Source organism: Eubacteriaceae bacterium Marseille-Q4139 (assembly GCA_018223415.1).
In the GTDB taxonomy this organism is placed as follows: Bacteria; Bacillota; Clostridia; order Lachnospirales; family Lachnospiraceae; genus CABSIM01.
In genome coordinates this window covers 2,635,834-2,751,176 of sequence record JAGTTQ010000001.1, presented here as the reverse complement: position 1 = coordinate 2,751,176, position 115,343 = coordinate 2,635,834, and the positions used below count along the sequence as shown (strand labels likewise).

The following is a 115,343-nucleotide window of genomic DNA, read 5'->3' as shown; positions in this document are numbered from 1 at the left end:
CGGCCTTGCGTACAGAAATTTCCATCGGAAATCTCCTCCCGTTTACGCTTCATGATGGCAGCCATGGCTGCCGCAGACATGATCACCGCAGCTATGGTCATGGCCGTGGTCATGATGGCTGCACTGAACATCGGGATTATAGTCCAGTTTTCCCGCCGCAAGGGCTTTCACGGCCTCGTCGGCACTCCCGGAGACACCGCCGTACAGCCGGATCCCCGCCTGCGCCAGTGCATTCTGGGCACCACCGCCGATTCCGCCGCAGATCAGGACTTCAACCTGGTACTCTGTTAAAAAGCCGGCCAGAGCGCCGTGTCCGCTCCCGTTGGTGTCCACAACCTGTTCCCGGACAATCTGCCCGTTTTCCACATCGTAAAGCTTAAACTGCTCGGTGTGTCCAAAATGCTGGAAAATCTGTCCGTTTTCATAGGTAACTGCTACTCTCATTTCCTTTTCTCCTTTTTTCTCGATATGAATTTCACCGGCCGGCCGCTGTGTGCCGCCCCAAAGCCGGTAATGCCCGCCGGAAATCTGAAGGCACTTTCCGTTGACGATGCAGTCCGCCAGCTTTCGCCTGGCCCGCTCATAGATTTCCGTCACCGTCGTTCTGGAAACATTCATCTGGGCGGCGCATTGTTCGTGGGTCATTTCTTCGTAATCAATCAGGCGGATTGTCTCATATTCGTCCAGCCCCATCATCACCGTCCCGCCGGGGATCCCGTCGGGGAAAAATGTCTCACAGGCCGGTTCTTTGCAGACCCGTCTGCATCTTGGCGGTCTTGCCATGTTCTGCCTCCTGCTGCCGTTTTTGCAGCTTTTCTGTTGGTTTCCGACATATGTCGGTAATTTATATTCTAGCGCATTTTGATGTTTTTGTCAAAGGGTTGTGGGATATTCCTTTATGATATTCCCCGAGAGGCGGCTCCTGCCGCAGATTCAAGGCCCGTCTATAAAGAGGAACCAGATCGCTGCCGCAGCACTTCTTTCCTCAGATCTGCGACAAACTGTGCCTGCTGTTTTTTCAGATACCGCTTTACAAAGGGCTTTAAAAAGATTTTTTTTGCCGTCACACGTTCCGTAAAGCAGATTTCTGTTTCTCCGCCTTTTGAAATAAAAGTCCCCGTCCAGTGCCCGCTCATGTTGGTATTTTCCATATCGAATTCCCAGCATTCCTGCGGCTTTTCCCGCGTGACCGTAAAGGTCGTGGGATATCCGTCCCTGGTGTATTCCACAAACTGCGTGCCGCTCACCTGCTCTGTCCTGTCTAAGTCGCTGCGCCATGTGTAGCCGTCAACATTCGTGACAATATCCCAGACGGTGCGGATATCTGCCGGGAGCACGGCCCGGATCGTCGATTCAGCCATTTTTTATGTCCTCCTTTTTCTGTGATAGGAAAAATAACGCCCCACATCTTCCATATACTGCCGGTACGCATCGCCGAATTTTTCTATGCACCATCGTTCCTCGGAAAGGATGATCCAGTGGGCGGAAATCTGGAAGACGAATACCAGCACCAGCAAAAACAGGGAATTCAGCAAGAGTGCCATTCCAAAGAAGCAGATGAAGTATGCTGCATACATCGGGTTGCGGGAATACCTGTAAAGGCCGTTTCTGTTAAAACCTGTCTCATCCGGCACAGAAAAACTGATGAGGGCGGCCGCGCACAGGAAAAGCCCGGCAAGATAGCATGCTGCGCCACCGTAAAGCAGCCATGGACGCCTGGTCTCGATTTTCAGGAAAAATAATGCCAGAAATACGGCCATGTTGGAGATCTGGTACACAAAATAAGCCGTTCGTTCCGCGCCCGCCACCGGTGCAAAATAGGCGGCGCGCCGGAGTGCTTCCTTTGAAAAAAGCGGCGGAAGCAAAAAACGGACTGCAAGAAACGGAATCAAAAGTAATCCGCCGTTCATTCGGCATCCCCTTTCACATTCTTAAGGATTTCCTTCCAGCGCCCTGCGGCTGCCTCGCTCGCACACCCTTTCCTGCAAAACCGGAGCTTTGCAAGCTTCGGGACTACACGTTCAACTGGGATTTTCCCGTTTTCTGTTTTCTGTTCCAAAGCATGAAAGGCCTCCAAAAAGCGCATGTCCTTCCTCGCATTTTCATAATGGGACAGGACGTACACATAATAAAACAGATTATAGCCGCGGAATGGGTACTCAATCTGCATGAACCTGGTTCCGATCCCGTAATGGCAGGGGCTGATGGGCCTGCGGATGACCCAATGTTCCAGCAAAAAATCCGTAGCTTTTTCCAGCCTGGCATCATGGCCAAAATACGGGGAGTGCCGGAACATGTCCAGCGCCACCAGGGTCGTATAGGGTGTGGAATGTTCGGTCTCTTCGCCGTGACCAAAGCTGTATTTCCTGCATTTCCAGCCGCCGTCTGGCTCCTGTGTATCGAGAAAGTATGTGAATGTCTTCTGAAGACGTTCGTCGCTTCCGTACCCCAAGCGGCACAGGACATTGGCGGCCAGGGCTGTCTGGCATGGGTAAATCCCGCCGGAGGGCGAAATTTTAAACCGGCCGTCCTCCCGCCGCGCATCAAAAATCAGGCTGGCAGCGCCTTTCAATACCTCGTCTTCCGACGGCATCCCCAGCTCCAGCAGATACAGGACGCTTTCCAACGTCGTGAAGGGCGCGCCTTTTAACAATCTGCGGTCAGGTGTTGCCCAGTAATCCGCACCGTTGTCATGCCGGTGCGACAGGATTTCCTCGATATCCGATCTGTATTTTTCTGTTATGTCCATGCGGTGTGCCTCCGGCTTTGGTTTTATAGGTTCAGTATAGCATGGATTGGGGGGAGAGGCAATGCGAGGGGAAATGTCGTGTTGATCCAGACCTATCTGGCATGAACCCCATTGACAAACGCAAGAAAACATCCAAAATCCCCGATGCGTTTCCTAAAATACAAATCCTCTTCCTCATACCCCAACTCGTCTCTCCATGCTGCCGTCTTCCCCTGCATTTTCAGGTATCTGGCAAGCTGATTGAATTTTACGATCAGGGCATTGTGGCTCGCTGTCCGTCCTTCATCCTGTTCTGCCTTTTTCTCTTTGTCCCACAAAAGCCACCAGGCACGGAAATTCGCGTACCTTGCTGCCGCCCGGCACAATTCTTCATATAACTCTACGGAGTCCGGATCTGTCCCGATTTCCCCCAGCATTTCATCATGGAGCCGTAGGGCTGTCTCCAAATCCATGCTTTTTGGCTCTTTCAAATATTCATCGAATCTCACTGGCATCATAAAAGCCTCTCCCCCTATATCTCACGAAAAAAAGCTGCTATCGTTTCTATGCTAACCGGTTTCATGCCACTGGCATCCACTCTCACGTCATACCACAGAAGCTTTTCTTCCAGATTCTTTCGATTGTACTCCTCATGGTTATGCTGATGCCCATGCAGGCAAATGCTTCCTTTAAATGCCCGTTCCACTCCGCAATCGGATAATGGAACAGCACGAACATCCAGCCTTTTAACTGCGCCAGAATTTCTGCGGCATATTCCGGGCCTTTCATGGTGACATCGCCCAGAATGTAGATCTCATCCCCCGGCCCTACGGTCTGGTTCCATCGCCGGAGCAGGGCATTGTCCATTTCTCCCGCACTGCCAAACGGCCTTCCCGTATGCCTTATAATTTTTTCATGCTCAAAGTGCAGGTCTGATGTAAAATAGGTCATACTGCGTCACCTCCCCAAAATCTGCCTGCTGTTCCTGCATTTCATTCAGATGAAGCCAGGGCAGGCCTTACCTGCCCCTGCGCTTCTCCTTCTTCTTTTGCTGTTTCAGTTCAAACTGGCGTTTTCTTTCTGATTCCCGTTTTTCCCGGCTCACAGTCTTCCGCTCAGCTTTCAACTGCTCCTGCTGCAATTTTAAGGCCTGCTGCGATTTTGTACCGAGCCCTGCATTCTGTACCTGACTCCGTACTTCCCGCTTGATCCTCTTCGGATTGCGGCCAGCTTCTTTTGCACCAGCTGCCACAGCCGGACTGAACCTCAGATGTCCGTAGTTTTTCAGCACATACATGCCTACCTCGTAATCCTTTGGTTCCGCACCAAACGTAACCTTGCATACGGATAGCTCTCCCTCTGATATTCGCTCAAAAACTCCTACCCAGAAGGGGGCTTCAAAAAACACGGTCAATCTGCATGATACTTTGTCCATGGCAATTCCTCCTTAACACTTTGCACTGGCGCGGTATTTGTTATTCTTCACACGCACGCCAAATGATTGTAATGAACAAAGAATGGACGACCCTAAGGAGGGAGGGTTACTTACACCTGACGGTGCGGCCGGGCTACCTACCGGCTCTGCAAGAGATTTTCTCTTACACTGCGTTTTTATCTTTGCATTTTGATTTTACCACATGATTGAAGGTTTATCTATACAACTGCTAGTTTCATTTCGGCGGCCTGATGATTTTAGTTGCCGCACGCTTTGCGGGGTGCTACAATGCAGAGGGGAGAATCTCCCTGCGGCATTCACATGAATAGAGAAGATATGTCTATGGAATACATAATACGAAAAATGTCTGCGGACGAATACCCACTCCTGAATGATTTTCTATACGAGGCTATTTTTATTCCTGACGGCGCCGAGCCGCCTCCTCGAAATATTATTTTTTCGCCGGAGCTGTGGATTTATGTCAGCCATTTCGGAGAATTGGACGGCGATTTCGCGCTGGCAGCAGAAATCGAAGGAAAAATCGTCGGTGCTGTTTGGGCACGCATTATAAATGATTACGGGCATATTGACAGTCAAACTCCTTCCCTGGCAATTTCTCTGTATCCGGAATATCGCGGGTATGGGATAGGAACCACCATGATGGAAGAAATTCTGGCTCTGTTAAAATCTCATGGATACAGCCGCGTTTCTCTTTCCGTCCAGAAGGCGAACTATGCGGCTCAAATGTACCGGAAAATTGGATTTAAGATTGCAGAGGAAAAAGACGAGGACTTGATTATGTTATGGCAGGAGGCAGATATTGATGTATGATTTCAATGCATATATAAATTTAGTCAGCGCAGTCCTCGGTGTTTGCTTTTCATTGAAAGCTGTCATATCGGAAAAGGGCAATGGCCAGGTGAATGCCATGTATATGTTTGCACGGAGCCTGGCGTTAGCGTGTGCTTCTGCCATACCTGTATGGGTAAATGCACCGGGGATTTTGACTGCCGTTACTGCGGCGATGCTGGTTGTGCAGGCAGCAGACTGTGTGATTGGGGTTCTTATAAAAAATAAGCTGCGGACTGTTGGGCCGTTTATGATGGCGGCATGCCATGCGGTGTGCCTGGGGTGGAATTTAGGGTGGTCTTGAGGTTAAAAGCAGGGGGGATTTTGGGATTTTGGCGTTTGATAAATGCGGTGTGCACGGATTTTAGCCAGCGAGTCAGACTTATATGCCTATTGCACAATCATTCATCTGCCATATTCTTTTTTTCTCTTTAGCAATTAAATCGTTCATTTCACATATCAAATTTCCGACATTTTGTGGAATATGAGCATCTGAAGCAGTTAATATCTGAACATCTTGCAATATCATAGCCTTTAGCATTTTCCCATTCATGCCTAATTCCGTATCACCATAATTTGTTGCTAGCCCACTACTCTCTTCAATATACATATTGTTCTCTTTTAATGCTCTCGCAATCCTGCTGTATTCAGTGTCATAATCACCTATTGGATATGCACCGAAACACTGTAAAGAATTCGGATGAGCTAACCCAGAAAACAGATTACTTTCCACAAGTTCATACATCAGCTCATAATATCGCTTGTATAAACAATTCAAATTGTAATTTTCCTTTCTCCACGGCTGTTTTTTATGGCTAAAAGCCCATCCATCAATAAAATGTATTGATCCAACAAGAAAATCGAATGAATACATATTTTTTATATTTTCGATATCCTTTATATATTCAGATGAATAGCACACCTCCAGACCAAACTTTATCTTAATTGGAAAATGTTCCTTTTTCATATCATCTATGAAATCTATGTACTCTTTTAATGGTCTGGCATTTTCATATTTTTTCTATACCAATTATTTTGATATTCATTATAACACGACATTTCATCATATAAACTAGAGAATTCTTTAAATATATGTGTATGCTCCAAAAAGTAAATTTCGTTAATATCTCTTGCTAAAGCATACTGTATAAATTCTTGAATCCATTCAATACAATAGCTTCCTTTTTCCAAATGAACATGGGCATCAACCATATAACATTTCCTCTCTATAACTATTTATCTCCTCTATCAGCGTCTCTATATGTAGGTCATTAAAATCTGTTGTGTCTACAACAATATCTGGGCCATTCGCCTCGAAACTGTCCATCCCTCTATCAATAATTCCACTCACAAAGTTTTCATATGAAATGGGGTTAATATCTTTATTTGGAGTTTTTTCGGGATAACAGTCATTGACAACATGACCTCTATGTCTGTCCGGACTGCTATTTCTCTCTGTAAAACGCTCATATATTTTCGAACAATTTCCTGTCAATGTTACAGTAATCGCTTTATATGAATATTTTTCAAGAATTTGTATTAAAGGCTCCCTAGATATTTTTTCGAAATTATTTTCAAGTATAAATGGCTGATTACTTTTCATTAACTCTGCCGCCATATAATACATGATATTCATACTGGCGATACCCAGTTTAACTTTTTCTTCTCTGGAACAAAACCCTATATCATCATACATGAACTCTTTAATTTTATCTTTTGAGATAACAGGTAATCCGAAATGTTCCGCCAAAAATGCTGCCTTTGTACTTTTTCCTGCTGCTGGAATCCCGGTCACTAATATACAATACATTTTTAAACCTCAACTGCAATATAATTGATCCCTATTTCATCCATTTGAGACAAAAAATCCTCAGAAACATCGTTATCAGTTATCAGCAAATCATACGCATCTATTTTGCATACAGAGTGAATAGATGATTTCCCTATTTTTTCAGACGGATACAGTCCTATATTCATACTGCTATTCTCCATAACTGCTTTTCCAAACTCTACGCCCGCACTATTATGTATGGATGCACCAAACTCCACAGATAACGCTGAATGGGATAAAAAAGCTTTATCTGTCCGTATATTTTTCACCATTTGTATCGTATAGTAATCATGACAATGTCCCCTATGGGACATTTCTCCGCCCAGAAGAATAACAGAAATATTTTCTTTTTTTCGAAGAACATCTGCTATTGTGACAGAGTTTGTTAAAACAGTTATCTTCAAGTTGTCAGGCAAATTCATGGCCATATAATATCCTACTGATGATGTAGTAATATAAATTACATTATGCTCTTCTATACATTCGACTGCTCGTTTTGCAACAGCCAAGTAGTTCTTTTTTATTTCCGGTAAATCTTTTGGGTTATAGGCTGCATCCGGATACGTTCCTTTTGGCTTTGCTGCAATAGCACCTCCATGCGTTCTTTGCAGCAGGCCTCTGCTTTCCAGTACACGCAAATCTCTTCTGGCACAATCTGCGGATATCTGATATCGTGTTTGAATTTCAGATACCAGAATTCTTCCTGTCTCATTGACTCTGTTTACAATATCTCTTTGCCTTTCCTCCATGAACATATCTTTGTTGCTCCTGTTTATTTGTTTTTAATTATTTATTCTTGTTTATAATTGATTATACATATTCACATTTAAACTTTCAAGTCTTGCCTATCGCTTTTTACAGAAAATATAGCACTCACATGCCCATCAGCCATCAGATGCCTCTGTTTCTGCAATTCTGCGTTCAATTTCCGCATAATCCCCCCATTGCTCTGCTTTCATTGTTCTGGCAGGCATCCTTTTTCGGCACTGCACCAGTCTCTCACCTATGAAAGCCGCTCATTCCTCTTTAGGAAATTATGGTGTTTGTTCTGTTTGGACAGTTGTTTATTTTAACTTTTCTTGTTTTAGTTTCTCTTACTATTCCTATTGCACCATACTATACTAACTTCAAAGAAAAAGTTTAATTGAAGCACGGAGCTGTGGCCTTATGACCGATAATGGACCTTATCATCTCAAGGATTGTTTTGGAGATTATTGTGCTTGCATGCAAAGATAAGAAAAGGGGAGGCCATATTCGGATACCTATCTTCGCTCCATCAACAACCAGCTATCCGCGATCTTAAACTATGCCACGGTCTATTACCGCCTGGCGTCGATCCGGGTGCATGACCTGCGTCACTCCCATGCTGCGCTGATGGTCGAACTCGGTTATTCCATCGTCGCCGTTGCGGAACGTCTGGGGAATACCGTCGAGGTGGCTATGGCTACATATTCACACCTATATCCAAACAAAATGAAATCCCTGGCCACAGACCTAAACCGCATTTCAAGCAGTGATCTTGCGGTGATTCCGGCTCCTGGAATGTCAGACTTATCGGCCTTGTCCTCGAAGCTCGAAAATGTGGAAAAAGAGGCAGAAAAAATATAAACGGTACGTTTTCGGTACACTTTCGGCAAAAAAGAGTCGGAAACCCGCATGGTTGCTAGGTTTTCGGCTCTTCTCATTTTTGTTCAAGACCAATTAAATTTCATCATCCTGTCCCATCCAAATCAATCATCTTCCAAATCCAATTTTCCTCTTTGTTTTCCCTTTTTTACCTTCTCCCTCTTCCGAAATTTTCTTATTTTTTTCCCTTTCCCGTTTTCCGTCCTGGAAGTTTCACTCGTTTACTTTCCGCTATTTTTTCCCTTTTTAAACCCATTCTAAATTTCATTTTCCCTTTTCCAAATTTCCCATTTTTCTTTTAAATACAAGGGATTTTGGGATTTTTTCAATTTCACTTTTCATGATTTTATCATTATCAAAAGCCGGATGAAACCTTACGAAAAGCGGAAAATAGGAGTGAAAATTGGTAAAGAAAAAGAGCAAGAAAGATTTTCGTCCTTCTCGCTCTCTGTCTTATTTTCCTTATTTTAACCAAAACCAAGCCTTATGTGTGGCCGTGTGTTTTTGATCGGAGGATTGGGTGGGTTTTAATTGGGTGGGAACACCAACTTGTTCAAGTCCAATCCAAACCACCCATCCTGTCCCATTCAAAACCAACATTCTCCAAAATTAAATGTCCTCGTTATTTCCTCTTAGTTTTCCCTTTTTTCCCTTTTCCCTCTTCCGAAATTTTCTTATTTTTTTCTCTTTCCCGTTTTCCGTCCTGGGATTTTTCACTCGTTTACTTTCCGCTCCCTTTTCCCTTTTTAAAACTCATTCTCTTTTCCTTTTCCCTTTTCCAAATTTCCCATTTTCCCTTTAAATACAAGGGATTTTTGGATTTTTCATTTCTACTTTTCAAAATTTTATCCTTATCAAAAGCCGGATGAAACCTTATGAAAAGCGGAAAAGAAGAGTGAAAATTGGTAAAGAAAAAGAGCAAGAAAGATTTTCGTCCTTCTCGCTCTTCGTTTTATTTTCCTTATTTTAACCGAATCCAAGCCTTATGTGTAGCCGTGTGTTTTTGATCGGAGGATTGGGTGGGTTTTAATTGGGTGGGAACAATCATCACTCAAACTCGACAAATACTAATCAATTTTATTTAGAAATTATTCTCTGTCGAGTATGTAAATCTTTTGATTATTTGATATATCCATATTATCCTGCCTATATAAGCTAATGTTATCATTTTGTTATCGGTATTGATAACACACGCTCTGTAACTGTAGATAATAACAATATGTTCCAACTCAAATTATAAGCTATTTTGCTTAGAAATGTAACTATATTTTTATTTCATGTTGCCATAATAAAGTTATATCTTCTTCCTTAAAAACTACATACTCTAAATCGGTTCTATAAGAACATCACATACTTTTTTAGTTAGCTCTAATATTCTATCTGCTTTAATAAATGTAGGCTTTTCTTGATATATTTTATCTTTTTTATCTTTGCTGTATCGAAGTTTACAACCATCATCATCAATTTCATCAAAAATCTCCACTAGCACAGAAAGTTCTATATTAGTTTTCAATTCAGGTAAATCACTAATGAGTTTTTCATATAATTCCGAAAGCTTATGTCCAGAAACAGTTTTCTTTATATCAAAGCGAATTCTAAGCTTAATAGAAAGTTCAAGCGAATGACGACAAACATATAAAAACGGCATACATATTTGATTGGAACGCACCACCTTTACATGATAGGCCGGATTATTATCTATTACCAATCCGTTATATAATAGCTCCGATGCTCGTAAATATGCCATAACCATTTCTTTTTCTGCTATATCAGCTTTTACACTCTCTTTTAAGAATACTGTCGGTGTAAGGCACTCCCAATCATATATTTCTGCTGTTAGTCCATCAAATTGATGCCTAATTAGTTCTTCTCTCTTCATTTCTACGCCCCTCGATACTCATTGTATGTAGACTTATAGTATTCAATTTTATTATAATACAAATTGAGGAGGATTGCAACTATGGATATCGTAAAAATCTTTGGCGACAATTTAAAAAAGTATCGTACTTCTATGGGGTTGTCGCAGGAAACCTTTGCAGATAAATGTGGTATGCATCGCACTTACATTAGTGCAATTGAATGTTATCGTCGTAGTATTTCACTTGAAAACATTCAACGTATAGCGGATGCGCTCGGTATAGAAACCTATAAATTATTTATGGAGGAAGATAAAGATGCCAAGAACAACTAAACCCAAACTACCACCATTACTTGAAAGAAAACTAAGTAAAACAGGGCAAACCAGAGGTGCTGATGACGATGTTATCTTTCAGAATCGTGTTTCACGTAGTAATACTGTTCTGATTCCCTTTCATCAATGGCAAGCAAATCCTGAATTAAGAGATACATCCAATCAATTTGAATGTGGATATATTGTATTGATTTCTCCCACGGATTATTTTTCCATAGAAAACCCATCAGATTATTTCAATGAATTTGATTTGGTTTTAGGAGAGAATGCTCTTGTTTTTTATGAAACTCGTGCGGATTGGGAAACTTATTTTCCAGATAACTATGGATGGACATATGCCAATAGCAGAACTGCTCCTTTAGGTGGGCAATATGTTGCTCGTGTTCCTGCCAATACTTCTATTGATGCAGTTCGTTCCCAAAAAGTCAATCTTGGTTACGCCACTCAATCTCCAAAAGGAGCTGGTATTCGATTATATGAATACGCTTCAAAGAAAACAATTAAAGAATGTAGATTGCAATTAGAAGCTATTTTTTGGCTATGTGTAGATGCTGTTAATGCTATGTCAAACAATGGTATGTCTCGTGAAGATGCTGAATTGCGAAAGCTTTTGGTTTTAGAAGAAGCCCAAAAGCATGGCTTGCTTGATTTTGAAAAGCTACGTTCAAAAAGAATTATTAACTCCCAAAATCATACAATTTGTCCTCTCTGCTTAAGAGAATTATCTGGAGAAGAATTTCTCAATCGTTTAGCTCAACCCGAAGGAAGAGAGGTTCCTGATCTCACAGTAACACAGGTAAATCTGTTCCATATAGAAGAGCTAAAATATGGAGCGTTCAATCATCGCCAATATAATCTTGGTTGGGGTTGTCATTTCTGTAACGTAGTAGTAAAAGATTCTGGTATATATCCTACACTCAGTTGGATGCAAGAAGTCATTGCCAAAAATAAAGAAACTGGATATTTAGAATAAAACTAAGTTATAAAGACCTGAGTATAAAAGCACCCAGGTCTTTTTTTGTTATTCAATCATTTTGAAACATCTATTTCTATTTAAATTATTAGTTCCATAGTTGCACCATTCTGAGTCAACTTCAAATAATATAGATTTTCTACCTAAATTCATAGCAGCAACTCCGGTTGAAGCAGAACCAGCAAAACAGTCCAAAACTATGTCTCCTTCATATGTCGTTGCTTTTATCGCATGCTCTAACAAATCTATAGGTTTCTCAGCTGGATGTTTACCTTTATATTGACGAACATTTTCAAAAGTCCAAATATCTGTAAATTCAACATCTTTGTTAACGTTAAATGGACGTATTACATCTTCATAATCTGGAATATTGGGAACACCAGCTTCCGAAAGTGCTACTTTGAGCTTTTCAAATTGTTCTTTGCTTGGAATATTTCTTCCAGCTTCCCAGTTTGCAACAGCCCCACCGTGATTTACCTTTCCGTACGCACCCGTTAATTCAGCCAATTTTATTGTAGACATTTTAACACTTTTTCGCCATGCTGTAAGTTGTCCTCCAAAATAACTCTTAAACAAATTTCCCTCTGCAGCATTTTCAAGAAAAATAATACGCTCTGAATGAGGATACCATTGCCGAAGAGATTCTTTTTTCATTTTTTGTTTCCAACCATCATATCCTGGAGCATTAGGTTTCGTCCAGATAATCTCAGACAGCACATTAAAATACTCAGAGAACATTACCTGTAATTGAGCTGACATAACTGAGGAACAAAAACAAAAAACACTACCATTATGTTTTAGAACTCTTTTCCATTCTTTTGCGTATTTTTTCATCCAATCTATATATTCAGAATCTTTTGAGAAACTAGTGTCTCCAACGATGTTACGTTTTTTAGTTGAATGATATGGAGGATCAGTCAAAATCAGCGCAATACTGTGGTCTGGTATTTTCTTTAGAAGCTCTAATGAATCGCCATTAACCAGAATAGATTCATCAGTATTATAGTATTCATCAGAATATCTATTTCTGATTTCTGTAAAAATAACCTTAGTATTCACTATTATTTTTCCTCCGTTACAAATTCAACAATATCACTTATATCGCATTTCAATGCCTTACACACTTTTTCCAAGCTTTCCATTGCAACATACTCATTTCTTCCCATCTTAGCAACAATATTTGAGCTAACGCCTGCAATAGAAATTAAATCTGTTCTTTTAATATCCTTTTCTAAAAGAAGTTTCCATAATTTCACGTAACATACACTCATAACTTTTCCTCTTTTGCATATTCCTATTTTCTATTTTAGACTTGTATATTATAGCGCCGAATATCACGATATGTCAAGAATACATCATCTTTTACTGATATTTCCAATTCTGCTATCCATATTATCCTCCTTCCAATCTCAAATTTATAGCATAATTATCTATCATTATGGTATGTAACAGTCATGACTCCGAGTACAGCTCATTTTCAGAACTTCTTTCGGCACAATTTTTATGCGTAGATTAAATTTGTATTAACCACCTCTGTTTTGCGATTACAAATATTATTCATTTGTTTCACCCATTTCATTTGATTTTCTGCTTTAAGTTTTTCGGTCACATTTTCTTTTTCCGTAAGTTGTTCTACCAGCCGAGAAAACATTTCTTCTGCCTGCTCGTAAATATCAGCAAGATAGCTGTTCAGTTTACCACTTGTGAGCAGATTAGTGTATTGCTCTTTTATGTTCTCGCAGATAACATCTGTGACGCTGTCCCCATACGCCGATTGGCTGTTTTCTCTTTTCGGGCGGTAAGGTAAAACAGGGGATAAAATAATCCCCTTGCCGTATATAAGTACCGCCCATTTCCTCAAAAATCGTCTTTGTCATTGTCTTTTTCTACCTTTCACAATCTTTACTTCTAAAACGTCTGCCATGCTGTTTAGATTGTCTTGCCTGTTCTAACAAGCTGTCAATCTGCTTACTGCCGAATACCTTTCTCAGCAGTTTATAATCTTTGTTTTCTTCCCTAAATCTGTTATTTTCTGCGGTCAAATACTTGTTTCGATTTATCAGCTGTTCATTCGTTTCATGCAATTTTCTGTTAGTGGTATTCAACCTGTAATAGTTGTCCCACCCCTCAAAGCAACTGGCAAGTACCGCTTTAATGACCGTTTTTAAGCGTTTAATAAGTGGCTCTGCCATTTTCGTTTTATACGATTTTGCCGTCATAAATCCTTGCGGCTCTGGCAACTGATATTTGGGGGAAGTATCGAGAACGACCTCTAAATCAGCAAGTTCTTTTAACCCCTTATCATAGTTGCTTATTCTATCAGACAGTACCCCAAGTTCCGCCTGTTTCTGCTCAATTTGACCGCTTAGCTTTTCCACCTCTTTCTGTCGTTCTTGTTTCTTAAAATCCAAAACATCAAGGTGTTTGTTGTGTGTCCCTTTCTGTAGCCACTCAATTCCATATCGCTCCATCACAACCGCAAGCTGTTCTTTTTCAGCTTGTACCCATTGGTTCCACTCCGTATCTCCACGAGAGCCGCCCTTAAATCCCTGTGCGGCAAGTGCCTGTTTAAGAGATACACGAGTATCAAGTCCCCGTTTACTTCCTGTTGTAAATGGAACAAAATCAATGTGCAAATGCAGTGTTGCCTCGTCCATGTGCAGATGAGCCGAGAATACTCTAAGCTGTGGATTTCTCACTTGAAAACCTTGCTAATATTCATCTAACACCTGTTTTGCAAGCTGTCCATTTTCACTTTCTGCACTCATATTTTTCCTATCCCCAATCTGTAAAATCAACTCATGGAAGGGCTTTTCCTGTTTGGAATTTCTTATTTTCTCATAGTAGTTTGCTATTTTTCGGTCTGCTCTTGTCTGCTTTGTATTATATTTTTCAAGGGCTTCATCAAACAATTCGTGATAGACCTGTTTAATGCTCTCATTACAATAATCTATGTTGAGATGTGAACGATCAGCGTCAACATTTTCTGCTTTGAATTTTCGGCTATTATGATTGACCGAGCCTTTCCCTACCATTGCACTTATGGTTCTCTGTATAATATCACTTCCTTTCCATTCCTTTCCGCCGCTTGCGGCGAGCCTTTGTTACTTTCTGCGAAAGTAACGCAAAAGCACTTTTGACAGCAAGCTATCAAAAATGCAACCTGCAAACAGGTTTTGCGCCCTGCCGGGGGCTTTACTGCCTGCGGCAGTCCCTCTCGACACCTGTACGGTTTCGCCGGGCGGCAGCTTCCCTCTTTTCCCATATCCGCCATTCACAGGAGCATGACACGCCCCTGTCTATTGCTGACAACGGAAAATTTACCATCGGAAGCTCTCTGGCACGCCACGTCTGTCAAGATATTCCTGTCGTGCCTGCTCTCGTTCTTCCTCGGTAGGTGCGGTCTTATATTTCGCATATAACTCATGCCGCATCATTGCATTCAGCTTTTCTTCCACACCTTGCTGGATTACCTCTGCATAATCATTGTCCTTAACAAGATGATATTGCAGAAGTGCCACGAACAGGTCATAGGGGATTTGCACATTTTTCATTTCCTGTCACTTCCTTTCCGTGACGGCTCGTGACAGCGGTGACGGTTATTTTGATACCGCCCCGCTATCTGATATGCCGTCACAACCGTCACAAACTGTCACACTGTTTCCGTTTTATCTTTCCAAAGTATTATCATTCGTCCATCGTGGCGTCTGTCATTCTTGAAGTAAATCCCATGCTCTGCATACAAACGCCCCGAAAGCACATTCAATTTCTTGCTGATAGAATTTATCGGAATTTCTATAGTCAGAAGAGATACCAGTTCCGTTGCCGAACCTTCCCAAAAGGAGAGGTCTTTCATAACAAGTTCTGCAATCTCATCAAGCAAAGGCTCTGGCGGTTCTTTCCATAACTCTGTTTCGGCTCTTTGAAAATCCCATAGCAGCGTTTCCATATTGCGAAGTAAATACAGCTTTTGGTCTTGCTGATCTCTACCCGATACTTCCAATGTGGCAGCGTTGCTCGTGCGTTTTTCTTTGTACAACAAGAATGCGCCATCTGCCGCACCGAGCAATCCGCTTGTTCCCGAAATCATATCAAATCTATCATCAGCGGTCTGCTTTCTTGTGTGGTGTACAAGTAGCAGACAGATACCGTGAGCGTCTGCAAAACTTTTCAGCCTTGCCATAATCTGATAGTCATTCGCATAGCTGTAATTGTCCCCGCCGACCTCACGCACCTTTTGGAGTGTTTCAATGATAATCAGCTTCGTGTCGTGGTGTTCCGCTACAAACCTTGCAAGCTGTTCGTCAAGTCCTTTGCCGAGTTGACCTGCCGAAACAGAGAAAAACAGATTTTCGGTGCTGTCTGTTCCGAACATTCGATATAAACGCTCCTGCAAGCGTCTGTAATCATCTTCAAGAGCAAGATATAAAACGGTACTCTTGCGGGCGGGAAAACCCCACAGCGGCTTTCCTGTGCTGATATGATAGGCTATCTGCACCATCAGAAAACTTTTCCCCAACTTTGGAGCCCCCGCAAAGATATAGGTACCAGGATAAAGCAAGCTGTCAATCAACGGCTGCTTACTCTGGTACTGGGTATCAAATAATTCGTTCATTGAAACCGTTTTGAGATACGTGGGGTCTAAACTTCTCTGTAATTCCCGCTGCATTTCCTCAAAACTCTTGATATTTTCATCATAGTCGGATATACTATTATCAGTGAATTTTGAAACTGGCTGTTCCGTATCTGCGCCAACAGATACATTCGGAACAGTCATTTCTTTTCTATTTTCCATTTTTATCTTCTCCTTTCAGACCGCCGAGAATGACTGCAATCAATTCGATTACATCGAGTAATTCATCATCTATACCGTTTCCTGCTTCAATCCTCTGCAACTCTGCGAGGACAGCCGCAAGTTCCATTTTGAGTGCCTTATATACTCTCGGATTTCCCTGTACCACCACGTCTTGATTAAGACAACGGCGATAACAATATTCCTGTTTCGGCAACCCCGATAGCGCAACCGCCTTGTTAATGAGTTCATTTTCTTCAGGAGATACCCGAAATCCCACTGTGATATTTCTCCAACGGTTCTTGTTATCTCTGTTTCTAGCTGACATTTTCAAAATCTCCTTTCCCTAAATCAACTAATCTATCTGCCATTTCCGCCTGTTTGGACGGAAACAGATGAGCATAGTGGTATGTGATGTCAATGCTCTCATGCCCAACACGGTCTGCAATCGCCACTGCTGAAAATCCCATATCAATCAGCAGACTAATGTGGCTGTGCCTCAAATCGTGAATACGGATACGTTTCACGCCTGCGGCCTTTGCCCCTCTGTCCATCTCGTGATGAAGATAGCTTTTCGTTACTGTAAAAATACGGTCTTTTTTCTTCAAGCCGTAAAGCATACCGAGATACTCTTTCATTTCCTCACAGAGAAAATGTGGCATTTTTATGGTACGGTTACTTTTCTTTGTTTTCAGCGTGGTAATCACATCTTCGCCGTGTAAACGCTGATAAGACTTGTTGATTGTAACTGTTTCTTTTTCAAAATTGAAATCGGCTGCCGTCAACGCTAATAGTTCTCCCTCTCGAATACCGCACCAGTAAAGCATTTCAAAAGCATAAAAGGAAACGGGTTTATCCATCATTTCAAAGGCGAACTTTTTGTATTCCTCTTTTGTCCAAAACAGCATTTCTTTGTGTTCCTCACTTCCCATATTTCCAACCTTTGCGGCAGGATTGGCTCGTAATTCATAGTAGCGTACAGCGTGATTGAATATCGCCGACAACTGAGAGTAGATTTGTCAAGGGTAAATTCTGATAAGGAATATTACAACCCATAAAAGGCTCACGGCTAGAGGCAACCAGCAGTGAGCCTTACTTTTTCACTAAAATGAGCAATCGGATTCGATTGCAAAACTCAAATATAAATTGATTTTTGAGACGGTTTATGCTACATTTATTATGGATGCAAATATGCATTAGGAACTAAGCAGGAGGTATAAAATGGCTATCTGCTACAACAAATTATGGAAAATATTGATTGATAAACATATGAGCAAAACGCAGCTAATTAAAGAAGCAAAGATTAGTACCAACGCCATGGCACGGCTGGGAAAAAACGAGGACGTTCGTGTCGAGGTTCTTGTAAAAATTTGCAGCGTTTTGGGCTGCACAATAGACGATGTTATGGAAATCATTCCCGAAGAGAAGGAGTAATAACAATGGCCGATATGAAAAAGGATCAAGAGCGTGATGAACTGCACAAAGCGATTTGGGCGATAGCAGATGAATTGCGTGGAAGCGTAGATGGTTGGGATTTTAAATCCTATGTGCTTGGTATGATGTTTTACCGCTATATCTCCGAAAACTTGACAAACTATATCAATGAAGGGGAAATCGAAGCTGGAAATGAGGGCTTTGATTATTCTCAGTTATCTGATGAAGAGGCGGAACAAGCTCGTGAGGATTTGGTTCAAACCAAAGGTTTCTTCATTCTTCCGTCTGAGCTCTTCTGTAACGTGAGAAAAAAGGCTGCTGCCGATGAAAATTTGAACATGACCTTGGAAGCAGTGTTTAACCATATTGAGGAGTCCGCAAAAGGCAGCGAAAGCGAAGATAACTTTTCCGGGCTGTTTGATGATATTGATGTAAACAGTAATAAACTGGGGGCAACTGTTGCCAAGCGTAACGCAAACTTAGTAAAGCTCATGGATGGCATTGCGGATATGCAGCTTGGAAATTATAAGGATAATTCCATTGATGCTTTTGGTGATGCCTATGAGTATCTGATGAGTATGTACGCCTCCAATGCCGGGAAAAGCGGCGGCGAATTCTTTACCCCGCAGGAAGTTTCCGAACTGCTGACTCGTATAGCGGTAGTGGGGAAAACAGAAGTCAACAAAGTCTATGACCCTGCTTGCGGTTCCGGTTCGCTTCTTTTACAGGCAGCAAAAATCCTTGGAAAAGAGAATGTTCGCCTTGGCTTTTTTGGACAGGAGATCAACCTGACTACCTACAACCTTTGCCGTATCAATATGTTCCTGCACGATATTGATTATGATAAGTTTGATATTGCGCATGAAGATACGTTGACGCATCCGCAGCACTTAGCTGATGAACCCTTTGAAGTAATTGTTTCTAATCCTCCATACTCCATTAAATGGGAGGGAGACGACAATCCGGTGTTGATTAACGACCCCCGCTTTTCTCCTGCCGGAGTTTTAGCGCCAAAATCCAAAGCTGACCTTGCATTTATTATGCATTCACTTGCATGGCTTGCAAGCAATGGCACAGCAGCAATTGTCTGCTTCCCTGGCATTATGTACCGTGGCGGAGCAGAAAAAAAGATCCGTCAGTATTTGATTGACAACAACTTTATTGACTGTGTGATCCAGCTGCCCAGCAACTTATTTTATGGAACCAGTATTGCCACCTGTATCATGGTATTGAAGCGGAACAAAACGGATAACCGTACACTGTTTATTGATGCTTCTGCTGAATGTGAGAAAGTTACCAATAACAATAAGTTGAGAGATCATCATATCAAGAAAATTGTAGATGCATTTGTTTCCCGTGCCGATACTGACCACTTTGCCCACTGTGTACCTTACGAGGAAATTGCCAACAACGAATATAATCTCTCGGTCAGCACCTATGTACAGCCGGAGGACACCCGGGAAGTGATTGATATTACAAAGCTCAATGCCGAGATTGAGCAGATTGTGGCCAGAGAACAGGTATTGCGGGATGAGATTGCGAAGATTATCGCAGAAATCGAGGGATAACTATGAGGCTGAGCAGTAGGTTATCCGATAAAAGTAAAAACAGCGGCGAAATTGAATCATTTATTGATTGGGAAAAATACACGACAGTGAAGGAAGAAGAAACGGAAGAGATTCGCTTTATTAGTGCCGGAGATTTTATAGAAATTCAAATTGGCACCATTACTCTGCCATTTTACTCCACGGCGTGTAAGGATAGTGTTTCCTTTATTTCTCCTAAACGGCTTCATTGTTTGATTGTCAATAATTCGATGATCAGTATTGATTGCCAATTGCGATGCATGGACTATGAGGAGGACAACCCAAAATGCAGGACGTGTCATCCTTATGTGCAAGCATGGTTTTTGGTTGGGGTAGATGATATTTCTGCAAACTCTCCAAGAGTGAGTGTGGTTAAGCAAAGCTTCAAACTTCCAGATACAATAAAACTACCTATCGAAACGGAAGATAAGTTCTCAGAATGGTTGGGAAAGGCGGAAATTGCATACAAAGAACGGCTGGGTGCCGGGGCGGTCATTTACTTACGGTCAGCGTTTGAGCAAATAACGCTGGAGGTTGGACATAGGGCCGGAGTAGAAGTATATAAGCCCAATGGAAGATCAAAACCATTTGATCAAGTTATAAGAGCCGTAGATGCTCAATGCTCTATCATTCCGGTTATCTACTCAGACGACGGCTATAAACTTTTCCAGAGGCTCAGTAATATTGCCCATGGAAATGCAGATGAGGAAACCGCTTTGCGAGAATACGAACCACTTCGCAGCTTAGTGGTTGGAATTATCGAAAATGTGAAAAAGAAAGAAGAAGAAATCCAAAAAAATGCTGAAATCCAAAAAGCATTGGAGCAAATAGGATTCAGCCATGGAGGTGATGACAGTGAGTAAGCTGGAAGAATTGATACAAGAATTTTGCCCTGATGGAGTGGAATGCTTTCCGTTGTGGTCTGTAACAACTTGGGATAAAAGGTTTAATAGTGTTGATCGTTCAAAGCAGCCGAAAGTGATTAATTACCCATATCTGCTTGCTAAAGATATGTTTGCATTAAAACGAGAAAAAGGAAATGTATTTTTGCTTTCTACTGGAGAAGAAACAGGCTGGACAACTGAGGAACTAGCAGGAGATTATCTTTGCGAAGGAGAGGTTGTGACAATACCTTGGGGGAAATCTCGTAAGGTTACCGAGGTAATGAAATATTATCGAGGTAAATTTGTGACGGCAGACAATCGCATTGCCACTTCTACCGATACTTCGCAATTAATGAATCGGTATCTGTATTATTGGATGATGAACCAAGGTGACACTATTGACAGTTTTTATCGGGGTTCCGGATTAAAGCACCCAAGTATGAAAGATATCCTTGATATGCGTATTCCGATCCCGCCACTTCCAGTTCAGCGTGAAATTGTACGCATTCTGGACAGTTTCACAGAGCTTACCGCAGAGCTTACCGCAGAGCTTACCGCAGAGCTTACCGCACGCAAAAAGCAGTATGCGTATTATCGGGATACACTGTTCACTTTTACAAGTGAAATTGTATTTAAAACATTGCCCGAAATATCAGAAAACTGTGACAGGCAAAGAAGACCTATTACAAAAGGAAATAGACAAATAGGAGTATACCCGTACTACGGAGCCTCCGGTGTTGTAGACCATGTCGCTGATTACATTTTCGACGGAGATTACCTTTTAGTGTCTGAAGATGGGGCAAATTTATTGGCAAGAAGCACCCCGATTGCGTTTTCGATATCAGGAAAAAATTGGGTTAACAACCATGCCCATGTTTTAAAATTCAACTTTGCAGAGCTGCAAAAATATGTTGAAATTTATCTAAACTCTATCGACTTAAGTAAATATATTTCCGGTGGAGCACAGCCAAAATTAAATCAAGATAATCTAAACAGAATTCCTATCCCTGTTCCGTCAGATGATGAAGTTAAGAGAATCGTCGGTGTTCTCACCAGATTTGATACTCTTTGCAACGACCTAACAAGCGGCTTGCCAGCTGAAATCGAAGCTCGTCAAAAGCAGTATGAATATTATCGAGATAAGCTGCTGACTTTTAAGGAGGCATCGGTTTGAATGAATGATTCAGGCAATTATGAGATTTTTGAAGGTCTAAGCGGTATTGTGAAGGGGCTTGAAACTTTTGCATATGCCCTCAATAAAGTGCAGACTTGGTATCAACAAAATGCCGACAATATTGCAAACTATCTTTTAGCCTTTGCGGAATTTGGAGAATGGAGTGTAGCGACCAACAAACTTATTGAAAGCCAATTTGTATTTACAGATAATTTGACGCAGACCCTTGCGCACGAAATCTATCAAGGTGCTGATGTAGAGAAAGTAATAACTCGCTATTACTTCGATAATGATGAGCAAAATATGAAAAAGCTCATTCAAAGATGTAAAGATAGCAACTACATTCGAGAATATCGAGAGTTATATAATCAAATTCTAAATGCATATGACAGAGAGGATTATCTGCTTGCCTGTATAGGCCTTTTTTCATTGGTTGACGGCTTGCTCGCAGATTGTTCCGGTATCAATAAAACTGCATTTCAAAAACGATTGGACTGTATTGCCGACAAATTCGCAGATAAAGCCGAACTGAATGAAATCGATAGAAAAACTCTTTGTATTTATGATGCGTTCAAGAAATTTGACTGCTCAGTGTTCAAAGATTCGAGATTTTCAGAAGATGAACCGCAAGCGGTCAATCGGCATTGGGATGTACATGGTAGAACGCATCGTGAACATACAAGAATTGATTTTTTAAAGGTCCTTCTATGGCTGGATGCAGTGATCTATTTATCTGAAAAAGATGCACAATTAGGAAGGGAGGGTGAAAACGATGATCACTTACAACATGATTTTATCGAGCAATGAAAGCACAGTTGTGGCAGAATACGAGCCACAGGCAAAACGCTCCGATTCGTATCAAAGTGAAGCGGCACTGGAACAGGCTTTCATTAAAATGCTGGTGGAACAGGGTTACGAATATGTGACCATTCACAGCGAAGATGCTCTGATCGACAATCTCCGCAGGCAGTTGGAGCGGCTCAATCAGTATAGCTTTACCGACAAAGAATGGGATAGCTTTTTCAAACATAAAATTGCCAATCACAACGACGGAATCGTGGAAAAGACCCGTAAGATTCAGGAGGATCATGTGCAGAATCTCACCCGTGAGGACGGCACTACCATGAATATCTCCCTGATTGATAAGAAGAATATCCACAATAATCGTTTGCAAGTGATTAACCAATACGAAGAAAGCGGTGGGAAACATGATACCCGCTACGATGTGACCATTTTGGTAAATGGCTTGCCGCTTGTCCATGTGGAGCTGAAGCGCCGTGGCGTTGCCCTCAAAGAAACATTTAATCAAATCAACCGCTATCAAAGGGACAGTTTTTGGGCGGGTTCCGGTTTGTATGAGTATGTACAGATTTTTGTTATCTCTAACGGTACAAATACCAAGTACTACTCTAACACCACCCGATTCAGTCATATCAAAGAAAATGAGACTGCATCCAAAAAACGTAGTAAAAAAACTTCCAATAGCTTTGAGTTTACTTCTTACTGGGCAGACGGAAACAACCGCACGATTCCCGATCTTGTAGATTTTACCAAGACGTTTTTTACAAAGCACACATTGCTGAATATCCTGACAAAGTACTGTGTGTTTACCACAGAGGAGCTTCTACTGGTGATGCGTCCCTACCAAATTGCAGCCACGGAACGCATCCTAAACCGTATTGAAACATCCACCAATTATAAGAAAGCTGGAACCATTGAAGCTGGTGGATATATCTGGCACACCACTGGCAGCGGTAAGACATTAACTTCTTTCAAGACTGCGCAGCTTGCGACCAATCTTCCCTATATTGAAAAGGTCCTTTTTGTGGTTGACCGCAAAGACTTGGACTATCAGACAATCAGGGAATATGATCGCTTTGAAAAAGGAGCTGCCAACGGGAACAAAAGTACTGCTGTTTTGCAAAAACAACTTGAAGACAGCACTTCCCGTATCATCGTCACAACTATCCAAAAATTAGATGTCTTTATCACAAAAAATCCTGCGCATCCTATTCGGGATAAGCATATCGTTTTGATATTTGATGAGTGTCACCGCAGTCAATTTGGCGATATGCATACCCGGATGGTAGGCGGAACTATCAAAAAAGGAGAAAAGACTGTTAAGGTAAACCGGTATTTTAGAAACTACCATATTTTCGGATTTACTGGAACACCAATCTTCTCTGTGAATGCGTCAAGCGGCGGAAATCCCAATCTGAAAACTACGGCGCAGGCATTTGGCGGAGAGCCGAATGACAAAGGGGAAAAGGTATTACCGTTGCATACATACACCATTGTGGATGCTATCAACGATGGAAATGTACTCCCCTTCCGCATTGATTATATCAATACCATTAAGCAGAAAGAAAATAGTAAAGACAAACAGGTGACGGCTATTGATACGGAAGAAGCTCTTGCTTCACCAGAACGTATTTCTGAAGTAGTAAAATATGTTCTGGAACATTTTGACCAAAAGACTATGCGAAATTCCTATTACAGCCTGAAAGGTCAGCGAGTAAACGGATTTAACTCCATGTTTGCAGTCAGTTCCATCCCTGCTTGTAAAAAATATTATTTGGAGTTCAAAAAACAGCTTGCCCAAACGCATCGGGATTTAACAATCGCCACCATTTTTTCCTTTGCTCAAAATGAAGAAGATAGTACAGATGGAATTTTAGAGGACGAAAGTTTTGATACCGATGAATTGGATCAGAGTTCCCGTGATTTTCTGGAGATGGCGATTGACGATTATAATAAGATCTTCAAGACCAACTTTGACGCTTCCAGCAAGGGGTTTCAGGATTACTACAAGGATTTGTCCGACAAAGTGAAAAAGCGGGAAGTAGATTTGCTGATCGTAGTCAATATGTTCCTGACAGGTTTTGATGCTACAACGCTGAACACTCTTTGGGTGGATAAAAACCTGAAAATGCATGGGTTAATTCAGGCGTTCTCCAGAACAAACCGTATCCTTAACTCAGTCAAAACTTATGGTAATATTGTCTGCTTCCGTGATTTAGAAGAAGCGACCAATGATGCAATCAAATTGTTTGGAGACAAAAATGCCAGTGGTATTGTCCTTTTGAAATCCTATGATGATTATTACTATGGATATGTAGATGAAAAAGGGCGTAAACAAAAAGGATATGAGGAACGCATTGCCGAGTTGGTGCAAAAATATCCTCTGGGGCAACCTATCATTGGTGAACAGAATAAAAAGGATTTCATCATACTATTTGGCAATATTCTTCGTCTTCGGAACATTCTAACTGCGTTCGACCGCTTTGTCGGCAATGAAATTCTTTCGCCTATCGATTTTCAGGATTATACGGGCACTTATCATGACGTATATGAGGAAATCAAGCCAAAAGCCGGTGACAAAGACAGTATTATGGATGATGTCGTCTTTGAGTTGGAACTGGTAAAGCAGGTAGAAGTCAATATCGATTATATCCTTATGCTGGTGGCAAAATACCATGACGATAATTGCGAGAACAAGGAAATCCTTGTTGCAATCGATAAAGCAATCAAATCCAGCCTGCAGCTGCGCTCAAAGAAAGAATTGATTGAGAACTTCATTGCAACAATCAACGCTGACACAAATGTAAACGAGGATTGGCAACGTTTTGTAAGAGAGCAACGGGAAGCTGATATACAGTCTTTGATTGCTGAAGAAAAGCTAAAACCGGAAGAAACAAAAAAGTTTGTAGCAAATGCTTTCCGTGACGGTGTGCTCAAAACAACCGGTACTGATGTAGACAGGATTTTACCACCTGTTTCCCGCTTTGGCGGCGGTGGTTCCCGTGATAAGAAAAAGCAGACAGTTATCGAAAAACTGAAAGCATTTTTCGAAAAATACTTTGGGCTACTTAGCTCGGAAGATCATATCAATCAAGAAGAATCATCTGGAAATATGTAAAACAAAGGGAGTGTCGCAAAATCATCAAAATAGATGATTGAGCGGCACTTCTGCTTGTTACAGCAAAAAATCCGGCGCTCCCTATGGTTTCAGAGCAGATCGCCGGATTTTTGCCGTACTTTAATAAAACCTTTCGGTTTTATGATTTTTCTATGCAGTTTTTACTTCAAACAGATGGCTTCCTGTCCGGCCATTTTGGATCTTAGCATGCAATTTATTCAGATTATACCCCAGGCACAGCAGTAGGATCTCCAGTTTTACCTTCGTTTTCCCTCTCAGCAGAAATCTCTGGAATTCATAATCGTTTTTCAACACCCCAAAGGCTCCTTCTACTTGAATCGAACGGTTTGTCCGATACTGGATCCCTTTTTCGCTTATGATGTTCTCATAAGATTCCCGACGCTTTTTCAAAAAGTTTTTGGAAAGATACAGCCTCTTATTTCCCTTTGCCCTCGTACATTTTTTCTTATACGGACATCCGCCGCAATCCTCACATTCATATACTGTTACCTCGGACTGATAGCCGCTTTTGCTTTTCTGCTTCTTTTTAAACACTTCTCTCAGTGTTTTTCCTGCATGACAGGTGTAGGTGTCTGTCTCTTCCTTATACGCCATATTTTCCCGTTTGCTGATGTCTTTCTTAAAACTTCTCTTTTTCCATTTTTCGTAGGTCTGCGGTTTGATGTAAGGGATCTGACCCTGGCTTTTCAGATATTCATAAGCCTCTTCGCTTTCATACCCCGAATCCGCAGTCACACTGGGATATCGAAATCCCAGGTTCACTTCCATGTTTTTCAGAAACGGCACCAGTGTCCATACATCATTCCGATCCTGAAAAATCCCAGCTGCCACAATGTATTCGCTGTCCACTGCGATCTGGACGTTATATCCAGGTTTCAGCTGGGCATTCCTCATATGATCATCCTTCATGTGCATAAAAGTGGCATCCGGATCCGTCTTGCAGTAGTTATTCCGGCCCTGGAAACTAGCTGTATGCCAGTCATAGATTGTCTGGCGTTCCAGAAACCGGCGGAACAGTTCCAGATATTTTTGATTCCGGCTTTTGCGTTTTCCTCTTCCATGTACCAAAACCGTCCCATCCAGACGGCATCGTTCTTCCAGAAACCGGCAGATTTCCTGAAGGTCCTGGGTACGGCTTTCCTCTCCCACATGGAACCCGCAGATATAATCCTGGTTCAGAAGACAGACTGCCTCCTGAATCCGTTCGTACATCTTTGCTTCCCATTTCCCCACCGATTTCTTCCAGACGAAGGTATATTTATTGGCACAGGCTTCCAGTTTTGTCCCATCAATAAATACGGTTTCTTTTGATAATTCTCCGCTTGCTTCCAGGCGGCAGACCATCTGGTAGAACAGATTTTCACAGGCATCTGCCAGAAAACCGGTTCGGAAACGGGCAATGGTGCTGTGATCCGGTGCTTTTTGTCCGGCAAGCAGCCACATAAAGTTGATGTCGCGTCTGCATGCGGTTTCAATTTTTCTGGATGAATAGATGTTCTGGGAATAGGCATAAGTCAGGATCTTGAACATGGTCTTTGGGTCCACTGCCGGATTTCTGCCTTTGGCAGAGTAAGCCTGATACAGCAAGCTGTAATCTAAATCCTCCAATTCGTGGCTCAGCAGTCGAACAGAATCATCATCAGGAACCAAACCTTCCAAATTTAATGGCAAAACCAGTTGATAAGGCTCACCGAATTCGGTATAATTTTTATGGTATTTTAATTTACTGGTCATATCTTATTATACCATGGATTACGGGCTCTTCAGGGTCCGTTTTCTGTTTTCAGGGCATAAAAAAGGAGCCGCTGCTCCATAGATGATTACTCATCTATTTTGCAACGGCTCCTTTGTTCGTCCTTCAAGCAATTTCTTGTAAATCAGTGCGTTATCGCTCCGGATCACCATGTCTGGGCTTTTCTTTTTGTTCCTGCCGTTTTCGCTGTTCCATCTCTTGCTGGTAAACACGATTTTCTGCATCATCTTGGAGTAGCTTAGCTATGTCTCTCTGACTATCGAACATCAGCAGAGGATCATACTTTTCGCCATAAGCAGACTGAATCCGGTTAGATGCGGAGGCAGACTTCTCCGAACGCATCGCCATTCTCTGTGCATACAGTTCAACAGGTTCAAAGTCTGCACTCTGCTCTTTGAGATCTGCATATTCACTAAGGGCAGTTTCAAGTTCAGAGGAATACTTTTCTTCCTGCTGTTCCAACTTGGAAAGACTGGCTTCTGCGTCAGCAATGTCCTTTTTGATAGCAGAAATTTCACTATCATCCGCACAGTTCAGCTGATTAAGCAGTACAGCCTTTTCGGATTTCAGTTCCTCAATATCCTCGTTCAGCTTTGCAATTTTAGCAGATATCTCCTTATGCTTTGAGGCATTCCAGAAAGGAATTTCTTTCTTCTCTGTCAGCATGGTTTTTCGTTCCTTTGCAGCAGTTTTGATTTTCTGCACTAACGCCAGATACTCCGCAAAGGTAGGCTTTGCAGCATCCAGATATTGACTCAGTTTGTACTTACCCCGGCTGATATGACGGAGCTGATACCGAAATACGATCATATTGGCACGCAATGTTTCCATAGCTTCTGCAATAGCAGGCAAACTGTTTTTGACAGCCTGTGCCATCTTCTTCATCTGCGCTTTTAACTCCCGCAGCAGGGCATTGTCCGCCTTGATCTGACGGTTCAGCTCACAGCGATCAGAGACGATCCCCTTTTTCTCCAGTGCTCTTGCAATTACACCCTCATGAATGGTAGGCTGTATATCAAACCCCCGTTCTGCATGACTGCGATGGTCGATGCGTTCTTCCTGTCCAGCACGCTCCAAATGAAGATTGGTTACATCTGCCCATGCCTTACGCCAAAAGACGAGTTGCTCTTCGCTGTTCCAACGCTCAGAAATTGGATTTTGTCTGCCGTATTTGGTGCTTTTGGGGTACTTGGACACCCTTTCATAGCCCTGCGCCTGTGCTGATGAAGGGACCATATACACCTTCTTTTTGCCCACCTTGTACTGGTACTGCTTTTCCCATCCATCGGCCTGTGCCTGTTTAAACTCAGCGGCAGTGAAGCCCTGTTCCTTGCCGTTCTTGACACAGAGATATTCTTTCTCGGTCTTGTACTGCCATTTTCCCTTTTCATCCAGCGGGCGCACCGTCAGCAGGATGTGAGCGTGGGGATTGTGACCGGGAGGGTATGGATCATGAATCGCCACATCCGCACACATCCCATCAGATACAAAGGTATCAGAAACAAAATCGGACAGCAACCTTTCCCACTGTGCTTTACTCAGCTCAATCGGCAGCGCAACCACAAATTCACGGGCCAGGCGGCTGTCCTTTGTTTTTTCGTTTTCCTCCACAGCATTCCACAATATTTCTCGATTCTGCCATTCTGTGGGAGCGGCAACCGGCAGAAAAACCTGCTGCCACACAAGTCCCTGTTTGCGGGTGTAGTCATGCTGCACTCCGTCGTACTCATTGAGCAACCGAGGGCAGCTCAGATAGGCCGCAGCAGCCACGGCAGAGCGTCCGGCTCCACGGCTGACCATTTTGGCCTCTAAATGATAAATTGCCATTGTCTACCATCCTTTCCGAAGGGTTACTGTGAAATGCAGTAGCCCTTCTTCCGCACCTGATTCCAACAGGTACGTCGTGAAATGCGACGTACCTCCAGCAGGGGTGGAACGATTCGTTACACCCCTGTACCTGTGTCAAGCTGCCGGTGGCAGGTTGACACAGGCAGGCGGCGAGATGGGGTGGCAATATACCACCCCATAAATAGGGGGCTTACAAAATGGACCCCCCTTACCGACTGCATGGACAAGGCTGGCAGTTTGACAGAAATGCAGCCTTGTCCAGCGGCGTCCGCAGACGCCGCAATCCCCCTCGGAGAGCGCACGATTTCCGCAGGAAATACCACCGCCCCTTCGGGGTGGTGAGTAAGTGCGCCCTTCGGGAAAAAAGAGAAGCGCCCCGGTTTCCCGGAACGCTCCCAGCTCATCGAACTGATTTGAATACTTCCCATAGAAAATCCTCCAGCTGCTCCAAAGTCATCCTCTGCACCTGCGGCAAAGCTTTCTCTAAAATCGCCCCTTCCTGGATGAGCCTACGTGTTCGGGCTTTACGTTCTTTCACTCGATCCCGTGCCTGAGCTTCCTCTAAACGGTGCTTATCCTGTAATAACTTCTTTTCGTGTTCCGTCATAGATTTTCCCTTTCTGCCATATCCGGCTGAAAATGCAAAAAAGGCGGCTTATGAGATTTTATTCTCACAAGCCGCCTCGGTGCTGATCCTTATGCTGTTTTCCCTTTTTGATCCGACTCTTTAATGGCGGATGCTTCTATACTTTTCTGTTCGTTTTTCTTCGCCGCTCTGCGCTCCTTCTGTCTTTTATAGGCTGCTTCTTTCATGCAATCCTCACAGCAGTACTTCACGCCGTTTCTGTCTGTAATAAAGACAGTTCCGCAGTTTCCACAAGTGCATTCTCGTTTTCTTTTTTTCGCCGCTTCCTGCCGGTAATATTTAGAGCGACAATTTTGATCGCAGAACATCGCATTGGACATTTTTGATTCAAAGGTCTTCCCGCAGCACTTACACACAATCTGAAACGGTTCACCTACTTTCCGGGTGCCATCCTTCAGTGCTTTGTACCGTTCTCTGCTTTGCATACGATGCTTACGCAGGTATTCCTGCCGCTTTTCTTCCTCCGGTGTCAGTTCCGGCACAGGTGCCGCAAAGTATCCAATAAAGTTTAGATAGATCTCCACTTCCTGCACTCGATCCCCATCCACCTTTTCCGGGGCATGAACAAGGATTTTGTCTACAAACTCGTTGATCATCGGCGTCGTCAATTCGGAAAAGTCCGTGTACTTTTTCGCCAGTGCAAGGAATTGTTCGGCATTTGCGGTACTTTCTTCAAAGGCCGCTACTTGTTTTTCAAACTCTGCAATCTCCGAGCGCAAATTTTTTTGTTCTGCTTCATACTCCGCCAGCAGACTATCAAAGCGTTGATCTGAAATTCGCCCAACCGCAAAAGACTCGTAGAGCTTTTTGATGATGACATCCAGCTCATCTGCCCGTTTCCGGTTCTTATTGAGCTTCCGTTTCGTATCTTTTACAGCTTCTTTCTGGCGGAGTGCCGATGCTGCTCTCACCTTTTCCAGAAATTCTTTCTGGTTGGTGATGGCATAGGTGCTGGCTGCCTGTATTGTTTCCAGGAGCAAAGTCCGAATGGCTTTGGTTGAAATATAGTGACTGCAGCATACATCCACTCTGTTTCTGAAAGCCAGTTTATACGCTGAGCATTCGTAAGCATCATAGGGGTAATTTCCGTTTTCCAAATCACCTTGGAATCGGTGGTTATACATTTTCGCCCCACAATCAGCGCAGAACACAAGTCCTGTCAGTGGATTTGCTTCTCCAAGGGTATCCTTGCGTCTGGGTGTTTTCCGCAGCTTCTGTACCAGTTCCCATGTCTCTTTGTCAATAATCGCTTCATGGGTGTTTTCAAAAATCAGCCATTCCTCCTGCGGATTACGGACACTGCCTTTATCTTTATAGGATTCTTTATGAGAACGGAAATTTACAGTATGCCCGATATACTCCGGCTTAGACAGAATCTGACCCACCATATAACCGCTCCAATTATAGGGGTTGGGAAAATCTTCTTTGCTTTTCCAAAAGCCGATCCCTTTCTTCCCCAAATAGACAGCAGGAGTTTCCACCTTGTCCTCATACAAAATCCGTGCAATTTCATAAGGACCGATTCCTTCTGCATTCATGCGGAATATCCTGCGTACAACCTCTGCGGCTTCCTCGTCGATCAGCCAGTGGAATTTATCCTTGGGATCTTTTTTGTAGCCATAAATGGCGATGTTTGTGGTCGGCTTACCGGATTCACCTTTAATCCGAATCGCTGTGCGCTGCTTTCGGCTCAGATCCCGAAGATACCATTCATTCATGATATTGAGAAACGGAGCAAATTCGTTGCTGTTCTGGTCGCTGCTGTCCACATTATTCGCAATTGCAATAAACCGGATACCATGCTGACGGAAGAACACCTCCGTATAAAAGCCGGTTTGCAGATAATCACGGCCAATGCGTGACATATCCTTCGCAAGTACGGTGCTGACTCGACCTTCCTCAATATCATTCATCAGCCGTTTCCATGCAGGCCGGTCAAAATTGCCGCCGGAATAGCCATCGTCCGTATAGTGGACGCAATTCTGGAAACCTTGCTGCTGAGCATAGCTTTCCAGATATTTTTTCTGATTCACAATCGAGTTACTGTCCCCAACCTGTTCATCGTCACGGGACAAACGCTCATAAAGAGCTGTGATTTTTCCTTCAGTCTGTTTTACGCTCATGATGCGCTCCTTTCAGACTGACGGCTCATTTGTGGTGATTCCATTATACCACAAGAACCACAAGGATTTGCAGCCTCGTTTTGAATCAGTCTTAAAATTTTATCTTCCATCGTTTCTGTTGCTGTTTCACTGCCGTATACTCTCACCCGATAGATAGTGGAACCGATACGGCGGTTTATCATATAAAAGCCCTGCTTTTCCTTTTCATTTCCCATAGGCAATATCCTCCGGCAAGGTTTCAGCTCTGTATTCCTGCTGTGTAACGCTTTTCTTCGCTGTTTTCATGGTTTTGATAGAACTCCCTTCCAACCGCAAAATGCCCTCCGAAAACCCTTGTGCCATCAGGGTTTCGGAGGGGCAAATGGTTACTTTTGCTTGTTTCTGAATTTCCGTACTCTCGCTGCATTCTGCTGACGGCGGGCAGACTCCGCACACTGCTGGGAGCAGTACACCCGCTTCCCGTCAGCCGGAAATTTCTGACCGCAATACTGACAGGTGCGGACAGGCTGGCTTTCCAGTGATGCTTGCAGCTCCGGGTCATTGGGCAAAACTGATTCCCGAAAGTAGCGGCACATAGCACTGTTTGTGTAGCAGATGCCGAACATGGGACAATCGCAGTCCAGCGGCAAGCACCCGTACTCGCTGTCATAGTTGGCGCAAAACCTTGTGACCAGCTTTTTGATGGAGCGTTTCTCTTTTGAAGTCAGCTCCCTGTTTTGGTTTGACATCATTGTTTTCTCCTTTCTTTCATAAAATGTAATCAGAATAATGATTTTCAGATTACCTCCTCACTAATAGGAGAAAACAGCGATGTAAATCGGAACTGTTTTTCAAAAATTAAAAATAAATTATAGACAGCACAAGTTTTTGAGATAAAATAGGAGTCAGAAGGGAGGCGAAGTCATGGACGAAGAACAGAATGATCTGTGGTTGGAAGAAGAAAGCGAAGAAAATTCAGAAGAAGCCTCCTGGGCAGAACCTATCCTTGACTTTGCCGACTGGAACCAGGACGAGGACGCTCCTGTCTGCGATGAAGAACTGGAAGAAGCTCTGGCAGAAGAACGGAACGCTGCTTTGGAAAGTGAGCTGGAGCAGGACGAGCATCCTTTAGAAGCAGAGGATGATATTCCAGAAGATGCCGATTCAGCCGAATCTCCCATCAGCCTGAATACACTCTGGCAGCAGATGGATGAAACAGCTGTGGAGCGCATCAGCTTAGCCGCAAGAACAGAAACAGATTTTTCTGTGGTTATTGGGGAAATGGACCGATTGGATCGCAACCGTGAACGCAGAGAGCGGTATCACGAAAATCTTCGTGGAGATGTACCGCTGGAGTATAAGAAGGCAAACTATGGATTGGTTTTCCCTGAGTGGCTGAATACGCCGGAACAGCAGCTTTTGGGCAAAGGCAGTTTTCTGGACTTGATCTTTGACTGTCCTTATGAGATGCACCAGCTGACTGCTGACCCATTTCTCTCCAAAATTGTGGAACGGCTGAAGGACGAACATAAGGAAGTGCTGTACTTTCTCTCCCTGCGGTTGTACAGCACTGCTAAAGTGGCAGCCATGCGGGGGCAATCTGATCGAAATATCCGCAAGCTGTGGGATACTTACACACGGAAATTACAGCATCAGCTATATGAACATCTTTTGCGGAAGAACAGCTTGACCTTGCGGGAGAAAGAATTTGTTGCTCTGTATGCTGCAAGTTTAGAGCAGAGCGGAAAGAGTGCGGCGAAGGTCAAGCGAGAAAATAAAACGCCGCCCCGTAAAAAGAGCGGCTTGACAGAATCCGAAAATTGATTTTATACTTGTAATAGGATTATAATATATCAGATTACACATGGAGGTGAAGCCATGCAGAATCTATTTGCACACGCCAGCTCCTATTGGGTGCGGTACAATCAGTATGAGATAAAGACCGGAAAGAATGGCAGACGATATATCATGGCCGCTCCTGCGGCAGAACCGAAAGTTTATGATCCTCTAAAGGATTCCGAAAAACTGGTTGTGGATGCTCTCAATGTCGGGATGCTCTGTATGGGCCGGAAAAGTGAGGCGGTCATTGAGCAGGCTGTACTGGAATTTGTTCATCAGTATGGGCTGCTGGGGCTGATGACCGCACTGCCTACCACACCGTCCTTTATGGACTATGAGGCAGTTTATCTCCCGAAAAACAGATTTATAAAAGCAGAATCCATGCAGACAGAAGCATTTTTGTCTTTATTCTATCCTTTTGAAAAATTAGATGTGGTAAAAGAAGGCATTCAGTCAAGCTGGAACATCAATCAGGACAGAGCGATGATGGCGCTTGCTATGACCTTTGCCGAGCAGCCTATGGCGATGAATATGCAGTTTCAGCGTCAGTATGCGGAACCGTATGAATGGATCATGCAGCAATTCAAGGATTGGGCATTTACGCTGACCAGCAGCTTTTTGTTTTACCACGACTACGATCAGCTGGATGAGGCATCCAGAAACACCTATCGTATGGGCATGGCTGCTTTTGGAGGAATTGCACCGACTTATCATATTGCCCTGTTTGACAAGCCCGTAACCAGCCCCACGATTGTCTGGGACTTTCACTCGCTTCTAACGGCGATTCAGCTCATGTTCAGCTTTATGCTGACTGATGAGGAAAAACCGCTGCGGCTCTGCGAACACTGCCAGAAGGCTTTTGTCGCCAGCCGAGCCAATAATGTATTTTGCAGCCCACAGTGTAAAAACCAACATAATGTGTATAAGAATCGGGCAAAGAACCGGGATAGAGACGAGAAATAATAAAAAAGGGGGGCGCTTGCCGCAGCTGATTGCTGCCAAAAGCGTCCCCTCTGTCTATTTTATGTTATACTTCATATACCAGTTCATACAGCACGATTTCTTCTGCCCGATTATGGATGCTGTTCATGCGGCGCACCCATTCCATCTGGTCTGCCGCTTTCAGGGCTTCTGTGACGCCTTCCTGTTTTTTCATAGCAGCTATCATCACTTCCATACGGGCATTGCAGAGCTTGTCGATCTCGGCCAGGTGATTCCAGAGCTGTCCTTCCACTATGAGATCCGAGTAACGGACAGGATGATGCTCTTTCAAAAAGTTTCGCCGCATTCGGCCATATTTGCCGAGCTGATACTCCTCCTGCTCTGGAAGTTTTATGTTTGGGATAAGATAATCCCCCTCCTGACGGTATATGCCGCCTATTTCTTCAAAGATAGATTTCATGACGACCTCCTTTGTGTGTTTTGGTTTCGGCAGTTATTAGGATATTTTAACTCCTTTCCTATAACTGCTTTTCAATTCACCACAAATGAGCCGCAGTCATATGTATTAGATGGCAGAAACCACCCTTTACATAGTAACTCTTGATTGTGTAATGTTTTCAAATAAGTTTGTGAATACGGCTTTTTCTTCTCGTCACGATAGGCAAGCATTTCATTTTGCCAAGTGATAATTTCCTTTGTGGAAATCTCACTGATTTTTAGCTTGCCGAAATATGGAAGTAACTTTGTGCGAATGATATGCTCTTTTGTCAGCCAAGTGTTTTCCTTTAGACGATTTTTTACGTCCTTGATATACAATTCTGTAAAGGCTTCAAAACTCATATCAAGATCAGAAGAAGTCTATAATTGAAACATTCGCTCCCATTCCTGCGCTTCTTTCTTTGTGGCAAATCCCCGCTTGCATTTCTGTTTACGCTCGCCTTTCCAGTTCACATATCTTGCCATTACATACCATGTGCCGTTATCCTCATTTTTGAATACTGGCATTACTCATTCTCCTTTCTTGTTCCGTAAAGCCTTTCATAAAAATACTGGCGGTTTACACGCCCCGCAATCGTAATAAAGCCCTGTGCCTTTAATTCTTCGTTCAACTTTCTAATAATCTTATAGGCATAAGGCTTTGATACGCTTAATTCCCGTGCCACATCATCTACACGGATAAATTTGTTTTCCATCGCATCAGTCCTTTCTAAAATTTGTAATATCGCCGTTTCCCCGAATATCGTTCCTGCCCCCATTTCAGCGGCGTTATCTCGCTCGCTCTTGAATAACTCAAAAGGTCTTGGCGGAATATCTTATTCGGACGGTCATTCAGCTTTCTAAACATATCAGCTTAGTAATTCCAATTATACTAAATATTATAAGTTAAGTCTAGAGGTTTACGAGAAAACATTAAATATTTTTGTTTCATTTTATCTTGACAATTCCTAAACATATATGCTATACTTTTTAAAAGTACATAAGCGAGGAGTGTAAACACTATGGCTATCGGCGAAAGAATACATTTTTTTAGGCTTTTGCGCGGCATGACGCAAAAATATCTTGGAACGGCTGTCGGTTTTCCCGAACGAAGTGCCGATGTCCGTCTGGCTCAATATGAAACAGGCTCACGTAAGCCTAAAGCAGAACTTACCGCTGCACTGGCACACGCACTTGATGTTTCTCCGCAGGCTCTTAATGTTCCTGATATTGACAGCTATATCGGTCTTATGCACACCTTATTTGCCCTTGAAGATATTTACGGGTTGACCGTCAGCGAAACAGACGGAGAGGTCTGCCTAAAGGTCAACAAGGACAAAGGCAAGCAGGCTTATGAGTTACTCAAAATGCTCTATGCTTGGAAAGAACAAGCAGATAAACACAACGCCGAGGAAATCAGCAAAGTGGAATATGACCGTTGGCGTTACTATTATCCAAAGTTTGATACCACACAGCATTGGGCAAAAGTCCCTTCAAAGGAATTGAGCGACGCCCTACTGGAACATTTCAAAGACCGCCTCAAAAAAGACCAATAAGACGAAAAAAATGCCCTTAGCCGTATTACCCACAGCTAAGGGCATTTTCATATGGATTGTTATATCAGAAAGCCAATTTCTTTTATTCTCTTACCCACAAACCACTGGATAGTGAGAATAATCGCTCTCATATAACTGTTATCAATTTGTTATCAAAAGACCTCTTGAAAGTCCGCAAATCCTCATAAATACGGTGTTTTTACGACTTTGCAAATTATTCAAACTCAAGTCAGGGTATCTTTTTCCTGCCGATACCAGCCATTTTTCCTTGATTTTATGGGCTTTTTCCCCTGTTTTCCTCTTATATTTTTTGTTTTCACAATTTCTTAGTACCATTTTAGTACCGCTTATTCCTCCATATCCCAACCATAATCAAGAAGGAACCTCCGGCCTAAAGACGTTCCGGCAATCTGCTGATAAAAGGCAGTATAGTAATCGCTTTGCAGTTTCTTCAACTCCACAACCAGGGCTTCATATTTGCTCCACCTCATATAAGGCGGCTTTGCTGGAGCCGGTACATCTGCTATGCAATCATAATCTTGATACCAGCCATAGCCCCCTAGCTTTTGCTCCACAATACGCTCCATTTTGAGCCGCATTTCTGCCATGCCGCTGACCTGCTGCGACCTATAATTTAATCCTGCACATTTCCGGCACATATAAAAGCCGTTCTTATTCCGGTACAGATAGCGCACACGCCTCTCACAGCAGGGGCAGAGAAAATAAAGCCTCTGAGAATGTCCGTCAATATTGAGTACTCTGGAAAGCCCTAAAGGATAATATACGCCATTTTCCAAGATTTCCGCCTCTTTGCTCTGCGGATAATAGCGTATAATAGTACAGCCTCCACGAATATCCACTTTATTCTTATAACAGGTATATTTATCATATCTCAAATTATTATATACTGCAAAGCTATCTACTCGATGTAAGCGCTGTTTCTCTACCTGTCTATGCGTCTTATTATGCCCTCCACTTCCCCAACCGCCCATATTACGCACTCCCAGTTCTTTCTGCTTCTCGGCCCTTTAACAGTAATTTGAAAATATATAACGCCCTGCGCCGGTATGCGTAAAAATCATCTTCCTGGGCCGGTATATATGCTTCCCTGTCAACCTGGCGATAACCTTTCCCTGTTGTCAATGAGATAAACAGAACATCTGATAGGCCCTGATTGCTTTCTTCCGCTGATACTTTTACTAAAGCCGCATTTTCCTCCTGCTTTGCCAACTCCATAAGCCTATCTTTTTCCGCTGCACTGATACCATAATGCAATAGCTTCATATCTCTGGTTCTCATACATACCTCCCACATAAAAACAGACCCCCTGCAATCATTACGAAAACAAGGGGCCTGCTGTCTTACGGTTACTACTCTGTCTTTTCAGTATGCGCCTGATAATAAATCGCCTTTTTCTTATTATCCAGAATAAAAGCGTCATAACAAATACGGCCCTCTACCAGTGAACCGCTAATTCCCGGCGGGTCTGCATGGATTTTATAATCCTCCAGCTTTGTGGGAGCCACACACGCACAGGGATGGCATAGCATGAAGCCAAAGCCCTCCGGGAGCCTAGCGGAAGGAATACGGACAACTGCCGCACCGTCAACATTGGAGATTACGCCCTTTAAGCGCATATCGTTCCCAACCTCGGTTTCCATTGTAATATCCTTACACCGCTTCATCATCAGATAGACGGCAGGAGATACCACAAGTACCCGGTCGCTCTCCGGGGCCTCTGCATCGTCCAGGACTTCTGTTGCCTTTAAAATCTCCGTATAGATGTTCGTTTCATCCAGTGTTACCGCTGTAGGCTTTGTTCCGGCACCTGTTGCCATGACATTATACACATAGGAATCCACTTCCGGGATAACAACCTCCCGCTGCTGCCTTGCCAGTGCAGAGGCCGCCTCAAGCTGCTGCGCCGTTTCGTCCTCGTCCAGCTTATCAATAGCAAAAGTAAAGGAACGGTCTTTCGTTAAAGTAAATTCCTCTGTTGTTGCGTCCAGGTCTTTAATCTTTCCATACCTGGAACCGGTAAAGCCCTCTGCCGGATTTCTGCTGTAGTCATTCATTGCACTAGTGCCAATCTTATACACCTTGACTGTATGTGCGCCTGTCCAGTCAAAATCCTGATTTGTTAAAAGGGACTTTTTGCTCTCTGTGGTAAACATTTCGTCCACATAGGGCTTAAATACTGTAGTCAAATTGATTGCCATAAATTATACTCCTTGTAATTTCATGGCCTCTCGAATACGGTCAGGGCCGCCCTGGGAATGTCTGCCCACCGGGGCCGTAAACCTGGCGGCGTTCTGTCTGGCTTTCATATCTTCCAGGGTGGAACCCCTCTCTTTCAAAAGGCTGTCTAATGCGTTCAGCGCATTGTCGAACGCTTCCTCACTGCTGCAATTAAGCGCCTCCATAATGCTTTCAGGATAGCCCCTGTCAATCAGCTTCTGACGGCTATTCAAACGGAACTCACGAGCCGCAAGTTCCTGCTCCCTTTTATTGACTTCCTCGGATGTTTTCGCCCGGTCTTTTGCCAATCTGTCCTGCACAATCCGGTTTACATCATCCTGGGTAAAAGTTCTCTGTCCCCCTGTTACTTCCGCCTGGGTAGCGGTTCCATTCTGCTCCATGCTCATGTTTTCTGTATTCATATAAATTTCTCCTATTTTTTACGCCATAGTAGGCTATTCTAAGCAAAAAGAAAAGGCGCAGGAAAACTTTTAGACACTTCTGTCTGTAAGTCATTCCCACGCCTTTATATGGCTTCCGTCCGGCTCTGCTGGCCGTCCGGGGTACTATGCAATATTCTTTTGCCTGGTTTCATTATATCAAATTTGAGGGGATAGCGCAATCATATATTTTATATCTATGAACTCCCCCATTACCCCAGCTTTGCCTAAATCAACGCCATATTTATGACTTTTTGCACACTGGTTCTATCTCCACATAGGCCCGTTTATATGGCCCATTCTTGCCCTTATCAGCCTTATAGGACTTCATCACAGGACGGAGCAGTTTAAGCACCGCCTGAAGCTCCTGCGGCTTCTCATAGCTGATTTTAACCTTTACAGACATATTATAGCCCATATTCCCCCTTTCTGCCAGCCCTTTGCTGTTATTTTCACGTTTCTATTTGTTTGGCCTTTATGCCGCCGGGGGCGGGTGTTGGCGCACCGTTCCCCGGCCCATAAAAGCTATTTACTGCGGATATACTGGATTATATTCAAAACTATGCTGACTATCGCCGCTACCCTCCAGGCGCTCCGCTGTTTCTTTATCTGGTTAATTACATCTGAAGCAAGCCGCATTGTTCCACCTCTTTCTGCTTTATACAATACTGCATAAGCCTAGCCATTAACGCCCTCGCAGGCTCTTTTATGCCAAGCCTATACATTTCCTCTTTCCAAATCGGCCACAAGTGCAGCAGTTCCGGTAAAGTCATTTCATCAAGCTCCTGATAAATTGCTCTCATGGTTTCGTCCTGGCTTATAGCCTTTCTAATATCGTTCATAATGCCCTCCTTCCCTGCTTACCTCTCTCCTAATCCTCTCGGTTTTTTCCTAAATTCCCCTTTTGCAAAACATATCGTATCTTCCATCCTGTGCTTCACTCCCAAATAATGGGAATATGTAACCTCTCGGCCATCATAGAAAGCCAATTTCATATTCACAAAATCATCTCTTCCAGAAGAGCTGTATTTGCGCATATACCAGTCAGCATGTTCACTTCCCCTTTTTTGAAGTTCCCATATTTCATACAGCATATCGTTCAGCTCATTCATCATCTGGCGATGCTTCCACCTGTCACGGGACAGCACAATCTTCTTGTGGCATGTCAAAACCTTTAACGGCAGGCCAGCATATATTGCAATTCGGGAAAATTCCTGCTGTGTCAAATCTTCTTCTCCACGGAATACCGCCTCCATTAGTTCTCTGGTAACATCGGCAAAATAATGTAATTGGAAATACCAGTCCAGCTCTAACAGATTAGGATATTTGCAATCTTTATAATTAGTCATTTTATTTCTTCCTTTCCGCCGGAAAGTATGCTACTATGTAAGTGGTTTTATTGTGTAGCTCCGGCTATACCCGCCCTGCCAGTGTTGGCGCACTGGTAAGGGCATTTTTCTTTACGGATGATACTGCATGACTTCCCCAGCTATGCAGAAGTAACGGTTCTTTCCCGTTGTGCCGATACAGTCGGTCAAATCAGCCAAAACTGACAACGATTCACTAATGCCAGGGAACTCGCCTTCTCCTGAAAGTACCTGCTCAATCTCTTTAATCTCCAGGTACTTCATAAACTCAATGGCTTCTCTGCGTTCTAATCCAAAATCATTCATCAGAATATGGATATAGCGCATTTCTTCCCGCACATACTCCTTGAAATTCTTTTCATCGGCTCTCTGTAATTCTTCTTTTTTCATTCTGTTTTCTCCTTTCAATGCCCGTCCCCAAAGTCAACGAAAAATTCGCAGGAAAACTTTTCTTATATATTTCCCCCCCCCCCCTTATCTAATATTTCTTTTTTCTTTATTATTGATTGTTGACTGTTGACAAATAGTAATAAAGCCTTGTATTTACTACATTTTTCTGTCAACAATACTGTCAACAGAAATGTCAACAATGTCAGGAAAATGGTAAATCCAGCTGTGAAAAGTCTTCCCCTATTGGAGTAAAATCCCTCGTTGACGCTTCACTGTTGACACATCTGTTCCAGGCTCTTTGCCTTCCATACCCTGGTATCCTAACCTGCTGATTGCTGGTAGGATGTTTCTTCCAACCTGATACAGACTTATTCATAATGGAATTTATCTCCCGCAATTCCTTTGGATTAGGCTCCCGATACGTATTCCCTAATGCCTCTTTATAAATCATCAGCGAACATACGGAATCATATTTACAATTGTCCAGCCAGTCTTGAATAATGCCGATTTTCGGGTCTTCCGGAGTAAACTGCTGCCGGATACTGCTCCATTCCCCTTGCAGTTCTTTGGGGAAGTCTAGCGAATACTGACCCGAGCGGTAAATCTCCATAGCCTCCGCCCATGCATTGAGTATGTAGGCCCTTGTTTCTTCCTCATCTTCCAGTGGATGAACCTCTGCCCGGTCGCTGTTACATAAAACCGGAATGAAACGCCTGTTTCCTGTCTTATCATCTGGAAGAAAGGAAAGATTATTGGTCGTACCAATGAATACACATTGCCGGGGAATATCATGGGGATATTTTTCATAAGGAACTTTGTAAGTGTCCTTTTGTCGGGTCAAGAATGACTTAATCGCCTCTACCGTCTTCGTGTTGGATGTTGCCAGCATTTCGGAAAACTCCATAATCCAATGTCCCTGCAGCTTTCTATAAATGTTTTCATCATCCAGATTTTTCACATCATCCGAGAACCATTCATCCTTTATTGCTAAGAAACGGGCTATCGTGGACTTACCGCCTCCCTGCTGGTCTTCCACAAGACATAGCATAAGGTCAAACTTTGTTCCCGGCTCATATACCCTTTTAATGGCCCCCAGCATTGTGATTTTTAGCGCCGTTTCCACATAAGGGCTTTTCTCTGCTCCTAAATATTTAGGCAAGATATTTTTGATATACTCGCCGCCGTCCCAGTGCAAGTTATTGAGAAACTCCCGAACCGGATGATAAGAACGCTGGTGGGCGATAATATCAATGGCCCTGGGAATATTCTTTTCGTGTGACAGGCCATAATTTTGCTCCAGGTAAAGCCGGATATTGTTCACATCATTGTCCGAAAGGCTGATAGAGGAACGTTTCCACCATGCTCCAGTCACTTCCACCTTGTCCGTCATTTCATTATATCGGAACATTTCTTTTGTGGATCGGTCATAGTGGAGGGCTGCAATCATATTACCAATAGTCTGTTTTACTTTTCCTTTGTTATCGATTGATAGCCCAGCGCCTCCGACATCTCCGCCCACCGTTCCCGGCTGCTCTGCTGCCACTGTGTTTGTTGCTGCTTCGCTCGTGTTCGCTCACCTTCTTTCTGTCTTTTCTCCCATTGTCGTTTACATTCTTCCGCATACCAGGCGGCAACTTTCTTCATTTCAGCGTCACGCTCCGCCTCATATTTACTTACCCAGGCTTCATAATAGCCCCTTGCTCGGCTGCACCCATTTGCCTCTAACGTTGCTATAGCCTGATCGGCGAACCCCGGCCATGATATTTCATAACCATATATCCGCTTAAAGAAGTTCCAGGTCAGCTTCATATCTGGCCGAATACTGGAAAGAAGTTCTTCTTTACTCGGCGATGTGTACGCCATAGAGCTTTTCCTCAAAATATACTTTGCTGACCTTGCCCGGAATGGTTATGTAACCTTTTTCCGCCAGTTCTCCGTTGAGCTGCTTAATAATGCCGTATGCCTTGCTCTCGCTGACCTCTAGGGCTGCCATAACGTCCTTGACATTTAGAATTTGCTTTGACATGCTTTCAGCTCCTTCCCGCCCGGTTCAGGTATGGCTTGTATGCCTCGAAAACAGAATCCGTTGCGCCTGACTTATAAATCTTCCGAATGTCCTCCACCTCATCAGTGAGGAAACGCAACTTCTCCAGCAGTTCCGGCCTATTATTGGCAAAATCACAATGCCGCTTTCCGGCGTATTCAATACGATACCGCATATTTACACCTCCTCCAAAATGTCTGATACATCAACTTTTAAAGAATCCGCCATGCGGCCAGCACACACCGTTGTCACTTCCCGGCAATTCAGAATAAAATTCATGCGTGACCTGCTGACGCCGTATCTCTTTGCAAGTTCTGTAACTGTCAGTTTTTCTCTTGCCATAGCCAAATCTATTTTCTCCTTGCTCAACCTCACCTTTTATCCTCCTTTCAAAAAATCACATTTGTGGTTGATATTGACATTCTACCACGTTTGTGATAATATGTCAATAACAAACGTGGTTGTATTTACACATCATTTCAAAATTGGTAAAATGGGTATATGGAGGGATTACCCATGACAATCGCAGAAAAATTGTATAAACTAAGAAATGATACTGGCTTATCTCAAAAGGAATTTGCTGATAAAATAGGTGCTTCCCAGTCAGCAGTAAATTATTGGGAAAACGGAAATCGACAACCTCGAATAGCGCAGATAAAAAAAATAGCAAAGGCTTTTGATATTGCGCTATATATATTATTGGATGATAGTTATGAATTGCCCAATATAACTTCTGAAGCGTATCAAAACAGCGCAAGATTTTCGGGTGACATAGAAATGGAAAAGCCACCTGCCCGTTTTACAATGCCAAGGCTAAATCACAGCGACCAAGAAGAACCGGAATTAAAGCTCCGAACCAATGACGGGATTTATAACTATGAACATTTTGACGAATTAGAATATAAAGGAATATTACTCAAATTAGAACGTGGCATAAAACTAAGTCCGCAAGAGATTAAATTTAAGGCCGATTATGAGGAAAGAGAATTAAAAAAAATCGGAGAGATATTTGCTAAATTTTACGCACTCCTGAATGAGAAAGGGCGAAAGAAAGCTGATGAACAAATAGCAAGAGTATTAGAGGCTATAGAAACTCTTACTAAAGTACCCGAATATCAGAAAAAGCCGGATGATTAACTCGTCAGCAAGACGAACCGCAGCCATGCGGACACGCTGCTAGAGAGGCTTAATCTCGTAGCCGAAAAATCAGCCGCCAGTTAGCTACTCAAAATTGAGTAACCAATAGCTTTCTTCCAGATATGGAAAAAACTATTTTCAATCCGCTCAAAAATGAGCCGGTTTGTTAGACTGTCCAGAACTGGGCCGTCAATCCTACAGCGAAATTTTCCGCTCCATGACAATATAATATACTTACCCAGGGGGCCGTTGGGGCGTTATGTCAGCCGCCGGACGCTATGCGAAAGGGGGCTGGTGCTTATGGTTACATACTCCGATTTATTCCAGTTTGTAATTATGCTTTGCGCTGTGATAACTCTTGTTATTTATTTTACACGCAAAAAGTAGCGCCCTCGTCCTGGTAAGATAAGGCGCTACTTTCAGTAAAACCTATTTTGCCGGCGGTCAGGTGTGCGCTGACCAACGGCCCTCTTGTTAAGTATATTATATGCCATTGGTGGGAAATTTTCAACCACAAATTACAAAACCGCCCCAGTGCGCCAACACCGAGGCGGCCATGATACCACACAAGGACTGTGCAATACCACCTACATCTGGATTATACCACAGTCCCTTGCAAAATGCACCCATTTTTCAAGAAAGGACTGATTTTTATGCCAGCATACTATGATGAAAAGACAAAATCCTGGTACTGTAAATTCTACTATACCGATTACACCGGAACCAAGAAGCAAAAAAAGAAACGGGGCTTCAAGCTGCAGAGAGAAGCGAAAGAGTGGGAACGGAATTTCCTGGAAACCCAGCAAGCCGATTTATCTATGACCTTTGAAAACTTTGTAAAGATATACAACGAGGATATGAAGCACCGCCTCCGGGAGCATACCTTCATCCAGAAACAGTATGTCATAGACAAGAAGCTGTTGCCCTTCTTCGGGAAGATACCGGTATCACAGATCACACCGGCCCATGTGCGAAAATGGCAAAACTGCCTTATGGCCTACCGGGATGAAAATGACAAGCCATATTCTGAAACTTACCTTAGAACCATAAACAACCAAGAGTTACTATGTAAAGGGTGGTTTTTGCCATCTAATACATATGACTGCGGCTCATTTGTGGTGAATTGAAAAGCAGTTATAGGAAAGGAGTTAAAATATCCCAATAACTGCCGAAACCAAAACACACAAAGGAGGTCGTCATGAAATCTATCTTTGAAGCAATGGGCGGCACATACCGTCAGGAGGGGGATTATCTTATCCCAAACATAAACCTTCCAGAGCAGGAGGAATATCAGCTCGGCAAATATGGCCGAATGCGGCGAAACTTCTTGAAAGAGCATCATCCTGTCCGTTACTCAGATCTCATAATGGAAGGGCAGCTTTGGAATCACCTGGCAGAAATCGACAAGCTCTGCAATGCTCGCATGGAAGTGATGATAGCTGCTATGAAAAAACAGGAAGGTGTCACAGAAGCCCTGAAAGCGGCAGACCAGATGGAATGGGTGCGCCGCATGAACAGCATCTATAACCGGGCGGAGGAAACCGTACTGTATGAACTGGTACATGAAGTATAAGATAAAATAGATGAAAGGGACGCTTCAGCAATTACTGTTGCCGAAAGCGTCCCCTTTTTATTTTTTCCAATGCTTCAACTGAGAAAGAAACAAATCAAACTGTATACGTCTTTCCTCGTCTTGTAAATTATCAGGATTGGGCATATGTTCAACAAGATAATTCAGTAATGCCTCTTTTGACTGATACGCAAACTGACCTTCCGAATAGCACCATTTGCAATAATCCTCGTTAAATTCTCCGTTGGACTCTTTGCTAATGATGGAATCGTCAAGCGGCATTCCACAACATTGACAGAATAATTTCCTCGGAGAACCTAAGAGAGTATTTATTGATACATCAAACACATTTGATAACAACTTTAAGGTTTCTGTATTTGGAACAGTTTCTCCATTTTCCCAGCGAGAAACAGCTTGTCTGGTAACAAATACTTTTTCTGCTAATTCATCCTGGGATAGTCCGTGTTTTGTTCTTAGTTCATAAATAACTGTTTTTGTTTCCACACTTATCGCCTCCTTGCAAATAGTGTATCATCCTATATGCCACTAATAAAGCAACTGGTTGTTGCTAACAGTTGCAAATTATCTGACAAATTATAGACCGTTCTTTGTATCCCGGTTCTTTGCCCGATTCTTATACACATTATGCTGGTTTTTGCACTGTGGGCTGCAAAATACATTATTGGCTCGGCTGGCGACAAAAGCTTTCTGGCAGTGTTCGCAGAGCCGCAGCGGTTTTTCCTCATCAGTCAGCATAAAGCTGAACATGAGCTGAATTGCCGTTAGAAGCGAATGAAAGTCCCAGACAATCGTGGGGGTGGCTGCGGGCTTGTCAAACAGAGCGATATGATAAGTCGGTGCAATTCCGCCAAAAGCAGCCATGCCCATACGATAGGTGTTTCTGGATGCCTCATCCAGCTGGTCGTAGTCGTGGTAAAACAAAAAGCTGCTGGTCAGCGTAAATGCCCAATCCTTGAATTGCTGCACGATCCATTCATAAGGTTCCGCATACTGACGCTGAAACTGCATATTCATCGCCATAGGCTGCTCGGCAAAGGTCATAGCAAGCGCCATCATCGCTCTGTCCTGATTGATGTTCCAGCTTGACTGAATACCTTCTTTTACCACATCTAATTTTTCAAAAGGATAGAATAAAGACAAATATGCTTCTGTCTGCATGGATTCTGCTTTTATAAATCTGTTTTTCGGGAGATAAACTGCCTCATAGTCCATAAAGGACGGTGTGGTAGGCAGTGCGGTCATCAGCCCCAGCAGCCCATACTGATGAACAAATTCCAGCACAGCCTGCTCAATGACCGCCTCACTTTTCCGGCCCATACAGAGCATCCCGACATTGAGAGCATCCACAACCAGTTTTTCGGAATCCTTTAGAGGATCGTAAACTTTCGGTTCTGCCGCAGGAGCGGCCATAATATATCGTCTGCCATTCTTTCCGGTCTTTATCTCATACTGATTGTACCGCACCCAATAGGAGCTGGCGTGTGCAAATAGATTCTGCATGGCTTCACCTCCATGTGTAATCTGATATATTATAATCCTATTACAAGTATAAAATCATTTTTCGGATTCTGTCAAGCCGCTCTTTTTACGGGGCGGCGTCTTATTTTCTCGCTTGACCTTCGCCGCACTCTTTCCGCTCTGCTCTAAGCTTGCAGCATACAGAGCAACAAATTCTTTCTCCCGCAAGGTCAAGCTGTTCTTCCGCAAAAGATGTTCATATAGCTGATGCTGTAATTTTCGTGTGTAAGTATCCCGCAGCTTGCGGATGTTTCGGTCAGACTGCCCCCGCATGGCTGCCACTTTAGCAGTGCTGTACAACCGCAGGGAGAGAAAGTACAGCACTTCCTTATGTTCGTCCTTCAGCCGTTCCACAATTTTGGAGAGAAATGGGTCAGCAGTCAGCTGGTGCATCTCATAAGGACAGTCAAAGATCAAGTCCAGAAAACTGCCTTTGCCCAAAAGCTGCTGTTCCGGCGTATTCAGCCACTCAGGGAAAACCAATCCATAGTTTGCCTTCTTATACTCCAGCGGTACATCTCCACGAAGATTTTCATGATACCGCTCTCTGCGTTCACGGTTGCGATCCAATCGGTCCATTTCCCCAATAACCACAGAAAAATCTGTTTCTGTTCTTGCGGCTAAGCTGATGCGCTCCACAGCTGTTTCATCCATCTGCTGCCAGAGTGTATTCAGGCTGATGGGAGATTCGGCTGAATCGGCATCTTCTGGAATATCATCCTCTGCTTCTAAAGGATGCTCGTCCTGCTCCAGCTCACTTTCCAAAGCAGCGTTCCGTTCTTCTGCCAGAGCTTCTTCCAGTTCTTCATCGCAGACAGGAGCGTCCTCGTCCTGGTTCCAGTCGGCAAAGTCAAGGATAGGTTCTGCCCAGGAGGCTTCTTCTGAATTTTCTTCGCTTTCTTCTTCCAACCACAGATCATTCTGTTCTTCGTCCATGACTTCGCCTCCCTTCTGACTCCTATTTTATCTCAAAAACTTGTGCTGTCTATAATTTATTTTTAATTTTTGAAAAACAGTTCCGATTTACATCGCTGTTTTCTCCTATTAGTGAGGAGGTAATCTGAAAATCATTATTCTGATTACATTTTATGAAAGAAAGGAGAAAACAATGATGTCAAACCAAAACAGGGAGCTGACTTCAAAAGAGAAACGCTCCATCAAAAAGCTGGTCACAAGGTTTTGCGCCAACTATGACAGCGAGTACGGGTGCTTGCCGCTGGACTGCGATTGTCCCATGTTCGGCATCTGCTACACAAACAGTGCTATGTGCCGCTACTTTCGGGAATCAGTTTTGCCCAATGACCCGGAGCTGCAAGCATCACTGGAAAGCCAGCCTGTCCGCACCTGTCAGTATTGCGGTCAGAAATTTCCGGCTGACGGGAAGCGGGTGTACTGCTCCCAGCAGTGTGCGGAGTCTGCCCGCCGTCAGCAGAATGCAGCGAGAGTACGGAAATTCAGAAACAAGCAAAAGTAACCATTTGCCCCTCCGAAACCCTGATGGCACAAGGGTTTTCGGAGGGCATTTTGCGGTTGGAAGGGAGTTCTATCAAAACCATGAAAACAGCGAAGAAAAGCGTTACACAGCAGGAATACAGAGCTGAAACCTTGCCGGAGGATATTGCCTATGGGAAATGAAAAGGAAAAGCAGGGCTTTTATATGATAAACCGCCGTATCGGTTCCACTATCTATCGGGTGAGAGTATACGGCAGTGAAACAGCAACAGAAACGATGGAAGATAAAATTTTAAGACTGATTCAAAACGAGGCTGTAAATCCTTGTGGTTCTTGTGGTATAATGGAATCACCACAAATGAGCCGTCAGTCTGAAAGGAGCGCATCATGAGCGTAAAACAGACTGAAGGAAAAATCACAGCTCTTTATGAGCGTTTGTCCCGTGATGATGAACAGGTTGGGGACAGTAACTCGATTGTGAATCAGAAAAAATATCTGGAAAGCTATGCTCAGCAGCAAGGTTTCCAGAATTGCGTCCACTATACAGACGATGGCTATTCCGGCGGCAATTTTGACCGGCCTGCATGGAAACGGCTGATGAACGATATTGAGGAAGGTCGAGTCAGCACCGTACTTGCGAAGGATATGTCGCGCATTGGCCGTGATTATCTGCAAACCGGCTTTTATACGGAGGTGTTCTTCCGTCAGCATGGTATCCGGTTTATTGCAATTGCGAATAATGTGGACAGCAGCGACCAGAACAGCAACGAATTTGCTCCGTTTCTCAATATCATGAACGAATGGTATCTTCGGGATCTGAGCCGAAAACAGCGCACAGCGATTCGGATTAAAGGTGAATCTGGCAAGCCGACCACAAACATCGCCATTTATGGCTACAAAAAAGATCCCAAGGATAAATTCCACTGGCTGATCGACGAGGAAGCCGCAGAGGTTGTACGCAGGATATTCCGCATGAATGCAGAAGGAATCGGTCCTTATGAAATTGCACGGATTTTGTATGAGGACAAGGTGGAAACTCCTGCTGTCTATTTGGGGAAGAAAGGGATCGGCTTTTGGAAAAGCAAAGAAGATTTTCCCAACCCCTATAATTGGAGCGGTTATATGGTGGGTCAGATTCTGTCTAAGCCGGAGTATATCGGGCATACTGTAAATTTCCGTTCTCATAAAGAATCCTATAAAGATAAAGGCAGTGTCCGTAATCCGCAGGAGGAATGGCTGATTTTTGAAAACACCCATGAAGCGATTATTGACAAAGAGACATGGGAACTGGTACAGAAGCTGCGGAAAACACCCAGACGCAAGGATACCCTTGGAGAAGCAAATCCACTGACAGGACTTGTGTTCTGCGCTGATTGTGGGGCGAAAATGTATAACCACCGATTCCAAGGTGATTTGGAAAACGGAAATTACCCCTATGATGCTTACGAATGCTCAGCGTATAAACTGGCTTTCAGAAACAGAGTGGATGTATGCTGCAGTCACTATATTTCAACCAAAGCCATTCGGACTTTGCTCCTGGAAACAATACAGGCAGCCAGCACCTATGCCATCACCAACCAGAAAGAATTTCTGGAAAAGGTGAGAGCAGCATCTGCACTCCGCCAGAAAGAAGCTGTAAAAGATACGAAACGGAAGCTCAATAAGAACCGGAAACGGGCAGATGAGCTGGATGTCATCATCAAAAAGCTCTACGAGTCTTTTGCGGTTGGGCGAATTTCAGATCAACGCTTTGATAGTCTGCTGGCGGAGTATGAAGCAGAACAAAAAAATTTGCGCTCGGAGATTGCAGAGTTTGAAAAACAAGTAGCGGCCTTTGAAGAAAGTACCGCAAATGCCGAACAATTCCTTGCACTGGCGAAAAAGTACACGGACTTTTCCGAATTGACGACGCCGATGATCAACGAGTTTGTAGACAAAATCCTTGTTCATGCCCCGGAAAAGGTGGATGGGGATCGAGTGCAGGAAGTGGAGATCTATCTAAACTTTATTGGATACTTTGCGGCACCTGTGCCGGAACTGACACCGGAGGAAGAAAAGCGGCAGGAATACCTGCGTAAGCATCGTATGCAAAGCAGAGAACGGTACAAAGCACTGAAGGATGGCACCCGGAAAGTAGGTGAACCGTTTCAGATTGTGTGTAAGTGCTGCGGGAAGACCTTTGAATCAAAAATGTCCAATGCGATGTTCTGCGATCAAAATTGTCGCTCTAAATATTACCGGCAGGAAGCGGCGAAAAAAAGAAAACGAGAATGCACTTGTGGAAACTGCGGAACTGTCTTTATTACAGACAGAAACGGCGTGAAGTACTGCTGTGAGGATTGCATGAAAGAAGCAGCCTATAAAAGACAGAAGGAGCGCAGAGCGGCGAAGAAAAACGAACAGAAAAGTATAGAAGCATCCGCCATTAAAGAGTCGGATCAAAAAGGGAAAACAGCATAAGGATCAGCACCGAGGCGGCTTGTGAGAATAAAATCTCATAAGCCGCCTTTTTTGCATTTTCAGCCGGATATGGCAGAAAGGGAAAATCTATGACGGAACACGAAAAGAAGTTATTACAGGATAAGCACCGTTTAGAGGAAGCTCAGGCACGGGATCGAGTGAAAGAACGTAAAGCCCGAACACGTAGGCTCATCCAGGAAGGGGCGATTTTAGAGAAAGCTTTGCCGCAGGTGCAGAGGATGACTTTGGAGCAGCTGGAGGATTTTCTATGGGAAGTATTCAAATCAGTTCGATGAGCTGGGAGCGTTCCGGGAAACCGGGGCGCTTCTCTTTTTTCCCGAAGGGCGCACTTACTCACCACCCCGAAGGGGCGGTGGTATTTCCTGCGGAAATCGTGCGCTCTCCGAGGGGGATTGCGGCGTCTGCGGACGCCGCTGGACAAGGCTGCATTTCTGTCAAACTGCCAGCCTTGTCCATGCAGTCGGTAAGGGGGGTCCATTTTGTAAGCCCCCTATTTATGGGGTGGTATATTGCCACCCCATCTCGCCGCCTGCCTGTGTCAACCTGCCACCGGCAGCTTGACACAGGTACAGGGGTGTAACGAATCGTTCCACCCCTGCTGGAGGTACGTCGCATTTCACGACGTACCTGTTGGAATCAGGTGCGGAAGAAGGGCTACTGCATTTCACAGTAACCCTTCGGAAAGGATGGTAGACAATGGCAATTTATCATTTAGAGGCCAAAATGGTCAGCCGTGGAGCCGGACGCTCTGCCGTGGCTGCTGCGGCCTATCTGAGCTGTTCTCGGTTGCTCAATGAGTACGACGGAGTGCAGCATGACTACACCCGCAAACAGGGACTTGTGTGGCAGCAGGTTTTTCTGCCGGTTGCCGCTCCCACAGAATGGCAGAATCGAGAAATATTGTGGAATGCTGTGGAGGAAAACGAAAAAACAAAGGACAGCCGCCTGGCCCGTGAATTTGTGGTTGCGCTGCCGATTGAGCTGAGTAAAGCACAGTGGGAAAGGTTGCTGTCCGATTTTGTTTCTGATACCTTTGTATCTGATGGGATGTGTGCGGATGTGGCGATTCATGATCCATACCCTCCCGGTCACAATCCCCACGCTCACATCCTGCTGACGGTGCGCCCGCTGGATGAAAAGGGAAAATGGCAGTACAAGACCGAGAAAGAATATCTCTGTGTCAAGAACGGCAAGGAACAGGGCTTCACTGCCGCTGAGTTTAAACAGGCACAGGCCGATGGATGGGAAAAGCAGTACCAGTACAAGGTGGGCAAAAAGAAGGTGTATATGGTCCCTTCATCAGCACAGGCGCAGGGCTATGAAAGGGTGTCCAAGTACCCCAAAAGCACCAAATACGGCAGACAAAATCCAATTTCTGAGCGTTGGAACAGCGAAGAGCAACTCGTCTTTTGGCGTAAGGCATGGGCAGATGTAACCAATCTTCATTTGGAACGTGCCGGACAGGAAGAACGTATCGATCAACGCAGCCATGTAGAACGGGGGCTTGATGAACAGCCTACGATTCACGAAGGGGTAACTGCAAGAGCACTGGAGAAAAAGGGGATTGTCTCTGATCGATGTGAGCTGAACCGTCAGATCAAGGCGGACAATGCCCTGCTGCGGGAATTGAAAGCGGCAGTGAAAAAATTGATGCAGGTAGTGAAGGTTGCTGTTCCTGCCCTTGCGGAAGCGATGGAATTCTTACGGGCGAATATGATTGTTTTCCGCTATCAAATCCGCTATGCTGGTTTAGGAAAGCACAAATTATCTGAAAGGCTGAATGTATTGAAGCCTACTTTGGAGCGTTATACCTTATTGGTTCAACAGATAAAAAATAAGGCTAAGGAACGGAAAACACTACTTGCAGAAAAGAAGGCAACGCCATTTTATCAGTTTGTTGTTCACAATGATTTGGAAAAGAAAATTGCTAAACTGACAGAAGATTTGGAAGAATTGAAGTCCGAAAAAGTGATGGTTCTCAGTTCGTTGGGTTGCGATGAAGATACGGGAATCGCCGAGGTCAGAAAGAGTGTTGCTGCTATGGAAAGGAATTTAGAACGATTGACACAGCAGGAAGAAAAATATGTTGCTGAATTGGATACCGCCCTGATACAGTTTACAGAACTAAAAGAACAGGAAAAAGAAGTGGATTATATAGCACTTTTCGAACAACGGGCTGTTTTACGACCAGATACGATTCAAGCTGTTACTTCCAAGCTCAAGATGGCATATGGAGAAAAATTTGCTCCGATTATCTTGGCTGATAGTAAGCGGGATGTTGCTGAATTATTAGGTGAAGAGACAGAAGTGCGGTCTATCCATGAAGATTTACAGAAAAAGCATGAGCAGGAAGTGGAGTGTAAAAATACCCCCAAGAAAAACGGACAGGAACGGTAATGCGTGGTACACAGTAAAGACAGCGGCAGGGATATGCTCCCTGCCGCTAAGCTATCGCTATGATTTTTACTTATTATGTAGTTGAAATGGGATATACCCTGTTTGCTTTAACTCATGATATTTCAAAAAATAAATTTTGAAATACTATTCTTCTGAGAAACGCTAAGATTTTCGATTTTTGCATTAAATTTAATTTCATTTTGATCTATGCTGTCAACACAAGGCTTTAGCCATTCAATCTCCTCAAAAGAAAAGCCATATCGTAACATCCATATTTCAGTGGGGTCCTCTGTTCCGTATTTAATGAACTTTGCCAATCTCTCCGCACGAGCATCTTGATATGCGATAAAATACTGATGGAAGATTGCGTAAAACAAATCACTCAGCTTAAATCCAATTAGTTTATCAAGAAAATCGTATGTATCGTAAACAATGCGGTCGTAGTCTACATCTTTTCCTTTAGTCTCAGCTGGGAATAGTGGAAAGGCTCGCAATTCTTTGTTTGGAATATCACTATACCCTGCGATATACCGAACTGTCAGATTATCTGCCTCTTTCTGATGGCCTGTTTTCGATAAAAGACGTCGCTCTGCAACTTTTGAAACATAGGCATATCTTTCTTGACATATTTTGCTGAATGTTTTTCCGTGCACCTTCCAGATCATAATTTTTATTGCTGAATCGAAAACATACTTCTCTGCGGCAGTTAATTCTCGTCCTAAATATTGTTTATATAGACACTGGAAATCTTCATAGACTTCTTTTGCGACTGCGTTAGGTAACACAAAATCTGTGCCATTAAACATCATATCAAGCAGAGTGGGAACAACTGTCGTAACACTATCTGATTTCAGTTTTTCCAAATCTTTGTTTGTCAAATTGTATTCATCAGAGAATTCGCCAGTATTAATTGCTTCTTTATATTCCTCATACTTTTCGTCTATTTTATCATCTGTCATGTCTAAGCGTGATTTTGAAGAAAGAGTATTCTTTTTGCGATATACATTACGGAATCTGCTCATTGCATTGGGGCGCAATACTACACTGCCGTAATCGAATACCGGTTTACTTGTTGAACGGCCTGCTCTACCAATCAGATTTTTTACAGATAGAGTCTTACTTTCTTCAAATCTATCAAGATAAACCACATCAAAAGGCATATTGATTCCTTGCTCTAATGTGGAAGTGGCAAAACAGATCCTACAGAAACCTTGCTGTGTAAAATGTTCTAACAGAAGTCGAGCTGTTAAAGGCATAGAACCATGATGAATAACAATTCCACAGTTTAATTTCTCCAGCATATCTGAATTATAAAAAAACTTATCAGTTGTTGAGGCGCCAATATACTCTTTAAGATCCGCTATCATCTTTAAGGCATCTTGATTATCGATTGGGTGGCACATAGAAATATATTTCTGAAATTGTCTATATATTTGCTTACTGTAAATATGTGTTTTGGGAACATAGATGAGTACGCTGCCCCCTTTTTTTAGAGCAGCTTCAATGGGGTCAAACGCCGCTTCTAACTTGTGTGTTCCCAAAATTTTAGGATCGCTGCCGAAGTGATAGAACTTTTGAGCAGTTATGTCGTGTGTATAAAAAATTTGACCAACATTTTTCAGTTCGTAATTGCTATACGCTGAAGTTGTATCGATTATCTCAATACCGTTTTTTTGCATTTGAGCTTCTGGATTCTCGACAAATGGATGTGCAAAAACAAATTTTGCATCGGAGAAATGTTTTAGTGCTCGTCTTACAATACTGTCAAAATACAACCCTCGAACAGAATGCTCATCGCTAAGCTGTGCTTCATCAAATAGAATGAGATCAATTTTCAGCCAATCTTTATTCTTAAACAATTCCCTTGCTCGTTCAGGGGTTAAGATAAAAATATTTTTATGAATATGTTTGGTGTTGATTCTATCGACAAATGTCAAAACATTTACTGATTTGCTATCCACAATATTACTCAAACGATCAAAATACTCATTGATCAGTGCCCTTGAAGGAACGATGACCACCACATCATTTGAACAGGATAAAATGAGATTTCTAAACACGAAGGATTTTCCTGTGCTTGTTGGGGCTGAAAAGCTAAAATACTGCAACCCCTTTATCTTTTTTAGAATATCTGCTTGCATTGGGGTATAATCATTGCCCAACTCATCTTTAAGATGCTGATGATACATCTCAAAAACAGCGCCTGCAAGACTCTCTACGTTTGGATGTTTAAAAAACAGACCCATTGTTTCTATAATATCTTGCTCGAATTTTTTGAAATACTCTGGCTGAAATAATTTAAAATAAGAAATGATTTCTAATACTACAGCATTATTGGGGCCATTTTTATAAATCTCATCTTTGACATAGTTGATAATTTGATCTAAATCTTCCCCTCTGCGAATTCTGGCAATAACATTACCCTTAGCTAATACAGTGTTCATAAATCAACCGCCACCAATATTATCTCTTCATATTGAAGTAGATCTTGAAAATCTTTACGTTTAACAATGTTTTTTATAATTTTATCTGTCCCAGTACTTTTTGCTGAGAACGCAGCAGAAAACCCTTTTATTCCTTTAGCAGCTCTCTGCAGTGCTGACGGTGTACAGAATGGCTTTAATTCCGGAAGGTCTTCGACATCCTTTCCATCTCCAATGAATTCAACAATTTGCGGGAGTGCTGATGAGTATGCTGTTGTTTTAGAAACATACTTTGCCTCCCCGAAAATAACTGTATCTGTTACCTTGTTTTGTGAATGAAAATCAAATCCAGGGTTTCCAGAACGTTGCTTTCCTACAAGTTCATCAAGAGGGATATCCAGATAATCCAATTGGGTAATCAGGGTTTCTCGGGCTAACTCTGAAACGACATACTCTCCAGCATCTTTTGTTATACTGTCATCAATGCACTGCTCAAACTTGTTTTTTATGTCAGCTATCGTTTTCTGAGCACGAGAATTAAATGCTATCTTTTCATAGTCTTGATCGAATTTACTAAGCCAAGATAAGTCCATAAGAGCACGCAAAATGTTCTCTAATGTTGCAGATAAATCTTCAGGATCTATTCTGAAAAATTGAACTTTAGCTGGTGAATACTGAGTTAGTACTTTGTGGTCAGTTATCTTCAAGGTTATCACCTCACTCCAGAACACTGCTTAATATCACCCAATTGTCGCTATTAATATCTTCGGAATAAGTATCCATACAAATGCACAGTTCATCTGTTGCTGCGTCGTTACGAACAATGCCGCCCTTTAGCCCGTGTTCAGTTAGATAATCCTTCAGTACCTTGAATTTCTTAGGAGTATAAAGATCTATATCTTGGCTATTTCCACTACGGTCAAAGCCACCTTTTGTTTCCACAATCCAAATCTCACCCTTCACGCTGATAATGTAGTCAGGATAAAAGAGTTTTTGTTTGCCCGAATTATCCTGATATACGATTGAAAGGTATTCGTTGCCTTTATCGCCATTCTTATACCACCATTCTACACTGGCGGAGCGTTCGCAGAATTTTTCAAACTTTACTTCTGGTGTAGAACGGGGGGCGGCAGAAGACAGATAGTTTTGATAAACATTTTTTTCCATAATATGTTGCGTTTTTGCATCACCGTTGTAGGTGAACAGGCATGACTGCGGAATATGAAATTCATAATAGGATTTTGATGGTATGTCCATTTTCAGCTGTGCCATTTCATAAGCCATAGCCTCACGCACTAAATAGCGAAGTTTATCATCATTGTTGATTACAAAGGCGTAAACAGCTCTCGGTTCTAATGCAAGGATCTTGCGGCTATACTTAAAATTCTTATCGAACAGTTTTCGGATAATGGTATTCATATAGGAATATTCCATACCAATCTCCAAACCAATTTTACCGATTTTTTGGTGGTAATCTCGACCATGTATATGCGTATCCAGTCTTTCCGTAACCTTAATTTTGTTCATATCTGTCGAATTAAAAGCAAGCGTAGCAGTTTCGCCTGAAAAAGTATGCTTCACAATATCTTCGCTAAGTTCAAATCCTGCCGTCTGCAAACGAGTTTTATTCTCTGCCTTGTTTGTACCAACTCCGTACTCTTTTTCTGCATACGAAGCAATCGCCTGTAAAGCCTTTTGAGGATTACGAGTAGATGTTACCATCGTTCTATGCTCACCAATAAGCGTAATATCCTTATACTCATTTTTGAGAAAAAGTGTGCAAGCATTCAATGCACCTTTATTAAGTGCCATTTTTACGCCTGCGGTAAACTTTTCATCAAGGGTGTAAAGATAGCAACTATCAAGAATATCATTTTCATAATGTTTCGCTTCGGGCATACGGCGAATACGGCCTATTGTTTGTATTTCAAAAGTTTCATCCATATTGTCACGGAGCTTTACAAGAATATATGCTCTGGGACAATCCCATCCCGTAGCAACCGCCTGCTTTATGATGACTGCCGATGATTTTGCATTGGGAGTATCAATTCCCTCTAAATTCTCGTGCCTGTCAGAAAGCCAAATCGCAAGCTGACCATTCTCATAAGTAAGCCCCTTGGTTTCGAGATAGCGTTCAACGCTGTCCTGCAAGGTTTCCGACTTGTTCGGTAATTGAATTACAATTAAGGGATTGAGATCAACATCTATCTTTAAAAATTCAGAACGGAGCTCACGTTGTTTGGCAAGTGCTTTTCCAAGCAGAAACTCCGTTTGATTTTCCGTTTCAATTATTTGCGGAAAGTCTTGATTGATAACAAGCATTTTCTTGATAAGGCCAGCTGCAATAACTTCTTCTTCAGAAATTTCGATAATTTCCGCTGTTGCTATACCTTTCGGAGTGGCGGAACAACGGATGATTTTGTTCGTATGAAAATACTGTATAATTTCATCCGCCTTTATTGTATTGTTCTGATGACTCTCATCTACAACAATTACAAAATGCAAACCGTCATTTAGAGCGTGTTGAATATGCTCCAAAAAATTGGTGCGCTCACTATCTTTAAGAGCGTTGTTGCCTTTTTTCGTTAGCTTCTCCCAGTTGATAAAGCAGCTGTCGTTTTCCTCAAAACCTGATGCCATTACATCAGAGAGCAGTTTTGTCTGTGAAGCGTGAATGTATTTATCCATTTTCGCCTTGCTTTGCTCTTCAAGGTTGCCTTTTCCCGGTGTAAGCCATACAAAGACGGTTTTGGGGAAAGATTGTATGTATTGGTGCATGAAATAGGTTAAAATAATAGTCTTTCCGCTTCCTGTTGGGCTTTTTAGGATAATATCACGAGCAGGAGTTTCCATTGCTTCAAACAGTTTTTTTACAGCTTCTAACTGAAATTCTTTTAATTTCATAATCAAACCTCCTGCAAATCACGGTAATAGTAATCAGGAATAATGCTGATTTCGATTCCGTGCGCCTTAATAATCTGTTCCTGTTCCTCCGTCGGTAAGAGATCGTGACCCATATAGAGCTTTTTACACTTTGCAAAATCATCTGCATTTGTAACAAAGTTGTCAAGCTCATCTTCTGTCAATACAATACCAATTTCTGCATTACCCGTGAAATTTACACCGTTTTCAAGTTCAACAAGTTCTCGAATATGAGAAAGTAATTCGTCTGCATATTCATAGTACATACGCTCACTGACGGGAACATAGTCTACCCTATAGTATTTAATACTGGCGGTGTACCCTTCTTTGTCAATCACTCGCTTAATACGCTCATAAGTAACCTCTCGGCAAATGCCATTTTCATTGTTGGTACAAAGGATGAAACGGCGATTGCCACGTGTTTCTTTGTTGAGAAGCATTGTTGCTTCTCCTGTAGTGCCTGAGCCAGCAAAAAAATCAACAATTAAACTATTATCTGATGTTGATGCCCTTAAAAGCTCAACAATGAATTCAAGTGGCTTCGGGTAAGGAAAACGTTTATCTCCAAATATGTTTCGTACATATGATGAACCTTTAGTTGTGAAGAAATCCTTTTCTGTCCAAATTGTTGGAATATCACTACCTACGGTTTCATTTTTTCCAAGTTTAAGAGTAGGCAGATCATTTTCACGACCGATCACTTCCAAATCACCGGATTCAATTTTCCGAATAACACCATCAGGTAAGTATTGTAAACTATATTCGTTAGGACAAGCCTTTGACTTGTTTTTACTGACCTTTATATATCCGAGTTTCCAATCGTGCAATAACCTTGTAGAAATAAGTCTCCAGACACAATCAGCGCCTTTGCTACTAATTGGCCAGAGAGCTACTGTTCCCTCGGGTGCCTCATTGAAATCGAACACAAAGTCTTTGGCTTCACCTAAATAAGATCCATCGGCAATTCGCTCAGCAAGAGATTTCCCGACCCCTACGATTCTCATGGTGTTTTTTTCAATAAAAATAGGGTATGTTTGGTTAGGACGAGTCGTTTTATCAAATGTACTCAAAGTTAGTCCTTCAAATGGAGATCTTTCAATTCCACCAGTAAAACTCATTGCGTTAGGGGAAAAATCGGTTGGAACCACGAACATTAAATACTCTTGCGTATAATTAAAGCCACCGTTCGGCTTTCCCCCAGAAGTCTGAACTGTAACGACAACATTTTGTCTATCGAAGAATATATCTTGACAGAGCAAATTGAGATTGTGTACCTCTTGATAGCCGATACTTATGATAAGTGCACCTTGTGGCGCAAGAAGTTTTCTTGCAATTTTCAGTCTTGCAGACATAAATGACAACCATTTTGAATGAATAAAGCTATCGGATTTATCCACAAAGACATCATCATAAATGAAATCCTTGTTTCCTGTATTATACGGCGGATCTATATAGATAAGGTCAATTTTACCCTTGTGTGTCTTTTCAAGTAATTTAAGAGAGGCAAGGTTGTCCCCCTCGATGAGAAAATTCATTTGTTCACCATTATCAATGAACAGGTCTTCCTCTTCAGTCAATACCGGGGTATGCGTGTCTAGCACTTCGTCGATCTCTTCTCGATGTTCCTCAAATACAAGTCCGTATTTCTTGCCGTTAACATCTTTCTCAAGGTCAGAAAGATAGGAAAGCAGGTTGCCCGTATTTTCATCCTGCGGAGCTGAAGCAATAAAGGTTCGGATTTCTTTGATTTTATTCAGTAAGTCTTCACGCTTTTGTTTTGATATATTTGTACTCATCTTATTTCTCCTATTGCAAGTTTGTTGGTTTTAGTTGCCTCTGCTGCATAAATCTTTAACTCGAATCTTCGCTATATAATAACAGATTTCCCCTAAATTAGATTATTCCTTATTCACCTTTATTGCTTCACAAATATCTCCAATATCGCAGTCTAAATACTCACAGATACGCAAAAGTACGGAGAGTGCAACATCTTCTCCCTTGTTGAGCTTACTCATGGTTCCTGTAGCAAGGCATAAATCCTTTCGCAACTGAGCTTTTGTTATGTCTTTTTCAATAAGGAGTACCCACAATTTTTTATAACAGATTTTCATGTAAACACCTCAAAAGAATAAAGTGCGTAGAATAATTGTACTTTATATAATAACATAATATCACTTGTTTTTCAACAAAACGCTCTAATAAGTAGAATGATTACTGCAAGTTCTTGAAATAAACTGACCGTCGTTGGAATTATCATAAATTCAACGACGGTCGGTTTATTAAGAAGGTTTTTATGAAACAGCTTTAAATGCAGAAATTACCCTTGACAAATTCAATCTCAGCTATCCGCTATTATGAATTACGCTGTCCGGTACTACAATTTGAGAGAGAACCCCTGCCGCAAGGCCGGGAGCATAGGGAAAAGCCATGCGGATGAAATGCAGTTCTGGACTACGGACGAGTTTAAGAAGTTCCTGGAGAAGATTTCAGATAAGCCCCAGGCCAGGGCCGGATTTCTCATTCTGTACTATACCGGTTTACGCATAGGGGAACTGCTAGCCCTGGAATACGGAGACATAGATTTCAAGGGCTGCACCATTAACGTAAATAAGTCATACCAGCATATCAACGGAAAAGACGTTGTAACGCCGCCCAAAACGCCCAAGAGCGTCCGTATCGTATCTATCCCGGAATTTCTACGGGACGAGATTAAAAACTATACAGAACGGCTCTACGGCCTCCATAAGCATGACCGGATTTTCCCCTATACCAAATCATTCTTTGAGCATGAAATGATACGGGGAACCAAAGACGGAGAAGTGAAGCGGATCCGGCTGCATGACATCCGCCATAGCCACGCCAGCCTGTTGATTGAAATGGGCTTCTCCGCCCTGGCCGTTGCCGACCGCCTGGGGCATGAGAAGGTAGAAACTACTTTAAACACATATTCCCACCTGTTCCCCCATAAGCGGGATGAAGTCGCCGAAAAACTCCAGAAATTAAAATAGTACCATTTTAGTACCGCAAGCATAAAACAAGAGCCGATTTTCCTTGTAATTTCAAGGTTTCTCGGCTCTTTTATGTTTATTCAAACTCAATCGTCGCCGGCGGCTTCCCCGTGCAGTCATACATCACCCGGTTCACGCCCTTCACCTCATTCACAATCCGGCTCGTCACTTTTGCAAGTACCTCCCACGGAATCTGCGCCGCCTCTGCGGTCATGAAATCCGACGTCGTCACGGCCCTCAGCGCAATCGCATAATCATACGTCCGTCCATCGCCCATAACGCCGACCGATCTCATATTCGTCAGGGCCGCAAAATACTGGCCCAGGTCCTTATCCACGCCGGCCTTCGCAATCTCCTCACGGTAAATCGCATCCGCATCCTGGACAATCTTCACCTTCTCCGGCGTCACCTCGCCGATGATACGGATCCCAAGGCCCGGGCCCGGGAACGGCTGACGGCTTACCAGATACTCCGGAATCCCAAGCTCCCGTCCGGCCTTCCGCACCTCATCCTTAAACAGCATGCGAAGCGGCTCCACAATCTCCTTAAAATCAACATAGTCAGGCAGTCCGCCTACATTGTGGTGGGACTTAATCACGGCAGACTTTCCAAGCCCGGACTCAATCACATCCGGATAAATGGTTCCCTGGACAAGGAAATCCACAGCCCCAATCTTCTTTGCCTCTTCCTCAAACACGCGGATGAACTCCTCGCCGATGATCTTTCTCTTCTGCTCCGGCTCCTCCACACCCTTCAGTTTATCATAAAACCTCTGCTGTGCATTCACACGGATAAAATTCAAATCATAGGGGCCGTCCGGGCCGAATACAGACTCAACCTCATCCCCCTCGTTCTTTCTCAGGAGACCGTGATCCACAAATACACAGGTAAGCTGCTTGCCGATAGCCTTTGCCATCATGACAGCCGCCACAGACGAATCCACACCGCCGGACAGGGCACACAGCGCACGGCCGTTTCCTACCTTCTCGCGGATCGCCTGAATCGTTGTTTCCACGAAGGAATCCATCTTCCAGTCGCCGGCACACTCGCAGACCTGATATACGAAGTTGGAGATCATCTTCAGGCCTTCCTTCGTATGCATCACCTCCGGATGGAACTGAACCGCATAAATTTTCCGTTCCGGGCACTCCATCGCCGCAACCGGGCACACCTTTGTATAACCGGTTCCGCGAAATCCTTCCGGAACTTCTTCGATATAATCCGTATGGCTCATCCAGCACACCGTATCCTCAGAAACATCCTGGAACAGCTTGGAGCCAGTGTCCACATGCACATCTGTGTGGCCGTACTCGCTGACCGGAGCCGTCGTCACCTTGCCGCCAAGAACGTGGGCAATCAGCTGTGCGCCATAGCAGATCCCAAGAACCGGGATCCCAAGCTCAAACATTTCCTTTGTACATCTCGGAGACTCCTCCGCGTAAACGCTGTTTGGTCCGCCTGTAAAAATGATTCCCTTCGGGTTCATCGCCTTAATCTTTTCAATTTCAAGGCTGTACGGATACACTTCACAGTAAACATTGCATTCTCTTACTCTTCTCGCAATCAGCTGATTGTACTGACCGCCAAAGTCTAAGACAATAATTTTCTCCTGATTCATGGGAGCCTCCTGTCATCTAAGCTTTTCGTAAATTAACAGATACTCTCCGCGCACACACATTCCCGCCTCCCTGGGTAAATATATGGAACTGCCCGTTCAGAGCAGTTCCACACAATTCTCTCCATAAAAGCCGGAAACACAATCTGACGCGCCGCTTCCATCAAAAACAATTCGACGCGCACGTGCATGTCCGCTGAGTGCCCTTATTATAAATGAAAGATTCCCGCTTGGCAAGTAGCTTTGTCAAAAAAAACGGAATTATGCCTCATAAGTACCTTTTTTGCATATCACGCCGCCGTTCATCATCACATTGCCGTTAGCAATCACCGCATCCAGCGACAGATCCGCATTCATCACCAGGACATCCGCATCGCTGCCTTCCCTGACAACACCCTTCTTCGGATACAGCTCCAGCACCTTCGCCACATTGACCGTCACGAAAGTCAGAGCCTCTTCCACCGGCATCTTCTCCTCATGCACCTCATAGACAAACTGGCGGTACATGGTATCCACATCGGATACGCCGATCTCCGTCAGGTTCCCGGCCGCGTCGTAGTTCGACCAGCTTCCCTGTCCGTCAGAACTGATGGTAATCTTGTCCATCGGGACGCCTTCCGCCTTTGCTGCCTTTAACGTCGCCGCAACCGACTTCATCTTGTCCATGGACTGACCGCAGGTGACATCAAACGTGCCGCCCATCTTCGCAAACTTAAAGGCATCTGCCTGAAGCTCCTTCGAGCGTCCCACATGCGTCGGCTGGAATGTCTTGGCCGGAATCGACGTTCTCTCAAGGGCATCAAAAACCGGCTGAAGACACCTCTTGTCCCCGCCCATATGGAGAGTGATAATGCCGGCCTTTCCGCACAGCATGCCGGCTGTCCGCACATCACTTCCCAGGCGGATCAGCTCCTCCGTCGTAATATTGGGAGCCCGATGATCGGAAATCGCTAACTTCAGTCCGATAATCTCATCCACAAACATAATATCCTTCCGGATATCGCCCGTAATCGTCGGGCATGGATACCCGTAAGCGCCGCAGAGACAGTAAGCCGAAATTCCCTCTTCCTTCAGAGATTTCACCTTCGCCACAAGATTTTCCACGCTCCGGCTGATCCCGTCAGTTCCGAGAAGACCAACGACCGTCGTAACACCTCCCGCAATCAGCTTGGAAAGCTGAACCGGCGGCGCCTGCGTATGGAAACTCCCCTCTCCGCCGCCTCCTGTTACATGGACATGGCGGTCAATAATTCCCGGCGTGACGATTTTTCCCGTACCGTCAATCACCTGGCAGTCCTCATATTCCGGAAGATCCGTGCCGATCTTTTCGATCTTTCCGCCTGCAATCAGAACATCCTGCTTTCCAAGATATTCCGGTGCATAGACTTCCGCTCCCTTAATTAACAACATGCTGACCCCTCCTCAATCTGTCATATAATAAAAACCAACCAGCGCAGGTATCATGCCAGGTCCGCTCCGCGGCCACGGTGCCTCCGGCGAAACTTAGCGCCCGGATTTCCGCGGCAGGCGCGGAAACCGGCATACACAGGTATCATACCTGCTACGCAATCATTATACCATCTCGACTGTCGTCTCGATGGAGATGCTCGTCAAATGGTTGCTCATGCAAGCATGGCAACCGCTTTCCTCGCTATTATACCATACCCTTTACTTCTTTTCCAAATATTTCTTCACATATCTTCCTGTATAGGACACCGGATTTTCTGCAATCTCCTCCGGCGTTCCTTTGGCGATGACCGTGCCGCCGCGGTCGCCGCCCTCAGGGCCAATGTCGATGATATAATCCGCCGTCTTAATCACGTCCAGATTGTGCTCGATGACAATTACCGTGTTCCCGCCGTCCGACAGGCGCCTTAAAATTTCCACCAGCTTGTGTACGTCGGCAAAATGGAGCCCTGTCGTCGGCTCATCGAGAATGTAGATGGTTTTCCCGGTTCCGCGCCTGGAAAGCTCCGTCGCCAGCTTGATTCGCTGCGCCTCGCCGCCGGAAAGCTCCGTCGACGGCTGCCCCAGCTTAATATAGGAAAGCCCCACGTCATTTAACGTCTCAATCTTCCTGGCAATGGACGGTACATTCTCAAAGAATTTCAGCGCCTCTTCCACCGTCATATTTAACACATCATAGATGCTTTTCCCCTTATACTTCACCTCCAGCGTCTCCCGGTTGTACCGTTTTCCGCCGCAGATCTCACAGGGCACATACACATCCGGCAGGAAGTGCATCTCGATTTTAATAATTCCGTCGCCGCTGCACGCCTCACACCGTCCGCCCTTGACGTTGAAGCTGAATCGGCCCTTGCTGTATCCCTTGGCCTTGGCATCCGGCGTCGACGCAAACAGATCGCGGATCAAATCAAACACACCTGTGTACGTCGCAGGATTCGAGCGCGGCGTCCTGCCGATGGGAGACTGGTCGATGGCGATGATTTTATCAAGCTGTTCGACTCCCTCGATTTTATTAAATTTTCCCGGAATCATCCTGGCACGGTTTAACTTCTTCGCCAGCGCCTTATAGAGGATTTCATTCACCAGCGAGCTCTTTCCCGAGCCGGAAACTCCCGTCACGCATGTCATCACGCCGAGGGGGAACGAAACGTCGATATTTTTCAGGTTATTTTCCTTTGCCCCGCGCACCGTAAGCCAGCCTGTCGGCGCGCGCCGTTCCGCCGGGACAGGGATACTGAGCCGCCCGCTCAGATATGCTCCCGTGATGGAAGCCGGGTTCTTCATGATATCCTCAGCCGTGCCGACGGCTACCACCTGCCCGCCGTGTTCGCCGGCACCGGGGCCGATGTCCACAATACAGTCGGCCGCCCGCATGGTGTCCTCGTCATGTTCCACCACCAGCACACTGTTTCCGAGATCCCTCAGATGCATTAACGTCTTTAAAAGCTTGTCATTGTCCCTCTGGTGCAGCCCGATGCTCGGCTCGTCCAGAATATATGCCACGCCAACAAGCCCGGAGCCAATCTGCGTCGCCAGGCGGATTCTCTGCGCCTCGCCGCCGGAGAGCGTCCCGGTGGCCCGCGACAGGCTCAGATAATCCAGTCCCACGTCGATCAGGAAGCTTACCCGGGCACGGATTTCCTTTAAAATCTGCGCTCCGATCATAAGCTGCATGTCCGTCAGCTTCAGCCCGTCCAGAAACTCTCGGAATTTGACGATGGACATGTTCGTCGCCTCATAAATATTTTTATCTCCCACCGTAACGGCCAGAGAACTGCTCTTAAGCCTCTGCCCATGGCAGGCCGGGCAGGGCGTGATCCGCATGTAGCTCTCATACTCCGCCTTGCTGGACTCAGAAAACGTCTCCCGGTACCTGCGGTTCACATTTTCAAGCAGTCCCTCAAAAGCCACGTCGTAAACGCCAGTCCCCCGCTGGCCCGTATAATGCACCTTCACCGACTTCCCGCCGGTTCCATAAATCAGCACATCGTGGATCGCCTTCGGATACTCCTCAAACGGCGTGTCCAGATCGAAATGATATTCCTCAGCCAGGGCATCCAAAATCGCCCTGGTAAAGCTCCCTTTTGTGGCGCAGGACTGCCATCCCATGACGACAATCGCCCCCTGGTTGATGCTTAAAGACTTGTCCGGGATCATCAGGTCTTCGTCAAATTCCATCTTATAACCGAGGCCAAAGCACTCCGGGCAGGCGCCAAAGGGATTATTGAAGGAAAAGCTCCTGGGCTCCACCTCCTCGATGCTGATCCCGCAGTCCGGGCAGGAAAAGCTCTGGCTGAAATTGATGGGCTCGCCGTCCTGGACGTCCACAATCATCAGCCCGTCGGACAGCTTCATGACCGTCTCGATGGAATCCGCCAGACGCTTCTCGATCCCCTCACGCACAATCAGACGGTCCACGACAATCTCAATGTTGTGCTTGATATTCTTTTCAAGCTGGATCTCTTCTGTCAGCTCAAACAGGTTCCCGTCGATCCGCACACGGACATAGCCGCTCTTTTTCGCCTGTTCCAGCACCTTCTCATGGCGCCCCTTGCGGCCGCGGACTATCGGAGCCAGAAGCTGGATCCTCGTGCGCTCCGGCAATGCCATGATCTGATCAACCATCTGGTCAATAGTCTGTTTCTTAATCTCCCTGCCGCATTTCGGGCAGTGCGGGATCCCGATTCTGGCATAGAGGAGTCGCATATAGTCATAGATTTCCGTCACCGTCCCCACGGTGGAACGCGGGTTCCGGTTGGTGGATTTCTGGTCAATGGAAATGGCCGGGGAAAGGCCCTCGATATTTTCCACATCCGGCTTTTCCATCTGGCCCAAAAACTGTCTCGCATAGGACGACAGCGACTCCATGTACCGCCTCTGCCCCTCTGCATAAATCGTATCGAAAGCCAGCGACGACTTTCCCGAGCCGGAAAGTCCGGTTAAAACCACCAGCTCATTCCGCGGAATATCCACGGATATATTTTTCAGATTGTGCTCATTGGCACCTCGTATTTTAATATACTGCTTCGGCATGTTCATTCTCCTGTCAAACGCCGGCGCCTGTTTCCGGCAAAATTTCGCGCCCGGTTCCGCGCCTGACGCAAAAAACCGGAATGCGCAGGTATAATTCCTGCTTTGCAGTCATTATACCATGTCCGCTCCGCGGCCACGGTGCCTCCGGCGGAACCTAGCGCCCGGCTTTCCGCAGCAAGCGCGGAAACCGGAATGCGCAGGTATAATTCCTGCTTTGCAGTCATTATACCACATCCCTCTCTATTATGCAAACATTTGTTCGTGTTTATTCGCAGATTCTCTCCAACGAACATCCCTTGCACTCAAAAAAGTACGCGCCCCCGCCGAAAGCTTTCGTACAGAAGAAAACGTGTTTCCCGCATCACGAAAAAGGCCCCGCAGCCGTTCTCGCTGCGGGGCAGATTCTCATGGCTGTTCAGCCAATCATCAGTCTCTTTCTATCGTTACCGAGTAGGAACCGTCGTCCTTCTTCTCCACTCTATACTTCACGCCGTCTGCGTCTGTGGCCGTTCCGCTGGTCTTCACCTTGCCCTGCTCGTTTACAAGGTAATCCTTGCCGTCCACGGATACCTTCTCGTACCGCATTCCGTCCTCAGCACGGATCAGGAGACCTTCTTCATACAGATATCCGTCCTTTACGCCCGTATATCCGTCGCCCTTGTTTCCGATGCTGCCTGTCGTCGTGAAGTAGAATACCTCGTTGTCATGGTCATCATCATTGACTACCACGCGGCCCGTCTGCATCTCGCCGTCCTTGTTGAAGTAATACTTCCTGCCGTCGTCGATCTCCAAAAGCCCCGTCACCATGCGGCCGTGTCTGTCAAAGCAGTAGGTCTCGCCCTGGATCTTCGCCATGCCGTAGCGGTCGTTGATGGCCGTCGTCTTGTATCCTGCGGAGTATGCACGGCCGTCGCGGAAATAGTACCAGTTCTCTTCCGCATCGTCGGGAGACGGAAGATACAGCCAGCCGGAAGCCTCCTGGCCAGCCTCACGGAAATATTTTAAGGAATCAATATTGCTGGTGGAAAGGTCGTCGCGTCCCGAGCTGCTGTAATCGGAGGGGCAGACCCATCCGTTTAACATCCGGCCCTGGTCGTCAAAAATGTATGTCTCGCCGCTGATGGTCTTCTCACCGTCGGACGCCATCTTTCCGTTGGAGCTGAAATAATACCAGCAGACGCCCCATTCATCGTTGGCGTCGGGAAGCTCTCTCCAGCCTGTCGTCATGGCTCCCGAAGAACCAAGATAGTAGGTATCCCCGTCTAATTCAAGCCAGCCGGAGTCCATGATGCTGTCGCTGAAGTGGTACCATACGTTGTCAATCTGCTTCCAGCCGTTTGTGTAAGCCTTGCCATTGCTTCCGAAGTAGCGCCAAACATTCTCATTGCTCCAGCCGTCATTGGAATACATCCATGCATTCGTCACCATAACGCCGTTCCCGTCCACAAAATACGTGTCGTCGATCAGCCTGTTTACCTGCATCACGCCGTCATGGTTCATATAGTACCATTTCCCGTCTGACTGAACCCAGTCATCACGAACCATTTGTCCGCTGTTATCATTGTAGTAATACCAGGTGTTCCCATTCTGGCTCCATCCGGCGAATGCTGTCATCGTAAGTCCCATGCTGAATACCGCAGCCATTGCCAATGTCCCGAATAATCTTACCTTTTTCATGTAATCCTCCTCCTTTATCTTGCAATCTCTTTCTATTCAACACATTATCTTTCTATGGCAGTATTATATCATATATATCAAAAAAATTCTTAACTTTCCTCTTACAAAAATGTGATAAATTCTGTAATAAAGTTCCCATGCATGCTGTTCCGAAGCCAAACCGCCGCCTTTTTCCGGATGAAAGGCATATACAAAAGCCCCCGGCCGCATATTCCCCGGCCGGGAGCCAAACACGTTCTTTTTCTATTCACCGAACAGGCGGTTCACTGCGCTGAAAATGCCGCGGAGCGAAGCCCTCGTGATGTTGGAGCTGATGCCAACGCCGTAGGTGACGCGCCCGTCCTTCTGATCCATCACGTGAATATAAGAAGCCGCCTGCGCCCCGGAACCGGAAGTCAGGGCATGCTCGCTGTAATCCAGCACCTTGATGTTGATGCCTAACTCCTCCTCGAGACCGCGCTGCACCGCATCAATCGGGCCGTTTCCGACGCCCTCAAACTGCTTTTCCACACCGTGATCCGTGTAAGTAACCACGGCCACTGTCGTAAATTCGCTGCCGTACTCGTGGTCGGTCAGCTTGCATTTGCGGAAGTGGTACGGCTCCTTCCTGTCGATATAATTCTCCTTGAATTCCGCCATGATCTGATCCGGGGAAACCTCTCCCTGGGCCTCGGCGATCTTCTGAATAATGTCTGCAAATTCCTTGTGCATGCCGCGCGGCAGCTTGAAGCCGTAATAGGTATCCATGACGAAAGCCACGCCGCCCTTTCCGGACTGGCTGTTGATCCGCACAACCGGCTCGTACTCGCGGCCGATATCCGACGGGTCGATGGGCAGATACGGAACCTGCCATACCCGGCTCTGGCGCTCCATAAGCGCCTGCATGCCCTTGTTGATGGCATCCTGATGGGAGCCGGAGAACGCCGTAAATACCAGCTTTCCTGCATAGGGATGGCGCGGGTCAATCTGCATCTTCGTGCACCGCTCATAGATCTCTGCAATCTGCTTCACGTCGCCAAGCTCCAGGTTCGGGTCGATGCCCTGGGAATACATATTGTAGGCTAACGTCAGCACGTCCACGTTTCCTGTCCGCTCGCCGTTTCCGAAAAGCGTTCCCTCGACGCGGTCAGCGCCGGCAAGAAGCGCCAGTTCCGTCGCCGCAACGCCGGTTCCACGGTCATTGTGGGGATGGACGCTTAAAACGATGCTCTCCCTGTTTTCCAGGTGCTTGTTCATCCATTCAATCTGATCTGCGTACACGTTGGGCGTCGTCATCTCCACCGTGGACGGCAGGTTGATAATCATCTTCTTTTCCGGCGTCGGGCCCCATGCGCGCTGAACCGCATTGCAGATATCAAGGGCAAAGTCTAACTCCGTTCCCGTAAAGCTCTCCGGCGAATACTCCAAAATGACCTCGCCGTCATACTCCGTCATGTACTTTTTCACCATGGCAACGCCGTCTAAGGCAATCTGCTTGATTTCCTCCCTGTCCATATGGAACACCACGTCCCTCTGGAGCGTTGAGGTGGAATTATAAATATGTACAACGGCCCGCGGGATGCCGCGGATCGCCTCAAATGTCCTCTGAAGCAGGTGATCCCTGCACTGGGTCAGAACCTGAACCGTCACATCATCAGGAATCAGCTTTCTGTCCACAAGCTGTCTTAAAAAATCAAACTCAATCTGGGAAGCGGCCGGGAAACCGATCTCAATCTCCTTAAATCCAAGCTTTACAAGGAGATTGAACATCTCCACCTTTTCCTCAACCACCATCGGCTCCACAAGAGCCTGGTTGCCGTCCCGCAAGTCCACGCTGCACCAGATAGGTGCTTTCTCAATTTCCTTATTTGGCCATTCTCTCTCCGGGTACGCAACCACCGGGACTCTCTGATATCTCTTTACATTTTTCATGATTTCTTTCCTCCGTTTTCTCTTCATTCCCGGACGGCCTCTGCCGCCGGGGGCTCGTTTGTTTTTCTTTCATCATAGCCGCGGGCCACGGAGTCGGTAAATCACGCTGTACTTCTCTATGATAAACAAAACTACGCTTTTAGGTCTAACCCCATATTCATCAGTCCTTTGCCAAAATTGTATTGTATCCCATTATAGCACCGTTAAAATCGAATGGCAAGGCATGAAGATATAACGATTCATTATGGCTGCTATGCCTTTTCCCCATAATCCACGTTCCAGAGGAACAGCCCCTGGGCCGGAACCAGCGGGCCTGCCAGGCTCCTGTCGCGGGCCGAAAGCAGGGATTCCATGTCCTCCGGCTTCCGTTTGCCGAGGCCAACCTCCAAAAGCGTCCCCGTCAGAATCCTTACCATATTATAGAGAAAACCATTTCCCGTGTACCAGAAAAGCAGGCGGCTCCCCTGCTCCTCGATCCGGATGGATTCCAGCTTCCTGACCGTGGACTTTTTCATCCTCTTATTGGCGCAGAAGCTCATGAAATCATGCTCGCCCAAAAGATAGTCGGCGGCGCGCCGCATGGCCTCCGGATCCGGCCGCATTCCCAGGCCGTACACATATTTCCGCTCAAACACATCCCGCTTCGGAGCCGTCTCAACCACATAGAGGTATGTCTTTTTCTTCGCATTCAGGCGGCTGTGGAACCGCTCCGGCATTTCTTTTGCTGACAGGACGCGGATGTCCTCGGGCAGGTACCTGTTCAAATAGGAAACGGCGTCCGCAGGCTCTTTGCACACGGCTCCATCTATATGGAAATTGGCCGTCTGGCCTTTCGCGTGGACGCCGGCGTCTGTCCGTCCGGAGCCGGAGACCTCCACCGGCTCCCCGGCCCATTTTTCCAGCACTTCTTCGATTTTTCCCTGGATCGTATTCTTCGTATTGCCCTGCTTCTGCCAGCCGTCATAGCGGCTCCCGTCATACTCCAGGACAATCATGATATTTTTCTTCATCACAAACTCCCGCCCTACGGCCCGATGGTGATCGGCACGCCGATGGGACATTTTTCCCAGAGAATATCCATGACGCTGTTGTCGACGGCGATGCAGCCGGCTGTCCCCGTTCCCGGCGTCCGGTCGCCGTGGATCTCAATCACGCCGCCAAGCGCCGTATCCCACGGCGGCTGCTGCTTGTTGTTGATGGCGTCGATGATGGCATCCCGCTCCTCGGCGGAAATCAGTCCCGCCGCATAGCCGCGCTCGGCATCCTCGATGTTGGGATAGGACACGCCAAGCCCCAGATAATACCGGCTCCACTCGTTTCTCGTGCAGACATAAAACTCACCGATGGGCGTCCTCTGGTCGCCTTCCTTGACCTTATCGTCCACCTCCGACTGGCGCCCCACCTCGGCATCGTAAACGCCGATGACCTGGCCGTTTTCCGTAAGCGTCAGGGTGTGATACAGCATACTCACATAGATCTGTACATCCGGCAGTTCCTCTGCCGCCGTCTCAAAGCCCGGCCCGATCGCATCGGCCGCCGCAGATGTCAGGCACGCCCCGGCCGCAAACGCCGCCGTCATGGCCGCCAGCAAAAATCGTTTCCATTTTCTCATGTATTTCACTCCCTCTTTCCAAAAAAGAAGACGTTTGTTCCAGTTCCCAGTATAGTAAAGAATACCTCGTCTGTCAAATGCTGTCTTCCTTCCGCCAGAATCTTCCAAGGAACACGAGAAGCTCATGGGCCGCCATGGGCGCCGCCGCCAGGATTAAAAGCTCCCGCCATTCTCCCGCCGAGAGACGGACGGTCTGAAAGACTGATACCAAATACGGTACCTCTGTGACAGCCATCTGAAGCAGGATGCCGATTATAAAAGCCGCAATCATCAGGCCGTTTTCCAGGGGATTCATCCGGAACACGCTGCGCCCCACGTCGCGCATGCCGACGGCATGGAAAAGCTGCGAAAGCCCCAGCACCGTGAAGGCATACGTCTGGCATCTGGAAAGAAGGCCGGCATCCCCCAAAACAGCGATCAGGTTTTGTACCGTGATCTCCTGGCCGGCAGAGGCCAGAAGGGAAATCGGAAGCCGTAGAAACGCGCAGAGGCTGATGGCCGCAATCAGGAAGCCGTAAAACACCGTGCAGGACAGGCCGCCGCGGGAAAACAGGCTTTCCGACTCCTTCCTCGGCGGCTCTTCCATCAGGGCCGCCCCGTCGTTCACGTCCGTCCCCAAAGCAAGCGCCGGCAGGGAATCCGTAATCAGGTTGATCCAGAGGATGTGGCTGGCCTTTAAAGGCGCCGGAAACCTCAGGAGAATGGCTGCAAACATCGTCATGATCTCCCCGAAATTGGAGGACAGCAGGAAAATCACCGACTTTTTGATGTTCTCATAAATCCCGCGGCCTTCCTCGATGGCCTTTTCGATGGTGGCGAAGTTGTCGTCGGTCAGCACCAGATCGGCCGCCTGCTTTGCCACGTCGGTGCCGCTCTTTCCCATGGCGATTCCCACGTCGGCTGCCTTTAAGGACGGGGCATCGTTGACGCCGTCCCCGGTCATGGCGACGATATTTCCGAGGCTCTTAAAAGCCCTCACAATCCGCACCTTGTGATCCGAGGAAACGCGGGCAAAGACGTTCACCTCCGGGATCCTGCGCGCAAGCGCTTCGTCGTCCGCCTGGTCGATCTCCGCCCCTGTCATGCACTGGGAGGCGTGTTCTGCAATCTTTAGCTTCCTTGCTACGGCAAGGGCCGTCTCCTTGTGATCGCCGGTAATCATTACCGTCCGCACATGGGCCTTTTTAAACATCTCCACAGCCTCCGGCACTTCGGGCCGCGGTGGGTCTGCCATGCCGGCAAGGCCTAAAAACACCAGATCAGTCTCTCCCCGCCCGTCCCCGTCGCTCATGGCTGCACCAAGAACGCGGAGCGCCCGCCCGGAAAGCGCCTCGGTCTCCTTTAAAAACTTCCTCATCTGGTACTCGCCCATGGGCTTTTTTTCGCCGCGTTCCAGATAGCAGCTGCAATTTTTTAAAATCACGTCAGGCGCGCCTTTTGTGAAGCTGACGGTTTTCCCGTCCTTTTTATGTACGGTTGTCATCATTTTCCGCTCGGAATCAAAGGGCCTGGACGCCGTCCGCGGATACTCTTTCTCCAGTTTCGCCTTCTCTGCGCCGTGGTTTTTTCCATATTCCAAAAGCGCCAGCTCCGTCGGGTCGCCGAGCCGCCTTTTTCCGGAAATCTCCCCGTCGTTGCAGAGCACAAAGGCGGCCGTAAGGAGCCGGCTTTCCCCGCCCCGTCCCAGGATGTTTTCGGCGCTCTCCCAGACCTCCGCCTGCATCTGGTTTTTCGTCAAGGTTCCCGTTTTATCGGAGCAGACCACATTCACGGCTCCCAAAGTCTCCACCGACGGGAGCCGCCTGACGATGGTGTTGACCTTTACCATGCGGGACACGGAAAGCGCCAGGACAATCGTCACGATGGCCGGAAGTCCCTCGGGCACTGCCGCCACTGCCAGGGAAATGGCTGTGATGAACATCTCGCCTGCGTCCCTGTGCTGGAAAAGAGCGGCCGCAAACAGGACGGCGCACAGCCCCACGGCCAACAGGCTTAAAAGCGTCCCCAGATCGCCGAGCCGCTTCTGGAGCGGCGTCGCCTCCACCGGAGCCTCGTGAATTAACTTTGCAATCCGGCCGATCTCTGTGTCCATGCCGGTGGCTGCCACAAGGCCCTCGCCGCGGCCGGAAGTCACGTTGGACGACATGTAGGCCATGTTTTTGCAGTCACCCGGCGTCAGCGGCTTTTCCGCAAAAAATCCGGCGTCCTTATGAACCGGCACCGATTCCCCGGTCAGGGCCGATTCCTCGATATGCAGGTTTTCCGAGCGCACAAGCCGCAGATCTGCCGGCACCTGGCGGCCGGCGTCCAAAATCACCAGGTCGCCGGGAACAAGGCCTGCCGCGTCGATTTCCCTGTTTTCCCCGTCCCTGCGGACAACGGCCTTTAACCGTGTCATCTGCTTTAAAGCCTCCAGGGCTTTCTGGGCCTTTCCCTCCTGCAAAAGCCCCACGGTGCCGTTTAAGCAGACCACAGCCGCAATGATGGCCGCGTCGCCGTATTCTCCCAAAAGGATAGAAACGGCGCCGGCTGCCGCCAGGACATAGATGAGCGGATCCATGAACTGCTCCAGAATCCGCTTATAAAGCGGCTTTTTTTCATGGCGCTCCAGCTCATTGGGGCCATGCTCCGAAAACCGCCGCCTGGCCTCTTCTTCCGTAAGCCCGCCGGGATCCCCGGCCTTTAAAAGACGTTTTGTCTCCGCAATCGTTTTCTGTTCAAACAAAAAATCCCCTCCGATCCTCTTTCGCCTGTTGCCAGTCTATGAGGACACGCGGGGATTTATGCCGCAGGGAAAAGGCCGGGCGGAAGCCCCAAAGAGCCTCCGCCCGGATTTTTTCCTATTCGTAAATCGGATACTTTTTGCAGATACCTTCCACGACACCACGGATCTCGTCCGCCTTATTTTCAAAGTCTGTGGCTGCCAGCCAGATGCAGTGAGCCACGTCGCTCATGTCGCTCTCCACAAGGCCCCTCGTCGTGACGGCCGGTGTGCCGATACGGACGCCGGAGGTGACAAACGGGCTCCGCGGATCGTTTGGAACCGTGTTCTTATTGAGAGTAATATATACCTCGTCACAGCGGTTCTGGAGCTCTTTTCCGGAAATGTCCATGCCTCTTAAATCCAGAAGCATCAGGTGGTTGTCGGTGCCGCCGGTGAGAACCTTGAAGCCCTCCTTCTGGAGTGCGGCAGCCAGCGCGGCGGCGTTCTTTATTACCTGCTCCTGATATGCCTTAAACTCCGGCTTTAAGGCCTCGCCGAAGCAGATGGCCTTGGCGGCGATCACATGCTCTAAGGGGCCGCCCTGGCTTCCCGGGAAGATGGCCTTATTGAAATTAAACTTCTCGTTGGCTTCTTTATTTGCGAGGATCATGCCGCCTCTCGGACCCCGCAAGGTCTTGTGGGTCGTCGTCGTCACCACGTCGGCATAGGGGATCGGGCTCGGATGCAGTCCTGCGGCCACCAGTCCTGCAATGTGGGCCATGTCCACCATCAGGTACGCGCCGCACTTGTCCGCCACCTCGCGGAACCGTTTAAAGTCGATGGTGCGGCAGTAGGCGCTGGCGCCTGCGATGATGAGCTTCGGCTTCGCCTCCATGGCCTTTTTCTCCAGCTCGTCATAGTCGATGTAGCCCTCGTCGTTGACGCCGTAGGGAACAATGTTGAAATAGAGGCCGGAAAAGTTCACAGGGCTTCCGTGGGTCAGGTGCCCGCCGTGATCCAGGTTCATGCCCATGACCGTATCGCCAGGCTTTAACATGGCGATAAAGACGGCCATGTTGGCCTGTGCGCCGGAATGGGGCTGTACGTTGGCATAGTCGCAGCCAAACAGCTTCTTTGCCCGCTCAATGGCCAGGTTCTCGATCACATCCACATTTTCGCAGCCGCCGTAATACCTTTTCCCCGGATACCCCTCTGCGTACTTGTTGGTGAGAACCGTCCCCATCGCCATCATGACGGCTTCCGACACGATGTTTTCGGATGCGATCAGCTCCAGATTCCGCCTCTGTCTCGCACATTCCTTTTCGATGAGCGATCCGACCTCCCTGTCATACTCCGTGAGAAACTTCATAACCTCGTTTACCATGCAGTACCCCTCCTATTTTATTTTGTAGTTTTTTATAACAGCCTGCAAAGTCCGGGTGCCATTGTACTCATTCACATCGGGATAATATACAATGTCGATCCGGTTCCTGCCGGCAAGTTCTCTCTCAAATTCCGGCCCGTCCGCAAACAAAAGCCCGTCCATGGAAAGCCCGTTTTCTGTCACAAGGCTCATTTTCACCAGATTTTTGTTTTTTCCCAGGACACGGACGGAGCGGATCAGAAGATCCTTCTGGGCAAACTGGGGCTTTTCATTGCCCTGCCCGAAGGGCTCCAGCCCTTTTAACTCGCTCACAAGCCCCTCACTCACATAGTCTAAGGGCATCGGCACGTCAATCCAGATCCGCGGTATGAAATCCTCGTCTGTGAGCGCCGCGTTTTCATTGAGCCTCCGTCTGAACTCGTCAATGTCCTTTTCCTCTATGGAAAGTCCCGCCGCCATGGGGTGCCCGCCGAATTTCGGCAGCAGATCCGCCACCTCGCAGAGCGACTGGAACATGTGGTATTTCTCGATGGAACGGCCGGAGCCCTTGGCTGTCGTCTCGCCGCGGGTCAGGACGATGGACGGCTTATGGAAATGTTCCCGCACGCGCCCGGCGATGATCCCGGCCAGGGATTCATGGCAGTCCGGCAGGAACACCACGAGAACTTTATCATCCGCGTAACACTCTTCCACCTGGCGGATGGCCTCCTCCTCGCCGCGGCGCGTCATGTCTTTTCTCATGTCATTTAATGCCTTTAGCTCTTCGGCCAGCTGATCCGCCTCCGCCTCGTCCTCCGAAAGCAGAAGCCGCAAAGCCAGCTTCGCCGTCTGGAGCCGCCCGCCTGCGTTAAGGCACGGGCCGATGACAAAGCCGATATGGTAGGCGCTGATGGAAGAAAGGTCAAGGCCGTTCTTTTCCGCCAGCTTCTTAAGGCCCAGGTTCCTCGTCTCTGCCATCCGCCTGAGGCCGTATTTTACCACCAGCCGGTTTTCGTCCTGGAGCCGCATCACATCGCCGACCGTGGCGACGGCCGCAAACTCCAAAAGCTCCTCCCATTCCCGCTTCGGGATCCCGAAGAGTTCATAGAGCACCTGCACCAGCTTATAGGCCACCAGGCCGCCGCAGATTTCATGGAACGGATACGTTTCGCCGTCCTGTTTCGGATTCACGACGGCATCCGCCGGCGGGAGCACCTGGCGCTCCCCATCCACGGGGACTTCATGGTGGTCGGTGACAATAACCGTCATCCCCAGCTCCTTTGCAAGGGCAATCTCTTTTGATGCCGCAATTCCGTTGTCACAGGTCAAAAGCGTGTCAACGCCGTCCGCGGCCGCCTGGCGGATGATGGACTCGTTGATGCCGTAGCCGTCCCGGATCCGGTCAGGGATTTCATAATCCACGGCCGCAGGAACCGCCGCCGTCCGCTTAAGGCCTGTCAAAAGAAGGAAGGTAGAGCAGACGCCGTCGATGTCGTAATCGCCGATGATCCGGATCCGGCGGCCGCCCATAAGCTTTTCCTTTAAAAGCGCCGCAGCCGCGTCCATGTTTTTCATCAGGTGGGGGGAGTAAAAGTCCTCCGGCGTCCCGTAAAGGTACCGGCGCATATCGTCCTCCGTCTCCATCCCGCGGTTTCTCATGATCCGGACCGAGACCGGACTTACGCCGAGCTTTTCTGAAAGCCCGGAAAAATCCGCCCGCTTCGTCTGCACCATCCAGATTTCCTTTTGTGTATTCATATTTTCGTTGGTTCCTTCTGTCGTTTCTTCTGTTTTTCTGTCACGGCCGCCCTAGTATCCAGATCCGTTTTGCCGCAGCCAGCGCCGCCGTTCCTTATAGTCGGGGATTTCGTTTTCCACCAGGCGCCAAAACCTGTCGCTGTGGTTCATCTCCAGCCGGTGAGCCAGCTCATGAACGGCCAGATAGTCCTGGATTTCCTCCGGCATCAGCGCCAGTTTCCAGTTGAAATTCAGATTTCCCCGGCTGCTGCAGCTTCCCCATCTCGTCTTCTGTTCCCGGATGGAGATCCGGTTATAGGTAACGCCCATCCTGGGCGCAAAATACCGGCACTTTTCTTCAAAAATCCGCCTTGCCGCCGCACGTCCGGCAGCTTCTTCCTCGCTTGTGTACGTCCGTTTTTTGGCCTGGACAGCCGCAAGGCGCTTCCTCTGGCTCTCGATCCAGTCCCGGTGTCCGGCCACAAAGCGGTCCGCCTCTGAAAGCGGGAGCCGGTACGGCGCGCGGACGACAGGGACGCCGTCCTCCGCCACGCGGAGCGACATGGTCTTCTGCCTTGCACGGATCAGGCGGTAGGAAATATCTCCTGATTTTCTGTTCTGCATTGTCGTTTCCCTCTGTTCTTATCTTATCATATTTCTGTGGATTTTCAAGCGGCGGGAGAATTTTCAGAAAAAAGGCGTGAAGACGATTTTCTTGTGATCTGTTTCGGCGTATCCATCTTTACTCACGTTTTTTGGCATGTTATAATGAATTTAACATTTAACAGGCAGTGTAAAACGAATGATTTTTACTCTGCCTCAACAGAAACGGGGGTAATTTCATGAAAAAACAGCTTTTTCTTGCGGCTCTGTCTGCATTTCTTCTGTTTCCTCAATCTGCATTTGGAGCAGCGAGCCTCACAGGGGACGGCTCTGCATCCTCGCCCTGGCAGATCGGAAATCAGCAGGAGCTTCAGCAAGCCCTGGACAACATTTCAGACACCGGAGGCAGCGGAGAATATTTCTTAATCACCGATGATATTCACCTCTCCACGCCGTTAAAAGTCGATGTCCTCTCTTTTGAAGGTTTCCTTGACGGCGGGGGCAATACAATCTACAACCTGGAATCCGTTACCACAAACACAAGCGGTGGCACGGGCGACGAAGCAAAGCGTTCTATTTTTGATGAAAACCATGGCACAATCCAAAACCTGACTCTCCAGGCCAGCTCCTCATACAGGGGCAGCAGCTCCAATCTTCACAGCCTTCTTGTGAACAGCAACTGGGGCACCATCGAAAACTGTTCTGTTTTCGGTAATCTAACCCTCGGCTCTCTCAACGGAAACTTCGGCATGCTGGCAGGCGTCAGCCATGGCAGCATCAAAAATTGCAGCGTTTCCGGTCAGATAACCGTCACCTCTCTTTATAACGGCTTCAGCGGATATGTTGGGGGAATCGCAGGCGGCAATGCAGGAACCATTTCCAACTGCCGTTCCAGTGTCAATGTCAAAGCAGATTATAACGTCAGCGCCAAAAGCGCTTCTAACTTTTTTGCAGGCGGCATTGCCGGGCGTAATGCCCGAAACGATGACGAGGGACTCCTGGGGCTTATTGAAAATTGTCAGGCGGATACCTTCATCCTGATTACCGCAGACGCTCCTTCTTCATGGTCTCCTTACAATACCCCCGCCCCAACCATTGGTGCAGGCGGAATCACCGGACTTAATGCCGCTTCCTGCACGGTCACTGGATGTACGGTTTCCGGCTCTCTGCTGGCAAGCAGTTATTTCCCGCCAAAGGAAATGAGCCTGAATGGAATCAGCGGCAGTGCCCTGGGGATTGAATCCGCAAACACAAATAACATCGGCAGCGATGCTGTCAGCGGTACCAGCGGAGAAGCTTCCACAGACGTCTTAAGCGCCACCCCTATCCAGAATCTAGCGCCTGACGGCAGGTCTAACTGCATCATCTGCGGGAACTCCGGCTGGGTAGACTGCTATATTTGCCACGGTTCCGGCGAAGCCATTACCGGGAACTTTCTGGAAAACTGGGTTGGCAAAGATACCTGCGGATATTGCCACGGCGCCGGCAAGAAAAGATGTGTCTGCGGCCGTTAGCATTTCATCTGCCCTTTCCAAGCCAAAACGGATATCCAAATTTATAATTTGCAGCTGACAAAAAGCGGCGCACCCTTTATTCAAGGACAGCGCCGCTTTTTCATTCTTACTGTTCTATGAATCTAAGCATATATAATGCAAAAACGGCGTGTACTGCATTTTTGCAATACACACCGCTCTTCAGCGCGCCAGAGAAGATTCGAACTCCCGACACTACGGTCCGTAGCCGTATGCTCTATCCAGCTGAGCTACTGACGCACATTTCGTGGGTGGCAGGTAACTGTCGCTCACTCAACAGGATAGATTTTACCTCAGATTTCCCAATCTGTCAACTGGATTTTTAAATTTTTTCCATTCTTTCTGCACTTTCCTCTGTCTTCGCCTTTTTCCTCCTGTTTTTATGCCGCGGTCTCTTCCTGCTGCCGCCGTCGGAAGCCTCTTTTTCCGGAGTCTTTATACCGTCTGCCGCCACACTCTCGCGGGCCTTCCCAGTTTTTTCATTCTCCCGCTGCTTCTTTTTTCCGCCTCCTGCTGGCACAGGTTCCTGTTTTTTCTCTTTTTTCTTTTTTCCGGAGACAGGCGCTTCCTCTGCTGTACGCTTCTGATTTCCTGCCTGGGTCTCTCCTGTTTCTTTCTTTTTGCGTGATGTGCCTGCTCCGGCTTCCGTCTTTTTCGGCTTTCCGCCGCTGTCCGTTCTTCCCTTCTTCCCCTCTTTTGAGAACGTCTCTTCCGTTTTTTTCTGTTTTCCATCCGGCGCAGTCCCGGCCTTTTTCTTTCGCCTTCTCTGTCCAGCCGTCTTTCCGGTGCTCTCTGCCGTTACGGAAACATCTGCCCCGGCTCTTTTTGCACCCATACGGGCGGAAAAATGTCCACGCACCACGTTTTTATCCGGCACTGCTTCACCAGCCGCCTCCAGCCGCTCCTTCGAGATGGCTCCCGACCAGATTAACGCCTTTTTCGCGCAGACAGGCCCCACCAGCTCATAAAGCACGGAAGACGACAAAATAACCGTCAGCACAAGCTCTCCTGCCTCCGGCGGAAGAAGCCGCCTTCCAAGGAAAGCAAGGCCGATGGCGACGCCTGCCTGCGGCACCAGCGCAAGTCCCATGTACCGGCAGATTTCCGGACTTTTTCCCGCCAGACGGCAGCTCACAAACGTCCCAAGGTATTTTCCGGCGATCCGCACAAAGAAATACGCCACGCCGATGGCGCCCACCGCCCGGAACGAGGTGAGATCGAGATTCATTCCCGATACAATGAAAAAGATGGACATGACCGGCGGCGTAAAGTGGGAAATCTGCCGGTACAGCTTCTTATCCTTTGTCAGATTGATGTACACGGCGCCGAACACCATGCAGGACAAAAGCGGCGAAATATCAACGGCAGCACAGAGCCCGGACAGGCCGCAGAGCATGGCAATCACCAGGATCAGCCGGTTATCCCGGCTCCTCTGGGGCGTCAAAAGCCGGCTTAAAATCACGCCGCAGCCGGCTCCCATGGCGATGGCCGCCAGGTTCCAGACAATTGGAAGCACCACCGAAGCCACGGAAAGTGCCCCGTCGGCGCGGCCGGATACCCAGGCTGAGACGACGCTGAAAGTCAGAAGGCAGACTACATCGTCCAGAGCCACAATCTGAAGGAGCATCCGCACCATTTCTCCCCTGGCCTTGTACTGGCCGATGGTCATCATGGTGCTGGCCGGTGCCGTCGCTGTGGCAATGGCGCCTAAGATCAGTGAAAAGTCCCAGGAAAGGCCAAACAGGAAATGGAGCACCAGGGTCACAAGCGCGCCTGCCGCCAATGCCTCACTGACCGTAATCCACACGATTTCCCGGCCGGTTCGCCGCAGTGCATCCTTTTTAAAGAATTTTCCGACGCCAAAGGCGATGAACGCCAGGGCAATATCACTGACGAAGCCCATCCGGTCCACGATGCCGCCCGGCACAAGATGCAGGACGCAGGGGCCGATCACAATGCCGGCAATGATATAGCCGCTGACGCGCGGCATCCGCAGCACATTCGTAAGCCTTGTAATCAGGAACCCCGACATCAGGATCACAAACAAGGTCAGAAGCACAGCCGTATTGTCATTAAACTGTCCCCAAATCCTCTCCATACTTCGCCCTCCCATCTTTCGTTTCTGCCAGAACCTCCCGTGATATGCAAAGATCCCGCTAAGATTCCTTCTATCATACTCCTCTTTTTCTGTTTTGAAAACACCCTTTCGTAATTTTTATCAAAAAATTATAATTTTATATCGAAATACTGTACAAAATATACATATCTTATTGGGTGGATAAGGAGAGAAGGCGGCTGCGCTGCAAAACTTCGTCGAAGGGAGACTACTGATCTTTCTTAAAATACTCGACTGCCATCAAAAGGATCCCCAAAATTATGGCCGCGGCAGAAATGCCGAACCATACCATAAGATCCGCTTCCGCTATCTGGGTTAATAGCTTTCCGGGAGGAGTTGTCCACCCGCTTACAGCATAATCGTTTGCGGATATGATAACAGCCAGCATCCAAATACTTCCAATCAGCGAAATAAATCCTCCGATCATTGCTCGTTTCAAGAATAACACCTCCGTCTTAAATTTTTTTGCTCTGGTAATTCCGATTGATTATTCTATTTTTTCATCACCGCTTTTAAAATGCAAATTCCCATGGCCAGTATAGGGAAGAGTATTCTAAAAGACAGAAATCCGACAGGTTCCCCAAAATCAATGTTGGCATCCAAAATCACCCCGATAAACCACGCGCATAAGGTTGCCGTGACGGCAGACAGATAGACCGCGCCGCTTCCTTTTAAATTGGAAATCAGAAGAACCATCAGGGCCGTAAACATGGCGAACAAAAGAATCGTGAATACAAATCCATCCATTTTAATCTCTCTCTTTCATAACTGTTTCCTGTATGTACAGTGTGGCAGAACTGTTAGGGGGCTTTCGTTCCCGTTTCACTAAGCCATACTCAACAATCTTACTTCAGGTCTCTTTTTCTATTTTCGAATCCGATGTGAGCTGACAAGAGTCCCTTCTGGCTACATTCCCATTACACATAATCGCACTTCTTTTTTCTCTGCAATTTCTCTTTTTAATTGGAAACATTTTTATTTCCTAATTCTTCATCAGGCTTACTCCGATGCTGCAAATATAACATCCCCAATTCTGTTTCTAATAGCCGTTGGTAATTCGGAAAAAGATCATCAATTATTAATCGTTTCAACTGATTTACTTTTTCTGGATTGTTATCAGAAATGAATCTCTCTCCATAAGTCGATATTATCAATATTCCTTCAACAAACGCTTTCGCATTATTACTAAACATAAGCTGGACGCCAAAAATAGAGCCGTTTTTATTATGCCTTTTATCTCTTGCGCTCATATAATATTTATTATTTTCAGCCATTTCTTTTTTATCATGGCTCTGTCACAACAAATGGTTGATTTTTGACGAGAAATAGCGTATAATAATAGTAAGAAACAGTACCACCGAAGGAGGTAATTGGATATGCCTACTATCAAAGACGCATTAGATATTATCGGTAAGTTGACTGTCGCAGAGCAGGAAAGCCTTAAAACAATGCTTTTAAGTCCTGCCTTTGTAAAGTCTTTGAATATTGAAGATTTCGTAGCAAAGGAACGCTTTGCAAATGGTCGTGTATGCCCTCTTTGTGGCTGTATCCATGTGGTTCGCAATGGTCATCGTAAAGATGGCACACAGCGATATGTATGTAAGGATTGTGGCAAGTCCTTCGTGATTGCTACGAACTCCATTGTGTCTGGTACAAGAAAAGACTTGTCCGTGTGGGAGCAGTACATTGATTGTATGATGAATGGCTTATCCATTCGTAAGACTGCTGTTGCTTGTGGGATTCACAGAAACACCGCATTCCTTTGGAGACACAAGATTTTGGATGCACTTCAGAATATGGCAGACGATGTTACCCTTGACGGCATTATTGAGGCTGACGAAACTTTTTTCGCCATCTCGTACAAGGGCAATCATAGCAAGAGTAAGACATTTGCTATGCCACGCAAGGCTCATAAGCGTGGTCATTCTACACATATCAGAGGCTTGTCCCAAGAAAAGGTATGTGTTCCTTGTGCGGTTAATAGGAATGGCTTGTCTATCTCCAAGATTACGAATACTGGTAGAGTTTCTACAAGAGATTTACATCATATTTATGATGGTAGGATTAAGACCAATTCCACTCTTGTTACGGACAAGATGAACTCCTATGTGAGATTTACAAATGCCAATAGCATTGACCTTGTGCAGTTAAAGACTGGCAAAGCCAAGAAAGGCATTTATAATATCCAACATATCAATAGCTACCATAGCCAGCTAAAGAGGTTTATGCGTGGCTTTAACGGTGTTTCTACCAAGTATCTGAACAACTATCTTGTGTGGAATAACCTTGTAAATTACGCCAAAGAAAGCGACATGGAGAAAAGGAACATCTTCTTAACTTTCGTTTTGGCAACATTGAAAACTGCTAAATGCAGAGATTTATCAAACAGACCAGCAGTTCCTCTGGTCGCCTAATTAGAATTTGTGGAGATGATAAGATGGTCAATATAACAGATGTAAAACAGATTCTTCAATTTGCAATAGATGCGGAGATTAAAGTCTTTCTTGATGGTGGCTGGGGTGTAGATGCTCTTCTTGGATATCAGTCAAGAGCCCATAATGATATTGACATTTTTGTAGAAAAGAACGATTATCAGAACTTTATAGAAATAATGAAAGCTAATGGCTTTTATGAGATTAAGATGGAATATACAACATTGAACCATACTGTATGGGAAGATTTGAAAAACAGAATTATTGATTTGCATTGTTTTGAATATACGGACGAAGGTGAAATTCTTTATGATGGGGATTGTTTTCCGGTAGAAACTTTTTCGGGTAAAGGAAGAATTGAGGAAATAGAGGTTTCCTGTATTGAACCATATAGTCAAGTAATGTTCCATCTGGGATACGAGTTTGATGAAAATGATGCACATGATGTGAAGTTATTGTGTGAGACACTTCATATCGAAATTCCAAATGAGTATAGATAACTGCAAATAACAGTTTATAGGGGAGTTCTGATACTCCCCTATAAAAATGGCTATTTATCAACTGTTTGTTGTGACATAGCCTTTATCATTATAAAATACAACCGTATCTTTTTCATTAATCAAAGTATAATATACTGTTTCTTCCGTATTAACAAACTCATCCAATGGCGTTTGCATTGTTTGTTCTTTGCCCACAATCCATCTCCACGGTTCTTTTTCCTTTCTATATTTATACCTATAAATAAACGATACTGAAATATATTCTTTGTTAATCTCTGTTATTTGAGAAATAACATTTTTAAATGAATTACATATCTCTACAATATACTCATGGATATTATATGGTATTACTTTTTCTGGTAAAGAAAAATCTTGCCTATATGAACAATTAACTATGTAATTTCGTTTTCTCTCATTCAATTCGTAAACATTTGAATACGCATCTCTCGCAATTTTATTTCTAAATTCTACCATTTGATCCTGCTTTTGTTTTTCATTTAATAAATAAATGAAAAACAAATCAATTGCCGCAAAAAATACAACTGCTATAACTTGTACACTTTTAGAAATATACTCGGGCGGTACTTCAAATAGAAATGGTAATAAAAAAGGAACAACTGTTTGAATAAAAAAGATAAAAACTTTCCTTCCTTGCATTCTTCGCATTTTGCTTCTGGCATTCATACCTTACCTCCTTATAAAATGTATTTATTGAACATCATTAACTCTCTGTATTCTCTGGCTTTTCTCCAATCACTGTTTTTTCTTACGCAAAAACTATCAATAGCCATACATTCACACAGCAAAGTGGAACAATAACTAACATTATATATCCTTCCACCTATTAAAATTTTCTTTTCACGAATAGAGGCACTTGTGCTGCCCAATCCCCCGGTTCTATTCTGTCCTCCCAGCCCATTTGGCCGCAAGATTTCAGATAAACAGAACGAGCTCATCCTAAATAGCACTCCCTTTTTCATTTGCAAATGTCCTTCCGGAGCCGGTGACGCCCAGTAATGCTTCCCTTGATTTCAGCTTCATTTCATACATTTTCTGATCCACCTCATGCATTAAAAAGTCTGCGTCCTCAAAAGGCGGACGGCACGCGATGGCCCCTATGCTGACCTGATTAAAGGGACACGGCGCTCCCTGTTCCCAGCTTCGGCATGCCTGAAGCTCCTCGATCTTGTCCTCTGGGATATCTCCCGGGCAAAGCACAACAAATTCGTCTCCCCCAAACCGATATGCCTTTCCGCTGCCCCGAAAAACGTCCCCGCAGATATCTGCAAAATGCCGCAGATACTGATCTCCCACAACATGCCCATAGGTATCGTTGACTTCTTTAAACCGGTCAAGATCCATAAAAAGAATGGAAAAAACTGCTTTTCCGCGCCTCAGCTCCTGCAAATCCTCAAACAGGCAAACGCGGTTTGCCAGTCCTGTGAGATCATCCCGCAGAGAAACCTGTTCTAATTTCCGGATCCGGACAGAGTCTGACACAATATGATAGATCATGACATACGAAAGAATCGTAGTTCCGAAAAAGAAACAGATTGCAAGAATTTTTGCCGGGCTTCCCGCTTCCGCCAAAAATACAACATTTAAAATAACGATGGTAGCCGACTGCAAAATACAGTTCAGATTAAAATACCGCACGCATTCTCTGTTGTAGTTTCCCAAATTTTCCAAAATGAAGATAAATTTTGGTATTGCCCATTTGAATAATGGATAAAGAGTCACTGCATAAATTCCCGTCTGGATCAGCAGCATATTCACATATAAATTTTCTTCTCCAAGCAGTCTGCTGATCTGGTATGCAGACACAAATGCAAACAGCGAATAGGCCCAGTTCATGCACATGATGATGAACATCCGGAAAATGCTGTTCTCATATAAAAGCGAAAGAGGAATCAGATACAGGAGTCCCAGAATCATCAGTTTTCCATTGCCATATTGGGGAAACAAAAGCAAAATGCTGCCAAAGAACAGCAGGCTGAAGGCCGCCAGTACCAAAAAATTCACGCTTCTTCTGTATTTTCTCCGGCAGAACCTCTCAACAGAAGCGATATTGACACATAGCATTTCAAGTACAATGAGAAGCCGAATAATAAGCATAAGTTTTTCTCCGCAAGTCTTTCTATTGGCGTTGGTTTTCGTTCAAATGAACCGGAATTAACTTAAATTCATATTCTGTACATCCATTATAACATTCTGGTGTGGCTGCCTGCAATAAGCTCTTCCTTCCATATCCGGCCCTGCCTTTTTCATCTCTCCCCCCCCCCCAACACCCAAAACGCCACAGCCCCCGCCGCGGCCACATTAAGAGAATCCACCCCATGCCCCATGGGAATCCGCACGGTGTAGTCGCAGCCGTCAATGGTCACGTCGGAAAGCCCGTCGCCCTCGGTTCCCAAAATGATGGCCAGCTTTTCCTCGGAAACGACGCGGGGATCGTCGATCCGGACGGAATTATCGCTCAAAGCCATGGCGGCCGTCCGGAAGCCCATTTCCCTCAGGCAGGAAAGCCCTTTCTCCGGCCAGGCGCTCTCCGGAAAAAACGTCCACGGGATCTGGAACACCGTCCCCATGCTGACCCGGATAGAGCGCCGGTACAGCGGATCGCTGCATTCCGGAGTCAGAAGCACCGCATCCATATTTAAGGCCGCAGCTGACCGGAAAATCGCCCCCACGTTCGTCGGGTTCACCACATGCTCCAGCACGGCGATCCGCCTGGCCTTGCGGCAGATCTCCGTTACCGGCGGAAGCGGCGGACGGTGCATGGCGCAGAGCATGCCCCGCGTCAGCTTAAAGCCCGTAAGCTTCGTGAGCACATCGAACTCCGCCGCATAGACGGGGACATGGCTGCACCGTTCTAAAATTTCCCGTCCCTGTCCGTCCACATGCTTTGTCTCCATCAAAAACGAAATCGGCTCACAGCCGGCATCCAGGGCCCGCTCGATGACCTTGGGGCTCTCGGCAATGAAAATCCCCTTTTCCGGCTCGTGGCGGTTTAAGAGCTGTCCTTCCGTGAGCCTTGCATAAATGTCAAGCTCCGGCGCATCAAAATCTGTTACTGCTATAATCTTCGGCATACAAAACTCCTTGTCATTTTCTGGAAAACGCGCTATAATTTTTATAATATTTCGACACTTTTTCTATCATACTGAGATGTCATAAGGGGGATACATATGGCAAAACGTCTCATCCCGATGACGGAGGGCCCGATCTGGAAACGGATCACTTACTTTGCCCTCCCGCTTTTTTTCGGGAATCTGTTCCAGCAAATGTACAACACCGTCGACTCCCTGATTGTCGGCAACTTTCTCGGGAGCAGCGCCCTGGCGGCAGTCAGCTCCTCCAGCAGCCTGATTTTCATGCTGATCGGCCTGTTCAGCGGCCTCGCCTCCGGCGCCGGTGTCATCATTTCACGCCAGTTCGGCGCCCGGAATACGGAAAGCATGCGGCTTGCCGTCCACACGGCCGTGGCTTTCGGACTGGCTGCCGGCATTTTCCTGACCGTGGTGGGGACGGCTCTCTCGCCTCAGATTCTCATCTGGATGAGCACGCCGCCAAATGTCATGAAGGAGTCCGTGGCATATCTTCAGGTTTACTTTGCCGGTTCCATCGGCTTTGTCATGTACAACGTGTTCGTGGGGATTCTCCAGGCCGTCGGCGACAGCAGGCATCCCCTCTACTACCTGATTTTTTCTTCCATCGTCAATCTGGTTTTAGACATCGTCTTCATCCGGTATTTCCACACCGGCGTCGGCGGGGCTGCCCTGGCTACAATCATTTCCCAGTTTGCCAGCGCCCTTTTATGCCTGTTCCAGCTCATGACGACAAAGGAAAGCTTCCGTATCCGCATAAGGGAAGTCCGCTTTAACCGGGCCATCGTCGGGCAGATCCTGCATATCGGCCTGCCGTCGGGAATCCAGAACTCCATTATCGCCTTTGCCAACGTCATCGTCCAGTCCTACGTGAATACCTTCGGGGAGATGGCCATGGCCGGCTTCGGCGCATTTTCCAAAATCGAAGGCTTTGGCTTCCTCCCGATCACCAGCTTTACCATGGCGCTCACCACCTTTATCAGTCAGAACCTGGGCGCCCGCCAGTATGACCGCACGAGAAAGGGCACGTATTTCGGCATTCTGGCCTCCGTCCTCCTGTCAGAGCTCATCGGCGTTTTCGTTTTCATATTTGCACCGCAGCTCATTGCAGCCTTCGACTCCACGCCGGAGGTGGTGGAATTCGGAATCCTGAAATCCAGGACGGCCGCGCCGTTTTTCTTCCTTCTGGCGTCCTCCCACTCCTTTGCAGCTATCCTGCGGGGAGCCGGAAAAACCATGGTATCCATGGTCATCATGATCGCCACCTGGTGCGTCATCCGTGTCGCATTTTTATCCATTACCATCCCGCTGACCCACAGCGTCTGGATGCTCTGCCTCGTCTATCCGCTGACCTGGGGCTTAAGTGCCATCGCCCTCTTTATCTATTATCTGAAAGCCGACTGGATGCAGAGCAAAGGGGCGAAAAAAGAAGACTAACATCCCCTGCGGGGAGGCGCTGCGAGAAAGCAGCCCTCCTCGTGGGATTCAATCACACCTACGGCCTGGAGATATGCATAAATAATCGTCGTCCCGACAAACTTCATGCCCCGCTTTTTCAAATCTCTTGAAATCCTGTCCGAAAGCGGCGAATTGGCAAGCCCCGTTTCATGAACCACCTTCCCGTCTGTAAAGCTCCATAAATAATCGGAAAAACTTCCCCACTCCTTCTGAATTTCCCGGAAAATAACGGCATTGTCCACGGCCGCCCGGATTTTCCGCCGGTTTCTGATGATTTCCGGATCCGCCTGAAGGGAAAGCATTTTTTCTTCTCCATAGCCGCAGACAGCATCCAGGTCGAACCCGTCAAAGGCGCGCCGGAAGGCCTCTCTCTTATTTAATACACATTCCCAGGAAAGCCCCGCTTGGAACGACTCCAAAATCAGCATTTCAAACAGCCGCTTATCGTCATGAACCGGGACTCCCCATTCTTCATCATGATATTTGATATACGTTTCATTCTTCGGATTTGCCCAAATGCATCTGCACTTTCCATCCGGCCACTCCATGCCTCTTCCTCCCCGGTAATCTTGTTTCTAACCATGATTATATTCGCTCCGGCGGCTGGAAGCAATCAGAATCTTTGCAGCCTGTCAGATACGTCCCTGGCAGCTATAAATCTTTCATAAAAAAGCTGTCCGGACTATTGACTTTCCTCCTTTCCGGTGTTATGATCTAATTGTTAAAAAAGTAACGAATACTTTTAAAAATAATAAAAGGAGAGGTGTACGTTATGAGATTCACATTACCGAGAGACCTGTATCACGGAAAAGATGCTCTGGAGGCACTGAAAACGCTTCCTGGCAAAAAAGCCATGGTCGTCGTAGGCGGCGGCTCCATGAAGCGTTTCGGTTTTCTTGACAAAGTGGTGAGCTACTTAAAGGAAGCCGGCATGGAAGTGGAACTGTTTGAAGGCGTTGAGCCGGATCCGTCTGTCGACACGGTTATGAAAGGCGCCGAGGCCATGAGAAAGTTTGGCCCCGACTGGATTGTCTCCATCGGAGGCGGTTCCCCCATTGATGCCGCAAAGGCTATGTGGGTATTCTATGAGTATCCGGACACAACCTTTGAGAGCCTGATTACACCGTTCAGCTTCCCGACTCTGCGTACGAAGGCAAAATTCTGCGCGATTTCTTCTACCTCCGGTACGGCTACGGAAGTGACGGCCTTCTCCGTTATCACTGACTACAACAAGGGCGTAAAGTATCCGCTGGCTGACTTCAACATCACGCCGGATGTGGCGATTGTTGACCCGGCTCTGGCAGAAACCATGCCCAAGAAGCTGACAGCCCATACGGGTATGGACGCCATGACCCATGCCATCGAGGCCTATGTATCCACGATGCACTGCGAGTACACGGATCCGCTGGCTCTCCATGCCATCGAGATGATCAACGAGTACCTGGTTCCGTCCTACAACGGCGACATGGATGCCCGCGCGAAGATGCATGATGCCCAGTGTCTTGCCGGCATGGCCTTCTCCAACGCCCTGTTAGGAATCGTACATTCCATGGCCCACAAGACAGGCGCTGCCTACTCCGGCGGCCATATCGTACACGGCTGCGCCAACGCCATGTACCTGCCGAAGGTAATCAAATACAACTCCGCAGAGCCGGAAGCCATGAAACGCTACGCTGCCATTGCAAAATTCATCCATCTGGAAGGCAATACTGATGAGGAGCTGACGAACGCCTTAATCGCACGTCTGAATGAGATGAACAAGGCCCTCGACATCCCGTCCTGCATCAAGGACTACGAAGGCGGCATCATTGACGAAAAAGAATTCCTCGAGAAACTGCCGCAGGTGGCAGAACTGGCCGTAGGCGACGCCTGTACCGGTTCCAACCCGAGAGCCATTACGCCGGATGTGATGGCGAAGCTTCTGAAATGCTGCTTCTATGATGAGGAAGTGGATTTCTAAAAGAAGAAAATCTGCATAGAACTGGAGTCCTTATACAATAAAAAAGGGGATCGCAGCGTCATCAAATTGGATGGCAAAGCGTTCCTCTTTTTTTACCCTATTCTTGTTTCTCAAACAAGTTTACAACTTCCGCAATGCTGTTTGCCATGTCAAATAAATCAAGGAACTGAACAAAGACTGCCGCACCGTCATCGGCTTTATACTCAAGAACCGTGTCCGGCGGCACCTTTTCCGTCTCAGGATACAGCAGTGTACTATGTTTTGCGCCGTATTTTTTCTGGTAGGCGTACATCTGGTACATATCTGCCTGTGAAATGCCATAGTTTGCCTTACCTGCATCCAGAAGCTTCCATTTCGTATCAAGCACAAAAACAGCCTTGTCCGATTTCCGTTTCACCACGATGTCCGGCTTCATCAGAAACTTTTTCCCCGGCTCATTAAAAAGATAACATGTTTTATCCTGAATGGAAATCATAAAGTCTTTTCCGGAAAGCTTTTTCTTAAGTGCGGCGGCGACATAGCTTTCAAAAAGTGTTTCCATTGGGAACAGAAGTGCCGACGCCGTTTCCGCCCCGGAAAAAGAGGTAAAACTCCTGCCCATTAAAAATACCCGGCACCACGTCAATGCCGTACGGTAATCCTTCATCATCCGATCCGGAATACATCTGGTGAAATCTGCTTCCCAATTCTCCGAAACTTCCACATCGGAAAAAGCACTGAGCAAAATCTTAATATCACTCCTGTTTTTTGAAGACGCAGTCCTTTTTCCAAGATAAAGAAGCGTTGTCTTCAGCAATTTATTCTCCGGTCGATTGGCCGTAAAGAGATCATATTCCGCATAGCTGCGCTCTCTGTGAAAGCTGTTTCGTTTGACCTGCTCAGAAAACAGCAGCTTTCCTTTAAAGAAAGCCGTATTTTCTTCGACTGTCTCGTATCTGCACGGAAGGCCGCGTTTCACAATGACAGACACCTCATTGAGAAACATTCGAATAAATATTTCAAAAATATTCATTTTTTCAATATTTACATGGGATATCTGCAAGGACTTAAACGGTGTTTCCCTGAGCGTTTTCAGCATCTCAATCAACAATCGTTTATTCCTAGTGCCAAGATCATCGTCCATAACGGCCGAGTGGATTTTGGGAAGAATTTCAATGGCAGTGCCGTCTTTCAGCGTGATAATGCCAACATAGTTCTTGGCGGTAATCACTTTACCGACATGTTTCTTCGCAGAAAGTCCCATCACCTCCAAAGCATCTGCATTCCTGCTGCGATTCGTCAGAATGAATTCTTCAAGCTGGCAGAAAACGGATTCCGGCAAAGTTTTGTATCCGGCAATTTCTTTCCCGGAGACAAAGGAACCATATTCTTCGATCTGATAGACCGGCTTCATTCCCACACCTCGCTTCTTTTTCAAATTTTAAATGGAGCGGTAGGATTCAATATTGTCAAACGCAGCGTCATTGATTTCATAGCTGTACCCATCCTCCAGATCAACTTCCGAGTCGCCAAACAGCTCCATATAATCATTCTGCTTAACCGTAATAAACTGCTCACCTGTTTCCGTTTTCCTGTTGTCGCCGAGTATCAGCCGAATTTTTTCATAATCCTCATAAAAATATTCCTGCAAAAGCGGAAGAATGCTGCGGCGGAAAATCTCGGCCAGCGCCTCAATCGTCGGATTGGCTTTTAACGGCATAAAATATGCGTGTCCAATGGTATGTTCCCGGTCATAAAGAACGGCAATTCGCTGATTCATCCGGGAGAGCAGCTCGCTGATTGACAGATCTTCGACACTGATATCTGACAGTTTGTCCGGATCCGGCATCATCTCTTTGAAAAAGAATCGTCGGCGCAGGGCCGTGTCAATCGCCGCAATCGAACGGTCTGCCGTATTCATGGTTCCGATCAGATACACATTTTTCGGTACGCCAAAAAGTTTCCGGGAATAGGGCAGCACTGCCTTCATGCCTTCCGGCTGCCCAAGACGCTTGGACGGCTCAATCAGGGTAATCAATTCGCCGAAAATTTTTGAGATGTTGCCGCGGTTGATTTCGTCGATAATGAAAACATAATTATCATGATTGTCCGCGGCCGCAGACGGCGGGGCCGGACGATATTTTTCAATGATCTGATATACATCGCCAACTGACACATTTGACAGACGATAGACGGATGCCAACGTCATGGAGAATCCGCCATTGATGGAAAGTATATTCTCCTGAATCCCCTTGACAATCCAGTTCACCTTCCGCAGCCGTTTCAGCCTGTCGTATTCATCATGCCATTCATATTCTCCTGTGACGACGCCGACGGCATCAATCGTCGTAGAGCTGTAACACGAAAATACAATGTCGCCAACCTGCATACGATTCATAAAAGCATTCAAAACGATGTTTCCGCCGTCAGAAAAATCGGTCTCATCTGTAATATCCTTTCCGTAGCTGTCCCATCCAATGCGAATGTGGCCGTTTTTCAGGCATTCGGAACGGATTGGATTATCGCCCGTTCCAGATAAAGAAACCTTCCAGATATTCGGATACTCCCTGATGCCGTAATTTTCTGTTTTTGATCTCCCCGAGTGGTTCGCCTTTTCGCAGAATCTTTTGAACGTGCCAGGCTGCACATCATACCGAATGTCTCCCGCTTCTCCACCTGAATTGTCTTCTTCCGTAATCACAGGTTTAATGCCCTCGATAAATTCCTCGTATCCATAAGATTGATGGAACGTCGTAAATTCAATTCGTCCCTGGTTCCCGTACCTTTGGTAGCGTTCCAGCACATCCTGGTAGTCTTCCTTCTCGACCACAGCCAGTTCCTTATTTTCAATGACTGCGACAGCGTAAATAGCCATATAGTACGTTTTTCCTGTTCCTGGAGGGCCATAGAGGATTGTATTCAGGCCAACATCTGTCACTGTCTCTTCCTCTTGAAAGTCCATATGCATAAGCGCTTCTTTCAGTTCTTCCCTAAGCTTCCAGGAATAGCGCCGGTTCCCGTTTTCAGTGACATAACGGCCGACAAAGGGAATCACATATACCCGGTTTTGCTCCGTCTGTCCATTCCCATAAATCATACAGTCAGGGCAGCCGTATTTCTTTTTTACCTTTTCACCGAAGCTGCTCCCCAGCTTATTATAGTAACTGTGGGTGTTCCCATAGACTTCAGCCAGACGGGAGCAGGTACTCTCACCGCCCAGCTCCAGCATTTTTTTCAGCATGTCCAGATTTTCGGGAGACGTCACTGTGGAATCCTTTAAGGCAGCAGCCCACATTTCCGCAGTCATTCCCGGATCATATTCATTCGCAGACGGCCAATAGACACGTTCAGCCGTTTCTGTGACGCTGTTCCTGAAATCCTTTTGAACCATATACACAGCCCCGAAGTAAACGAGATCGGTTGTAAGCAGATGGCATGCCTCGTCCTGACAGCAGTCGTCATCCAGGCGGTCTCTGTTCATTCGGATCAGCTCCGGATCCTTTTGAATTTCCTCTAAAATCAACCGGCACATCCGATTATAACTCTCAATTTTCCATACAGACGATTTCAGCTTTGGTTTTTCTTCTGTATATCCAATGCATTCCCGAAATGCCGTAAACGGCCTGGCCTTATAGATAAAGTATTTTTCAGGGTATTCAAACGACAAATATACGGAAATTGCATGGAGATCCTGATAGTGATTTCTTCCCAGTGGCTTGACATAACTGTCAAATCCCTCACGAAAAGCTTCGTAGCGTTCCGCAAGCGGGAGATGTTCATCGTAAAGGATCCGAAAAAGATGCCGGACGGTTTCAGGAGATGCCTGAGCAAACTCCATCATCATCTTATGGGGCCAATACATGTTCGCAGTGAGCAGATTGTCAGCTTTCTCAAAGGCAGCGGACAGCATTGCCGGAAAGTCTGCCGCATCAATGTTCCAATGCTTCCTGTACCAGCCGGCCGCTTTCCATTTGTAGCGTTCCTGACGGTCAATCTCTGAAAAGTTCGATTTGTATTGTTCAATAATCAAACGGATTTCCTTCCTCTGAAGCTCGGATGCCATATCATTTCCCTGTCCTGTTTCCATCGTTCCTTTTCCTCTGTCTTTCATAAATTTTTCAAGCTCAGCCAACGCCGCTTTTCCTGCCGGTTTCCAACCTCACATACTATCTTATCTATTATAACATCCTGAACATATAAAATGGAAGATACAAACAAAAATTGACGGTTTCGGATCCAGATAAATGCAAAAAACAGACCCGCCCCAAGCCCTCACACGGCCCGAGCGGATCTGTTTTTTCTTTTAATCGGCAATAGTCTTTTCCGTTACATTGTCAAAAATATGAATCTTGCTGGTATCCATGGCCAGGCGGATCGTATCGCCCACCGAGACCTTCGTAGACGCATTGAGGGAAGCCACCCAGCTGGCGTCGCCGATGTCAAAGTAAGCCAGCGCCTCGGCGCCGAGCATCTCATACACGCGCACCTCCGCATCAAAGCAGGCCTTGCTGAACTTCTGGAGGCTGTCGGCATCGCCGTGGATATCGGAGGGACGGATTCCCAGAACAACCTTTCCGCCCACATAGCCGCCTTTTTTCAGCGCCTGTGCCCGGTCGGCGTTCAGCGTGATTTTCTGTCCGGCAAACCGTAAGGAAACCTCGCCGTCTTCCTCCACCGCATCAGCCGTAATCATGTTCATCTGCGGAGAACCGATGAAGCCGGCCACGAACTTGTTGCAGGGATGCTCATAGAGGTTCTGGGGCGTGTCGATCTGCTGTACGACGCCGTCCTTCATCACGACGATCCTGGTGCCCAGGGTCATGGCCTCCGTCTGGTCGTGGGTAACGTAGATGATGGTGCTTCCCAGGCGCTGATGGAGCTTGGAAATCTCCACACGCATCTGGCCCCTCAGTTTCGCATCCAGGTTGGAAAGCGGCTCATCCATGAGGAAGACCTTGGGATTCCGCACGATGGCGCGTCCCATGGCAACCCTCTGGCGCTGGCCGCCGGAAAGGGCCCTGGGCTTGCGGTCTAAAAGCTTTTCCAGATCCAGGATCCTTGCGGCCTCGCGGACAGCCTTATCGATTTCATCCTTCGGCATCTTTTTAAGCTTCATGGAAAATGCCATGTTGTCATACACGGTCATGTGCGGATACAGGGCGTAGCTCTGGAACACCATGGCGATATCACGGTCCTTCGGTTCCACATCGTTTACTACTTTCCCGTCAATAATCAGCTCGCCGGAGCTGATGTCCTCCAGGCCGGCCACCATCCGCAGCGTGGTGGATTTGCCGCAGCCGGACGGCCCTACAAAGATGATAAATTCTTTATCCTCAATATCCAGATTAAAGTCTTTCACTGCCTCGTATCCATTGGGATATCTCTTGCATACATTTTTTAACTGAACACTTGCCATAATTTCCTCCTGATCTCATGCACCCATTCGGCGCCGCCATTGTTTTCTATGCTTCTTTGCAGAACATCCACCTGGCCCCGAACGGCCGCATGGGGACGTTTTTCACTTCTAAGGTTTCACCGGACAGAAGATCCGTACCGGTTCCCGGTTCGCTGATCCATGCCGTTTTTTCTTCTCCGGAAAAGTTGAACACTGCCGTCAGCCTTTCCCCTTCAAACTCCCTGACCAGGCAGAGAAGGGCCGGATCATACGTTTCCACGGTCCTAACAGACGCGGCGTTTAAGAACACCGGATACGTCTCTCTGAGCTTCTTAAGCTTCCGGATCCCCTGGAACAGGCGGTACTGCACCGTTCCTTCTTCCTTCCGTTTCCCGGCTGCCTCCCAGTCGAACCGGCCGCGGTGGACATACCGCGAATCGGCGGCCTTTGCCGGATCCTCTTTGTAGCTGTAATCGTTCTGCTGGCCGATCTCGTCTCCGCTGTAAAGCATCGGGATCCCCGATAACGTCATCATCAGGGTGTGAAGCATCAGGTCGAAGTCCACGGCCCGCTCTGCCGCCGCTTCATCTCCTGCTTTAAGCGCCCCTTCCAGTCCGCAGAGCGAGGCAGTCGTTCCGCAGAGCCTTGCATCTCCCGATGCCGGATCGTCGTTGTACAGCTCGCCGCGGGCCAGGGAGCCCGGCCAGTTCCCGGTAAAGTAGGCATTTAAAAACTTCTTATGGGGAACCTCTTCCATAGATTCTTTCCTCAGCCACTGGTACTCCAGTCCCCATCCGATATCATCGTGGCACCGCAGGTAGTTGAGAAACACGTATTCCCTGGGCAGGCCGCTTATCACGTCCATCTGGTGACGGAGCAGGGATACCTTCCCAGCAGCAGCCGTATGCCAGATCGAAGCCATAGTCGTCACGTTGTAAAGCATGTGGCATTCCGGCTTCTCGACGGTCCCAAAGTACGGCACCACCCGGGCCGGCTCCATGACCACCTCGCCTAGCAGCAGGACACCCGGGCAGACGATCTCACAGATCATCCGGAGCATGCGGACGATGGTATGTACCTGCGGGAGGTTGCGGCAGCTTGTGCCGAGCTCCTTCCAGATATAAGGCACCGCATCAATCCGCAGGACGTCTACGCCGTGATTCGCCAGGTTCAGGAGATTATCCGCCATCTGGTTGAACACCACGGGGTTTCGGTAATTTAAATCCCACTGGTACGGATAAAAAGTCGTCATGACGTATTTTTTCGCGTCCTCAAGCCATGTGAAATTCCCGGGAGCCGTCGTCGGGAACACCTGCGGGCAGGTCTTTTCGTACTCCGCCGGAACCGACCAGTCGTCGAAAAAGAAATACCGGTCCTGGTACTCCTTTTCCCCGGCCCTGGCCCGGACGGCCCACTCATGTTCCTCGGATGTATGGTTCATGACGAAATCCAGGCACACGCTGATCCGCATCCTGTGGCATTCATCTGCCAGCGCCCTCAGATCTTCCATGGTGCCCAGGCTCTCCTTGACACGGGTAAAGTCCGACACAGCGTACCCGCCGTCGTTGTTCACCTCCGGGGAATCCAGAAGCGGCATCAGGTGAAGAAGGCGGACACCGCATTCCCGGATGTAGCCAAGCTTATCCCGGACTCCGTTTAAAGTACCGGCAAAGGCATCGGTGTACATCATCATGCCCATCATGTCATTTTTCCTGTACCACTCCGGATCCTCTTCCCGCTTTTTATCCATCCGCTTAAGCTTCGGATCCCGCTCCTTACTGCGCGTCTCCATGATCCGGCACAGCTCTTCAAAAGAGCCGATCCCGCCTTCGTAGAGCTCGCAGTAGAGCCATTTCAGTTCATCCCAGTGCCGGTTTAATCTCCGGCTGAATACCGTTTCTCTCTCCATCTCATTCACCTGTCCGCAATGGGGTAATATTTTTTCATCTCTTTTATGAAGTCTTCCTCGGCCTCGATAAAAATAAGCATGCCCTTGGCCCGAATGGTGTACACCGGCTGTCCCGGGAGGCCGGAAGTAAAGTCCTTTACCGGCAGCCTCCCTGCTTCTGCCCTTCCGGGGAGAATTTCCTCAAAATCCGTGCGGTTCATGTGCAGGACGTCCTTCCGCCTGGACTTGTGCAGGATTTTGGATATGGTGAAATCACCGTTTACATAGACAAATTCATATTCGTACTTAAGGCTCCGGGACAGGAAGAAACCTGCGATTCCAAAGGCCGCAGCCGGAATCAGCATCACCGCCATGAAGAAGACCGCGTCGATGAAAAACACGATGGCCGCCGAGACACAGACTGCCTTCATAAGCCTCTCCTTCTGGCTGAGTGCGTGGGTCACATACCATTCAAATACCACATCCCGCATCGTTTCTCCCTGCCTCTCATATCATTTTAAGCACGAGCTGGATCCCCTCGTATTCCCTCAGCTCCAGGGGCACCGGGATTCCGGCGTTCATCAGAAGCTTTCCGGAATATTTTCCCTTCCAGCCTTCAATCTTATAGAAGCCGTCCTCCTTTAATCCCTTTAACCGCAGGAACCTCTGAGGATCGTTCGCCTCTCTGTCGGTGACAACGATGCCTACCAGGGATTTTTTCTGATCCTGGGACACATGCTGCCATGCAGTAAAATACCGGTTTTCATAGGGGTTTGTGAGCCGGTAATAGTCGCCGTCCATGACTACCCTGCAATATTTCTTGTAGAAGCGGATCTGCTCCCGGCAGGCCTCCTTCTCCTCTTCTGTCATCTTCACGGGATCCAGCTCATATCCAAAGATCCCGCCCATGGCCACGATTCCTCTGGTGGCAAAGGGCACGCTCCGCCCGGTCATATGGTTGGGGCATACCGAAACATGGGCTTCCATGGTACTCATCGGATACGCAAAGGAGGTTCCGTACTGGATCTTTAACCGGTTGACGGCGTCCGTGTTGTCGCTGCACCAGATCTGCGGCTGGTAGTAGAGCATGGCCGGGTCGAACCGGCCGCCGCCGCCGCTGCATCCGCAGAAAATCACCTCCGGATGTTTTAAAATCACCTGATCCATCACATAATACAAACCAAGCATGTATCGGTGGAGAACCTCCCCCTGGTGCTTTCTGTCCAGGAGCGCGGACCAGGCCTCGGCGATGCTGCGGTTCGCATCCCATTTCACGTACTCGATTTTCGCCTGTTCCACAATCCCGTTTAAGGTTCCGATCAGATAGTCGCACACATCCCGTCTGGAAAGATCCAGCACAAGCTGGTAGCGGCCGCGGACAGCCGGGCGTCCCGGATCCCTCAGGCACCAGTCGGGATGACGCCGGTACAGGTCGCTGTCCTCCGACACCATCTCCGGTTCTACCCAGATTCCAAACTGCATGCCCATTTCGTGAATCCGGTCGGACATGTCCTTTAAATCCATCTTTAACTTGTCCCGGTTCACCGTCCAGTCGCCAAGCCCCGCGCTGTCGTTGTCCCGCTTTCCGAACCATCCGTCGTCCAGCACAAAAAGCTCTACGCCCAGGCCGGCGGCTTCCCTGGCAATCTGAAGGATCTTTTCCCCGTCGAAGTCAAAATAGGCAGCTTCCCAGCTGTTTAGCAAAATCGGGCGCGGCTTCTTCCTAAAGGGGGACCGGCAGAGGTTTTCACGGAAAATCCGGTGGTAAATATGGCTTAAGCCCGTAAGGCCTTTTCCCGACCAGGCAAGCACCGCCTGGGGTGTCTGGAATTCCTCTCCAGCCTCCAGAAGGAAAGAGAAATTCCGGGAGCTGATGCCCGTATGCACCCGCAGGTTCTTATACTGATCCTTTTCCGCCTCAATGGTGAAGTTCCCGCTGTAAATCAGCGAAAAGCCCCAGCACTGGCCCTCGTCCTCGCCGCAGCCCTTTTCGCAGATAATGGCAAACGGGTTGTACTGATGGGAGGACGAGCCTCTGCCGCTTCCAATGGAATGGATGCCGTCCCAGACGGGGATGCGTTGGAATTCCCGCTCCATCGCATGTCTCCCCGTAAAATAAATCATGTCATAATCCGAGCCTCTGAAATCCACGGTGGCCGACATCAGCCGTTCCAGGCGAATCGCCTTTTCTCCCCGGTTGATGAGCCTTACAGAGCGGGCAATCACATCCTTGTCCTCAAATACCACATAGGACAGCTTCACTTCCGCCTGACTCACCGGATCTTCCAGCGTGATTTCCAGTGTGTTCACCTGCTCCCCGGCCGAAGCCCAGAGGGACGGCATCCCGAAAACCTTTTCCGCACCTTCCAGAATCTCATATCCGGCCACACGCCCCAAAAAGGAGGCTCCGCCTTCTCCCCAGACCAATTCCACGCTGGGGCTGCGGTAGTCGCCGCCCCGGCTTGTGGAAAACTCCTGGGGCAGGAAGTCCAGGGAAAACGTCCTGTCATTTCCCGCCTCGTTTGGATTCGGGGAAAATCCCCGGTCATGAAACGTGAGAAGATAGTCCAGATCCGTATCGGGAATCCTGTCCCCATAGTACATATGGAGCAGGTTTCCGTACCGGCTCACGGCCATAAGATAGGAACTGTTCTTCGTCTCCAGTATGAAAGTTTTTGTTTCTGCAATATATTTCACTGCCATTGATTCATTTCCCGCCTGTCTGTTTAAGTATTATTTTCCTCCCGTCATGGCGACGCCTTCGATGAACTGCTTCTGGAAGAACAGGTACAGAACCACCATGGGGATCATGGCAAGCAGGGAGCCGGCCATCATCACCGGGAAGTTGGTGCTGAACTGCCCTCTTAAGGTCGCAAGCCCCGACGAGAGAGTCATCATATTCAAGTCTGTATTAACGATCAAAGGCCACATTAAGTCGCCGTATGCGAACACCGCGGTGAAAACGGCCAGGGCTGCCATGCTGGCCTTCGTAAGCGGTGCCATGACCTTTACAAAGGTCTGCCACTGGTTGCATCCGTCCAGATAAGCCGCTTCCGCGATCTCATCCGGGATCCCCATGTAAGCCTGCCGCAGGAAAAATGTCCCGAAGGCGCTGACGATGCCCGGGAACACCAGGGCGAAGATCGTGTTTGTCATGCCGAGCTTTGCAAGCATCTGGTACTGCGGCGTAATGAAAATCTGGGACGGAAGCATCATCTGCACAAGCACCAGGGAGAAGAGAAGGTTTTTCCCTTTAAATTTCAGCTTGGCAAACGCATATCCGGCCATGGATGAAAAGACAACCGCACATACCACGCGCCAGAATACCATTAACGCCGTGTTTTTATAAAGTGCCAGAAACGGCAGGGACGCCATGGCATCCTTGAAGTTATTGAACTGCCAGTGTTCCGGCAGGATTCCCGGCGGGATCGCCATGCTTTCCTCTACGGTCTTGAAGCTGGTGAGGAACATCCACACAAACGGGAAGATCATGATAATGCTGCCGACAACGAAAAACGCATAGATGCCGGCCGTCCGGATCCGTCTGGATTTCTCTAATGATGAATTCATATGCCCCTCCTATACCTCATAGTTGACCCATTTCTTCTGGCCCCAGAACTGGACTGCCGTTACAAGGCCGATGAGGGCCACCGTCCAGATGACAACAGAAGAGCCAAGCCCGCGGTTGCCCGTCACAAAGGACTCGCGGTAGAACAGGTACATTAACGACTGGGCCTTGCTTAACGCCGGGTTGGATTCCTCCACCAGCATGTAAATCAGGTCGTAGACCTTGATCGACGACATCAGCCGCATGATCATAACCACGAAAAGCGTCGGGGAAACCATCGGCAGCGTGATGTAGAAAAACTGCTGGAATTTGGTGGCCCCGTCCAGGCTGGCCGCTTCATAATAGGACTTGGAAATATTCTGAAGTCCCGATAAAAGCAGCACGGCATCATAGCCGATGGACGACCAGATCGCCACAATCGCACATGTCACCATGACGATGTTGGGATTTGTGATCCAGTTCACCTTGTTCATCAGGAGCGAATTGATGATTCCGTACTCCGTGTTGAACATCCACTTCCAAACCATCGCCACAGCCGCCGGCGCCACTACCATCGGAAGGAAAAAGATGGCGCGGAACGCCGTCTGCCCTTTGATCTTGGCATTCAGCATGACGGCCACGATCAGCGATAAAAACAGCCCCAGCGGCACAGTCAGCACGCAGAAGTACAGCGTGTTCAGGTTTGCCCTCCAAAACTCCGGGCTGGTAAACATTTCGATATAGTTTTCCAGTCCGCGGAGCTCGTAAAGGCCGAAGGGCAGCGTCTTGGAAAAACTCAGTTTAATGGTGTCTAAAAACGGATAAATGTTGAGCACCAGCAGCCCGATGATCGTGGGAGCCACCATCAGATACGCCCAGCGGCTCTCGGATTTTGCATGCCTGCTGGCTTTTGCACCCGTATTTGCCATAATCCCCCTCCTTTAATCATCTTCCGCCGCAGTCTTTAAGGCATTCTGCATGGCGGCCATACCGGCCTCAAAGTCCATCTCGCCGGAATAAATTTTCAGCAGGATCTCCGTTACCTCAGGCTTCCAGACGGAACGGTACTTGTTGTTGACGGACTGTACGCTGTAATCGAACATGTCCACGAAGCACTCCACATTCAGCCGGTAGTCAAACTGATCAAAAACGTCGATCCAGGTCTGCTCCAACCCCTCATAAGCCGGGATGGCCGCGCCGGATTCTCCCTGGAGCCTTTGTCCCTCTTCGGAGCCAAAGAACCGGAGCACATCCTTTACGATGTCCAGATTCTCATTGACCGGCGAGGTGGCATAGCAGAGGCCGTTGGAGATCGTCGCCCGCCCGTCTCCGGAAGCCGGATCGGGGCACACGGGAAGAACTGCCACGTCCCATTTTCCCTGCATATTCGGGTAGTTCTGCATTTCCGACAGGATGTTCCAGTTTCCTTCTAAGAACATGGCTCCCTGTTCGGAGAAAAATGCCGTTCCGGGGGACGTCTCGGCAAAGTAGTTCTGATCCGGGCACCAGTCTTCCTTCTGAAGATCCATGTAAAACTTCATGGCGTCTTTCGTCGCCTGGTTGGCAAAGCCGCCCGTCACGCCGTCCTCAGCCAGAATGTATCCCCCATTCTGATATACAAAATTCCAGTATCCGAGCTGGTCGTCGCCGTAGGCCATATAGCCGTATTTTCCGGTGGCGTCGTAAATTTTCTGAGATGCCTCACAAAGGTCGTCCCAGGTCCAGCTCTCATCCGGGTACGCCACTCCGGCTGCATCGAACATCTCCTTGTTGTACACAAGGCCGACCGTGTCCTTGTCCTTCGGCACTCCGTAATACCGTCCGTCGCTGCCCTGGACGTTTTTTAAGGACACTTCGGAGAAATGCTCCGAGAAATACCCGGGATCCGTCTCGTCGTACAGGTCGGTCAGATCAGCGATCTTCCCGTAGTCTGCATACTTGAGGATTTCGTTGGTATGCATCCAGAAAATGTCCGGCATCTGATTGGAGATGGCCGCAGCTTCAAGCTTTGTCCAGTACTCGCTCCAGCTCGTAACCTGAACCTCGATCTCCACGTCCGGATGTGCCTCCGTATAGGCGTCGCACATGGTCTGCATGCCGTCCCTCTGGGCCACATCCCAGATCTGGAATGTGAGATGGGTTTTCCCGTCCGCAGAGCCTGTCCCGCAGCCCCCAAGTGCCAGAGCCGCAGCGCATACTGCCGACAGTACGGCCGCTTTTTTCAGTTTCTTCACACCTTTCCCTCCTTTTTGTGAACTTGATACAGAAATTAAATGCTGTGTGTATATGAATTATACCAATCACACAAAATAGCGGATATGAACAGGAGAAATATTTATATACCAAAATACAATATCTGTACAAATTTTGTATAATGTGCTATCATTTTGGTATATCAGGAGGCGCCTATGGAAAAGAATTATAAATTCGGTGTATTTCAGAACGATAAAAACATTGATCTGACCATCTTCCAGTACGGATGGGAACAGTGCGTACCGCTGCACTCTTATGGCCCCGCCAGGCGGAACCACTACCTGTTTCATTTTATTTTCTCCGGCAAGGGCTATTTAAGCTCCAACGATTCTTCCGGCAATACCCATCTCTACCGGCTGGAGGCCTGCCAGGGCTTTTTGATCTGTCCCTCACAGGTGAACACCTACTACGCCGATGAGAATCTGCCATGGGAATATGCCTGGGTGGAGTTTGACGGCGTAAAGGCCATGGAATTTATGGAGATGGCGGGGTTAGATTACGACCATCCCGTCTACCGCGTGAAAAAACGGGAATTTGCCTCCCTGATCCGGGACGAGATCATGGATATTGTCGACAATCCCGGCCAGTCCCCGATTTATCAGATCGGGCACCTGTACCTGCTCTTCGACCGGCTGATCCAGTGTTCTGCCGCCGCCAAGGCAAGCCCGGCCGGGAAAATGAAAGATTTCTATATTAAAGAGGCCATCTCCTTTGTGGAACAGAATTACAGCCGCGACATCACGGTGGAGGACATTGCCGCCTTCTGCAACTTAAACCGCAATTATCTGGGCAAACTGTTCCGCGAGGGCACCAATCAGACGCTTCAGCATTTTCTCATGCACTACCGCATGAACCGGGCCGCAGAGCTTTTGAAGTTTTCCGACATGAATGTCAGCGAGGTGGGAAAAATGTGCGGCTATCCCAATCAGCTACATTTTTCCCGGGCTTTCAAAACGATATACGGCATCTCGCCGAACCACTGGCGGGAGAAGAACGGAACCCTGCCGAAGTCCGGCAGGCGCAGCTCAAAAAAATCCTCACAGGACGAGCTTTAGGAGACGCCTATTCCGGCTCAGAAAGGAGTTTTTATGATTCCAGAATATTCTCAGGCACGCAGACTGGCCCTAAAGGCATACCGTCAGGATATGGACGCCCGGCGCAACCCCTATCTTCAGGTACTGGACGAAATCCTCCCCTTTGTCAAAACCGCCGGTGAGACCGATCTGGGCCTTGTGGAAATTCCCCTCTCCCGTGTCGTCGGTACCAGGACATCCGGCCGCACCCGCGCCTTTGCCGGGAATTTTATGCCCCTGCTTCCGGAGGAATCCGAATTTGCCGACAAGTGGTGTTCCCTCTACCGCTCCCATCTGGAGGTTGGCATCCGGGAGCCGGTGATCGCCTGTGAATTTATGAATTACTACTATATTATAGAGGGAAACAAACGGATCAGCGTCTTAAAGTTCACAGGCGCCGTCAGTGCGCCTGCCTACGTGACCAGGATTATCCCTGCGCCGGGCGATACGCCGGAGCTTAAGATCTATTATGAATACATGGATTTCTACCGGGTATCCGGCATCAACACCATCTACTTTTCCAGGGAAGGAAGCTTCGCCCGCCTCTGTGAGCTGCTCGGACTGGAAGGCCGCTCCCAGTGGAGCCGTGACGACCGGCTGTCCTTCTCGTCCGCCTTTCTCCGCTTTTCCAAAATCTATGAGGAAAAAGGCGGCGCAAAGCTCCCTCTCCAGCCGGGGGACGGCTTCCTCCTCTATCTGGGGATCTACGGCTGGGACGGGATGCTGGAAAAGTCCATGGATCAGCTCCGTAAGGAGATCTCCCTCTTATGGCCGGAGCTTGAATCCATGGCTTCCGGCGGCACAGTACGGCTGGTGACGCAGCCGGAAAAGCCGAAGGAGACGTCCTTCATTAAAAAGCTGATCCCGGCGCCGCGGCCGCGGCTGACCGTCGGCTTCCTCTATTACGGCGACACCTATTCCTCCGGCTGGACGTATGCCCATGACCTGGGCCGTCTCTATCTGGAAAACGAGATGGGCGACCAGATCACCACCCGCGTCTATGACGGGCTGCGTACCGATGCCGAAGGGGAAAAAGCCATCGAACAGGCCATCGCCGACGGGTGCCGGGTGATTTTCACTACATCCGTGCGCTTTCTCGACGCCAGCATCCGCGTATCCATCCGCCATCCGGACATCCGCATCCTGAACTGTTCTTTAAACACGTACAGCGGGCATATGCGGACATACTACGGCCGGCTTTATGAGGCCAAGTTCCTGGTGGGTATGCTGGCCGGAATCCTCACGGACTGCGGGAAAATCGGCTATATTGCTGAAATGCCCCTCGTCGGGACAGCGGCGGCCATCAATGCCTTCGCCCTTGGCGTGCAGATGGTGGCACCGGATGCCAAGGTGCTTTTGGCCTGGTCGTCTGCCAAAGAAGGGAACGCCGAACAGGAGCTAAAAGACGCCGGAGTCAGCCTGATTTCCGGGCCGGAGATGTTGGCGCCGTCCCATTCCCCAAAACCCTACGGGCTCTACCGCCCCCAGGATTGCGGCGGCGCAAGCCTGGCCTCTTCCATCTGGCACTGGGGCAAATTTTATCACCGGATCATGCAGACTATCGCAAACGGCAACTGGGCGCGGGAAAGCCAGGGGGCTGCCGGGGATTCCATCAACTACTGGTGGGGAATCTCCTCCGGCATCATCGACGTGATCTATTCCAAAACCATCCCCGCCCGCTCCGTGCAGCTCATGGAGATGGTGAAAAAACAGATTGTAAACGGGAGCTTTCAGATTTTTTCCGGTGATATCCGCGACCAGAACGGTGCCCTGCGGATTTCAGAAAAGGAGCCGCTTACTCCGCTTCAGATCGTCCGGATGGACTGGCTGGCTGAAAACGTAGCCGGACGGATCCCGTCTCAGGAGGAGATGGAAGACGAGGCGGCGCAGATGATGAAAACCCAGGGAATCTTCCCGGGAAAGGACGGGCCCCTATGAAAATACTGGCACTTGCAGATGTGGAGTCCCCGGCGCTCTGGGACTATTTCGAGCCGGACAGGCTGAAGGACATTGACGTGATTATCTCCTGCGGCGACCTGGCGCCCCAGTACCTGTCGTTTTTGGCCACCTTTTTCTCCGGGCCGGTGCTCTATGTCCATGGAAACCATGACGGATGCTATGAAAAGACGCCGCCGGACGGCTGTATCTCCATTGAGGACAGGATTTATGAATATCAGGGCGTCCGCTTCCTGGGGCTCGGCGGCTCCATGCGCTATAAGCCTGGCCCGTTCCAGTTTACCCAGACGGAGATGAACCGGCGCGTCCGGAGGCTCTGGTTCCAGCTAAAGCGCCGGAAGGGGTTTGATGTGCTCGTGGCCCATTCCCCGGCTTACGGGTTAGGAGACGGAGAAGACCTGACCCATACCGGCTTTAAGGCCTTTCTCCGGCTCATGGAGCAGTACCGCCCGGCCGTTTTCATCCACGGGCACGTCCACCTGTCTTATGCGCCCACGGCCGCGAGAAAGAGGAATCATGGGGACACGGCCGTTATCAATGCCTATGAACGATATGTGTTTGAGATATAGAGGCGAAGGCAGGAATGGCAGCCGCCCATAAGGAAACATGACAGAAATTATGAGTTATGCCAGCTAAACGAAAAAAACAAAAACTCTATGCGAGTACGAACTCTTTTGATATGCTCCCTTCTAGGTAGACAGTTGAAATAATAAAACTGTTTATCAAGGAGGGAGCATTTCTTATGCGTAAATATTCTGCTGAAGATAAATTACGAATGGTAAAGCTTATTTTGGAAGCTAAACATAGTATTACATCTGTATCAACAGGCGAAGGAATTCATCCTACTACTTTAGAAGAATGGATTCGTAATTATCAGTCTATGGGTTCAGAAACCTTTTACAACAAAGGATGGACCAAAAGAACTTCTGCCGAGAAAGAGATTGCCGTACAAGAGTATCTTTCTGGTCTTGGTTCACTACGTGATATTTGTAAAAAATATAAAATTTCCAGTACTCGTACACTCAGGCAATGGATTGCGCTGTATAATGGTCATAAGGAACTGAAGGCTTCCAGAACAGGAGGATGTAGTCTTATGACCAAAGGAAGAAAAACAACGTTTGAAGAAAGAGTGGAAATTGCATCCTACTGCATTTCCCATGGCCATAACTATGCTGAAACATCAGAAAACTTTAAGGTGTCCTATCAGCAGGCACGAAATTACACTATCAAATACGAAACAGGCGGAGTTCCTGCATTACAGGATAACCGCGGCAAAAGAAAATCGGAAGATTCTCTTACAGAGGTGGAAAAGCTTCAAGCGGAGTTGAAACTGGAAAAAGCCAAACGGCAACGTGCAGAAATGGAGTTATCATTCTTAAAAAAATTAGAGGAAATCGAAAGGAGGCGGGGCTGAGCCTGATCCGCCACGAGCATATCTATCAGGCTGTCAAAGAAGAACAGAAAGAACACGATTATCCGATACAGGAGCTTTGTAAGATTGGCGGTGTTTCAAGGGCGGCTTATTACAAATGGCTGAACCATGAAATGTCAGAGAATGAACAGGAAAACCGAAAAATTGCGGAACTGATAGAAAAAATCCACATAGAATCACCTGATAAGGGTTATCGCAGAATCCGTGATGAGTTGGAGCGTTACCATGACATTGATGTAAATGATAAACGTGTTTTGCGCATCTGCCGGAAACTTGGTATCAAATCCACCATTAAATATGCAAACGATAGCTGTACAAGACAGGCTGCAAATCCACAGTACATAGCCGAAAATATCCTGAATCGTGAATTTACGGCAGAAGCTCCGAATGAAAAGTGGTTGACCGATGTAACGGAATTTCATTACTATATCGGAAATGAAAAGCACAAGGTATATTTAAGTGCAATTCTTGACCTGTATGACCGAAGAATCGTATCCTACCGTATTGGAGACAGTAATAGTAATGCATTAGTGTTTGATACCTTTGATGATGCAGTCAAAGATAATCCTGATGCACATCCAATGTTTCACAGTGACAGAGGCTTTCAATACACCAATAGAGCCTTTCATGCAAAACTTGAAGCAGCAGGGATGATGCAGAGCATGTCCAGAGTAGCAAAGTGTATCGATAATGGACCAATGGAAGGATTCTGGGGAATTCTAAAACGGGAGCGTTATTATGGTAAACGATTTATGGACAGAGAATCACTGGTGGTCATGATAGAGAAATATATCAATTACTATAACAACAGACGTTTGCAGAGGAAGCTTGGTATAGTAACACCAATGGAGAAACACGAAAAATATTTACAGGCAGCGTAAAAATCTGCCAGCAGGTGATACCTACTGGCAGAAAAAAATTATATTTTTTTGATTGTCTACTTGACGGGAAGCAGTTCATTTCGCATAGAGTTTTTCGGTTAATTTATTCATTTCCCAGTGTTCGCAGAACGCACAGCCATCGCCGCCGGCGATGATCTCAGGGGTTTGGGATGCAAGACGTCTGGCGGACGTCTGTCCTGCGCGGACCGGAGAGCGTCACCAACAAGCATTTTAGGCAAGAATACCGGAAACGGCCTTCAGCCTAGCATACGCAATCTTACGGAAGCTTTCATTGCCTGCCATTTTTGTCTCACGGAATGTACTTAAATCCCCACTTCGTTATTTCATAAAAAATCGGGAGAAGCGCCTTCCCCTTTTCTGTCAGCGAATACTCCACATGAGGCGGTATCTCATTGAACTGGATACGGGAAACCAAACCATCTTTTTCTAACTCCCGCAGAGAAGTTGTGAGCATGGTGTTCGTAATTCCATCAATCGCTTTTTTTAATTCTCCAAAACGAATGGGGTCTTTGATACACAGCTCATAAATGATCTGGAATTTCCATTTTCCCTGTAACATCAGCAAAAGAGGCGTTACAGGGCAGTTTCCTGCGTCGGTTAAAATTCCCTGTTTCACCTTTTCCGCATATTCTTGATAAGTCATCTCGTTTTCCATGTCCAACCCTTTCCTTTTTATGGTACGGTGTACCATACTAAGGCAGAATAATCTGCGTACTTGAATTACTTTATAGACACAGTATAATTAGTATATCAAGAAAAGTCAAGGCAGACGATCTTGAAAAAAGGTACAGAAAGGAAGATTCCCATGAAAGAAATCAATATCGGACAGGCGACAGCAATTACCTCTCCCGACCCGCTCATGCTGGTCTGCACAAAGAAGGAAGACGGCTCTTTGAACATGGCTCCTGTGTCCTTCTTCATGTATGCGTCCTTCAATCCGCCCATGCTGGCCTTTGCTATGCGTCCCACTGCCAACAGCAGCGTCAATATTATGCGTACCGGCAAGGCTGTTCTGGCAGCTCCCGGCACCAGCATCAAAGACGCGGTGATGGCTTATGGCTCCGCTAACGGCGGCGACAAAAACAAGCTGGAAGAACATCCGATTGCCCTTCAGGCGATGGACGGAAGCGACATTTCCTTCCCGGAGGATTGCCGGATTGCGTTTGCTGTCACGTTAGAGCAGACGGTGACGGCTGGCGACCACAACCTGTATCTCTGCAAGATTGACAAAATGCTTGCGGACGATAGCAAAGAGGCCCTGTTTGCATGGGACGGTTATGCAAAGGTAGCTCCCGCGCAGGAAAAGTAATGTGTCAGACGGTATCCACCTCTGCAAGAAAAAGGTGGATGCCGCTTTCTCGTTAAAATGAAGTTATCAGGAGGAACCAATATGGCAAGAATCCATCTAGGACAGCGGGCAGGCATTACCCCTACCCCTATGCTTTTAATTGGAACGTATAACGATGATGGCACACCCAACGCGATGGTGGCGACCTGGGGCGTGACCGCAACCTGGGAAGTGGTGGAACTGAATCTTTACAAAGTGAGAAAAACCACCGGCAATATCAAAACACGAAAGGCGTTCACCGTGTCCTGCGTGACACAGGACACATTGGCGCAATGCGATTATCTGGGTACGGTTTCCGGGAAGAAATGCCCGGATAAGGTTCCGCGCACAGGGCTTACCCCGGTGAAAAGTGAACTTGTGGACGCACCGTATTTTGAAGAACTGCCTGTCACGATGGAATGTGAGCTTTTGCGGATCGACCCGGAGGAGGACGATATCTCTCTGCGAATCCTGGGAACCGTCAAAATTGTTTCCATTGACCAGCGCGTTTTGAAGGACAACGGAAAAACCCTTGATTTTGATAAGCTCCATCCCGTCTGCTGGGACAATTTCAGCAATGATTATTTTGTCATTGGCGAGCGGCTTGGCCGTTGGTTTACCCTTGGAAAGCCGTATAATCGAGAGGGATTCCATTATGAGGCGTGAGATCGCAGACTTAAAAAAGCAAATCCAGATGGCAGACGCGGTGATCGTAGGGGCAGGTTCCGGTTTTTCTTCAGCGGCGGGATTTACCTATGGCGGCCAGCGGTTCAAAACCTGGTTTTCAGACTTTGAACAGACCTATGGCTTTCACGATATGTATTCCGGCGTGTTTTTCCCATTTGGAACATTGGAGGAATATTGGGGGTATTTCAGCCGCCTTATTTATATCAACCGTTACGTGATGCCTCCAGTCCCGGTTTACCAGGAACTGCTGCGTATGTTGCAGGGAAAGGATTACTTTGTCCTGACCACCAATGTAGACCACTGCTTTCAACGGGCTGGTTTTGATAAATCCAGGCTTTTCTACACACAGGGCGATTATGGACTTTTTCAGTGTTCCAAACCATGCCACCAAAAGACATACGACAATCGGGACACCATGATGAAAATGCTGGTGGCCCAGGGATTCCTGGAAAAGTACGGAGACGACTATCAGATCACGGATCAATCCAACTGGAAACAGACGATTCCTGGGGAGTTGGTTCCACGCTGTCCAGTCTGCGGCAGACCCATGACCATGAACCTCCGGGGTGATGATACCTTTGTGCAGGATGAAGGATGGCACAGAGCGGCGGACCGGTATGCGAAGTTTTTGCAATCCCATTCTGAAGGCAAAGTTTTATTTTTGGAAATCGGGGTGGGAATGAACACCCCCGGAATTATCAAATATCCATTTTGGCAGATGACCTATCAGTGGCCGGACGCCGTTTATGCCTGTATCAATTTCGGGCAGGCGGCCGCTCCCAGGGAAATCCGTCATAAATCAATCTGTATCAACGAGAGCATTGATCGGGTACTCTCTGAATTACAGGGAGGAGCTGGAGGTGAGAAGTGTGGATAAGGATTTGAACGGTCATGGCAGCCCATCTTCCATTGTGGTACGGGGCGCTCATGTCCACAACCTCAAAAATATAGACATCAATATTCCCCTTGGAAAGCTGGTGGCTGTTGCCGGTGTGTCCGGTTCCGGCAAATCCTCTCTTGCGTTGGGCGTCCTGTATGCGGAGGGGTCCCGCCGTTATCTGGAAGCCTTATCCGCCTATACCCGCAGACGCATGACGCAGGCTGCGGAGGCAAAAATCGACAGCATTGAGAATATTCCCGCCGCCCTTGCCCTGCACCAGCGGCCCGCTGTACCGGGAGTGCGCAGCACCTTCGGCACCTCCACGGAACTGCTGAACAGCCTGCGGCTGATGTATTCCCGGCTGGGAAGTCATCGCTGTCCCAACGGACATTATGTGGAGCCTACCGCTGATGTGGCAAGAGGAAAGGACATGACCTGCCCAGTCTGCGGGGCAGTCTTTCCGCCGCCCAGCGCGGAGAGCTTTTCCTTTAACAGCGATGGGGCCTGTCCCCGCTGCACCGGAACGGGTATCGTACAGGCGGTGGATGAATCCACGCTGGTGCCGGACGAAACCCTCTCCATCGATGAAGGCGCGGTAGCCCCCTGGAACTCGCTGATGTGGTCTTTGATGACCGATGTGTGCCGGGCAATGGGCGTGCGTACCGACGTTCCTTTTTCCGAACTGACGCCGGAAGAACGGGAGATCGTCTTTCACGGTCCGGCAGAAAAAAAGCACATTCTCTATAAAGCCAAAAGCAGCAATCAGGCGGGCGAAATGGACTTTACCTATTTCAATGCCGTCTACACAGTGGAAAATGCCCTTTCAAAAGTCAGGGATGAAAAGGGCATGAAACGGGTGGAGAAATTTTTGAAACAGGACATTTGCCCGGAGTGTAAGGGAACCCGCTTAAACCAGCAGGCCCGCGCCACACTTCTTGGCGGCATTGATCTTCCTTCCGCCTGTGCCATGACCTTAGACGACCTTGTGAAATGGGTACAGGGAATCCCGGAGACCATGCCGGAGATCCTCCGTGAAATGGCCCGCAGCATTACCTCCCAGTTTTTGAATACGGCAAGACGGCTGCTTGATTTGGGACTTGGCTATCTGACCCTGGATCGAACCAGCTCCACGCTTTCCACGGGAGAGCGTCAGCGGGTACAGCTTGCCAGGGCCGTAAGGAAT

The 115,343-nt window shown here is 46.9% G+C and carries 109 protein-coding genes, 1 tRNA gene and 7 pseudogenes (2 of these 117 only partly in view); 37 read left to right on the top strand and 80 right to left on the bottom strand.

Annotated elements, in window-relative coordinates; translation table 11 throughout:
- The 8 genes and pseudogenes from KE531_12990 to KE531_12955 form a co-directional block, all read right to left on the bottom strand.
- Positions 1-25, bottom strand: partial view of a GNAT family N-acetyltransferase gene (locus KE531_12990; protein ID MBR9954511.1) — the 5' portion only. It extends 506 nt beyond the left edge of the window; only the first 25 of its 531 coding nucleotides appear in the window; it begins with the start codon at positions 23-25; its stop codon lies beyond the left edge, outside the window.
- A 17-nt stretch (positions 26-42) separates the two neighbouring features.
- Positions 43-783 carry a DUF134 domain-containing protein gene (locus KE531_12985; protein ID MBR9954510.1) on the bottom strand — a complete coding sequence of 247 codons (741 nt, stop codon included), beginning with the start codon at positions 781-783 and terminating at the stop codon, positions 43-45.
- A gap of 161 nt (positions 784-944) precedes the next feature.
- On the bottom strand, positions 945-1,361 hold the full coding sequence (locus tag KE531_12980; protein MBR9954509.1) for an SRPBCC family protein: 417 nt from the start codon (positions 1,359-1,361) through the stop codon (positions 945-947).
- Positions 1,362-1,364: 3 nt separating this feature from the next.
- Complete coding sequence (locus tag KE531_12975; GenBank protein MBR9954508.1) at positions 1,365-1,910, bottom strand: phospholipid methyltransferase; 546 nt, start codon at positions 1,908-1,910, stop codon at positions 1,365-1,367.
- Complete coding sequence (locus tag KE531_12970; protein ID MBR9954507.1) at positions 1,907-2,749, bottom strand: prenyltransferase; 843 nt, start codon at positions 2,747-2,749, stop codon at positions 1,907-1,909. Before KE531_12970 ends, KE531_12975 begins: the two co-directional genes overlap by 4 nt.
- A 92-nt stretch (positions 2,750-2,841) precedes the next feature.
- Positions 2,842-3,243: a hypothetical protein gene (locus KE531_12965; GenBank protein MBR9954506.1), complete on the bottom strand. Its 402-nt coding sequence runs from the start codon at positions 3,241-3,243 to the stop codon at positions 2,842-2,844.
- Positions 3,244-3,260: 17 nt separating this feature from the next.
- Positions 3,261-3,679: pseudogene (locus KE531_12960) on the bottom strand (hydrolase).
- A 67-nt stretch (positions 3,680-3,746) separates the two neighbouring features.
- Entirely contained in the window at positions 3,747-4,163 is a 417-nt protein-coding gene (locus KE531_12955) for a YjdF family protein (protein MBR9954505.1), read from the bottom strand.
- Positions 4,164-4,505: 342 nt separating this feature from the next.
- On the opposite strand from KE531_12955, the gene KE531_12950 reads away from it, so the two are divergent.
- Both KE531_12950 and KE531_12945 read left to right on the top strand, forming a co-directional pair.
- Positions 4,506-4,994: a GNAT family N-acetyltransferase gene (locus tag KE531_12950; protein ID MBR9954504.1), complete on the top strand. Its 489-nt coding sequence runs from the start codon at positions 4,506-4,508 to the stop codon at positions 4,992-4,994.
- Positions 4,987-5,316: a hypothetical protein gene (locus KE531_12945; GenBank protein MBR9954503.1), complete on the top strand. Its 330-nt coding sequence runs from the start codon at positions 4,987-4,989 to the stop codon at positions 5,314-5,316. The genes KE531_12950 and KE531_12945 overlap by 8 nt, the downstream gene beginning before the upstream one ends.
- A gap of 78 nt (positions 5,317-5,394) precedes the next feature.
- Here KE531_12945 and KE531_12940 read toward each other — a convergent pair whose 3' ends face one another.
- From KE531_12940 to KE531_12925, 4 genes are read right to left on the bottom strand one after another with little or no spacing between them, the layout of a single operon-like run.
- On the bottom strand, positions 5,395-5,979 hold the full coding sequence (locus tag KE531_12940) for a hypothetical protein (GenBank protein ID MBR9954502.1): 585 nt from the start codon (positions 5,977-5,979) through the stop codon (positions 5,395-5,397).
- 26 nt (positions 5,980-6,005) lie between these two features.
- Entirely contained in the window at positions 6,006-6,224 is a 219-nt protein-coding gene (locus KE531_12935; protein MBR9954501.1) for a hypothetical protein, read from the bottom strand.
- Positions 6,217-6,822: an AAA family ATPase gene (locus KE531_12930; GenBank protein MBR9954500.1), complete on the bottom strand. Its 606-nt coding sequence runs from the start codon at positions 6,820-6,822 to the stop codon at positions 6,217-6,219. The genes KE531_12935 and KE531_12930 overlap by 8 nt, the downstream gene beginning before the upstream one ends.
- Positions 6,823-6,824: 2 nt before the next feature.
- Positions 6,825-7,598, bottom strand: a complete 774-nt coding sequence (locus tag KE531_12925; GenBank protein ID MBR9954499.1) for a DeoR/GlpR transcriptional regulator — start codon at positions 7,596-7,598, stop codon at positions 6,825-6,827.
- 586 nt (positions 7,599-8,184) lie between these two features.
- Between KE531_12925 and KE531_12920 the strand changes: the two genes are divergently transcribed.
- Entirely contained in the window at positions 8,185-8,451 is a 267-nt protein-coding gene (locus tag KE531_12920; GenBank protein ID MBR9954498.1) for a hypothetical protein, read from the top strand.
- A gap of 1,342 nt (positions 8,452-9,793) precedes the next feature.
- Here the strand turns inward: KE531_12920 and KE531_12915 are convergent.
- Positions 9,794-10,348: a hypothetical protein gene (locus KE531_12915; GenBank protein MBR9954497.1), complete on the bottom strand. Its 555-nt coding sequence runs from the start codon at positions 10,346-10,348 to the stop codon at positions 9,794-9,796.
- Between the two features lie 81 nt (positions 10,349-10,429).
- Between KE531_12915 and KE531_12910 the strand changes: the two genes are divergently transcribed.
- Together KE531_12910 and KE531_12905 are read left to right on the top strand one after the other, a co-directional pair.
- Positions 10,430-10,660: a helix-turn-helix transcriptional regulator gene (locus tag KE531_12910; GenBank protein ID MBR9954496.1), complete on the top strand. Its 231-nt coding sequence runs from the start codon at positions 10,430-10,432 to the stop codon at positions 10,658-10,660.
- Positions 10,644-11,633 (top strand): BstXI family restriction endonuclease, encoded by a 990-nt coding sequence (locus tag KE531_12905; GenBank protein ID MBR9954495.1) that lies wholly within the window; start codon positions 10,644-10,646, stop codon positions 11,631-11,633. Before KE531_12910 ends, KE531_12905 begins: the two co-directional genes overlap by 17 nt.
- A gap of 48 nt (positions 11,634-11,681) precedes the next feature.
- Here KE531_12905 and KE531_12900 read toward each other — a convergent pair whose 3' ends face one another.
- The 8 genes and pseudogenes from KE531_12900 to KE531_12865 all read right to left on the bottom strand — a co-directional run bounded on the left by KE531_12900 (position 11,682) and on the right by KE531_12865 (position 17,441).
- Positions 11,682-12,692 (bottom strand): site-specific DNA-methyltransferase, encoded by a 1,011-nt coding sequence (locus KE531_12900; GenBank protein MBR9954494.1) that lies wholly within the window; start codon positions 12,690-12,692, stop codon positions 11,682-11,684.
- 2 nt (positions 12,693-12,694) lie between these two features.
- On the bottom strand, positions 12,695-12,904 hold the full coding sequence (locus KE531_12895; GenBank protein ID MBR9954493.1) for a helix-turn-helix transcriptional regulator: 210 nt from the start codon (positions 12,902-12,904) through the stop codon (positions 12,695-12,697).
- A 230-nt stretch (positions 12,905-13,134) separates the two neighbouring features.
- Positions 13,135-13,510: pseudogene (locus KE531_12890) on the bottom strand (TnpV protein).
- Between the two features lie 9 nt (positions 13,511-13,519).
- Positions 13,520-14,668, bottom strand: a pseudogene (locus KE531_12885) (plasmid recombination protein).
- Positions 14,669-14,953: 285 nt separating this feature from the next.
- Positions 14,954-15,187: a complexin-2 gene (locus KE531_12880; GenBank protein MBR9954492.1), complete on the bottom strand. Its 234-nt coding sequence runs from the start codon at positions 15,185-15,187 to the stop codon at positions 14,954-14,956.
- A gap of 98 nt (positions 15,188-15,285) precedes the next feature.
- Positions 15,286-16,428 (bottom strand): AAA family ATPase, encoded by a 1,143-nt coding sequence (locus KE531_12875; GenBank protein MBR9954491.1) that lies wholly within the window; start codon positions 16,426-16,428, stop codon positions 15,286-15,288.
- Complete coding sequence (locus KE531_12870; protein MBR9954490.1) at positions 16,418-16,753, bottom strand: hypothetical protein; 336 nt, start codon at positions 16,751-16,753, stop codon at positions 16,418-16,420. The genes KE531_12875 and KE531_12870 overlap by 11 nt, the downstream gene beginning before the upstream one ends.
- Positions 16,743-17,441: pseudogene (locus KE531_12865) on the bottom strand (site-specific integrase). Before KE531_12865 ends, KE531_12870 begins: the two are co-directional and overlap by 11 nt.
- A gap of 205 nt (positions 17,442-17,646) precedes the next feature.
- On the opposite strand from KE531_12865, the gene KE531_12860 reads away from it, so the two are divergent.
- The 6 genes from KE531_12860 to KE531_12835 all read left to right on the top strand — a co-directional run bounded on the left by KE531_12860 (position 17,647) and on the right by KE531_12835 (position 25,422).
- Entirely contained in the window at positions 17,647-17,859 is a 213-nt protein-coding gene (locus tag KE531_12860; protein MBR9954489.1) for a helix-turn-helix transcriptional regulator, read from the top strand.
- 5 nt (positions 17,860-17,864) lie between these two features.
- A complete protein-coding gene (locus KE531_12855; GenBank protein MBR9954488.1) occupies positions 17,865-19,427 on the top strand; it encodes a type I restriction-modification system subunit M in 1,563 nt (520 codons plus the stop codon).
- 2 nt (positions 19,428-19,429) lie between these two features.
- Complete coding sequence (locus KE531_12850; protein MBR9954487.1) at positions 19,430-20,308, top strand: hypothetical protein; 879 nt, start codon at positions 19,430-19,432, stop codon at positions 20,306-20,308.
- Positions 20,309-20,786: 478 nt separating this feature from the next.
- The gene (locus KE531_12845; GenBank protein ID MBR9954486.1) at positions 20,787-21,503 is read left to right on the top strand and encodes a restriction endonuclease subunit S; all 717 of its coding nucleotides are present in this window, start codon (positions 20,787-20,789) and stop codon (positions 21,501-21,503) included.
- Positions 21,504-22,310, top strand: a complete 807-nt coding sequence (locus tag KE531_12840; protein MBR9954485.1) for a hypothetical protein — start codon at positions 21,504-21,506, stop codon at positions 22,308-22,310.
- Positions 22,276-25,422, top strand: a complete 3,147-nt coding sequence (locus KE531_12835) for a type I restriction endonuclease subunit R (GenBank protein MBR9954484.1) — start codon at positions 22,276-22,278, stop codon at positions 25,420-25,422. Before KE531_12840 ends, KE531_12835 begins: the two co-directional genes overlap by 35 nt.
- Positions 25,423-25,572: 150 nt before the next feature.
- Here KE531_12835 and KE531_12830 read toward each other — a convergent pair whose 3' ends face one another.
- The 6 genes from KE531_12830 to KE531_12805 all read right to left on the bottom strand — a co-directional run bounded on the left by KE531_12830 (position 25,573) and on the right by KE531_12805 (position 32,541).
- Positions 25,573-27,177 (bottom strand): IS1182 family transposase, encoded by a 1,605-nt coding sequence (locus KE531_12830; protein ID MBR9954483.1) that lies wholly within the window; start codon positions 27,175-27,177, stop codon positions 25,573-25,575.
- A gap of 151 nt (positions 27,178-27,328) precedes the next feature.
- Positions 27,329-29,023: a MobA/MobL family protein gene (locus KE531_12825; protein MBR9954482.1), complete on the bottom strand. Its 1,695-nt coding sequence runs from the start codon at positions 29,021-29,023 to the stop codon at positions 27,329-27,331.
- 421 nt (positions 29,024-29,444) lie between these two features.
- Positions 29,445-29,651 (bottom strand): DUF3847 domain-containing protein, encoded by a 207-nt coding sequence (locus KE531_12820; GenBank protein ID MBR9954481.1) that lies wholly within the window; start codon positions 29,649-29,651, stop codon positions 29,445-29,447.
- 89 nt (positions 29,652-29,740) lie between these two features.
- On the bottom strand, positions 29,741-31,813 hold the full coding sequence (locus tag KE531_12815) for a DUF4368 domain-containing protein (GenBank protein ID MBR9954480.1): 2,073 nt from the start codon (positions 31,811-31,813) through the stop codon (positions 29,741-29,743).
- A complete protein-coding gene (locus KE531_12810; protein MBR9954479.1) occupies positions 31,810-32,028 on the bottom strand; it encodes a transposon-encoded TnpW family protein in 219 nt (72 codons plus the stop codon). The genes KE531_12815 and KE531_12810 overlap by 4 nt, the downstream gene beginning before the upstream one ends.
- 150 nt (positions 32,029-32,178) lie before the next feature.
- Positions 32,179-32,541: a cysteine-rich VLP domain-containing protein gene (locus KE531_12805; GenBank protein MBR9954478.1), complete on the bottom strand. Its 363-nt coding sequence runs from the start codon at positions 32,539-32,541 to the stop codon at positions 32,179-32,181.
- Between the two features lie 253 nt (positions 32,542-32,794).
- Here KE531_12805 and KE531_12800 point away from each other — a divergent pair, with 253 nt between their 5' ends.
- A complete protein-coding gene (locus KE531_12800; GenBank protein MBR9954477.1) occupies positions 32,795-33,616 on the top strand; it encodes a sigma-70 family RNA polymerase sigma factor in 822 nt (273 codons plus the stop codon).
- 54 nt (positions 33,617-33,670) lie between these two features.
- The gene (locus KE531_12795; protein ID MBR9954476.1) at positions 33,671-34,594 is read left to right on the top strand and encodes a hypothetical protein; all 924 of its coding nucleotides are present in this window, start codon (positions 33,671-33,673) and stop codon (positions 34,592-34,594) included.
- 64 nt (positions 34,595-34,658) lie between these two features.
- On the opposite strand, the gene KE531_12790 is transcribed toward KE531_12795, so the two are convergent.
- From KE531_12790 to KE531_12780, 3 genes and pseudogenes are all read right to left on the bottom strand, one after another.
- Positions 34,659-35,033, bottom strand: a complete 375-nt coding sequence (locus tag KE531_12790) for a TnpV protein (GenBank protein ID MBR9954475.1) — start codon at positions 35,031-35,033, stop codon at positions 34,659-34,661.
- A 140-nt stretch (positions 35,034-35,173) separates the two neighbouring features.
- Positions 35,174-35,578 (bottom strand): annotated as a pseudogene (locus KE531_12785) (Arm DNA-binding domain-containing protein).
- Positions 35,578-35,766 (bottom strand): LysR family transcriptional regulator, encoded by a 189-nt coding sequence (locus tag KE531_12780; protein MBR9954474.1) that lies wholly within the window; start codon positions 35,764-35,766, stop codon positions 35,578-35,580. Before KE531_12780 ends, KE531_12785 begins: the two are co-directional and overlap by 1 nt.
- A 306-nt stretch (positions 35,767-36,072) precedes the next feature.
- Here KE531_12780 and KE531_12775 point away from each other — a divergent pair, with 306 nt between their 5' ends.
- On the top strand, positions 36,073-36,606 hold the full coding sequence (locus KE531_12775) for a helix-turn-helix transcriptional regulator (protein MBR9954473.1): 534 nt from the start codon (positions 36,073-36,075) through the stop codon (positions 36,604-36,606).
- Between the two features lie 347 nt (positions 36,607-36,953).
- On the opposite strand, the gene KE531_12770 is transcribed toward KE531_12775, so the two are convergent.
- The 12 genes from KE531_12770 to KE531_12715 form a co-directional block, all read right to left on the bottom strand.
- Positions 36,954-37,598: a hypothetical protein gene (locus KE531_12770; GenBank protein MBR9954472.1), complete on the bottom strand. Its 645-nt coding sequence runs from the start codon at positions 37,596-37,598 to the stop codon at positions 36,954-36,956.
- Position 37,599: 1 nt separating this feature from the next.
- Positions 37,600-37,905: a hypothetical protein gene (locus tag KE531_12765; protein ID MBR9954471.1), complete on the bottom strand. Its 306-nt coding sequence runs from the start codon at positions 37,903-37,905 to the stop codon at positions 37,600-37,602.
- A gap of 71 nt (positions 37,906-37,976) precedes the next feature.
- Positions 37,977-38,825 (bottom strand): hypothetical protein, encoded by an 849-nt coding sequence (locus KE531_12760; GenBank protein MBR9954470.1) that lies wholly within the window; start codon positions 38,823-38,825, stop codon positions 37,977-37,979.
- A 3-nt stretch (positions 38,826-38,828) separates the two neighbouring features.
- Positions 38,829-39,266 carry a hypothetical protein gene (locus KE531_12755; protein MBR9954469.1) on the bottom strand — a complete coding sequence of 146 codons (438 nt, stop codon included), beginning with the start codon at positions 39,264-39,266 and terminating at the stop codon, positions 38,829-38,831.
- 635 nt (positions 39,267-39,901) lie between these two features.
- Positions 39,902-40,126, bottom strand: coding sequence for a hypothetical protein (locus KE531_12750; protein MBR9954468.1), 225 nt, complete (start codon positions 40,124-40,126; stop codon positions 39,902-39,904).
- Positions 40,127-40,144: 18 nt separating this feature from the next.
- Positions 40,145-40,633, bottom strand: coding sequence for a hypothetical protein (locus tag KE531_12745; protein ID MBR9954467.1), 489 nt, complete (start codon positions 40,631-40,633; stop codon positions 40,145-40,147).
- Between the two features lie 111 nt (positions 40,634-40,744).
- A complete protein-coding gene (locus KE531_12740; GenBank protein MBR9954466.1) occupies positions 40,745-41,041 on the bottom strand; it encodes a hypothetical protein in 297 nt (98 codons plus the stop codon).
- A 202-nt stretch (positions 41,042-41,243) separates the two neighbouring features.
- Entirely contained in the window at positions 41,244-42,584 is a 1,341-nt protein-coding gene (locus tag KE531_12735; GenBank protein ID MBR9954465.1) for a virulence-associated protein E, read from the bottom strand.
- Positions 42,506-42,904, bottom strand: coding sequence for a hypothetical protein (locus KE531_12730; protein MBR9954464.1), 399 nt, complete (start codon positions 42,902-42,904; stop codon positions 42,506-42,508). Before KE531_12730 ends, KE531_12735 begins: the two co-directional genes overlap by 79 nt.
- Positions 42,882-43,067: a hypothetical protein gene (locus tag KE531_12725; GenBank protein MBR9954463.1), complete on the bottom strand. Its 186-nt coding sequence runs from the start codon at positions 43,065-43,067 to the stop codon at positions 42,882-42,884. The genes KE531_12730 and KE531_12725 overlap by 23 nt, the downstream gene beginning before the upstream one ends.
- Positions 43,068-43,071: 4 nt before the next feature.
- On the bottom strand, positions 43,072-43,260 hold the full coding sequence (locus KE531_12720) for a hypothetical protein (GenBank protein MBR9954462.1): 189 nt from the start codon (positions 43,258-43,260) through the stop codon (positions 43,072-43,074).
- Positions 43,261-43,262: 2 nt separating this feature from the next.
- Positions 43,263-43,460, bottom strand: coding sequence for a helix-turn-helix domain-containing protein (locus KE531_12715; GenBank protein MBR9954461.1), 198 nt, complete (start codon positions 43,458-43,460; stop codon positions 43,263-43,265).
- A gap of 141 nt (positions 43,461-43,601) precedes the next feature.
- On the opposite strand from KE531_12715, the gene KE531_12710 reads away from it, so the two are divergent.
- The 3 genes and pseudogenes from KE531_12710 (at position 43,602) to KE531_12700 (ending at position 45,795) form a co-directional block, all read left to right on the top strand.
- Positions 43,602-44,222 carry a helix-turn-helix transcriptional regulator gene (locus tag KE531_12710; protein ID MBR9954460.1) on the top strand — a complete coding sequence of 207 codons (621 nt, stop codon included), beginning with the start codon at positions 43,602-43,604 and terminating at the stop codon, positions 44,220-44,222.
- Positions 44,223-44,875: 653 nt separating this feature from the next.
- A pseudogene (locus KE531_12705) lies at positions 44,876-45,280 on the top strand (Arm DNA-binding domain-containing protein).
- 140 nt (positions 45,281-45,420) lie between these two features.
- The gene (locus KE531_12700; protein ID MBR9954459.1) at positions 45,421-45,795 is read left to right on the top strand and encodes a TnpV protein; all 375 of its coding nucleotides are present in this window, start codon (positions 45,421-45,423) and stop codon (positions 45,793-45,795) included.
- A gap of 57 nt (positions 45,796-45,852) precedes the next feature.
- On the opposite strand, the gene KE531_12695 is transcribed toward KE531_12700, so the two are convergent.
- From KE531_12695 to KE531_12685, 3 genes are all read right to left on the bottom strand, one after another.
- Entirely contained in the window at positions 45,853-46,296 is a 444-nt protein-coding gene (locus KE531_12695; GenBank protein MBR9954458.1) for a helix-turn-helix domain-containing protein, read from the bottom strand.
- A 90-nt stretch (positions 46,297-46,386) separates the two neighbouring features.
- Entirely contained in the window at positions 46,387-47,313 is a 927-nt protein-coding gene (locus KE531_12690) for a hypothetical protein (GenBank protein ID MBR9954457.1), read from the bottom strand.
- Between the two features lie 54 nt (positions 47,314-47,367).
- Entirely contained in the window at positions 47,368-48,189 is an 822-nt protein-coding gene (locus KE531_12685; protein MBR9954456.1) for a sigma-70 family RNA polymerase sigma factor, read from the bottom strand.
- Positions 48,190-48,442: 253 nt separating this feature from the next.
- Between KE531_12685 and KE531_12680 the strand changes: the two genes are divergently transcribed.
- From KE531_12680 to KE531_12660, 5 genes are all read left to right on the top strand, one after another.
- Entirely contained in the window at positions 48,443-48,805 is a 363-nt protein-coding gene (locus KE531_12680) for a cysteine-rich VLP domain-containing protein (GenBank protein ID MBR9954455.1), read from the top strand.
- 150 nt (positions 48,806-48,955) lie between these two features.
- Positions 48,956-49,174 carry a transposon-encoded TnpW family protein gene (locus tag KE531_12675; protein MBR9954454.1) on the top strand — a complete coding sequence of 73 codons (219 nt, stop codon included), beginning with the start codon at positions 48,956-48,958 and terminating at the stop codon, positions 49,172-49,174.
- Positions 49,171-51,243, top strand: a complete 2,073-nt coding sequence (locus tag KE531_12670) for a DUF4368 domain-containing protein (GenBank protein ID MBR9954453.1) — start codon at positions 49,171-49,173, stop codon at positions 51,241-51,243. Before KE531_12675 ends, KE531_12670 begins: the two co-directional genes overlap by 4 nt.
- An 89-nt stretch (positions 51,244-51,332) precedes the next feature.
- The gene (locus tag KE531_12665; protein MBR9954452.1) at positions 51,333-51,539 is read left to right on the top strand and encodes a DUF3847 domain-containing protein; all 207 of its coding nucleotides are present in this window, start codon (positions 51,333-51,335) and stop codon (positions 51,537-51,539) included.
- Between the two features lie 421 nt (positions 51,540-51,960).
- Positions 51,961-53,661 (top strand): MobA/MobL family protein, encoded by a 1,701-nt coding sequence (locus KE531_12660; protein MBR9954451.1) that lies wholly within the window; start codon positions 51,961-51,963, stop codon positions 53,659-53,661.
- A gap of 122 nt (positions 53,662-53,783) precedes the next feature.
- Here KE531_12660 and KE531_12655 read toward each other — a convergent pair whose 3' ends face one another.
- The 5 genes from KE531_12655 to KE531_12635 all read right to left on the bottom strand — a co-directional run bounded on the left by KE531_12655 (position 53,784) and on the right by KE531_12635 (position 61,117).
- Entirely contained in the window at positions 53,784-56,105 is a 2,322-nt protein-coding gene (locus tag KE531_12655) for a DEAD/DEAH box helicase (protein MBR9954450.1), read from the bottom strand.
- Positions 56,102-56,791 carry a hypothetical protein gene (locus KE531_12650; GenBank protein ID MBR9954449.1) on the bottom strand — a complete coding sequence of 230 codons (690 nt, stop codon included), beginning with the start codon at positions 56,789-56,791 and terminating at the stop codon, positions 56,102-56,104. Before KE531_12650 ends, KE531_12655 begins: the two co-directional genes overlap by 4 nt.
- Before the next feature lie 10 nt (positions 56,792-56,801).
- Positions 56,802-58,988 carry a DEAD/DEAH box helicase family protein gene (locus KE531_12645; GenBank protein MBR9954448.1) on the bottom strand — a complete coding sequence of 729 codons (2,187 nt, stop codon included), beginning with the start codon at positions 58,986-58,988 and terminating at the stop codon, positions 56,802-56,804.
- Between the two features lie 2 nt (positions 58,989-58,990).
- A complete protein-coding gene (locus KE531_12640; protein ID MBR9954447.1) occupies positions 58,991-60,802 on the bottom strand; it encodes a site-specific DNA-methyltransferase in 1,812 nt (603 codons plus the stop codon).
- 102 nt (positions 60,803-60,904) lie between these two features.
- Positions 60,905-61,117, bottom strand: coding sequence for a helix-turn-helix transcriptional regulator (locus KE531_12635; protein MBR9954446.1), 213 nt, complete (start codon positions 61,115-61,117; stop codon positions 60,905-60,907).
- A 225-nt stretch (positions 61,118-61,342) separates the two neighbouring features.
- On the opposite strand from KE531_12635, the pseudogene KE531_12630 reads away from it, so the two are divergent.
- Positions 61,343-62,014: pseudogene (locus KE531_12630) on the top strand (site-specific integrase).
- A gap of 76 nt (positions 62,015-62,090) precedes the next feature.
- On the opposite strand, the gene guaA reads toward KE531_12630, so the two are convergent.
- The 11 genes from guaA to KE531_12575 form a co-directional block, all read right to left on the bottom strand.
- Positions 62,091-63,632 carry a glutamine-hydrolyzing GMP synthase gene (guaA, locus tag KE531_12625; protein MBR9954445.1) on the bottom strand — a complete coding sequence of 514 codons (1,542 nt, stop codon included), beginning with the start codon at positions 63,630-63,632 and terminating at the stop codon, positions 62,091-62,093.
- Between the two features lie 258 nt (positions 63,633-63,890).
- Positions 63,891-65,039, bottom strand: coding sequence for a beta-aspartyl-peptidase (iadA, locus tag KE531_12620; protein ID MBR9954444.1), 1,149 nt, complete (start codon positions 65,037-65,039; stop codon positions 63,891-63,893).
- Positions 65,040-65,297: 258 nt separating this feature from the next.
- Positions 65,298-68,129 carry an excinuclease ABC subunit UvrA gene (uvrA, locus tag KE531_12615; GenBank protein ID MBR9954443.1) on the bottom strand — a complete coding sequence of 944 codons (2,832 nt, stop codon included), beginning with the start codon at positions 68,127-68,129 and terminating at the stop codon, positions 65,298-65,300.
- Between the two features lie 426 nt (positions 68,130-68,555).
- Entirely contained in the window at positions 68,556-69,806 is a 1,251-nt protein-coding gene (locus KE531_12610; GenBank protein ID MBR9954442.1) for a hypothetical protein, read from the bottom strand.
- A 243-nt stretch (positions 69,807-70,049) separates the two neighbouring features.
- Positions 70,050-71,717 (bottom strand): 2-isopropylmalate synthase, encoded by a 1,668-nt coding sequence (leuA, locus tag KE531_12605; protein MBR9954441.1) that lies wholly within the window; start codon positions 71,715-71,717, stop codon positions 70,050-70,052.
- Positions 71,718-71,968: 251 nt separating this feature from the next.
- A complete protein-coding gene (truA, locus tag KE531_12600) occupies positions 71,969-72,727 on the bottom strand; it encodes a tRNA pseudouridine(38-40) synthase TruA (GenBank protein MBR9954440.1) in 759 nt (252 codons plus the stop codon).
- A gap of 14 nt (positions 72,728-72,741) precedes the next feature.
- Positions 72,742-73,296, bottom strand: a complete 555-nt coding sequence (locus KE531_12595) for a L,D-transpeptidase (protein ID MBR9954439.1) — start codon at positions 73,294-73,296, stop codon at positions 72,742-72,744.
- Between the two features lie 106 nt (positions 73,297-73,402).
- Positions 73,403-76,054: a cation-translocating P-type ATPase gene (locus tag KE531_12590; protein MBR9954438.1), complete on the bottom strand. Its 2,652-nt coding sequence runs from the start codon at positions 76,052-76,054 to the stop codon at positions 73,403-73,405.
- 115 nt (positions 76,055-76,169) lie between these two features.
- On the bottom strand, positions 76,170-77,417 hold the full coding sequence (locus tag KE531_12585; GenBank protein ID MBR9954437.1) for a serine hydroxymethyltransferase: 1,248 nt from the start codon (positions 77,415-77,417) through the stop codon (positions 76,170-76,172).
- A 12-nt stretch (positions 77,418-77,429) separates the two neighbouring features.
- Entirely contained in the window at positions 77,430-79,154 is a 1,725-nt protein-coding gene (recJ, locus tag KE531_12580; protein ID MBR9954436.1) for a single-stranded-DNA-specific exonuclease RecJ, read from the bottom strand.
- 51 nt (positions 79,155-79,205) lie between these two features.
- Positions 79,206-79,697, bottom strand: coding sequence for a M48 family metallopeptidase (locus KE531_12575; GenBank protein MBR9954435.1), 492 nt, complete (start codon positions 79,695-79,697; stop codon positions 79,206-79,208).
- Between the two features lie 278 nt (positions 79,698-79,975).
- Between KE531_12575 and KE531_12570 the strand changes: the two genes are divergently transcribed.
- Complete coding sequence (locus KE531_12570) at positions 79,976-81,250, top strand: hypothetical protein (GenBank protein ID MBR9954434.1); 1,275 nt, start codon at positions 79,976-79,978, stop codon at positions 81,248-81,250.
- A 184-nt stretch (positions 81,251-81,434) separates the two neighbouring features.
- Here KE531_12570 and KE531_12565 read toward each other — a convergent pair.
- From KE531_12565 to KE531_12545, 5 genes are all read right to left on the bottom strand, one after another.
- Positions 81,435-81,508 (bottom strand) — tRNA-Arg (locus KE531_12565).
- 82 nt (positions 81,509-81,590) lie between these two features.
- The gene (locus KE531_12560) at positions 81,591-83,366 is read right to left on the bottom strand and encodes a cation:proton antiporter (protein ID MBR9954433.1); all 1,776 of its coding nucleotides are present in this window, start codon (positions 83,364-83,366) and stop codon (positions 81,591-81,593) included.
- 226 nt (positions 83,367-83,592) lie between these two features.
- Positions 83,593-83,832, bottom strand: coding sequence for a hypothetical protein (locus KE531_12555; GenBank protein ID MBR9954432.1), 240 nt, complete (start codon positions 83,830-83,832; stop codon positions 83,593-83,595).
- Between the two features lie 44 nt (positions 83,833-83,876).
- Positions 83,877-84,131, bottom strand: coding sequence for a hypothetical protein (locus tag KE531_12550; protein MBR9954431.1), 255 nt, complete (start codon positions 84,129-84,131; stop codon positions 83,877-83,879).
- 212 nt (positions 84,132-84,343) lie between these two features.
- The gene (locus KE531_12545; GenBank protein MBR9954430.1) at positions 84,344-84,658 is read right to left on the bottom strand and encodes a hypothetical protein; all 315 of its coding nucleotides are present in this window, start codon (positions 84,656-84,658) and stop codon (positions 84,344-84,346) included.
- 102 nt (positions 84,659-84,760) lie between these two features.
- Between KE531_12545 and KE531_12540 the strand changes: the two genes are divergently transcribed.
- Together KE531_12540 and lnu(C) are read left to right on the top strand one after the other, a co-directional pair.
- Entirely contained in the window at positions 84,761-85,798 is a 1,038-nt protein-coding gene (locus KE531_12540; GenBank protein MBR9954429.1) for an IS1595-like element ISSag10 family transposase, read from the top strand.
- Between the two features lie 23 nt (positions 85,799-85,821).
- Positions 85,822-86,316: a lincosamide nucleotidyltransferase Lnu(C) gene (gene lnu(C), locus KE531_12535; protein MBR9954428.1), complete on the top strand. Its 495-nt coding sequence runs from the start codon at positions 85,822-85,824 to the stop codon at positions 86,314-86,316.
- A gap of 57 nt (positions 86,317-86,373) precedes the next feature.
- Here lnu(C) and KE531_12530 read toward each other — a convergent pair whose 3' ends face one another.
- From KE531_12530 to KE531_12520, 3 genes are all read right to left on the bottom strand, one after another.
- Positions 86,374-87,000: a hypothetical protein gene (locus tag KE531_12530; protein ID MBR9954427.1), complete on the bottom strand. Its 627-nt coding sequence runs from the start codon at positions 86,998-87,000 to the stop codon at positions 86,374-86,376.
- 273 nt (positions 87,001-87,273) lie between these two features.
- A complete protein-coding gene (locus KE531_12525) occupies positions 87,274-88,431 on the bottom strand; it encodes a GGDEF domain-containing protein (protein MBR9954426.1) in 1,158 nt (385 codons plus the stop codon).
- A gap of 149 nt (positions 88,432-88,580) precedes the next feature.
- Positions 88,581-89,408 carry an RNA methyltransferase gene (locus KE531_12520; protein MBR9954425.1) on the bottom strand — a complete coding sequence of 276 codons (828 nt, stop codon included), beginning with the start codon at positions 89,406-89,408 and terminating at the stop codon, positions 88,581-88,583.
- Positions 89,409-89,504: 96 nt separating this feature from the next.
- Between KE531_12520 and KE531_12515 the strand changes: the two genes are divergently transcribed.
- Positions 89,505-90,860 (top strand): MATE family efflux transporter, encoded by a 1,356-nt coding sequence (locus KE531_12515; GenBank protein ID MBR9954424.1) that lies wholly within the window; start codon positions 89,505-89,507, stop codon positions 90,858-90,860.
- Here the strand turns inward: KE531_12515 and KE531_12510 are convergent.
- Positions 90,857-91,429, bottom strand: coding sequence for a DNA-3-methyladenine glycosylase I (locus KE531_12510; protein ID MBR9954423.1), 573 nt, complete (start codon positions 91,427-91,429; stop codon positions 90,857-90,859). The two genes, KE531_12515 and KE531_12510, sit on opposite strands and share 4 nt — an antisense overlap.
- 224 nt (positions 91,430-91,653) lie before the next feature.
- On the opposite strand from KE531_12510, the gene KE531_12505 reads away from it, so the two are divergent.
- Positions 91,654-92,841, top strand: coding sequence for an iron-containing alcohol dehydrogenase (locus tag KE531_12505; protein MBR9954422.1), 1,188 nt, complete (start codon positions 91,654-91,656; stop codon positions 92,839-92,841).
- Positions 92,842-92,938: 97 nt separating this feature from the next.
- Here KE531_12505 and KE531_12500 read toward each other — a convergent pair whose 3' ends face one another.
- The 9 genes from KE531_12500 to KE531_12460 form a co-directional block, all read right to left on the bottom strand.
- Positions 92,939-94,234 (bottom strand): McrC family protein, encoded by a 1,296-nt coding sequence (locus tag KE531_12500; protein MBR9954421.1) that lies wholly within the window; start codon positions 94,232-94,234, stop codon positions 92,939-92,941.
- A 27-nt stretch (positions 94,235-94,261) separates the two neighbouring features.
- Complete coding sequence (locus KE531_12495; protein ID MBR9954420.1) at positions 94,262-95,917, bottom strand: AAA family ATPase; 1,656 nt, start codon at positions 95,915-95,917, stop codon at positions 94,262-94,264.
- A gap of 1,206 nt (positions 95,918-97,123) precedes the next feature.
- On the bottom strand, positions 97,124-98,236 hold the full coding sequence (gene ugpC, locus KE531_12490; protein ID MBR9954419.1) for a sn-glycerol-3-phosphate ABC transporter ATP-binding protein UgpC: 1,113 nt from the start codon (positions 98,234-98,236) through the stop codon (positions 97,124-97,126).
- A 46-nt stretch (positions 98,237-98,282) separates the two neighbouring features.
- Positions 98,283-100,124: a Beta-galactosidase C-terminal domain gene (locus tag KE531_12485; protein ID MBR9954418.1), complete on the bottom strand. Its 1,842-nt coding sequence runs from the start codon at positions 100,122-100,124 to the stop codon at positions 98,283-98,285.
- A 5-nt stretch (positions 100,125-100,129) separates the two neighbouring features.
- Entirely contained in the window at positions 100,130-100,594 is a 465-nt protein-coding gene (locus KE531_12480) for a hypothetical protein (GenBank protein ID MBR9954417.1), read from the bottom strand.
- A 16-nt stretch (positions 100,595-100,610) separates the two neighbouring features.
- Positions 100,611-102,806 (bottom strand): alpha-galactosidase, encoded by a 2,196-nt coding sequence (locus KE531_12475; GenBank protein ID MBR9954416.1) that lies wholly within the window; start codon positions 102,804-102,806, stop codon positions 100,611-100,613.
- 30 nt (positions 102,807-102,836) lie between these two features.
- Positions 102,837-103,673 carry a carbohydrate ABC transporter permease gene (locus tag KE531_12470; GenBank protein MBR9954415.1) on the bottom strand — a complete coding sequence of 279 codons (837 nt, stop codon included), beginning with the start codon at positions 103,671-103,673 and terminating at the stop codon, positions 102,837-102,839.
- A 9-nt stretch (positions 103,674-103,682) separates the two neighbouring features.
- A complete protein-coding gene (locus KE531_12465; protein ID MBR9954414.1) occupies positions 103,683-104,579 on the bottom strand; it encodes a sugar ABC transporter permease in 897 nt (298 codons plus the stop codon).
- 12 nt (positions 104,580-104,591) lie between these two features.
- Positions 104,592-105,746, bottom strand: a complete 1,155-nt coding sequence (locus KE531_12460) for a sugar ABC transporter substrate-binding protein (GenBank protein MBR9954413.1) — start codon at positions 105,744-105,746, stop codon at positions 104,592-104,594.
- Between the two features lie 312 nt (positions 105,747-106,058).
- Between KE531_12460 and KE531_12455 the strand changes: the two genes are divergently transcribed.
- The 5 genes from KE531_12455 to KE531_12435 all read left to right on the top strand — a co-directional run bounded on the left by KE531_12455 (position 106,059) and on the right by KE531_12435 (position 111,245).
- On the top strand, positions 106,059-106,958 hold the full coding sequence (locus tag KE531_12455; protein ID MBR9954412.1) for an AraC family transcriptional regulator: 900 nt from the start codon (positions 106,059-106,061) through the stop codon (positions 106,956-106,958).
- Positions 106,959-106,991: 33 nt separating this feature from the next.
- Complete coding sequence (locus tag KE531_12450) at positions 106,992-108,914, top strand: BMP family ABC transporter substrate-binding protein (GenBank protein ID MBR9954411.1); 1,923 nt, start codon at positions 106,992-106,994, stop codon at positions 108,912-108,914.
- Positions 108,911-109,501, top strand: a complete 591-nt coding sequence (locus KE531_12445; protein ID MBR9954410.1) for a metallophosphoesterase family protein — start codon at positions 108,911-108,913, stop codon at positions 109,499-109,501. The genes KE531_12450 and KE531_12445 overlap by 4 nt, the downstream gene beginning before the upstream one ends.
- Positions 109,502-109,674: 173 nt before the next feature.
- Entirely contained in the window at positions 109,675-110,346 is a 672-nt protein-coding gene (locus tag KE531_12440) for a transposase (GenBank protein ID MBR9954409.1), read from the top strand.
- On the top strand, positions 110,316-111,245 hold the full coding sequence (locus KE531_12435) for an IS3 family transposase (protein MBR9954408.1): 930 nt from the start codon (positions 110,316-110,318) through the stop codon (positions 111,243-111,245). Before KE531_12440 ends, KE531_12435 begins: the two co-directional genes overlap by 31 nt.
- 310 nt (positions 111,246-111,555) lie before the next feature.
- Here KE531_12435 and KE531_12430 read toward each other — a convergent pair whose 3' ends face one another.
- On the bottom strand, positions 111,556-111,921 hold the full coding sequence (locus KE531_12430; protein ID MBR9954407.1) for a helix-turn-helix transcriptional regulator: 366 nt from the start codon (positions 111,919-111,921) through the stop codon (positions 111,556-111,558).
- A gap of 150 nt (positions 111,922-112,071) precedes the next feature.
- Between KE531_12430 and KE531_12425 the strand changes: the two genes are divergently transcribed.
- The 4 genes from KE531_12425 to KE531_12410 form a co-directional block, all read left to right on the top strand.
- Positions 112,072-112,575, top strand: a complete 504-nt coding sequence (locus tag KE531_12425) for a flavin reductase family protein (GenBank protein ID MBR9954406.1) — start codon at positions 112,072-112,074, stop codon at positions 112,573-112,575.
- An 81-nt stretch (positions 112,576-112,656) separates the two neighbouring features.
- On the top strand, positions 112,657-113,259 hold the full coding sequence (locus tag KE531_12420; protein MBR9954405.1) for a flavin reductase: 603 nt from the start codon (positions 112,657-112,659) through the stop codon (positions 113,257-113,259).
- The gene (locus KE531_12415; protein ID MBR9954404.1) at positions 113,249-114,157 is read left to right on the top strand and encodes a Sir2 silent information regulator family NAD-dependent deacetylase; all 909 of its coding nucleotides are present in this window, start codon (positions 113,249-113,251) and stop codon (positions 114,155-114,157) included. The genes KE531_12420 and KE531_12415 overlap by 11 nt, the downstream gene beginning before the upstream one ends.
- On the top strand, positions 114,141-115,343 hold the 5' portion of the coding sequence (locus KE531_12410) for an excinuclease ABC subunit UvrA (protein ID MBR9954403.1). Its footprint extends 1,332 nt past the window's final position; only the first 1,203 of its 2,535 coding nucleotides appear in the window; it begins with the start codon at positions 114,141-114,143; the stop codon falls past the right edge of the window. The genes KE531_12415 and KE531_12410 overlap by 17 nt, the downstream gene beginning before the upstream one ends.

Bases quoted from the DNA above. Each gene is read 5' to 3' on its own strand.
- KE531_12985 (MBR9954510.1), bottom strand. From the start codon at position 783: ATGGCAAGACCGCCAAGATGCAGACGGGTCTGCAAAGAACCGGCCTGT.
- KE531_12980 (MBR9954509.1), bottom strand. From the start codon at position 1,361: ATGGCTGAATCGACGATCCGGGCCGTGCTCCCGGCAGATATCCGCACC.
- KE531_12975 (MBR9954508.1), bottom strand. From the start codon at position 1,910: ATGAACGGCGGATTACTTTTGATTCCGTTTCTTGCAGTCCGTTTTTTG.
- KE531_12970 (MBR9954507.1), bottom strand. From the start codon at position 2,749: ATGGACATAACAGAAAAATACAGATCGGATATCGAGGAAATCCTGTCG.
- KE531_12965 (MBR9954506.1), bottom strand. From the start codon at position 3,243: ATGCCAGTGAGATTCGATGAATATTTGAAAGAGCCAAAAAGCATGGAT.
- KE531_12955 (MBR9954505.1), bottom strand. From the start codon at position 4,163: ATGGACAAAGTATCATGCAGATTGACCGTGTTTTTTGAAGCCCCCTTC.
- KE531_12950 (MBR9954504.1), top strand. From the start codon at position 4,506: ATGGAATACATAATACGAAAAATGTCTGCGGACGAATACCCACTCCTG.
- KE531_12945 (MBR9954503.1), top strand. From the start codon at position 4,987: ATGTATGATTTCAATGCATATATAAATTTAGTCAGCGCAGTCCTCGGT.
- KE531_12940 (MBR9954502.1), bottom strand. From the start codon at position 5,979: ATGAAAAAGGAACATTTTCCAATTAAGATAAAGTTTGGTCTGGAGGTG.
- KE531_12935 (MBR9954501.1), bottom strand. From the start codon at position 6,224: ATGGTTGATGCCCATGTTCATTTGGAAAAAGGAAGCTATTGTATTGAA.
- KE531_12930 (MBR9954500.1), bottom strand. From the start codon at position 6,822: ATGTATTGTATATTAGTGACCGGGATTCCAGCAGCAGGAAAAAGTACA.
- KE531_12925 (MBR9954499.1), bottom strand. From the start codon at position 7,598: ATGTTCATGGAGGAAAGGCAAAGAGATATTGTAAACAGAGTCAATGAG.
- KE531_12915 (MBR9954497.1), bottom strand. From the start codon at position 10,348: ATGAAGAGAGAAGAACTAATTAGGCATCAATTTGATGGACTAACAGCA.
- KE531_12910 (MBR9954496.1), top strand. From the start codon at position 10,430: ATGGATATCGTAAAAATCTTTGGCGACAATTTAAAAAAGTATCGTACT.
- KE531_12905 (MBR9954495.1), top strand. From the start codon at position 10,644: ATGCCAAGAACAACTAAACCCAAACTACCACCATTACTTGAAAGAAAA.
- KE531_12895 (MBR9954493.1), bottom strand. From the start codon at position 12,904: ATGAGTGTATGTTACGTGAAATTATGGAAACTTCTTTTAGAAAAGGAT.
- KE531_12880 (MBR9954492.1), bottom strand. From the start codon at position 15,187: ATGAAAAATGTGCAAATCCCCTATGACCTGTTCGTGGCACTTCTGCAA.
- KE531_12875 (MBR9954491.1), bottom strand. From the start codon at position 16,428: ATGGAAAATAGAAAAGAAATGACTGTTCCGAATGTATCTGTTGGCGCA.
- KE531_12870 (MBR9954490.1), bottom strand. From the start codon at position 16,753: ATGTCAGCTAGAAACAGAGATAACAAGAACCGTTGGAGAAATATCACA.
- KE531_12860 (MBR9954489.1), top strand. From the start codon at position 17,647: ATGGCTATCTGCTACAACAAATTATGGAAAATATTGATTGATAAACAT.
- KE531_12855 (MBR9954488.1), top strand. From the start codon at position 17,865: ATGGCCGATATGAAAAAGGATCAAGAGCGTGATGAACTGCACAAAGCG.
- KE531_12850 (MBR9954487.1), top strand. From the start codon at position 19,430: ATGAGGCTGAGCAGTAGGTTATCCGATAAAAGTAAAAACAGCGGCGAA.
- KE531_12845 (MBR9954486.1), top strand. From the start codon at position 20,787: ATGCGTATTCCGATCCCGCCACTTCCAGTTCAGCGTGAAATTGTACGC.
- KE531_12840 (MBR9954485.1), top strand. From the start codon at position 21,504: ATGAATGATTCAGGCAATTATGAGATTTTTGAAGGTCTAAGCGGTATT.
- KE531_12835 (MBR9954484.1), top strand. From the start codon at position 22,276: ATGATCACTTACAACATGATTTTATCGAGCAATGAAAGCACAGTTGTG.
- KE531_12830 (MBR9954483.1), bottom strand. From the start codon at position 27,177: ATGACCAGTAAATTAAAATACCATAAAAATTATACCGAATTCGGTGAG.
- KE531_12825 (MBR9954482.1), bottom strand. From the start codon at position 29,023: ATGGCAATTTATCATTTAGAGGCCAAAATGGTCAGCCGTGGAGCCGGA.
- KE531_12820 (MBR9954481.1), bottom strand. From the start codon at position 29,651: ATGACGGAACACGAAAAGAAGTTATTACAGGATAAGCACCGTTTAGAG.
- KE531_12815 (MBR9954480.1), bottom strand. From the start codon at position 31,813: ATGAGCGTAAAACAGACTGAAGGAAAAATCACAGCTCTTTATGAGCGT.
- KE531_12810 (MBR9954479.1), bottom strand. From the start codon at position 32,028: ATGGGAAATGAAAAGGAAAAGCAGGGCTTTTATATGATAAACCGCCGT.
- KE531_12805 (MBR9954478.1), bottom strand. From the start codon at position 32,541: ATGTCAAACCAAAACAGGGAGCTGACTTCAAAAGAGAAACGCTCCATC.
- KE531_12795 (MBR9954476.1), top strand. From the start codon at position 33,671: ATGCAGAATCTATTTGCACACGCCAGCTCCTATTGGGTGCGGTACAAT.
- KE531_12790 (MBR9954475.1), bottom strand. From the start codon at position 35,033: ATGAAATCTATCTTTGAAGAAATAGGCGGCATATACCGTCAGGAGGGG.
- KE531_12780 (MBR9954474.1), bottom strand. From the start codon at position 35,766: ATGGAAAACAAATTTATCCGTGTAGATGATGTGGCACGGGAATTAAGC.
- KE531_12775 (MBR9954473.1), top strand. From the start codon at position 36,073: ATGGCTATCGGCGAAAGAATACATTTTTTTAGGCTTTTGCGCGGCATG.
- KE531_12770 (MBR9954472.1), bottom strand. From the start codon at position 37,598: ATGGGCGGTTGGGGAAGTGGAGGGCATAATAAGACGCATAGACAGGTA.
- KE531_12765 (MBR9954471.1), bottom strand. From the start codon at position 37,905: ATGAGAACCAGAGATATGAAGCTATTGCATTATGGTATCAGTGCAGCG.
- KE531_12760 (MBR9954470.1), bottom strand. From the start codon at position 38,825: ATGGCAATCAATTTGACTACAGTATTTAAGCCCTATGTGGACGAAATG.
- KE531_12755 (MBR9954469.1), bottom strand. From the start codon at position 39,266: ATGAATACAGAAAACATGAGCATGGAGCAGAATGGAACCGCTACCCAG.
- KE531_12750 (MBR9954468.1), bottom strand. From the start codon at position 40,126: ATGAACGATATTAGAAAGGCTATAAGCCAGGACGAAACCATGAGAGCA.
- KE531_12745 (MBR9954467.1), bottom strand. From the start codon at position 40,633: ATGACTAATTATAAAGATTGCAAATATCCTAATCTGTTAGAGCTGGAC.
- KE531_12740 (MBR9954466.1), bottom strand. From the start codon at position 41,041: ATGAAAAAAGAAGAATTACAGAGAGCCGATGAAAAGAATTTCAAGGAG.
- KE531_12730 (MBR9954464.1), bottom strand. From the start codon at position 42,904: ATGGCGTACACATCGCCGAGTAAAGAAGAACTTCTTTCCAGTATTCGG.
- KE531_12725 (MBR9954463.1), bottom strand. From the start codon at position 43,067: ATGTCAAAGCAAATTCTAAATGTCAAGGACGTTATGGCAGCCCTAGAG.
- KE531_12720 (MBR9954462.1), bottom strand. From the start codon at position 43,260: ATGCGGTATCGTATTGAATACGCCGGAAAGCGGCATTGTGATTTTGCC.
- KE531_12710 (MBR9954460.1), top strand. From the start codon at position 43,602: ATGACAATCGCAGAAAAATTGTATAAACTAAGAAATGATACTGGCTTA.
- KE531_12700 (MBR9954459.1), top strand. From the start codon at position 45,421: ATGAAATCTATCTTTGAAGCAATGGGCGGCACATACCGTCAGGAGGGG.
- KE531_12690 (MBR9954457.1), bottom strand. From the start codon at position 47,313: ATGCAGAATCTATTTGCACACGCCAGCTCCTATTGGGTGCGGTACAAT.
- KE531_12680 (MBR9954455.1), top strand. From the start codon at position 48,443: ATGTCAAACCAAAACAGGGAGCTGACTTCAAAAGAGAAACGCTCCATC.
- KE531_12675 (MBR9954454.1), top strand. From the start codon at position 48,956: ATGGGAAATGAAAAGGAAAAGCAGGGCTTTTATATGATAAACCGCCGT.
- KE531_12670 (MBR9954453.1), top strand. From the start codon at position 49,171: ATGAGCGTAAAACAGACTGAAGGAAAAATCACAGCTCTTTATGAGCGT.
- KE531_12665 (MBR9954452.1), top strand. From the start codon at position 51,333: ATGACGGAACACGAAAAGAAGTTATTACAGGATAAGCACCGTTTAGAG.
- KE531_12660 (MBR9954451.1), top strand. From the start codon at position 51,961: ATGGCAATTTATCATTTAGAGGCCAAAATGGTCAGCCGTGGAGCCGGA.
- KE531_12655 (MBR9954450.1), bottom strand. From the start codon at position 56,105: ATGAACACTGTATTAGCTAAGGGTAATGTTATTGCCAGAATTCGCAGA.
- KE531_12645 (MBR9954448.1), bottom strand. From the start codon at position 58,988: ATGAAATTAAAAGAATTTCAGTTAGAAGCTGTAAAAAAACTGTTTGAA.
- KE531_12640 (MBR9954447.1), bottom strand. From the start codon at position 60,802: ATGAGTACAAATATATCAAAACAAAAGCGTGAAGACTTACTGAATAAA.
- KE531_12635 (MBR9954446.1), bottom strand. From the start codon at position 61,117: ATGAAAATCTGTTATAAAAAATTGTGGGTACTCCTTATTGAAAAAGAC.
- guaA (MBR9954445.1), bottom strand. From the start codon at position 63,632: ATGAATCAGGAGAAAATTATTGTCTTAGACTTTGGCGGTCAGTACAAT.
- iadA (MBR9954444.1), bottom strand. From the start codon at position 65,039: ATGTTGTTAATTAAGGGAGCGGAAGTCTATGCACCGGAATATCTTGGA.
- uvrA (MBR9954443.1), bottom strand. From the start codon at position 68,129: ATGCCGAAGCAGTATATTAAAATACGAGGTGCCAATGAGCACAATCTG.
- KE531_12610 (MBR9954442.1), bottom strand. From the start codon at position 69,806: ATGAAAAAGGTAAGATTATTCGGGACATTGGCAATGGCTGCGGTATTC.
- leuA (MBR9954441.1), bottom strand. From the start codon at position 71,717: ATGAAAAATGTAAAGAGATATCAGAGAGTCCCGGTGGTTGCGTACCCG.
- truA (MBR9954440.1), bottom strand. From the start codon at position 72,727: ATGAAGAAAAATATCATGATTGTCCTGGAGTATGACGGGAGCCGCTAT.
- KE531_12595 (MBR9954439.1), bottom strand. From the start codon at position 73,296: ATGACGGCGGCGTTTGCGGCCGGGGCGTGCCTGACATCTGCGGCGGCC.
- KE531_12585 (MBR9954437.1), bottom strand. From the start codon at position 77,417: ATGGTAAACGAGGTTATGAAGTTTCTCACGGAGTATGACAGGGAGGTC.
- recJ (MBR9954436.1), bottom strand. From the start codon at position 79,154: ATGAATACACAAAAGGAAATCTGGATGGTGCAGACGAAGCGGGCGGAT.
- KE531_12575 (MBR9954435.1), bottom strand. From the start codon at position 79,697: ATGTCGCTCCGCGTGGCGGAGGACGGCGTCCCTGTCGTCCGCGCGCCG.
- KE531_12570 (MBR9954434.1), top strand. From the start codon at position 79,976: ATGAAAAAACAGCTTTTTCTTGCGGCTCTGTCTGCATTTCTTCTGTTT.
- KE531_12560 (MBR9954433.1), bottom strand. From the start codon at position 83,366: ATGGAGAGGATTTGGGGACAGTTTAATGACAATACGGCTGTGCTTCTG.
- KE531_12550 (MBR9954431.1), bottom strand. From the start codon at position 84,131: ATGGATGGATTTGTATTCACGATTCTTTTGTTCGCCATGTTTACGGCC.
- KE531_12545 (MBR9954430.1), bottom strand. From the start codon at position 84,658: ATGGCTGAAAATAATAAATATTATATGAGCGCAAGAGATAAAAGGCAT.
- KE531_12540 (MBR9954429.1), top strand. From the start codon at position 84,761: ATGCCTACTATCAAAGACGCATTAGATATTATCGGTAAGTTGACTGTC.
- KE531_12530 (MBR9954427.1), bottom strand. From the start codon at position 87,000: ATGAATGCCAGAAGCAAAATGCGAAGAATGCAAGGAAGGAAAGTTTTT.
- KE531_12525 (MBR9954426.1), bottom strand. From the start codon at position 88,431: ATGCTTATTATTCGGCTTCTCATTGTACTTGAAATGCTATGTGTCAAT.
- KE531_12520 (MBR9954425.1), bottom strand. From the start codon at position 89,408: ATGCCGAAGATTATAGCAGTAACAGATTTTGATGCGCCGGAGCTTGAC.
- KE531_12515 (MBR9954424.1), top strand. From the start codon at position 89,505: ATGGCAAAACGTCTCATCCCGATGACGGAGGGCCCGATCTGGAAACGG.
- KE531_12510 (MBR9954423.1), bottom strand. From the start codon at position 91,429: ATGGAGTGGCCGGATGGAAAGTGCAGATGCATTTGGGCAAATCCGAAG.
- KE531_12505 (MBR9954422.1), top strand. From the start codon at position 91,654: ATGAGATTCACATTACCGAGAGACCTGTATCACGGAAAAGATGCTCTG.
- KE531_12500 (MBR9954421.1), bottom strand. From the start codon at position 94,234: ATGAAGCCGGTCTATCAGATCGAAGAATATGGTTCCTTTGTCTCCGGG.
- KE531_12495 (MBR9954420.1), bottom strand. From the start codon at position 95,917: ATGATTTATGGGAATGGACAGACGGAGCAAAACCGGGTATATGTGATT.
- ugpC (MBR9954419.1), bottom strand. From the start codon at position 98,236: ATGGCAAGTGTTCAGTTAAAAAATGTATGCAAGAGATATCCCAATGGA.
- KE531_12485 (MBR9954418.1), bottom strand. From the start codon at position 100,124: ATGGAGAGAGAAACGGTATTCAGCCGGAGATTAAACCGGCACTGGGAT.
- KE531_12480 (MBR9954417.1), bottom strand. From the start codon at position 100,594: ATGCGGGATGTGGTATTTGAATGGTATGTGACCCACGCACTCAGCCAG.
- KE531_12475 (MBR9954416.1), bottom strand. From the start codon at position 102,806: ATGGCAGTGAAATATATTGCAGAAACAAAAACTTTCATACTGGAGACG.
- KE531_12470 (MBR9954415.1), bottom strand. From the start codon at position 103,673: ATGAATTCATCATTAGAGAAATCCAGACGGATCCGGACGGCCGGCATC.
- KE531_12465 (MBR9954414.1), bottom strand. From the start codon at position 104,579: ATGGCAAATACGGGTGCAAAAGCCAGCAGGCATGCAAAATCCGAGAGC.
- KE531_12460 (MBR9954413.1), bottom strand. From the start codon at position 105,746: ATGCAGACCATGTGCGACGCCTATACGGAGGCACATCCGGACGTGGAG.
- KE531_12455 (MBR9954412.1), top strand. From the start codon at position 106,059: ATGGAAAAGAATTATAAATTCGGTGTATTTCAGAACGATAAAAACATT.
- KE531_12450 (MBR9954411.1), top strand. From the start codon at position 106,992: ATGATTCCAGAATATTCTCAGGCACGCAGACTGGCCCTAAAGGCATAC.
- KE531_12445 (MBR9954410.1), top strand. From the start codon at position 108,911: ATGAAAATACTGGCACTTGCAGATGTGGAGTCCCCGGCGCTCTGGGAC.
- KE531_12440 (MBR9954409.1), top strand. From the start codon at position 109,675: ATGCGTAAATATTCTGCTGAAGATAAATTACGAATGGTAAAGCTTATT.
- KE531_12430 (MBR9954407.1), bottom strand. From the start codon at position 111,921: ATGGAAAACGAGATGACTTATCAAGAATATGCGGAAAAGGTGAAACAG.
- KE531_12425 (MBR9954406.1), top strand. From the start codon at position 112,072: ATGAAAGAAATCAATATCGGACAGGCGACAGCAATTACCTCTCCCGAC.
- KE531_12420 (MBR9954405.1), top strand. From the start codon at position 112,657: ATGGCAAGAATCCATCTAGGACAGCGGGCAGGCATTACCCCTACCCCT.
- KE531_12415 (MBR9954404.1), top strand. From the start codon at position 113,249: ATGAGGCGTGAGATCGCAGACTTAAAAAAGCAAATCCAGATGGCAGAC.